Source organism: Methylomonas sp. DH-1 (genome assembly GCF_046097555.1).
Taxonomy (GTDB): domain Bacteria; phylum Pseudomonadota; class Gammaproteobacteria; order Methylococcales; family Methylomonadaceae; genus Methylomonas; species Methylomonas koyamae.
Window position 1 is genome coordinate 3781972 of sequence record NZ_CP143089.1, and the last position, 112674, is coordinate 3894645.

General features: G+C 57.2%; 113 protein-coding genes and 4 pseudogenes (2 of these 117 cut by a window edge). 76 read left to right on the top strand and 41 right to left on the bottom strand.

Translation table 11 applies throughout. The features are described 5' to 3' along the window. Positions 1-639 carry the 3' end of an autotransporter domain-containing protein gene (locus tag VXJ35_RS17220; RefSeq protein ID WP_064022506.1) on the top strand. The gene continues 3519 nt to the left of window position 1, outside the view, so only the last 639 of its 4158 coding nucleotides appear in the window; its start codon lies beyond the left edge, outside the window; it ends in the stop codon at positions 637-639. A 138-nt stretch (positions 640-777) separates the two neighbouring features. Here the strand turns inward: VXJ35_RS17220 and VXJ35_RS17225 are convergent, their stop codons facing one another. Then, positions 778-1302: a PepSY domain-containing protein gene (locus tag VXJ35_RS17225; RefSeq protein ID WP_054763738.1), complete on the bottom strand. Its 525-nt coding sequence runs from the start codon at positions 1300-1302 to the stop codon at positions 778-780. A 46-nt stretch (positions 1303-1348) separates the two neighbouring features. Further along, a complete protein-coding gene (locus tag VXJ35_RS17230) occupies positions 1349-1972 on the bottom strand; it encodes a response regulator transcription factor (protein ID WP_157198211.1) in 624 nt (207 codons plus the stop codon). A 672-nt stretch (positions 1973-2644) separates the two neighbouring features. Here VXJ35_RS17230 and VXJ35_RS17235 point away from each other — a divergent pair. Further along, the gene (locus tag VXJ35_RS17235) at positions 2645-3259 is read left to right on the top strand and encodes a hypothetical protein (protein WP_064022508.1); all 615 of its coding nucleotides are present in this window, start codon (positions 2645-2647) and stop codon (positions 3257-3259) included. A gap of 140 nt (positions 3260-3399) precedes the next feature. Here the strand turns inward: VXJ35_RS17235 and VXJ35_RS17240 are convergent, their stop codons facing one another. Beyond that, positions 3400-4278, bottom strand: a complete 879-nt coding sequence (locus VXJ35_RS17240) for a hypothetical protein (RefSeq protein ID WP_064022509.1) — start codon at positions 4276-4278, stop codon at positions 3400-3402. Positions 4279-4785: 507 nt separating this feature from the next. Between VXJ35_RS17240 and VXJ35_RS17245 the strand changes: the two genes are divergently transcribed. Next, positions 4786-5616, top strand: coding sequence for a hypothetical protein (locus VXJ35_RS17245; RefSeq protein WP_064022510.1), 831 nt, complete (start codon positions 4786-4788; stop codon positions 5614-5616). Between the two features lie 190 nt (positions 5617-5806). On the opposite strand, the gene VXJ35_RS17250 is transcribed toward VXJ35_RS17245, so the two are convergent. The 8 genes and pseudogenes from VXJ35_RS17250 to VXJ35_RS17285 all read right to left on the bottom strand — a co-directional run bounded on the left by VXJ35_RS17250 (position 5807) and on the right by VXJ35_RS17285 (position 16088). After that, a complete protein-coding gene (locus VXJ35_RS17250) occupies positions 5807-8506 on the bottom strand; it encodes a TonB-dependent receptor (RefSeq protein ID WP_082881107.1) in 2700 nt (899 codons plus the stop codon). Between the two features lie 399 nt (positions 8507-8905). Further along, a pseudogene (locus VXJ35_RS17255) lies at positions 8906-9128 on the bottom strand (transposase); the annotation flags it as partial. 484 nt (positions 9129-9612) lie between these two features. Continuing rightward, the gene (locus tag VXJ35_RS17260; RefSeq protein ID WP_064022513.1) at positions 9613-10725 is read right to left on the bottom strand and encodes an ABC transporter permease; all 1113 of its coding nucleotides are present in this window, start codon (positions 10723-10725) and stop codon (positions 9613-9615) included. A 3-nt stretch (positions 10726-10728) separates the two neighbouring features. Beyond that, positions 10729-11850, bottom strand: coding sequence for an ABC transporter permease (locus VXJ35_RS17265; protein ID WP_064022514.1), 1122 nt, complete (start codon positions 11848-11850; stop codon positions 10729-10731). Continuing rightward, positions 11847-13610, bottom strand: coding sequence for an ATP-binding cassette domain-containing protein (locus VXJ35_RS17270; protein ID WP_157198212.1), 1764 nt, complete (start codon positions 13608-13610; stop codon positions 11847-11849). Before VXJ35_RS17270 ends, VXJ35_RS17265 begins: the two co-directional genes overlap by 4 nt. Beyond that, a complete protein-coding gene (locus VXJ35_RS17275; protein WP_231914774.1) occupies positions 13607-14635 on the bottom strand; it encodes an HlyD family efflux transporter periplasmic adaptor subunit in 1029 nt (342 codons plus the stop codon). Before VXJ35_RS17275 ends, VXJ35_RS17270 begins: the two co-directional genes overlap by 4 nt. 416 nt (positions 14636-15051) lie before the next feature. Beyond that, the gene (locus VXJ35_RS17280; RefSeq protein WP_197495876.1) at positions 15052-15519 is read right to left on the bottom strand and encodes a GlxA family transcriptional regulator; all 468 of its coding nucleotides are present in this window, start codon (positions 15517-15519) and stop codon (positions 15052-15054) included. Then, positions 15507-16088, bottom strand: coding sequence for a DJ-1/PfpI family protein (locus VXJ35_RS17285; RefSeq protein WP_197495878.1), 582 nt, complete (start codon positions 16086-16088; stop codon positions 15507-15509). Before VXJ35_RS17285 ends, VXJ35_RS17280 begins: the two co-directional genes overlap by 13 nt. Positions 16089-16237: 149 nt before the next feature. On the opposite strand from VXJ35_RS17285, the gene VXJ35_RS17290 reads away from it, so the two are divergent. Next, positions 16238-17305, top strand: coding sequence for a class I SAM-dependent methyltransferase (locus tag VXJ35_RS17290; protein ID WP_064022516.1), 1068 nt, complete (start codon positions 16238-16240; stop codon positions 17303-17305). A gap of 96 nt (positions 17306-17401) precedes the next feature. Here the strand turns inward: VXJ35_RS17290 and VXJ35_RS17295 are convergent, their stop codons facing one another. From VXJ35_RS17295 to VXJ35_RS17315, 5 genes and pseudogenes are all read right to left on the bottom strand, one after another. Next, on the bottom strand, positions 17402-17821 hold the full coding sequence (locus VXJ35_RS17295; protein ID WP_064022517.1) for a hypothetical protein: 420 nt from the start codon (positions 17819-17821) through the stop codon (positions 17402-17404). 178 nt (positions 17822-17999) lie between these two features. Then, the gene (locus tag VXJ35_RS17300) at positions 18000-19097 is read right to left on the bottom strand and encodes an IS5 family transposase (protein WP_064019980.1); all 1098 of its coding nucleotides are present in this window, start codon (positions 19095-19097) and stop codon (positions 18000-18002) included. A gap of 446 nt (positions 19098-19543) precedes the next feature. Further along, on the bottom strand, positions 19544-20227 hold the full coding sequence (locus VXJ35_RS17305; RefSeq protein ID WP_064022518.1) for a hypothetical protein: 684 nt from the start codon (positions 20225-20227) through the stop codon (positions 19544-19546). Between the two features lie 80 nt (positions 20228-20307). Continuing rightward, a complete protein-coding gene (locus VXJ35_RS17310) occupies positions 20308-20760 on the bottom strand; it encodes a hypothetical protein (RefSeq protein WP_157198213.1) in 453 nt (150 codons plus the stop codon). A 346-nt stretch (positions 20761-21106) separates the two neighbouring features. After that, positions 21107-21616: pseudogene (locus tag VXJ35_RS17315) on the bottom strand (REP-associated tyrosine transposase); the annotation flags it as partial. A gap of 137 nt (positions 21617-21753) precedes the next feature. On the opposite strand from VXJ35_RS17315, the gene VXJ35_RS17320 reads away from it, so the two are divergent. Continuing rightward, a complete protein-coding gene (locus VXJ35_RS17320) occupies positions 21754-21999 on the top strand; it encodes a type II toxin-antitoxin system CcdA family antitoxin (RefSeq protein WP_054763415.1) in 246 nt (81 codons plus the stop codon). Continuing rightward, complete coding sequence (locus VXJ35_RS17325) at positions 21999-22310, top strand: CcdB family protein (protein ID WP_054763416.1); 312 nt, start codon at positions 21999-22001, stop codon at positions 22308-22310. The genes VXJ35_RS17320 and VXJ35_RS17325 overlap by 1 nt, the downstream gene beginning before the upstream one ends. A 103-nt stretch (positions 22311-22413) precedes the next feature. On the opposite strand, the gene VXJ35_RS17330 is transcribed toward VXJ35_RS17325, so the two are convergent. Further along, positions 22414-23466: a PspC domain-containing protein gene (locus tag VXJ35_RS17330; RefSeq protein WP_064022521.1), complete on the bottom strand. Its 1053-nt coding sequence runs from the start codon at positions 23464-23466 to the stop codon at positions 22414-22416. Between the two features lie 222 nt (positions 23467-23688). On the opposite strand from VXJ35_RS17330, the gene VXJ35_RS17335 reads away from it, so the two are divergent. After that, positions 23689-24909, top strand: a complete 1221-nt coding sequence (locus VXJ35_RS17335; RefSeq protein WP_082880977.1) for a toxic anion resistance protein — start codon at positions 23689-23691, stop codon at positions 24907-24909. Between the two features lie 42 nt (positions 24910-24951). Here the strand turns inward: VXJ35_RS17335 and VXJ35_RS17340 are convergent, their stop codons facing one another. Next, positions 24952-25620: a DUF2459 domain-containing protein gene (locus VXJ35_RS17340; protein WP_157198214.1), complete on the bottom strand. Its 669-nt coding sequence runs from the start codon at positions 25618-25620 to the stop codon at positions 24952-24954. 9 nt (positions 25621-25629) lie between these two features. Continuing rightward, positions 25630-26262 carry a DUF502 domain-containing protein gene (locus tag VXJ35_RS17345; RefSeq protein ID WP_054763762.1) on the bottom strand — a complete coding sequence of 211 codons (633 nt, stop codon included), beginning with the start codon at positions 26260-26262 and terminating at the stop codon, positions 25630-25632. 236 nt (positions 26263-26498) lie between these two features. Here VXJ35_RS17345 and VXJ35_RS17350 point away from each other — a divergent pair, with 236 nt between their 5' ends. The 7 genes from VXJ35_RS17350 to VXJ35_RS17380 all read left to right on the top strand — a co-directional run bounded on the left by VXJ35_RS17350 (position 26499) and on the right by VXJ35_RS17380 (position 37926). Next, entirely contained in the window at positions 26499-27251 is a 753-nt protein-coding gene (locus tag VXJ35_RS17350; RefSeq protein ID WP_064022523.1) for a hypothetical protein, read from the top strand. A gap of 253 nt (positions 27252-27504) precedes the next feature. Further along, positions 27505-27846: a hypothetical protein gene (locus tag VXJ35_RS17355; RefSeq protein WP_157198215.1), complete on the top strand. Its 342-nt coding sequence runs from the start codon at positions 27505-27507 to the stop codon at positions 27844-27846. A 402-nt stretch (positions 27847-28248) separates the two neighbouring features. Next, a complete protein-coding gene (locus VXJ35_RS17360) occupies positions 28249-30780 on the top strand; it encodes a circularly permuted type 2 ATP-grasp protein (RefSeq protein WP_064022525.1) in 2532 nt (843 codons plus the stop codon). Positions 30781-30789: 9 nt separating this feature from the next. Beyond that, a complete protein-coding gene (locus tag VXJ35_RS17365; protein ID WP_064022526.1) occupies positions 30790-31671 on the top strand; it encodes a transglutaminase family protein in 882 nt (293 codons plus the stop codon). Between the two features lie 248 nt (positions 31672-31919). Then, on the top strand, positions 31920-36047 hold the full coding sequence (locus VXJ35_RS17370; RefSeq protein ID WP_064022527.1) for an EAL domain-containing protein: 4128 nt from the start codon (positions 31920-31922) through the stop codon (positions 36045-36047). An 81-nt stretch (positions 36048-36128) separates the two neighbouring features. Beyond that, positions 36129-37190, top strand: coding sequence for a hypothetical protein (locus tag VXJ35_RS17375; RefSeq protein WP_064022528.1), 1062 nt, complete (start codon positions 36129-36131; stop codon positions 37188-37190). 112 nt (positions 37191-37302) lie between these two features. Then, positions 37303-37926, top strand: a complete 624-nt coding sequence (locus VXJ35_RS17380; protein WP_054763226.1) for an inorganic pyrophosphatase — start codon at positions 37303-37305, stop codon at positions 37924-37926. 31 nt (positions 37927-37957) lie between these two features. On the opposite strand, the gene VXJ35_RS17385 is transcribed toward VXJ35_RS17380, so the two are convergent. After that, on the bottom strand, positions 37958-38290 hold the full coding sequence (locus VXJ35_RS17385; protein WP_064022529.1) for a multidrug efflux SMR transporter: 333 nt from the start codon (positions 38288-38290) through the stop codon (positions 37958-37960). Between the two features lie 297 nt (positions 38291-38587). Here VXJ35_RS17385 and VXJ35_RS17390 point away from each other — a divergent pair, with 297 nt between their 5' ends. From VXJ35_RS17390 to VXJ35_RS17450, 13 genes are all read left to right on the top strand, one after another. Continuing rightward, complete coding sequence (locus tag VXJ35_RS17390; RefSeq protein ID WP_064022530.1) at positions 38588-40369, top strand: NAD(P)H-dependent oxidoreductase subunit E; 1782 nt, start codon at positions 38588-38590, stop codon at positions 40367-40369. Position 40370: 1 nt separating this feature from the next. Further along, positions 40371-41087 (top strand): 2Fe-2S iron-sulfur cluster-binding protein, encoded by a 717-nt coding sequence (locus VXJ35_RS17395; protein ID WP_054763390.1) that lies wholly within the window; start codon positions 40371-40373, stop codon positions 41085-41087. Next, complete coding sequence (locus VXJ35_RS17400; RefSeq protein ID WP_064022531.1) at positions 41077-41616, top strand: NADP oxidoreductase; 540 nt, start codon at positions 41077-41079, stop codon at positions 41614-41616. The genes VXJ35_RS17395 and VXJ35_RS17400 overlap by 11 nt, the downstream gene beginning before the upstream one ends. Before the next feature lie 12 nt (positions 41617-41628). Then, positions 41629-43134: a Ni/Fe hydrogenase subunit alpha gene (locus tag VXJ35_RS17405; protein WP_064022532.1), complete on the top strand. Its 1506-nt coding sequence runs from the start codon at positions 41629-41631 to the stop codon at positions 43132-43134. Next, the gene (locus VXJ35_RS17410; protein ID WP_064022533.1) at positions 43134-43625 is read left to right on the top strand and encodes a hydrogenase maturation protease; all 492 of its coding nucleotides are present in this window, start codon (positions 43134-43136) and stop codon (positions 43623-43625) included. Before VXJ35_RS17405 ends, VXJ35_RS17410 begins: the two co-directional genes overlap by 1 nt. 409 nt (positions 43626-44034) lie before the next feature. Beyond that, complete coding sequence (locus VXJ35_RS17415) at positions 44035-44763, top strand: beta-ketoacyl synthase chain length factor (protein WP_064022534.1); 729 nt, start codon at positions 44035-44037, stop codon at positions 44761-44763. Then, entirely contained in the window at positions 44748-45536 is a 789-nt protein-coding gene (locus VXJ35_RS17420) for a 1-acyl-sn-glycerol-3-phosphate acyltransferase (protein ID WP_064022535.1), read from the top strand. Before VXJ35_RS17415 ends, VXJ35_RS17420 begins: the two co-directional genes overlap by 16 nt. Further along, entirely contained in the window at positions 45523-45780 is a 258-nt protein-coding gene (locus tag VXJ35_RS17425) for a phosphopantetheine-binding protein (protein ID WP_054763392.1), read from the top strand. Before VXJ35_RS17420 ends, VXJ35_RS17425 begins: the two co-directional genes overlap by 14 nt. 6 nt (positions 45781-45786) lie before the next feature. Continuing rightward, a complete protein-coding gene (locus VXJ35_RS17430) occupies positions 45787-46035 on the top strand; it encodes an acyl carrier protein (RefSeq protein ID WP_054763393.1) in 249 nt (82 codons plus the stop codon). A 1-nt stretch (position 46036) separates the two neighbouring features. Next, a complete protein-coding gene (locus tag VXJ35_RS17435) occupies positions 46037-46579 on the top strand; it encodes a hypothetical protein (RefSeq protein WP_064022536.1) in 543 nt (180 codons plus the stop codon). 4 nt (positions 46580-46583) lie between these two features. Continuing rightward, the gene (locus VXJ35_RS17440; RefSeq protein ID WP_064022537.1) at positions 46584-48263 is read left to right on the top strand and encodes an AMP-binding protein; all 1680 of its coding nucleotides are present in this window, start codon (positions 46584-46586) and stop codon (positions 48261-48263) included. Then, positions 48260-48994: a glycosyltransferase family 2 protein gene (locus VXJ35_RS17445; RefSeq protein ID WP_064022538.1), complete on the top strand. Its 735-nt coding sequence runs from the start codon at positions 48260-48262 to the stop codon at positions 48992-48994. Before VXJ35_RS17440 ends, VXJ35_RS17445 begins: the two co-directional genes overlap by 4 nt. Further along, positions 48991-49911 (top strand): hypothetical protein, encoded by a 921-nt coding sequence (locus tag VXJ35_RS17450; protein ID WP_064022539.1) that lies wholly within the window; start codon positions 48991-48993, stop codon positions 49909-49911. The genes VXJ35_RS17445 and VXJ35_RS17450 overlap by 4 nt, the downstream gene beginning before the upstream one ends. A gap of 90 nt (positions 49912-50001) precedes the next feature. Here the strand turns inward: VXJ35_RS17450 and VXJ35_RS17455 are convergent, their stop codons facing one another. Continuing rightward, positions 50002-52218 (bottom strand): PKD domain-containing protein, encoded by a 2217-nt coding sequence (locus VXJ35_RS17455; RefSeq protein WP_197495880.1) that lies wholly within the window; start codon positions 52216-52218, stop codon positions 50002-50004. 393 nt (positions 52219-52611) lie between these two features. On the opposite strand from VXJ35_RS17455, the gene hutH reads away from it, so the two are divergent. The 23 genes from hutH (at position 52612) to VXJ35_RS17570 (ending at position 72835) form a co-directional block, all read left to right on the top strand. Then, positions 52612-54144: a histidine ammonia-lyase gene (gene hutH, locus VXJ35_RS17460; protein ID WP_064023575.1), complete on the top strand. Its 1533-nt coding sequence runs from the start codon at positions 52612-52614 to the stop codon at positions 54142-54144. 4 nt (positions 54145-54148) lie between these two features. Continuing rightward, positions 54149-54568, top strand: a complete 420-nt coding sequence (locus tag VXJ35_RS17465; protein ID WP_064022541.1) for a thioesterase family protein — start codon at positions 54149-54151, stop codon at positions 54566-54568. Beyond that, entirely contained in the window at positions 54565-55146 is a 582-nt protein-coding gene (locus tag VXJ35_RS17470; RefSeq protein WP_064022542.1) for an outer membrane lipoprotein carrier protein LolA, read from the top strand. Before VXJ35_RS17465 ends, VXJ35_RS17470 begins: the two co-directional genes overlap by 4 nt. After that, on the top strand, positions 55127-57472 hold the full coding sequence (locus VXJ35_RS17475; RefSeq protein ID WP_064022543.1) for an MMPL family transporter: 2346 nt from the start codon (positions 55127-55129) through the stop codon (positions 57470-57472). Before VXJ35_RS17470 ends, VXJ35_RS17475 begins: the two co-directional genes overlap by 20 nt. A gap of 59 nt (positions 57473-57531) precedes the next feature. Next, positions 57532-59289 carry a YdbH domain-containing protein gene (locus VXJ35_RS17480; protein WP_197495890.1) on the top strand — a complete coding sequence of 586 codons (1758 nt, stop codon included), beginning with the start codon at positions 57532-57534 and terminating at the stop codon, positions 59287-59289. A 36-nt stretch (positions 59290-59325) separates the two neighbouring features. Beyond that, entirely contained in the window at positions 59326-59520 is a 195-nt protein-coding gene (locus VXJ35_RS17485; protein ID WP_054761846.1) for a YnbE family lipoprotein, read from the top strand. A 10-nt stretch (positions 59521-59530) separates the two neighbouring features. Next, on the top strand, positions 59531-59869 hold the full coding sequence (locus VXJ35_RS17490; protein WP_064022545.1) for a YdbL family protein: 339 nt from the start codon (positions 59531-59533) through the stop codon (positions 59867-59869). Positions 59870-59918: 49 nt separating this feature from the next. Further along, positions 59919-60248: a hypothetical protein gene (locus tag VXJ35_RS17495; RefSeq protein WP_064022546.1), complete on the top strand. Its 330-nt coding sequence runs from the start codon at positions 59919-59921 to the stop codon at positions 60246-60248. A 117-nt stretch (positions 60249-60365) separates the two neighbouring features. After that, the gene (locus VXJ35_RS17500; RefSeq protein WP_064022547.1) at positions 60366-61013 is read left to right on the top strand and encodes a DUF1566 domain-containing protein; all 648 of its coding nucleotides are present in this window, start codon (positions 60366-60368) and stop codon (positions 61011-61013) included. Positions 61014-61434: 421 nt separating this feature from the next. After that, positions 61435-62310, top strand: a complete 876-nt coding sequence (gene nifH, locus VXJ35_RS17505; RefSeq protein WP_054761838.1) for a nitrogenase iron protein — start codon at positions 61435-61437, stop codon at positions 62308-62310. Between the two features lie 96 nt (positions 62311-62406). Then, on the top strand, positions 62407-63888 hold the full coding sequence (nifD, locus tag VXJ35_RS17510) for a nitrogenase molybdenum-iron protein alpha chain (protein WP_054761836.1): 1482 nt from the start codon (positions 62407-62409) through the stop codon (positions 63886-63888). A gap of 115 nt (positions 63889-64003) precedes the next feature. After that, positions 64004-65575 (top strand): nitrogenase molybdenum-iron protein subunit beta, encoded by a 1572-nt coding sequence (gene nifK, locus VXJ35_RS17515; RefSeq protein WP_064022548.1) that lies wholly within the window; start codon positions 64004-64006, stop codon positions 65573-65575. Between the two features lie 96 nt (positions 65576-65671). Further along, positions 65672-65893 (top strand): putative nitrogen fixation protein NifT, encoded by a 222-nt coding sequence (gene nifT, locus VXJ35_RS17520; RefSeq protein ID WP_054761832.1) that lies wholly within the window; start codon positions 65672-65674, stop codon positions 65891-65893. A 4-nt stretch (positions 65894-65897) separates the two neighbouring features. Continuing rightward, a complete protein-coding gene (locus VXJ35_RS17525) occupies positions 65898-66098 on the top strand; it encodes a 4Fe-4S binding protein (protein ID WP_054761830.1) in 201 nt (66 codons plus the stop codon). A 4-nt stretch (positions 66099-66102) separates the two neighbouring features. Further along, positions 66103-66795 carry a NifB/NifX family molybdenum-iron cluster-binding protein gene (locus VXJ35_RS17530; protein WP_064022549.1) on the top strand — a complete coding sequence of 231 codons (693 nt, stop codon included), beginning with the start codon at positions 66103-66105 and terminating at the stop codon, positions 66793-66795. Between the two features lie 2 nt (positions 66796-66797). Beyond that, on the top strand, positions 66798-67064 hold the full coding sequence (locus VXJ35_RS17535; protein ID WP_054761825.1) for a DUF6129 family protein: 267 nt from the start codon (positions 66798-66800) through the stop codon (positions 67062-67064). Positions 67065-67073: 9 nt separating this feature from the next. Continuing rightward, on the top strand, positions 67074-67838 hold the full coding sequence (locus VXJ35_RS17540) for a 4Fe4S-binding leucine-rich repeat protein (protein ID WP_064022550.1): 765 nt from the start codon (positions 67074-67076) through the stop codon (positions 67836-67838). Then, positions 67831-68793 carry a hypothetical protein gene (locus tag VXJ35_RS17545; protein ID WP_064022551.1) on the top strand — a complete coding sequence of 321 codons (963 nt, stop codon included), beginning with the start codon at positions 67831-67833 and terminating at the stop codon, positions 68791-68793. Before VXJ35_RS17540 ends, VXJ35_RS17545 begins: the two co-directional genes overlap by 8 nt. A gap of 158 nt (positions 68794-68951) precedes the next feature. Then, entirely contained in the window at positions 68952-69434 is a 483-nt protein-coding gene (locus VXJ35_RS17550) for a hypothetical protein (protein ID WP_064022552.1), read from the top strand. A 78-nt stretch (positions 69435-69512) separates the two neighbouring features. Continuing rightward, positions 69513-69866, top strand: a complete 354-nt coding sequence (locus tag VXJ35_RS17555; protein WP_064022553.1) for a DUF4844 domain-containing protein — start codon at positions 69513-69515, stop codon at positions 69864-69866. Between the two features lie 227 nt (positions 69867-70093). Continuing rightward, positions 70094-71125 carry an IS5 family transposase gene (locus VXJ35_RS17560; protein ID WP_064022554.1) on the top strand — a complete coding sequence of 344 codons (1032 nt, stop codon included), beginning with the start codon at positions 70094-70096 and terminating at the stop codon, positions 71123-71125. 238 nt (positions 71126-71363) lie between these two features. Then, a complete protein-coding gene (locus VXJ35_RS17565; RefSeq protein ID WP_331711078.1) occupies positions 71364-72014 on the top strand; it encodes a hypothetical protein in 651 nt (216 codons plus the stop codon). Positions 72015-72187: 173 nt separating this feature from the next. Continuing rightward, the gene (locus tag VXJ35_RS17570; RefSeq protein ID WP_064022556.1) at positions 72188-72835 is read left to right on the top strand and encodes a DUF2959 domain-containing protein; all 648 of its coding nucleotides are present in this window, start codon (positions 72188-72190) and stop codon (positions 72833-72835) included. Between the two features lie 53 nt (positions 72836-72888). Here the strand turns inward: VXJ35_RS17570 and VXJ35_RS17575 are convergent, their stop codons facing one another. The 4 genes from VXJ35_RS17575 to VXJ35_RS17590 form a co-directional block, all read right to left on the bottom strand. Further along, positions 72889-73050, bottom strand: coding sequence for a hypothetical protein (locus VXJ35_RS17575; RefSeq protein ID WP_157198217.1), 162 nt, complete (start codon positions 73048-73050; stop codon positions 72889-72891). A gap of 227 nt (positions 73051-73277) precedes the next feature. Next, on the bottom strand, positions 73278-73619 hold the full coding sequence (locus VXJ35_RS17580; protein ID WP_064022557.1) for a hypothetical protein: 342 nt from the start codon (positions 73617-73619) through the stop codon (positions 73278-73280). 399 nt (positions 73620-74018) lie between these two features. Continuing rightward, positions 74019-74669: a response regulator transcription factor gene (locus VXJ35_RS17585; protein ID WP_064022558.1), complete on the bottom strand. Its 651-nt coding sequence runs from the start codon at positions 74667-74669 to the stop codon at positions 74019-74021. Further along, complete coding sequence (locus tag VXJ35_RS17590; protein ID WP_064022559.1) at positions 74666-76021, bottom strand: histidine kinase; 1356 nt, start codon at positions 76019-76021, stop codon at positions 74666-74668. The genes VXJ35_RS17585 and VXJ35_RS17590 overlap by 4 nt, the downstream gene beginning before the upstream one ends. 191 nt (positions 76022-76212) lie before the next feature. Here VXJ35_RS17590 and VXJ35_RS17595 point away from each other — a divergent pair, with 191 nt between their 5' ends. The 3 genes from VXJ35_RS17595 (at position 76213) to VXJ35_RS17605 (ending at position 77908) form a co-directional block, all read left to right on the top strand. After that, the gene (locus VXJ35_RS17595; protein ID WP_054761854.1) at positions 76213-76665 is read left to right on the top strand and encodes a cupin domain-containing protein; all 453 of its coding nucleotides are present in this window, start codon (positions 76213-76215) and stop codon (positions 76663-76665) included. Between the two features lie 13 nt (positions 76666-76678). After that, positions 76679-77170, top strand: a complete 492-nt coding sequence (locus tag VXJ35_RS17600; protein WP_064022560.1) for a DUF2380 domain-containing protein — start codon at positions 76679-76681, stop codon at positions 77168-77170. A gap of 63 nt (positions 77171-77233) precedes the next feature. Beyond that, on the top strand, positions 77234-77908 hold the full coding sequence (locus tag VXJ35_RS17605) for a transaldolase family protein (RefSeq protein ID WP_064022561.1): 675 nt from the start codon (positions 77234-77236) through the stop codon (positions 77906-77908). 32 nt (positions 77909-77940) lie between these two features. On the opposite strand, the gene VXJ35_RS17610 is transcribed toward VXJ35_RS17605, so the two are convergent. After that, a complete protein-coding gene (locus VXJ35_RS17610; protein WP_064022562.1) occupies positions 77941-78843 on the bottom strand; it encodes a cation diffusion facilitator family transporter in 903 nt (300 codons plus the stop codon). A gap of 114 nt (positions 78844-78957) precedes the next feature. Continuing rightward, positions 78958-79881: a class I SAM-dependent methyltransferase gene (locus VXJ35_RS17615; RefSeq protein WP_082880979.1), complete on the bottom strand. Its 924-nt coding sequence runs from the start codon at positions 79879-79881 to the stop codon at positions 78958-78960. Positions 79882-80269: 388 nt separating this feature from the next. Between VXJ35_RS17615 and VXJ35_RS17620 the strand changes: the two genes are divergently transcribed. The 4 genes from VXJ35_RS17620 to VXJ35_RS17635 all read left to right on the top strand — a co-directional run bounded on the left by VXJ35_RS17620 (position 80270) and on the right by VXJ35_RS17635 (position 83765). Beyond that, positions 80270-80830: a VPLPA-CTERM sorting domain-containing protein gene (locus VXJ35_RS17620; protein ID WP_064022563.1), complete on the top strand. Its 561-nt coding sequence runs from the start codon at positions 80270-80272 to the stop codon at positions 80828-80830. Positions 80831-80834: 4 nt separating this feature from the next. Next, complete coding sequence (locus VXJ35_RS17625; RefSeq protein ID WP_064022564.1) at positions 80835-82607, top strand: bifunctional UDP-sugar hydrolase/5'-nucleotidase; 1773 nt, start codon at positions 80835-80837, stop codon at positions 82605-82607. Positions 82608-82992: 385 nt separating this feature from the next. Next, complete coding sequence (locus VXJ35_RS17630) at positions 82993-83421, top strand: TIR domain-containing protein (protein WP_064022565.1); 429 nt, start codon at positions 82993-82995, stop codon at positions 83419-83421. Continuing rightward, on the top strand, positions 83421-83765 hold the full coding sequence (locus VXJ35_RS17635) for a hypothetical protein (protein ID WP_064022566.1): 345 nt from the start codon (positions 83421-83423) through the stop codon (positions 83763-83765). The genes VXJ35_RS17630 and VXJ35_RS17635 overlap by 1 nt, the downstream gene beginning before the upstream one ends. A 173-nt stretch (positions 83766-83938) precedes the next feature. On the opposite strand, the gene VXJ35_RS17640 is transcribed toward VXJ35_RS17635, so the two are convergent. The 3 genes and pseudogenes from VXJ35_RS17640 to VXJ35_RS17650 all read right to left on the bottom strand — a co-directional run. Further along, the gene (locus tag VXJ35_RS17640; RefSeq protein WP_064022567.1) at positions 83939-84535 is read right to left on the bottom strand and encodes an IS110 family transposase; all 597 of its coding nucleotides are present in this window, start codon (positions 84533-84535) and stop codon (positions 83939-83941) included. A gap of 85 nt (positions 84536-84620) precedes the next feature. Further along, the gene (locus VXJ35_RS17645) at positions 84621-85868 is read right to left on the bottom strand and encodes an IS256 family transposase (protein WP_064023300.1); all 1248 of its coding nucleotides are present in this window, start codon (positions 85866-85868) and stop codon (positions 84621-84623) included. A 97-nt stretch (positions 85869-85965) separates the two neighbouring features. Then, positions 85966-86307: pseudogene (locus tag VXJ35_RS17650) on the bottom strand (transposase); the annotation flags it as partial. A gap of 274 nt (positions 86308-86581) precedes the next feature. Between VXJ35_RS17650 and VXJ35_RS17655 the strand changes: the two are divergent. Genes VXJ35_RS17655 through VXJ35_RS17665 form a run of 3 tightly spaced genes read left to right on the top strand, consistent with a single transcriptional unit; the run spans position 86582 to position 87640 of the window. Beyond that, a complete protein-coding gene (locus VXJ35_RS17655; protein WP_082880982.1) occupies positions 86582-86731 on the top strand; it encodes an RHS repeat-associated core domain-containing protein in 150 nt (49 codons plus the stop codon). A 48-nt stretch (positions 86732-86779) separates the two neighbouring features. Beyond that, positions 86780-87205: a hypothetical protein gene (locus VXJ35_RS17660; protein WP_157198218.1), complete on the top strand. Its 426-nt coding sequence runs from the start codon at positions 86780-86782 to the stop codon at positions 87203-87205. A gap of 15 nt (positions 87206-87220) precedes the next feature. Beyond that, positions 87221-87640, top strand: coding sequence for a hypothetical protein (locus VXJ35_RS17665; RefSeq protein ID WP_064022569.1), 420 nt, complete (start codon positions 87221-87223; stop codon positions 87638-87640). A gap of 497 nt (positions 87641-88137) precedes the next feature. Here the strand turns inward: VXJ35_RS17665 and VXJ35_RS17670 are convergent, their stop codons facing one another. Together VXJ35_RS17670 and VXJ35_RS17675 are read right to left on the bottom strand one after the other, a co-directional pair. Continuing rightward, complete coding sequence (locus VXJ35_RS17670) at positions 88138-88281, bottom strand: hypothetical protein (RefSeq protein WP_157198219.1); 144 nt, start codon at positions 88279-88281, stop codon at positions 88138-88140. Positions 88282-88335: 54 nt separating this feature from the next. Then, entirely contained in the window at positions 88336-88470 is a 135-nt protein-coding gene (locus VXJ35_RS17675; protein WP_269454915.1) for a hypothetical protein, read from the bottom strand. Positions 88471-88583: 113 nt separating this feature from the next. On the opposite strand from VXJ35_RS17675, the gene VXJ35_RS17680 reads away from it, so the two are divergent. The 3 genes from VXJ35_RS17680 to VXJ35_RS17690 all read left to right on the top strand — a co-directional run bounded on the left by VXJ35_RS17680 (position 88584) and on the right by VXJ35_RS17690 (position 94376). Further along, entirely contained in the window at positions 88584-90071 is a 1488-nt protein-coding gene (locus VXJ35_RS17680; protein ID WP_082880983.1) for an NAD(P)/FAD-dependent oxidoreductase, read from the top strand. Positions 90072-90471: 400 nt separating this feature from the next. Continuing rightward, the gene (locus VXJ35_RS17685; protein WP_064022570.1) at positions 90472-93225 is read left to right on the top strand and encodes a CHASE domain-containing protein; all 2754 of its coding nucleotides are present in this window, start codon (positions 90472-90474) and stop codon (positions 93223-93225) included. A gap of 20 nt (positions 93226-93245) precedes the next feature. After that, a complete protein-coding gene (locus VXJ35_RS17690) occupies positions 93246-94376 on the top strand; it encodes an EAL domain-containing protein (protein ID WP_064022571.1) in 1131 nt (376 codons plus the stop codon). A 145-nt stretch (positions 94377-94521) separates the two neighbouring features. On the opposite strand, the gene VXJ35_RS17695 is transcribed toward VXJ35_RS17690, so the two are convergent. Together VXJ35_RS17695 and VXJ35_RS17700 are read right to left on the bottom strand one after the other, a co-directional pair. After that, the gene (locus tag VXJ35_RS17695) at positions 94522-95121 is read right to left on the bottom strand and encodes a GrpB family protein (RefSeq protein WP_064022572.1); all 600 of its coding nucleotides are present in this window, start codon (positions 95119-95121) and stop codon (positions 94522-94524) included. Beyond that, positions 95118-95393, bottom strand: a pseudogene (locus VXJ35_RS17700) (TrmO family methyltransferase); the annotation flags it as partial. The pseudogene VXJ35_RS17700 and the gene VXJ35_RS17695, both read right to left, overlap by 4 nt. A gap of 216 nt (positions 95394-95609) precedes the next feature. Between VXJ35_RS17700 and VXJ35_RS17705 the strand changes: the two are divergent. Beyond that, positions 95610-96179, top strand: coding sequence for a hypothetical protein (locus tag VXJ35_RS17705; RefSeq protein WP_064022574.1), 570 nt, complete (start codon positions 95610-95612; stop codon positions 96177-96179). A 129-nt stretch (positions 96180-96308) separates the two neighbouring features. Here the strand turns inward: VXJ35_RS17705 and VXJ35_RS17710 are convergent, their stop codons facing one another. Together VXJ35_RS17710 and VXJ35_RS17715 are read right to left on the bottom strand one after the other, a co-directional pair. Next, positions 96309-97064 carry a hypothetical protein gene (locus VXJ35_RS17710; RefSeq protein ID WP_157198220.1) on the bottom strand — a complete coding sequence of 252 codons (756 nt, stop codon included), beginning with the start codon at positions 97062-97064 and terminating at the stop codon, positions 96309-96311. A 73-nt stretch (positions 97065-97137) separates the two neighbouring features. Next, complete coding sequence (locus VXJ35_RS17715) at positions 97138-98730, bottom strand: alkaline phosphatase (protein WP_231914775.1); 1593 nt, start codon at positions 98728-98730, stop codon at positions 97138-97140. Between the two features lie 226 nt (positions 98731-98956). Between VXJ35_RS17715 and VXJ35_RS17720 the strand changes: the two genes are divergently transcribed. The 4 genes from VXJ35_RS17720 (at position 98957) to arsB (ending at position 101557) form a co-directional block, all read left to right on the top strand. Beyond that, complete coding sequence (locus tag VXJ35_RS17720) at positions 98957-99286, top strand: helix-turn-helix transcriptional regulator (protein ID WP_064022576.1); 330 nt, start codon at positions 98957-98959, stop codon at positions 99284-99286. Between the two features lie 156 nt (positions 99287-99442). Beyond that, positions 99443-99940, top strand: a complete 498-nt coding sequence (locus VXJ35_RS17725) for an arsenate reductase ArsC (protein WP_064022577.1) — start codon at positions 99443-99445, stop codon at positions 99938-99940. A 70-nt stretch (positions 99941-100010) separates the two neighbouring features. After that, positions 100011-100454 carry an ArsI/CadI family heavy metal resistance metalloenzyme gene (locus VXJ35_RS17730; RefSeq protein ID WP_064022578.1) on the top strand — a complete coding sequence of 148 codons (444 nt, stop codon included), beginning with the start codon at positions 100011-100013 and terminating at the stop codon, positions 100452-100454. Between the two features lie 38 nt (positions 100455-100492). Then, complete coding sequence (gene arsB, locus VXJ35_RS17735; RefSeq protein WP_064022579.1) at positions 100493-101557, top strand: ACR3 family arsenite efflux transporter; 1065 nt, start codon at positions 100493-100495, stop codon at positions 101555-101557. A 209-nt stretch (positions 101558-101766) separates the two neighbouring features. On the opposite strand, the gene VXJ35_RS17740 is transcribed toward arsB, so the two are convergent. From VXJ35_RS17740 to VXJ35_RS17755, 4 genes are all read right to left on the bottom strand, one after another. Continuing rightward, complete coding sequence (locus VXJ35_RS17740; protein ID WP_157198221.1) at positions 101767-102210, bottom strand: cytochrome c; 444 nt, start codon at positions 102208-102210, stop codon at positions 101767-101769. Between the two features lie 54 nt (positions 102211-102264). Further along, positions 102265-104727, bottom strand: a complete 2463-nt coding sequence (locus VXJ35_RS17745) for a cation-translocating P-type ATPase (protein WP_064022580.1) — start codon at positions 104725-104727, stop codon at positions 102265-102267. A 71-nt stretch (positions 104728-104798) separates the two neighbouring features. Then, positions 104799-105056, bottom strand: a complete 258-nt coding sequence (locus VXJ35_RS17750; protein WP_157198222.1) for a hypothetical protein — start codon at positions 105054-105056, stop codon at positions 104799-104801. A gap of 107 nt (positions 105057-105163) precedes the next feature. Then, positions 105164-105544: a hypothetical protein gene (locus tag VXJ35_RS17755; protein ID WP_231879426.1), complete on the bottom strand. Its 381-nt coding sequence runs from the start codon at positions 105542-105544 to the stop codon at positions 105164-105166. A 180-nt stretch (positions 105545-105724) separates the two neighbouring features. Between VXJ35_RS17755 and VXJ35_RS17760 the strand changes: the two genes are divergently transcribed. After that, on the top strand, positions 105725-106975 hold the full coding sequence (locus VXJ35_RS17760) for a sulfite exporter TauE/SafE family protein (RefSeq protein WP_231914776.1): 1251 nt from the start codon (positions 105725-105727) through the stop codon (positions 106973-106975). Positions 106976-107172: 197 nt separating this feature from the next. Here the strand turns inward: VXJ35_RS17760 and VXJ35_RS17765 are convergent, their stop codons facing one another. Beyond that, the gene (locus VXJ35_RS17765) at positions 107173-107418 is read right to left on the bottom strand and encodes a hypothetical protein (RefSeq protein WP_157198223.1); all 246 of its coding nucleotides are present in this window, start codon (positions 107416-107418) and stop codon (positions 107173-107175) included. A gap of 216 nt (positions 107419-107634) precedes the next feature. Here VXJ35_RS17765 and VXJ35_RS17770 point away from each other — a divergent pair, with 216 nt between their 5' ends. The 7 genes in view from VXJ35_RS17770 to VXJ35_RS17800 are tightly spaced (at most 23 nt apart) and all read left to right on the top strand, a layout consistent with a single transcriptional unit that may run on beyond the window. Next, positions 107635-107928 (top strand): hypothetical protein, encoded by a 294-nt coding sequence (locus VXJ35_RS17770; RefSeq protein WP_064022582.1) that lies wholly within the window; start codon positions 107635-107637, stop codon positions 107926-107928. After that, positions 107925-109172: an ABC transporter permease gene (locus tag VXJ35_RS17775; protein WP_064022583.1), complete on the top strand. Its 1248-nt coding sequence runs from the start codon at positions 107925-107927 to the stop codon at positions 109170-109172. The genes VXJ35_RS17770 and VXJ35_RS17775 overlap by 4 nt, the downstream gene beginning before the upstream one ends. A gap of 2 nt (positions 109173-109174) precedes the next feature. After that, complete coding sequence (locus tag VXJ35_RS17780) at positions 109175-109852, top strand: ABC transporter ATP-binding protein (protein ID WP_064022584.1); 678 nt, start codon at positions 109175-109177, stop codon at positions 109850-109852. After that, complete coding sequence (locus VXJ35_RS17785) at positions 109849-110862, top strand: hypothetical protein (RefSeq protein WP_064022585.1); 1014 nt, start codon at positions 109849-109851, stop codon at positions 110860-110862. Before VXJ35_RS17780 ends, VXJ35_RS17785 begins: the two co-directional genes overlap by 4 nt. Before the next feature lie 14 nt (positions 110863-110876). Next, positions 110877-111377, top strand: coding sequence for a nitrous oxide reductase accessory protein NosL (locus VXJ35_RS17790; RefSeq protein WP_064022586.1), 501 nt, complete (start codon positions 110877-110879; stop codon positions 111375-111377). Positions 111378-111400: 23 nt separating this feature from the next. Next, entirely contained in the window at positions 111401-111880 is a 480-nt protein-coding gene (locus tag VXJ35_RS17795; protein WP_197495893.1) for a peroxiredoxin, read from the top strand. Positions 111881-111890: 10 nt separating this feature from the next. Continuing rightward, a protein-coding gene (locus VXJ35_RS17800) for a nitrous oxide reductase accessory protein NosL (RefSeq protein ID WP_064022588.1) crosses the window boundary here: on the top strand, positions 111891-112674 show its 5' portion. Its footprint extends 689 nt past the window's final position; 784 of the gene's 1473 nt are visible here — the first part of the coding sequence; its start codon is at positions 111891-111893; its stop codon lies beyond the right edge, outside the window.

Genomic DNA, 112674 nt, shown 5'->3' on the forward strand with positions numbered 1-112674 from the left:
GGCTACACCGCATCGCTGTTCAGTTCGCTGAACCTGACCGACAACTGGTATATCGATGCCGTCGCCAATCTGAGTTACAACCAATACCACACCAACCGCACCACGGCCTATACCGACGCCAACGGCAATGCGGTCAACGAAACCGCGAAGAGTAAAACCGACGGCTGGCAACAACAGTTCAGCCTTTCCAGCGGATACGATTTGCCGATGGGCGAATGGACCTTCGGTTTGCGCGCCCGCGGCGAATACGCGGATATGTCCATCGCCGGACGTAAGGAACACGGCGCCAATCTGGGCATGAATCTGGTGATCGACGACCAGAAATACGACTCGCTGACCAGCGCGGTCGGCGCCGTGGTCATGCGCAGTTTCAGCCTGCCGTTCGGCGTACTGGTTTCGCAAATCAACGTCGAATACGAGCGGCAATGGATAGACAAGTTACCCAGCATGAAAACCGGCTTTGCCGACCAGCCCAACGTCAAATTCACGACCGCATCCTACGTGGTCGACCAGGATTATCTGAATGTCAGGGCGGCGGTTTCGGCGCAATTGCCTTACGGCGGCTCGGCTTTCTTACAGTACGATACGACCTTGGGCCTGGAGAATACGTCCCGCCACGCGATCAACGCCGGGTTTTGAAGCCGGGGCCGGGGCAAGATGCGGTTCGCATCCGCCGGCACCTGCCGGCCGTAGCAGCGGGGTTGAGAGGAGATTTGTTTAAAAAATCTCCCCTGCCCCGTGTCGGCTAAATGGGGAGTTTGGCTGAAGCGCCGGCCCTCACCGGCGTTCGTCGGCTTCCTCGCCGATTTCCCATTCTTCGGTGGCGGTCTCGATGATCTTGCCGCTGGCCGCATCGACTTCGATCTTGGTTTCGACGCCTTTGTCGTTGACGATGTCGAATTCATAGGAGGCGGCACCGTTTTCTTCCACCTCGTACTCGACTTCTTCTATCGTGCCCGGATTGGCTTTCAAGGCAATCGCGGCGGCGTCCTCTTCCGTGATTTTGGCATTCTTTTTGAAGGCCTGGCTGGCAGGATCGGCGACTTCCGATTCGCGCTCGGTTAACTTGCCGCTATCGGCGTCGCACATGAATTCCCATTCCTGGCGATTGTTGTCGCGCAATTCGAGTTCGTAGGCTCCCTTGCCGGCCACGTTCAACTTCTCGAGCTTGATCAGATCGCCGGATTTTTCTTTTTTAACGGCCTGAATACAGCTTTCCAAGCCGTGATCGGCCGCAATCGCGCCCAACGACAGCAAACCCAAACCGGCCAGTACCGCAGTTTTTACCGATATCTTTTTCATAACTCACCTCGCATAAAAAAAAGGAAAAATTCCCGAACAACGGGAATCATACTCTTCCGGCCGAGATCAGGCCATGGCTTTCGGCAAATTTTTTCATCGCCGACCGGTCTTCCAGCCCGAGTTTCAGCTTCAGCGAGGTCTGGCAATTGGAAACGGTCTTGCGGCTGATGCCCAATTGCTCGGCGATGTCTTGTAAAGCAAAACCCTCGGCCAACATGCAAAACACGTCGAATTCGCGCGAACTCAATGCATTGAACGGCTCCAACAAGCGCTTGACGTGGCGGATCGCCAGCACTTGGGCGATATCCGGGTCCAGGTAATAGCTACCGTTTTGGACTCGATGGGCGATGTCGGCCAGGCGCCGGTGGTCGCTGCCGAAATCGGCAACGCCGACCACGCCGGCTTGCAAGTAAGCCAAGGCCCGACTACCGCAGGCACCGGCGACCACCAGCGCCGGGCAATCCGGCGCGATTGCCCGAATCTCGGCGATGCGCGGCATGGCGCCGCATTCGGCCCTGTCGGCAAACCAGACCACGTCCGGCTGTTGCCGACCGGCAACCGGAGCGGCGGATTCGGCCACGTCGGCCAGCACGCCCTGTGCCGCCAACGTAGCGCTATCGAAACGGTTTGTTACGGATTCTAAATCGACGACCAATAATCGGATAGCCACAACCGGACCTTGCGGATTGCGATGGAAATAAAAAAAACCGGGACGGAAACCGCAGATGCTACCGCCGCGAAACCTTACCGGCCGGGAATCCCGAATCTGCCGGCCTCAGAACTGTAAGCCTTGACCCGGAGCGGACTAGCCGAATACTGACAAAATTTCCGAAAAATTCCGTATGAATTCGGGATTTATCGCTCTACTCGCACTAAAACCGGGACATTACAATGTTTAGTATCGCCCGATAATGGGAAATTTTCCCGGCCAAATTCAGGCTTTATTCCCTAATAACCAAAATTCCTCTCCGCTTAAAATGTGATCCGCTTAACGGATTGCCCAGGAGCAGTAACGACAAGGACGTTTCAGGAGTTTGTAGTTGAATTAATTGTGTTCCCTTCGTTGTTTTCAAAATCTGCGTTGCGACCCTCAGTTGCTCCGCGGATTTTTTTGGGCGTACCCGTGCGGATCAGGCCGCTCCGCCCAGCGAAAACAGCCAGGCAACGCAAACCTGCGTAACCCGCTTCCCGGCGGCTAACAAAAATAACAAAGGATGCTGGCTATATCGTCGCCACTCCGGAAGCCGGCAAAAAGAAGTCACCATCTTTCTGAAAAAAATCACGCTGGAAGACCCGATTCGCGCCATCTGTCGCATCAGCGACCTATGGTATCGCTAGGACGATGACGGCCCGGGTGACCTACCGACTGATGACCAAGGACCAGTACAGCAAAGACTTGATGCTGGGCCAGGACGACAACATCAAAGTCTTCCAACTGCGCACGCCCAATGTCATCGCCATTGCCATGGCCATTCAAAACCTCTATGCACCGCGGGTGCGGCTCAGCTTCAATCCAGTGATGGGCAGCGGCATGGGTGGTTTCGGCGGCATGGGCATGGGAGGTTTTGGCGGTGCCGGCGGCGGCTACGGCGGCTTGCACGGCAGCAATGCTTACGGCTTCAATCGCGCCTACGGCTACCGCGACGGCCGCAACAGCCAGATGGGCGGCATGGGCAACCTGACCTTTCAAGACCAACTGCCCAACAACATGAGCGTCGACCAAATAGAACAGTTGTCGACAAACTCCCAAGACGGCAAACAAATCGACAGCGAAAAACTGGCCGAAGTCGCCGGCGCCAACAAAGTGGTGTTCGTCACCGTCAACCAGGAACACTACCAACTGACTGGTTCGAGAAAGCGGCGCGCCAGGGCCAACCGCATGCCCGATATATGCTGTACCGCATCCATGCCGCCAGCAACGACCTGGCCAGCCGGGAACAAGCCGACTACTGGCTGAAATAGGCGCGGCACATCGGTTACAAATTGGCCCAGCCCCGTCAACCCATTACGTCCCGGGCACGCGGCACCCAAGCATCATGAGCAAACGCACCGACATCCACGCCCAACCCGTCAAACACAAACTATTGCATCAGACCACTAAGCTTTATTTCCTCGACGTGCTGATAAACTCAAAAAACCCAAACCTGTTGCTATCAGGGCAAAAGCTCCCGGTATAGGGACGGGGGCAGTTGGAATGGCAGCTGGAATATAACCGCCGATATACCCTCGTACAACCGCTTGGCCTTCTTCGCCAGCTTGGCCAAAACCGATGGCTTTATCGCCCAAGATGTAATCAGTTGCATCCGTTTTCACGAGAAACAATCCACTCCAAGGATTACCTTCAGACAGGCTTATATCGCTTCGTTGACGAACGGCATCGGCATCAAAAGGTAAAGTCGCACTGGTGCTTAAACTATCAGTGCGCGCCGCCTGATACTGCCTTAAGTCATTATCAGTTGAAAAGGTCCAGGCTGATGCTGTTTCAAATCCGGAAAAGCCATAGCGGAATAGAAAGTTTACCTCCTCATTGTTATCAAGTTGATTGAGTGCGCGTGTGCCAAATACCAGTTTGTTGTCTGCACTGTCGCGATACACGAAATCGAAATAATCGAATTGGTTAGGCTGCGCCAGTGTCACATCACGCGTTACTCGCCAGTCCAATAAAGTCAAGGTACCCAAAATATCTTGGGCGCCTGATTTAAATGCGCGATAGTTCAGCGAAGTGGCTACCACTTCACCTGATAAATTCGTAGGATCAAAACCGCTTAGATAGGTCGCAGAAAGGGTGTCTAAATACAATTTATCCGCATTTAAATTAGTTGCGCCAGTTATTATGCCGCCATTAGCTGTGGTTAAACTGCCGTTAAGGCCACTAGTTAAAGGCACAAAAGTACCCGCTTGAGATGTTGCTGAACCTGCAAAAAACGCTGTTGCTAGTAAGGCCTGCATGCCTAAGTTTTTTAACTTCACTTTCATGGACGTCTCCTAAAAAATCAATGACCACTTTGTTTGTAATAAATTAAAATTCTTTATTAATCGCTCTTTATCACTATTGATTCATTCACAAATAAGTAAATTGCAAAACTCATTATATTGAGTGAAATTTGTGATCAGAACAAAAAAAATTCCCGCATAAAAATAGAGCTCTAAAATAAGACTATATTACTGAATATGCGGACCTTAAATTACCACAAACACCCCCTTGAGATTGCGCAAGCATGTTACCGAGAAAGCAAAAAGGAATTTTTCCCGACACTAAACAGTAACTAGGCTTGAGAGCGCGGGGAATGGACAGTAATAAAATAAGGATTTTTTCCTGTAGCTATTGAGACGCGGATTAAGATGACAATGATTTTCCTCTGCAAAACCCAAAAAAAGGAAATATTCCCTGGTCTTTGGTTTTAAATTTCCTGAAAATTGCGCGCGAACAATCTTGTTCAACAACATTCGTTATTCCAGATAACTAACTCATAAATAGCAGTCATGAAAAATTCGATTAAATATTTAACCTTGATTGGCGGGTTTGCTTTAAATGTCCCCAGTGCATGGTCAGCCACGGTTAACTTAAACTTCAATTATATTGCCACCAATACGCATGGCAGTGCGGGCGTATCTCCTGTCGCCTCACTGACCATTACAGACCTTGCAGACATACTCACGCCGACTCAACTGGCCGCAGCGGGGGAGGGCTCTGGGGGCGTTAGAGCAACAATCACAAATCTTGGAACGAATCAGTTCGGTAGCGGTGTGGCAGGCACCACCACCTGGATCGGCGCTTTCGAGCTGAATTTTCCGGGCACTATGGATAACGAAGAGAATGGCCTTAATGGATACGACAGTGCAGGTGTCGGAAATCGTTGGGCAAACGTCAGCGGCACACCTTTGAGTGGAGGCATCGAGTGGCAAGAAGGCGGCGCTACCAATGGTTGGCAGTTTTTTGCTCAGGAATACAACTTCAGCGGAACCTCATTTAATGGCAACAGCCTGACCCAGGGCAAGAGTTCCACCATTGATATCTTCAATGGGGCCGGTTTAACTAATATCAGTGTGGCTAGCCTGCTTGGCAATCCGGTCGCCAATAGCAATAATCCGAGTTTGCCGGATGCTTACGCCTGGATCAAAATTCGTGGAACGACCAACACTGATCCTTCCTTACGCGGTGTTGCCGCGAGCGGCTTTTGGGGCAATTCAGTGAGCACCTCGAACTCGTATCGTCTTGACGTATTAGCCCCCGTACCCGTTCCAGCAGCGTTACCACTATTTGTTAGCGGATTGCTCGGTATGGGTTTGCTAAGGGCTGGTAAGGTCGGTTAAGACTTCGTTCTCGGTTTATTTTTTACCATCTTCTTTTGACCGGCATTCCAATTTCCTTGGGATGACCGGTCTACCTCTCCCCTCATTGATGGCGACATGGCAATACTTGGATTGCTGATGTGAGAATTGTTTGAATAAATTCCCTTCAATTGCCTTTTATAAAAAGGTGTTGAATAGAATCCCTTATTTTTTATTTAAACTCTGCCCAGTCCAAATCGACATCAAACCCTATCCACGTTGCCAGAGGCGCGCCAGGCCCAATAAAGGTGGTTTTATTCCACGAATCGGAATCAGTAATAAAGTTACCGGCTGCGTCAAAGCTATTGCGACCTAAATCACCTGCAGTGGCATATTTTTTATTAAACAAATTGTCTACTTTGGCAAACAGGGTAATGCTTTTATTAAACTTATAATTCGCTCGCAAGTTAAATACGATATAACCCGCGGTTTGACCTCCACCGATATAGTCGTTTGGGTCGCGATTAAAGCCACCACCAATGGCGTTACTGGCGGCTCTTGGTTGATGCTCATTGTTTTCGTTGCCGCGCACAAAGGCTGATGAGTGCGCAATCATGCTAATTGTGAAGTCGAATTTGTCGTTAAACTGATGATTCCAAGCCGCTTGAATGATATGGTTAGGCAGGCCTGGTAAAGAATCACCAGGTTCTATTTGGTTATAAGCCTGCAAGGTTATTGGCGCGGTGTTGCTACTATTGCTTTCATTGATAGTGCGCGCAGCAGATTCAAAGGTCGCTTCTAAAAATGTGTAGCTCAAATGCAGCTTGTCTTTATCTAACGTCCAATCCAGCCCCATCTCAAGGCCTTCACGCCTGGTTTCCCCGAAGTTATCAAATAAACCCCGGTTTTTGCGGCCAAGCGGCACAAATAAAATATCGTTTGTTAAATCGGTACGAAACCAGCCCACGTTCCATTGCAACATGTCGGTAGCACCGCGAAAACCTGCCTCAAATGCAGTGGAGCGCACCTGCTCTAAATAAGGGTCAGATGATAATGCGGTGGGAATCGAACAACCATATTGATAGTTGGTGCTGCCGAGACTATTGTCTTTGGTTTTATCGTTAGCACAGCCCAATTCAATGACACTAGGCGTTCTTGCGCCTCTGCTGACGTTGGCATAAACAGTCAAATCCTGCTTCGCTTCCCAGGCAATACCAATAGCAGGGTTGAAGCTTTCATAATTGTAATCTCCCTCACTACAAATAAAGCGGCCACGAAAATCAGCTGAATTTACGGCGCAACGTTGTCGGAGGGGGTCTAGCAATCCTCGATTAGGCCGATTCGGGTCAACTTCAAATTGGTATAAATCGTTGCCGCGATCTGATTTCAAGTTATTGGTTACATTAGTCCAGTTATAACGTGCGCCAAAAGTAATATGTAAGCTATCAAGCGGTGACCAGGTATCCGTAAAAAAGATACTTTTTGTTGTACTTTGGCCATTTAGATCGTTTCTAATGACAGGAAAATTTGCCGCATACAAACCCGCGATGGAATAAGCCTCGTCTCTGACCGGTGTCACGACATGCGATGTATCGTTAATCTCGCCATACTTTTGCCCCTGTAAAAATTGAATTTTATTTTTATCCAATGTTGCGCCAAGCACCATTTGATGTTTTTCTGAATCGAATGTGATTTGCAAGGCCAAACCTTCAGAATTTTGCTTTAAATTAGATAAATTGAATACGCCGTTTATATATTCGACATCCGCCACACGCCCTTGCAAAGCATTGTAAGTATCGTAAATATCACCATTAACCGCCGATTGCTTTATCTTACGTTTATAGGCCATACCTGACAGACTGATGGCATCACTTAAATAAGCTTGCGCATTAACGTTATAGTGCCCCATGTCATTTATGGATTCGTCGGGCGAGGTAAACACGGCTTCTCGATTTATTTCAGCCAATTCATATGGTATCAAGCCATTACCGACTAGTTTGTTATCTACATTAAGCGCACTGACATTCATCTCGCCAAAAGGTAATCTAAGTGTTAGCTGGTTATACAATTGCCGGATATTACTAGGCGAATTATCGCGCCAACCGTCTTCTTTGAAGTGGTTATAGGCAGTAAATAACCCGAAAGTGCCGTTATTTATGCCGTTAGAAATCTGCGTTTGCAGCCTGCCCCAACTCCCCCCCAGTATTTGCGCTCTGGCATGTTCGTCACTGAAGCCGGTTTTGGTTCTTAATGCCAAGGCACCGCCTAAAGTATTTAACCCAAACATGGGATTGGTCCCGGGAATCAAATCCAAACTGGCTAATGCATTCATGGGAATTAATCCCCAATTTACAATCTCGCCAAATGGCTCGTTAATGCGCACACCATCCATATAAACCGAAATGCCTTGAGGCGTTCCGATAGCAGGTGATGCAGTAAACCCGCGAAAATTGAGATCCTGCTGAAAAGGATTGCCCGCATAGTCCGTGAGGCTAACCGATTGCATTTGACTATTCAAAAACTCTGTTACATTCAGAGCTTTGGATTCGGCCAATTCTTTACCAGATGCACTTTGTATATTGGTGGTTGACATACCGCGATCGATTGCCAATCCCGGTAGAGGCTTGATAATGCGAAGACGACGCTCTGTAACTACAACGTCTTCTAATTGAGTAATATCTTTTTGCTGATCAGTTGAGTTATCCGGTATTTGATTTGGCGGCTCCGAGTATTGCGGAGCTTCAGGTTCCGCTTCTGGCTTTGGGGGCTGTTGTGAGCCTTGCGTTTGTTTTTCAAGGGGTAATTGCCCGCTTTCCAAAACTATAGCTTCTGCCTCAACGTCTGCACTTTCATTTGCCTTTGCTTTAAAAGAAAACAACGTAGCGCTAATTCCACTATAAAACACAATACCTGCAATAAAATACTTTTTCATAATATATGTAGCCGCAGATAAGCCAGTCCTCATTCATTCTCCGGCCTTTGCGCGAATTTATGCGCTTATGAATACAACTAAACGATTAAAATTTTTAATTGACTTAACATCCTCGTTTGGATCGCATAAATTCCGGTTTACGCCAACTTTTGCCTTGTCTAATAACGTAAGAACTAAAACGTAATACCGACAATAAAAAGCATTGTTTGAGGCCAAATTGCACAAAACACGTGCTCGACTTTGGCGCGGCGGCTGGCCGGCTCGTGAGCCGCCTCACGCAGTAATAGGGCCTGTTCGCAATCCCCTTTCGTGGGCTTTGGCCGGTTTGCCCGGAACGCCGCGCAACGGCGCAGGCGAGAGGGTTTCCGGTCGGCATTTCGGACCGTTGGCCAAGTCTTGATAGCCCGCATCGCTGTGTAGTAATAAGTCGATGACTTCAGCGACATCGCTGACATTGCCTGAGGTAATTTGGAGCGTATGTACCAAGCCGGTTTCGTGATCGACACCAATGTGAAATTTTTGCCGAAATACCATTGATTGCTTTTTTGCTGGAATGCATTTCAGGGTCAGGCGGCTGGTTTTTGTTTTTGGTCGAGGTGGGCGCGGCTATCAGGCTGGCATCGTCCGGCTCCGACTTCATCCCTTCGAAAATGGCGCTCCGTCATCCCAGGGCATGCACTGGCTTAGTCGCCCAGCGATTGTATTTGTCCAAAACTATGTCAGACGGGCAGTCGATGCTACCGCCGATGGCCAGCGACATATTTCAGTTGCAAATACTCTCGATTTGAATGCCCGTCAGTTGCATTTAATTCCGCTAGAAAATTGCGCCTATTGCTGATTCGCGGTTTTTTTATTGCAAGCCATTACAGGTAGGAGAAGTCAATATCCAGACTGGCTGCGTTGGCCGGATGCGCCGGAGCCAAATCGATGCATTGGCTCAGGGAGCCGACGGCACGGAAAACGGCAGATTTCATAAAAACTCCTGAAGGTGACGTGAATAAAAAAATGCCAACCCATTCTCTTATTTCACTACGCAGGAATTCTTCCCAATTAAAGGGAATACTCTTATTCCGGGAAATTTCAGGAGTTTTTCCCGGCCAATGCGATTAGTAAAGCCGCTTGCGAAACAGCCAGCCGGCGCAGCTCAGGCAGAACAGGCCGATGATCGCCAGCGGCCAGTATTGGTCGAGCAAATCGGCCGTTTGCAAGCCTTGCAGGAACACGCCGCGGATGATGACCAAAAAATAGCGCAGCGGGTTGATCAGCGTGAATTGCTGCACCAGTTCCGGCATGTTTTCAATCGGCGTGGCGTAGCCGGACAAAATGACGCCGGGCACGATCACCAGAAAGCCGCCGAGCAAGCCTTGTTGCTGGGTCAGCGACAGCGACGAAATCATCAGGCCAACACCGATCACCGAAAACACGTACAGCACGATCCCCAGATATAGCGCCGGCAGACTGCCCAACAGCGGCACCCGGAACCAGAACACGGCGAAAAAAATGCTGAGCGAGGCTTCCAGCACGCCGATGATCAGGCCCGGTATCGCCTTGCCCAGCAGAATTTCGGTCGGGGTAAACGGCGTCACTAGCAACTGGTCGAAGGTGCCCTGCTCCCGCTCGCGCGCCACCGACAAGGCCGACACCGTCATCGTCACCACTAGGGTCAACAGGCCGACGATGCCCGGCACGATAAACCAGCGGCTTTCCAGATTCGGGTTGAACCAGGCCCGCAGCACCAGTTCCGCGGGCGGACTGGTCTGGCCGCGGCTGGCCGCCCAATCGCTGTTGAACCGGCTCAGCACCGAGCGCAGGTAACCTTGGGCGATTTGGGCGGTATTCGAATCGCGCCCGTCCAGCAATACTTGCAAACTGGCCGGCTGCCGCCCGCCTAGCAGATCGCGGCTGAAATTGCGGCCGATGTGCAGCACCAGCAGCACCTGCCTGCTGTCCAGCGCCGCGGCGATCTGTTCCTGCCGGGTGATCCGCAGCTCTTCACGAAACGCCGGCGCGCCGGTAAAGCGGGCGATCAAATCCCGTGACGCTTGGCCACTGTCTTCGTTGTAAATCGCAATCGGCATTTGATTCAAATCGAAGGTGGCGGCGTAACTGAGCACGAACAATTGCACCAGCGGCGGCACGATCAGCACGAAGCGGCTTTTCTTATCGCGCAGCAGATTCAAAAACTCCTTGGCCAACAATGCATAAACCCGCCACCACATGGCTTACTCCAAGCGGCGCGGCGCGCGCCACAAGGCCAGAGCCAAAAAGGCCGCGGCCATCGCCAACAAGGCCAGCGCATTGGGCAGGATCACCTCCCAAACGTCGCCGGCCAGAAATACCGTTTGCAGTATCGCGACGAAATAACGCGCCGCGACCAGATGGGTAATCAGTTGCACCGCCGGCGGCATGCTGTCGATGTTGAAAATGAAACCGGACAAGATGAAAGCCGGTAGAAAGGTAACGATGATCGCAATCTGGCCGGCGACGAACTGGTTTTTCGCGGCAATCGAGATCAGCAGACCCATGCCCAACGCCGCCAACAAGAACAAGGTACCGGCCAGCAGCAGCACCCACAGCGAGCCGGCCAGCGGCACCTGAAACAAAAACACCGCCATGCCGATAGACAGCAACATACCGCCCATGCCCAGCAGGTAATACGGCAGCAGTTTGCCCAGCAAGACTTCGCGCACCGTCACCGGCGTCGAAATCAGCGCTTCCATCGTGCCGCGCTCCCATTCCCGCGCCACCACCAACGCGGTCAACAACGCGCCGATCAGCGTCATGATTACGGCGATCAGACCCGGCACCAGAAAATTGCGGCTGCGCAACGCGCTATTGAACCAGACCCGCGCTTCCAGTTGCACGGCGCGGTTGCCGGCTTGGCCGTTGCGTTCGGCGTGGGCGGCCAGCCATTTGTCCCACACACCCTGCACGTAACCGGACACCAGCCTGGCAGTATTGGCGTCGACGCCGTTCAGAATCACTTGAATCGGCGCCGGCGCATTCACCTGCAAGCGCCGGGCAAAGTCGCTCTGCAGATGAACGATGCCGTTGATTTGCCGGGCCAACAAGGCCGCTTCGGCCTCGGGCAGATTGGCGAAATAACGCGGCGCGAAATAGTCGGATTGCTCGAAACCGCCGGCGAATTCGCGCGCGGCCGGCGACGTTTGCTCGATGACCAGTCCGATGGGCACCTGCTTGGCGTCGAGCGAGACGCCGTAACCGAACAGCAGCAGCAGAAATACCGGCATCGCGAACGCAATCGCCAGACTGCTGGGATCGCGCCAGACTTGCAGGAACTCCTTGCGCATCAAACCGCGCAAACGCAAGCCGAAACCGTTCATCCGCTTTGCCCGCCGCCGGCTTCGACCAGCCGGATAAAGGCGTCTTCCATCGTCGCCACCGGCTCGGCGCCCCCCATCCGGCTGCGCTGCTTGATCTCGGCCGGCGTGCCGGCCGCCAAAATGTCGCCTTCGCGCATGATCAACAAGCGGTCGCAATATTCGGCTTCTTCCATGAAATGGGTCGTGACCAAGACCGTCACCCCCTGCGCCGCCAATTGGTTGATCCTGGCCCAAAATTCGCGACGCGCCAGCGGGTCGATGCCGGACGTCGGTTCGTCCAGAAACAGGATTTCCGGTTCGTGCATCAAGGCGCAGGCTAAGGCCAGGCGCTGCTTGTAGCCCAAGGGCAGATCGGCGCTGTTATATTCCAAAAAGTCTTGCAAACCGAACTGGGCCACCGCCCAAGCGATCCGCTCCCGCCGCCGGCCTTGATGCAGGCCGTAGGCCCGGGAGAAGAATTCCAGATTCTGTTGCACCGACAATTGGCCGTACAACGAGAATTTTTGCGACATATAACCCAGCCGCGCCCGCGCTTGCGACGCGGCGCTGCGCAAATCCAGCCCCGCCACCCGCAAGCGACCGTTGCTGGCCGGCAGCAGGCCGCACAGCATGCGGAAGGTCGTGGTCTTGCCGGCGCCGTTAGCACCCAGCAAACCGAAGATTTCGCCGCGGCCGACCTGGAACGACAGTTTTTTTACGGCCTGGAACCGGCCGAACCAACGATCGACCTGATCGACTTCGATCACCGGAGCTCGCATGCCGTCAAGCTTGGTGCCGGCTCCGTGAGGGTTGAAACAAACCGTCTCCGCATCCGGTGCGTTGCTGCGGCGCCGGGTCAGCAACAAAATGAAGGCATCCTCCAGACGCGGCGCCACCGCCCGGCTGATCACGGTCTCGGCGCCAGGAAACAACTCGGACCAATCCGGCCGGCTACCCGGTCTAACCACGGTGCGCACCGCGCCGCTTTGCACCACGCTGTCGACCACGTCGGGGTGCGCCGCCAAGCGTTGTTGCAAGGCCCGGTTCGAGGTGCAGGGGCTGGACAGCAGGAAACTACAATCCCGGGCCAGTGCATGGAATGCGGCCGGCGCGTCCTGGTGCAGGATTTCGCCGCGGTCCAGCAACACCACACGCTGGCAGCGTTCGGCTTCGTCCATGTAAGCGGTGCTGAGCAACACCGTGGCACCGAATTCGGCCACCAGCGTGGCGATGATCTGCCACAACTCGCGGCGCGAGACCGGATCGACGCCGACCGACGGTTCGTCCAACAACAGCAAGCGCGGCCGGTTCAATAAGGTGCAAGCCAAGCCCAGCTTTTGCTTCATGCCGCCGGACAAACGGCCGGCCAGACGGTCGCCGAACTTGGCCAGGTTGGTCATCCGCATCAAATCGGCGAAGCGGCTGTGGCGTTCGTGTTGCGGTATGCCGTACAGATCGGCATACAGTTGCAGGTTCTCCTGCACGCTGAGGTCTTCGTACAACCCGAAGCGCTGCGGCATGTAACCGATCAGGCTATGCAACTGGCCGCCGGCCGTTGCGCTATCCAAACCAAAGCTTTCGATACGGCCTTTATCAGGCAACAACAAGCCGGCAGCCAAACGCAACAAGGTGGTTTTGCCGGCACCGTCCGGTCCGACCAGGGCGGTGATGCCGCCGGCCGGCAAGGCCAAATCGATGTCGCGCAGGGCCGGGCCGGATTCGGCAAAGGCCTTGCTGACCGCCGCAAAGCGCAGTGCAAAGCCGCTAACGGGCGAATTCACGGCCGCGGGTCGCAGCCCGGTTGCGCCAACGGCGGCTGCCGGGTATCGATAGTGACGCTGACCGGCATCCCCAGCCGCAATTGGTCTTGGCTATCGCAGACGAACACCCGGATTTGGTAGACCAGGCTGGTGCGCAATTCGCTGGTTTCGACGCTTTTCGGGGTGAATTCGGCGGTCGGCGAGATATAACCCACCCAGCCGGGATAGGCTTTGCCGGGAAAGCTGTCGCTATAGACGCTGGCCGGCGCGCCGTGGCGGACCTTGCCCAGATCGGTTTCGGCCAGATAGGTTCTGGCCCACAGCGGCTGCGTCAGCGCCAGCGTCAACACCGGCGTCTGCGCGCCGGCCATGTCGCCCGGTTCCAGGATGCGGTTCTGCACGACGCCGTCCTGCGGCGCGTACAAGTGGGCGTCGTTCCAGGCTTTCTCGGCCAATTGCAACGCGGCGCGGTCGGCCTCGACCTGAGCCTGGGCCGCCCGGATATCTTCGCGCCGAGGCCCGATTTCGGTCAGTGCGTATTGCTGCTGCAAGGCCTGCAAATTCTCCCGCGCCGAGTCGTACTGGGCCTTGGCCTTATCGACCGACTCCACCGAACCGAGTTTGCGCGTGACCAGCGATTTCATCCGGGCCAATTCCTTTTCGGCCAGCACCACCGCGGCTTCGGCAGCTTTGACGTCGTTGCCGGCTTTGCGGATTTCCTGCGGCCGGGAGCCGTGCAACAGTTTGTCGAGTTGGTGTTGGCGTACCGCCAGCGTCGCGGCCGCCTGGTCCTTGGCATATTGAAAGCGCTCCAGCGCTTGCGTTGCCAACAACTGGCCACGTGAGACCCGCTCGCCCTCCTGCACCTCGACCCGTTCGATCCGCTCCGGGTCGCGAAAACTCAAATCGACCTGGCGAATATCGATATTGCCGTGCAACAGCAACCGTTCCGGGTCGGCGCCGTTGCGTTTTCCCTGCCAGCCCAAGCCGACCGCGCCAACGGCGATTAAAGCGCCGATAATCGCCAACCTTCGTTTCGTCGCCACGCTCCGTCCCCGCCTGTGTCCCAATGTCGTTAAGTTAATGATGGTAGGAGCGGGCCATGCCCGCGACCAATCGCCTTCGGTCGCAGGCATGGCCTGCTCCTACCGGATGTGAACCAGCCGGCCCGATCCTTAACTTAACGGCATTGGCCTGTGTCCTAAAGCCAGCAGTATAGCCAATGCCTAAGCCCAGGTTAAGCCGCCGGCCGGGTTGAGCGGGCACGCGCCGTTCCGCCTTGTTGCGGTTAAAACCGGCAATTGCCTGCGAGTCTTCCGCAGCCAAAACCGCATCTTGAGTTTTGCCCGGCGTTGATCCGCCCAAAGCAGGCCGTAAGGTATGGTGCGTTTACGAACCGCACCGATCGCGAACGATGCCCTTCACGTTGTTCGGCACATCCTACGGCCCTGGCGATCCGCCGCTAGCGGCGAGCGAAATCCGGCATGCGGAAGCGTTTGCGATAGGCGCCGGGGGCCATGCCTGTCGTGCGCTTGAACAGGCGCCTAAAAAAGGCCGGGTCTTCGTAGCCGACCTGCCAACTGATCTCGTCGATGCTGGCCTCGGTCCGCTCCAACCTGCGTTTGGCGTCCTCCACGCGCAGGCGCTGGACGTAAGCAATCGGCGCCAGGCCGGTCGCGCTGGCAAAGCGCCGTTTAAACGTACGCTCGGCGAGCGGCGAGCGCTTGATCATTTCTTCCACCGGGTTGGCGACCGGGAAATGCGTATCCAGCCAACGCTGCGCGCTTTGGATCTCGGCATCGCCGTGATCGCTGTTGCCCTCGAAAACCATATAAGGCGTCAGCCCGTCCTGGTGCCACTGCAACGCGAACATCCGCGCAACTTCCTGGGCGGCAGTCGCGCCGGCATAGCGGGCAATCAAGTAAAGCACCAAGTCGTGCCAGCTCGTCGATGCGCCGGAGCACACCAGCTCTTCGCGCCGGCCGGCGATGACCAGCACGCGATCCGGGTGAATCGGCACGGCGGGATAGACGGCCGAGAACGCCCGTGCGTAGCCGAAGTGCACCGTCGCGTTCTTGCCATCGAACAGTCGGTCTCGGCCAGCAAAAACAGGCCCGAACAGGCCGAGCACAACACCGCTCCGCGCTGGTACATCGAACGGACCCAGTCCAGCAATTTTGGATAGCGTCCCTTCTCCCAGCCACCGGGACGCAGCAGCAGCGAAGGCACGATCACAATATCCGTGGTTTCGATGTCGGCGAACGCGCGCTGCACATTGATCGGGATGCCGCTGGCCAGTTGAAGGGGGCCGACAGCCTCGCCGACGATCTCGACCTGAAATGGCTCGCGCGCGCCTACGCCAGTGTTCAACATGTCGGTGAGCGCGAAGGCGTTCATGACATCGAAGATGCCGGTCAGCGTGGAGATCACGGCATCGGGCAACGCGACCAGGCTGACGTGGCGTGGGTCCGGTCCGGCGGGCGGTAAGGGCTTGGTCATGTGGTTTATCCTGTTGCAGGTGTTTGCGGCCGCGGTGTGGCACAAATGAACCGATTCCGGGTGATTCCGGCTCTGGGCGCAAGCCTCCGCCTTTGCGATGCTGTGCGCGTAGATCGCAACCCAGCAACCGCACCCAGAAGACAAAGCCCATGAACACACCCGCCATCGATCAAACGAAACTGAACGATTTTATCACCCGCGCCGTCGGCGACCTGTCCGCCGGCTACGGCGGCGTGATGGTGAGTCTGGGCGGCAAGCTCGGACTTTACCAGGCCATGGTCGGCGCCGGTCCGATCAGTGCGCAGGAACTGGCGGCACGAACCGCCTGCGCCGAACGCTACGTCAGCGAGTGGCTGAATTCCCAGGCCGCGGGCGGCTACGTCGATTATCACGCCGTCAGCCAAACCTACGAACTTTCTGCCGAGCAGGCAATGGTACTGGCCGATGAGGACAGCCCGGTCTATCTCCCCCACGCCTGGAACATACCGGCCTCGATGTGGTTCGACGAAGCGAAAGCAATCGAGGCATTCCGCACTGGTCAGGGCGTCGCTTGGGCCGATCACAACGGCCGCCTGTTTTGCGGCGTGGCGGCCTTCTACCGCAACGCCTATCGCGGCAGCCTGGTGTCGGCGTGGTTACCGGCGCTCGACGGCGTGGTGGAACGGCTAGAGGCCGGCATCAATGTGGCCGATATTGGCTGTGGCCATGGCCACTCGACGCTGTTGATGGCCGATGCCTTCCCGCGCTCCCGCTTTCACGGCTTTGACGCGCACGCCGCTTCGATTGCCGAAGCGCGGCAGCTTGCCGGCGAAGCTAACCCGGGTGAGCGGGTCCGTTTCGAGGTGGCCCGGGCCGCGGATTACCCCGGCAAACACTACGGACTGATCTGCTTCTTCGATGCCCTGCACGACATGGGCGATCCGGACGCCGCCGCCCGGCACGCGGCCAGCACTCTGGCGGCCGATGGCACGGTGATGCTCATAGAGCCCTTCGCCAACGACCGCGTCGAAGACAATATCTCGCCGATAGCGCGTTTGTATTATGCCGCCTCGACCACGATTTGCTGCGCCCATGCCGTTTCGGACGGCGGGCATCGCGTACTCGGCGCGCAGGCGGGCGAAGCACGTCTGGCCGAGGTGTTCCGCAAGGCGGGCTTCACCCATATTCGCCGGGCGGCGGAAACCCCTTTTAACCTGATCCTGGAGGTGCGGCGCTAAGACTTTAATGTAGTCCAACGTAACCGATATGGCATTGGAAGACCAATTGACCAAGGGGGCGCCCCGCGACCGAAGAGAGCGAGGTTGAGCGTCATGTTAGGCTGGCAGCGCTTGGGCCAAGGCATCGTTTAACGCTGAAATGTTGCTCACTACCACTATTGGTTCAAGGGCCCTATGCAAGCAGGAGGGGAACTCAATACCATCAACAAGAAAAGCGATCCGTTTAGTAAGCTGTTTACCCTTTATTCCGTCAACCATGCTTGGGCCACCGCTTGAATACACAAATTCATGCCCTTTCCAAGTTGACGAATTCCAGTACTGATCTACTAATGCGACGAAAATGTCAGAGCCTTTAATGCGCTTTTCAATCTCAGTGTAGTCAGTGAACTCGTTACTGCGCCAACAATGAACAGAGTTTTTGCCGCAAAACGAAATAACAGCATGTGTTGCTTCTGCGTAGGTAGCGGACCGCTCAATATCGCTCGTCGCGGAGAATTCTGAAAGATACAGGTTCATCTGAAAAGGCCTAACAGGCTGGTGAAAAACCCACTGATATTTCCCCTTACCCACGGTTGCCGTGATTTTTTCGTGTTGAAATCGGTCATGACATCGAGTTTCAAGCGTTTTGCCCCTGTTTCAAGGGCTTTTTATTCGCCTGAAGCCGTCTGTGGACGGTTTTCAGGCGTACTTCACCCTAGGTGGGCGCACTCCACGCCGGTTTCGGCGTGAACACCAATAGGTTGAGCAAGCGCGTCAGGTTGTAGGCGGCGAAGCAAAACAAGGCTTGGCCAGCGACTTTGGCTAAGCCGATGTGACGGGTTTTGCGCAGGCCGCCGACCGTTTTGACCCAGCCAAAGGCTTCTTCGACGATTTTGCGGCGCTTGAGGCTTTGGGCGTAACCTTTGCCGCGCGCGGTGCGGCCATCGACGGCACTGCCGGTCTTTTTCCGGGCCACATGGGCTTTGATGTCTTGCGCCTTGAGTCCGTTGACGAAAGCCGGTTGGTCATAGCCTTTGTCGGCACCGACGCTACCGCCTTTGGGCACACGGCGTTTGATCATTGTTTGCGCGGCTTCGATTTCGGCGGTGCCGGTGGCTTGGGTGGTTTCGACATCGACAATCAGGCCGTTGCGATTCTCGGACAAGGCATGGGTGATGTAACGCAGTTTGGCCTCGGTGTATTCGCCTTTCTTGTAGAGCCGCGCTTCCGGGTCTGTCGTGCTTTGGTGGGTGGCGTTGCTGCGCTTTTCGCCGCTGAAGTCGACCTCGGGATTGCGGCCGGCGGGTTTGTCCGGGCCGCTGCCGTCTTTCTTAACGAAGCTTTTGTGCGAGGCCCAGGCTTCAATGAGGCTGCCGTCGACACTGAAGTGTTCGTCGGACACCAGGTTTTGCCATTCGGCTATGGCCAGTACCCGCTCAAAAAATTCGCGACTCAGCGCTTCGGACAGCAGCCGTTCGCGGTTGGCGCTGAACACGCTGCGTTCCCAGACAGCATCGTCGATGCCCAGACCGACAAACCAGCGAAACAGCAGGTTGTAGTCCAGCTGTTCCATCAACTGGCGTTCGCTACGAACGGTGTACAGCACTTGCAACAGCAAGGCGCGCAGCAGTTTTTCGGGCGCAATCGACGGGCGGCCAGTGTGCGAGTAACGCTCGGCAAAGACGGCATTCATAGAGGTCAATACGCCATCGACGAGTAGACGTAAACGACGCAACGGATGCTGTTTGGGAATACGTTCTTCCAGGCTAACGTAGCTGAACCAGCTACTTTGAATGGCATCGTGTCCGCGCATTGAAAGGCTCCAAATTTAGGTAGCCTATTTTAACAGTTGGCGGCTCATCTATGCCTTAGCCTACTTGGCTTTTCGAGTTTTTCACCAGCCTGCTAACGGTTGCCAGTCCCACACAATGCCATTGTTATAAATCATGTTGCTTCTTGCATCTTCAGCCCGCGTAGCTCCGATTAGCGAAGCGTAATCGGAGGAACGACGTCAAACATGCGTCCGATTACGCTATCGCTAATCGGACCTACGGCCCTTATATGGATTAATAACTTGTACATGTAACAAAATTACCAAGAACAGAGCAATTAGTAGTTCTTATAGGATTGGTAACAATATATGTAGGTTGATTTGCGGAATAGCAGGTTGGTGAAAAACTCTTTTTTACAACCAATAGAGTCTATATTTAGTGTCGACAGGCTGATCTTTATACTAAATAAAGGCCCGATCCATCTGAATTAGTGACCAGAACATGGTTTTTCACCAACCTGATAGACAACGATCGCTTGAGCTAACTCAAGTTCGGCTTTTGCTATCTCACCAACCGTTTCAAAAAATGATTGAGCTAACTTTTTGCTAACCCTGCCAACTTCAGAAATAAAAGCACTATCCGAGTCGTTTTCCTCCTTTTGTGCAAGACGCCGTTCTAAGTCATCAGCCCATTGTTTGACCTCAATTTTTAGGTCGTTTCGCATTTGCAATATTTTGTTATTAACATGTCCGTATGTAGGACGAGTCGAAACAACTTCATTTACTAACGAAATTTGTTTTTTGAGCGCGTGAGACAACGCGATTGCATAGCTGGGGTCTACATTTCCAGCATCTTGAATTTGCTTGGCCATGCAATATTGATATTCGCCATACCAATCAATACCTAATTGAATGTCTGATTCAGACATTGCTTCTTGATCATGCAATTGGGTGTCGCTTGGCATTTGACCAAATGCGACGGCTAACTTATCGTAAATCCGGCTGAATTTAGGATTTTTCTGGATAGGAGACCTGCAAGCTTCCGCTTTTTCAATTACATCTTTAGCTTTAATACCAATACGGATACGTTCAGACTGAGTTTTTATTGTTGAGCATCCTGCAATAGCGAAAAATAGGGATAAGGCCAATAATATCTTTATCGTCTTTTGCATTGATACTCCTTGAATACCTTTGATTATTAAGATGACAGCGACAGCAAATACTTAATTTGATAAAAACGCCCGAGAGTAACTTATTGTGATAAATTTGCTATCAATCCTGCCCAATCAACATGATCCTTCATCATATTGAAATAATTTAGATCTAGATACCGACCTTTAAATTTACACTCACATAAATTTACAGCAGCCTCTATTGCTTCTTTAAGCTCTGATTTAGAGCCTCGATCTTTGATATTTATTTCTTCAATAATTTTCGGGTTCTTTCTACAGTACAACTTTTTCCTTGACTTCTTTATTCTCTTAACATCATGCTGCCAATATTCAACACGGATTTGACTGTGATATAGATATAAACGCAAATAACCAACTATTTCGTTGTACAACCACGGGCCACCAAATTCTCGACAACACACTCCGACTAATGATAACTCTGGATGAATATTTCCTGGATTTTTCAAATTATATTGAAGCAATTTCTCGTGACCTTCGTAGGTCGGCACGCTTTTTCGGATAAAATCATCCATCTGCTCGTTATATTTGACTTCAGAAATTCGATATACAGGGATTTCAAAAAAGTAATTGTTCATTTGATATTATTAATATGTTTACCTCAACTCAATCAACTCTTTGTTAGACATATAATTTTTTCCGTATAGCATGGATCGCGTCACTCTCTCCCCGCTATCTTCGATAAGTCGATTTCATGACCTCAATTCTCGGCATAGAAGCCCAATTTCACATAACGATGAAAGGCTGGGTTGAACAACCTGAAACCCAACGATCATTCCCAGCACGTAGGATGCGGTGAACAACGTGAACCGCATCGATCGCGCACTCTCTCGCCGCTATCTTCGATAACTCGATTTCATGCCCCCAATTCTCGGCATACAAACCTAATTTCACATAACGATGAAAGCTGGAATAAGCCCAATCTTTGACTAACTAAACCCAGCCATGTTTGACTGGGTTCCAATGAATATAATCGATATGCTGCCGGTAGTCGGTTTCATCGCGAATCAGATGCTCCCAGAATCGTCTCTGCCATTTATGCCCTCGGGTACACACCCCGTTCGCCTCGTTTTTCTCGACTTTTCGATATTCTCTCGCCTTTGGCGACTCGCCGGGAAAAATTGGCTTTGATTAATCCCCAGCGGGTAGAAAAATCGGAATCGCCAACCGGCAAGGTCAAAATGCAATGTAATGCTCTGGCAGCACAACTATCGCGTCAATTTCAAAAGCGTGGCGGCTTTTAACCTGGGCGAAGGCGGTTCGTAGTGGATCGATCCTGTCCGTCAACAATCGATTGCCATGACGCTCAGCCAGATTGACCGTAAAAAACCACGTGGCTCCGGGATATTGAAAGCGGCGGTAGTCTGTCATCGTTGTTATTTAGCTCCTTTCTCGATTGATGCGGTTCGTTCCTCACCGCATCTACAGGGACTGTCTCGGAAATTGAATAGCCAAAGCCATTCGTTTGCGCATAGACTGTGCGCATAAAAAATACGTGAGGTATCGTCATGCAAACCGCCGCCAACAAAATTGCCACCAAAAAAGCCGCCAATCTCAGTATCAACAGCGAGCTGTTAAACCAAGCCAAGGCTTTGCATATCAATTTATCCGCCACGCTGGAGCGCGCCTTGGCCGAAGCCATACGCGAAAAGCAACGGCAGCAATGGCTGCAAGAAAATGGCCAATCCATCGAAGACTACAATCAGCGCATCGAAGCGGAAGGTTGTTTCAGCGACAGCTTGCGGAATTTTTGATGGCGCAGTGCTCCCTGTATCGCAATGCCAACCGGCAAACCCAAAGCCGTTACCCATATCTGCTCGATATCCAGAGCGACTTGCTCGACACGCTGAAAACCCGGCTGGTGATTCCTGCCATCAAACTGGCCGAGCAAAAGCCCATTACCCGGTTGAATCCGGTTTTTGAATTCGAACAACAGCAATACTTTTTGGTGGTGCAGGAAATGGCCGCCATTCCGGTCAATAATCTCGGCGCCAAAGTGACTGAGCTGGAAACGTTACGAGGCGAAATTTTGGCGGCGGTGGATTTGTTGATTACCGGGATTTGACTGAGAAGTGTCGCGGTCGCAACTGAAAAATTTATTGCGCGTGCGTTTTCCGGTTGGTTTGGCTTGAAACTATAGGCGGCTGGCGAGCCTAGTCGCCACCCGCTCATTTCAACCAATCGTCGGCATGTTCCACAAATTTGTCGCGCAGGAAGCGGCCGTGTACCAGCAAGCCTTGGGCGTCGTGCCGATACAGGCTGGCCAGCATGTCGCGCAGGGTCCGGTCGAGCACGTCCAATTGTTCCGCCAATAAGGCATGCGCGGTTTTGCCCTGGCTCACCGGTTCGGTGCGGGCCAATGCGGGCGGCAGCGCCAGGTAGCGTTCGATGGCGCCCGGCAGGTAGTCGTGGGCGATTTGCCGCAGATTGTAAAGATTGGGATCGCTGGGGTCGGCGTCCTGCGGCAGGCGGGACAATAGGGTCAGCAAGGCCTCGACGATGCCGGAGATTTTGCTGGCCACGGCGGCGTCGACCCTGCCGGCCACGCGGCGCTGCAGCGACTCCAGTTGCTGGCGGACCGGCAACGGCACTGCGTGCTGTGCTGTAGCCTCGGGCGTGCCCGAATTTGCCGCGGCTGCCTCGATCCGCTGGTAAAAGCGTTGTTCGGCCACGCCGCGCAACAGGTTTTCCAGCCGGTTCAATTCCTGCGCCAACCGTTCCTCGGCTGTGGCACCGCCCGCCTCCTCCGCATAGGCCGGCGACAGCCGTAGATAGTGTTCGAGGAGGGTCGGCAACTGTTCCAATACGGCGCGTTTGGCCGCGGCCAGTTCGTTACCATCGCGACGGGACAGGCCATCGAAATCCGGCAGCAAGCTCAGCACGAGTTGATGGATCTGCTCCAGCGCGGACCGGGCCGCAGGCTGGCTCAACCGCGCCTGGGCGTTATCGATCAATTTTTCCAGGTGCCGGGCCTTGCGCCGCAGGCGCCAGGAGAGTTCCGAAACCGAAGAGCGCCGCCCCGGCAGCACTATCCACAGTACCAGGTAAAGCCAGAACGTCAGGCTAAAACTGAAGAAGACGGAGCCGAGGAAAATGAAGCGAACGGCGCTGACGCCGATGCCGGTATAACGCGCCAAACCGCTGCAGACGCCGCCCAGCCGGCGCCGGTCGAGGTCCCGCTCGAGTTTGCGGGTTGCGGAAGATTCCGGGAAAAAGCGCATGTAGCCCTCGAAACAAACGATGTTCCGCTGAGCATGGCAGAAACGCGCCGAGACTGCAATTTGCCGCAGGAACCACGGCCGGAGGTAAGGCGGCGCCGAAAGGCCCGAAGCTAATGGGTTATCATAGCTCCCGAGGCCGCTCGCCGACCCTAGGCGACGCTGCAAGTTTCGATTGCCGTTCCGAACCGGCGCGCGGATAACGACAGAACCCTGGAGATTACGATGAGCGACATCCCCGAATTGACCCCGCCGGAAACCCTGGCCGCACCGACCCCGGTGCCGCCTATCGCTAAGGAGCAAGCGGTTGCCATGGTTAAACTGCCGGCCGAGACCGTCGCCAAGCTGGATGTGCGCGTCGCCGAATTCATCGATACGGTATTGGCCGAATCCAGCCAAAGCCCGGCCTTCAAAGCCAAAGTGGAAAGCGTTCATAATCTGGGCGCCAGCGAAATCAGGGAGGCTGCCGCCATTTCCAACCGGCTACTGGCACGTCCGACCCAAGCGCTGGATGCCGGCGTGTTCAACGACGGCTCCAAAATTTCCCGTTCGCTGGTCGATCTACGCAATCAAGTGGAAGCGCTCGATCCCACCCGCCAGGGCGACTTGCTGCAACCGCGCAAATTGCTGGGATTGATTCCGTGGGGCAACCGGCTGCACGATTATTTCCAGCAATACCAATCGGCGCAACAGCATATCGACGCCATCATCGTCGCCCTTTACGGCGGCCAGGACGAGCTGCGCAAGGACAACGCGGCCATCGAAGAAGAAAAAGTCAACGCCTGGCATACCATGGAAAAGCTGGAGCAGTACATCCACGTCGGCCGCGGCATCGACGCGGCGTTGGAGGCTAAGCTGGCCGAAATCGAACCGGCCGATCCGGAAAAAGCCCGCATCATTCGCGAAGAAATGTTGTTTTACTTACGGCAGAAGGTGCAGGACCTGATGACCCAGCTCGCCGTGACCATCCAGGGCTATCTGGCGATGGACTTGATCCGCAAGAACAATCTGGAACTGATCAAGGGCGTGGACCGGGCCACCACGACCACCGTCGCCGCCTTGCGCACCGCCGTGATCGTGGCGCAGGCGCTGGCCAACCAAAAACTGGTGTTGGATCAGATCGGCGCCTTGCGCTCCACCACCGGCAATCTGATCGAAGCCACCTCCGTGCTATTGAAGCAACAGGCCGGGCAAATCCACCAGCAAGCCGGCACCGCCGCCGTCAGCCTGGACCAACTGGCCACGGCGTTCAAAAACATCTACGACACGATGGACATGGTGGCCAATTACAAACTGGACGCCCTCGCCAACATGAAACAAACCGTAGCGGCGCTGAGCACCGAAATCGACAAGACCAAAGCCTATCTGGACAAAACCCGCGAGAACACGGTGCAGGAAACCAAACAGAGTTTACAGATCGCGGCCGACGACGACATCGTGTTGTGACGGCCGGCTTGCGGCTCCAGAACGGGCAAGCTGCGGCGGCTATTACCGGCGCGGCGCGGCCGACTCCAGCCGCCGCGCCCGTGCCAGCAACTGGCCGGTCGTGAACGGCGGCGGCCAGCCCATGGCGTACCCCGCGGACTCCAGGGCAGAGGCTACCCAGGTATTACAGTTGTTGAACAGGTGGAATCCGCCGCCGGCGGCATAAAATAGACTGTCAGCCGCCAAGCCGCGCCGCAGCGCCAGGGCTTTGGCCATCCCTGCTTCGCGTCGGAAACTGCCATGGATGAAGGCGACCAGTTTTAAGAAGCGATCGCGCGGAACCTGCAACCGAACCATCTCGACCCCGGCAAAGCGCTCGCCGACGCTGCCGTGAATGCCCTCGACATGCAACACGCCGGCAGCGGAACAGCATGCGGCTTGCAATAACAGCCAAACGCCGGGGTCGCTCGCTTGGTAATAATCCCGGTCGCCCCAGCCCAATTCCAGATAATCCGCGCCGGGAAAATCGGCGCTTTCCAGCAGCAAGCCGGTTCGCGGCAATGCAATACCGGCATGCCAGCCGTGGCCGACCAGATAAACCGGCAGTGTGGCGTCGCCAACTGCGGGCGTTGGGTTTACCGGCCCGGAGCATCCAGCACAAAGCAGTAGGGCCGCCGCCAGGCGGGCGCTACGCCGCAGCATGGCTCTGCAATCCGCGGATCGGATTTTCAAGCGCGGCGCCTAACGCGGCAAGCTCAAGGATTCGTGCGACTTGGGAAAATCGGAGCCGATGCTGACGACGAAACTGGTGACGTCCTCCAAATTCAGTTCCGATTTCACGACCTTCGATTCGTCGACGATGACGGTAAAGCCGTTGGTCGGATTCGGCGAAGTCGGGATATACAGCACATATCGATTGCCTTCGCGGTTGGTAACGTAGGCCGGCACCCAGACGCCGTCCTTAGGATATTCCACGTAAACCACCTCGCGGATCCGGTTATCGCCCTGGCCGCGAAACATTTCGATCACCTTCTTGCTGACCCGGTAAACTCCGCGCAGGAACGGTACCCGTTCGATCAGCATATCGAATATGGAGATGACCAACGACTGCCGATGCTTGGCAATCTCATTGCCGATGTACGCCAGCAGGGCGTAGACCGCGGCGAAAACGACCGCGGCCAGCCAGTAATGCCCGATCCATCCCCTGATATCGAAGACGGTCTGGAGCACAAAATCGACCAGCCAGACGAAGATCTGCACCACGATGTAAACCGGCAAAACCGCCAAAATCCCGATCAGGACGTGGTTGAACGAGGTTTTAACCAAAGCCAGGCTTTGGCGAATCAAGGTTTGTGAGTTGGGTTGTTGCGACATATTGCGACCCTCCGCAATCGACTATAACCATAAACCGGCCGGATTCGCGGCCGGTTCCCCGAGCGCTACTTTTTGGGACGAGAAGCATGCTCGCGAACATTAGGGCATTGGAAACAATAAATGTTCCGTTAGGGCCGCCGCCTGGCTCTCGGCCTCAATCGGCCGCGGCCGGCGTTGGCCTTTGCGGTTTATCTCTAGTACACTGCGGTTAACCTAATGTTTCAGACTCTGCGCTCATGACTTACTGTATCGCCGTCTCTCTGAAGGACGGCTTGGTATTAACCTCGGATTCCAGAACCAACGCCGGCATCGACAACGTCAGCACCTACGGCAAGATGCATGCGTTCACCACGGCCAGCGACCGCAAGATCATCTTGCTCAGCGCCGGCAATCTGGCCACCACGCAGGCGGTGATCGACCAATTGAAGCGAGACATTAAAGAGCAGGCCGAAGTCAATCTGGACAGCGTTACCTATTTGTCCGAAGCGGCCGACTACCTCGGCCACATCAGCGTCGAAAAACAGCGCCGCCACGCGGATTCCGGCCAAAGCAGCTTTAACCCGTCGGCCACTTTTATCTTGGCCGGACAGATCGGCCAGGAGCCGCACGGCGCCTATCTGGTCTATCCGGAAGGCAATTGCATCACCACCTCCCGCCAAACCCCTTATTTGCAGATCGGCGAAAACAAATACGGCAAACCGGTGCTGGACCGGTTTCTGAAAATCGATACCTCGCTGCACGAAGCCGGCCGCTGCTGCCTGATTTCGATGGACTCGACCATGCGCAGCAACGCCAGCGTCGGCGCGCCGGTGGAACTGCTGATTTACCACAAGGACAGCCTGGCCTTGGACGAGTATTACTGCTTCCAGGAAGACAACGAGTATTTGATCCAACTCCGGCGCATGTGGCACGAAAAACTGAAGGAAGCATTCGCCACGCTGCCGCAATTCAGCAAGGACGATTCCCGGCCGCTGCCGGTGAGTTGCTGACCGTCCAATCCGGGCGCCGGCTGGCGCCCGCCGCTACCGCTCCGCCCAACCGAATATTTGCCCGCCCCGCACCCGGTCCAACCTGCAGTTAGCCCGGCTTGTCCGCCGCGCTGACGGCCGAAAAAAAATTTCCGAGAACCCCTACGCAAATCGAAAAATTTGCCTATACTTTTCCGTGCGTTACAGGCCGTTTTTTAAGCCTTTTACACTGTAGAACTCGTGATCCAGGCCCTCCGGGCTTGAGGAGAGTGTCATGAACACACTACCTGCTTCCCGCCCCGCCGGACTGTTGGCCGCCATCGTTCTGGCCGCAGCCTGCCCTCTCGCCGCCCACGCCGCCCCCAAATCGGCGCCGCCAGCGGAATCGCGCCCGGAATTGATTCTGAGCATGCCGTCGGACCGCTGGCTGGGCGAACAGCCGCAAAGCGGCCCGACATTGGCTGATAACCGCGAGCAAAACCTGATTGCCGCCGGCAAAAACCGCAAATCCAAGGTCGATGTCGCCTGCAATATGGATTTGAACGAAAATACCGTCGGCGGTACCCAGCTCAGCGAGCGCCTCGGCGGCAATTGCGAATTCGGTTACCGCTACTGAAACCGGAATAGCCGCACCCGGCGGCTGCCGCCGGGCCGTCCCGATCTTGAGCGTAGCGGTCCGGATTGGCGCAGCCTTGGCAAACCCACGCATCGCCGCTGCGGCCGCCGGCCGCGATGCCTATACCCCACCGCGCCGACATCTGCCGCTTATGGTGCGCCGCGCGCCAAAGCCGTGCAAACATCCGCCATTGCCGCCGACTCCCGCCCCGCTCGCTGCAACCGGCTTGCCCCGCTCCGGCCCCGCACAGCCAGCGGCTTCCTGCCCTGACCCCGTCCGCGAAATCCGTTCCGAAGCCGGCGCGCGGCACGGCTCTTGCTGGCGATTTTGGCGGTACCGGCCAGCACGCCGAGCAGGCTACTATCGATTGCGTAATTTGCGCTAAACCGGCAAACTCAAAACATGACCACTTTCAGCCTGCCAGAATCTTTCGCATCCGAATACCGCCTGGAGCCGGACGGCTACGACGAAATGCTGGACGAAACCGGCCGGATTCGCGCGCATTGGCTGCATCTAATGCAAGCTCTGATCCAGCTCGGCCCCGACGAAGTTTCCCAGCGCCACCGCGAAGCGCTGCGGCTGTTGCGGGAGAATGGCGTCACCTACAACGTCTACGGCGACCCGGACGGCGCCAGCCGGCCCTGGCGGCTGGACCCGGTGCCGCTGCTGGTCTCCAGCGACGAATGGTTCGACATCGAAGCCGGCCTGTTGCAACGCGCCGAATTGCTGAATCTAATCCTGGCCGACTTGTACGGCCCGCGGCAACTGGTCAAAAAAAATCTGTTGCCGCTGGAGCTAGTCTACAACCACGGCGGCTTCTTGCGGGTGTGCGATCAGGTACGCCTGGCCGGCCAGCACCAACTGATTTTGTACGCCGCCGATCTGGCGCGCGGCCCGGACCGGAAGATGTGGGTACTGGGCGACCGCACCCAAGCTCCGTCCGGCGCCGGCTACGCGCTGGAAAACCGGCTGGCGATGTCGCGGGTACTGCCCAGCCTGTTTCGCGACAACCAGGTACACCGGCTGGCGCGTTTCTTCCAATCGCTGCGCGCCGGCCTGAACGCGGTGGCGCCGAAGCGCAGCGAATTGCCGCGGGTCGTGGTATTGACGCCGGGGCCGTTGAACGAAACCTTTTTCGAACATGCCTATCTGGCCGCCTACCTGGGCTATGCGCTGGTGCAGGGCGACGACCTGACCGTACGCGACGGCTGCGTCTGGCTGAAATCCTTGACCGGCCTGCAGCGGGTGGACGTGATCCTGCGCCGGGTCGACGACAATTACTGCGATCCGCTGGAACTGCGCGAGGATTCCCGGTTGGGCGTGCCCGGATTATTGGACGTGGTCCGGCGCGGCAACGTCGCCATCGCCAACCCGTTGGGCAGCGGCGTGTTGGAAAACCCGGGCCTGATGGCCTTCCTGCCCGGTATCGCCGAATACTTCCTGGGCCAACCGTTGAAATTGAATTCGATTGCGACCTGGTGGTGCGGGCAAAGCCGCGAATTGAGCTACGTGTTGGCCAATCTGCCGCGGCTGGTGATCAAGCCGATTTACCGCAAACCCGGCGAGCACGCCGTGTTCGGCCATAAATTGAGCAAAGCCGAACTCGCGGCCTGGCGCCAGCGGATTCAGGCCCGGCCGGCCTTTTACGTCGGCCAGGAATACGAAAGCTTTTCCACCGCACCCAGCCTGGCCGACGGCGGCTACCAGCCGCGGCAGTCGTTATTGCGCTGTTTCATGGTGGCCAGAGCCGACGGCTATACCTTGATGCCGGGCGGCTTGACCCGCAGCGCCCGCAGCTACGGCGAAATGCTGATCACCAACCAAATGGGCAGCATCAGCAAGGATACCTGGGTCATCGCCAGCGAACCGCAGCTCGGCTCGCTACCGCAAGCCGGCGATAGCGGCCTCAGCGGCCACGCCAGCGCGCTGCCCAGCCGCGCCGCCGACAATATTTTCTGGGTCGGCCGCAACGCCGAACGCGCCGAAGGCGGCATTCGCCTGATGCGGGCCACGATCAAAAAATTATTCATCAACCCGGAACGCGACAATCCCGATTACCAACGCAGCATGCATACCCTGCTGCGCTGCGTGACCGGCACCACCGGCGCCTACCCCGGTTTCTTCGGCGAAGACGCCGAAGACTTGCTGAAGGCGCCGGAAGCCGAGTTGCTGGCCCTGGCCACCGACGCCGAGCGCATCGGCAGCCTGCCCGACACCATCAACCGCATGGCGCAGTCGGCCTATGCCGTGCGCGACCTGTGGTCGTCGGATACCTGGCGGGTGGTCGACGAAATCGAAGAGCAAATCGCCGCCGCGCAACGCCTGCGCAAATCCGGGCTCTGGTCGATGCAGGAACAAATGGACCAACTGGTCACCACCTTGTCCGCGTTCAGCGGGCTGGCAATGGAGAGCATGACCCGCGGCGACGGCTGGCTGTTTCTGGATATCGGCCGCCGCCTGGAACGCGGCCTGCAACTAGTATCGCTGTTGCGCACGGCCTTTGCGGAAGCGCAAAGCGAAGCCGCCGAAACCCGATTGATCGAATCCTTGCTGGACAGCAGCGACAATCTGATCTGCTACCGGCAACACTACCGCGCCAACCTGGAGCTGGCGCCTTTCCTGGAATTGCTGTTGCTAGACCCGAACAACCCGCGTTCGCTGGCCTACCAAATCGCCCGGCTGCAGGAGCACGTCGGCAAGTTGCCGCGCGAGGTGGGAACCCGGCGCATCAGCGCCGAGGAGCGGCTGTTGCTGGAAGCCAGTTGCATCCTGCACATCGCCAATATCGAAGAATTGCAGACTGTTGCCGAAGACGGCAGCCGCGAAGCGCTGGACAGCCAACTCGGCAAGATATACGGGCTGTTGGCCAACCTGTCGGAAACGTTGACGGCAACCTATTTCCGCCACGGCGCTGCGCCGCAATCGCTGTCTTGAGGGCTTGCCATGCGCTACCGGGTCACCCATACCACCGCTTACAACTACCAGCAAACGGTAGGCCTGTCCTACAACGAAGTGCGGATGCTGCCGCGGCCGAGTCCGAACCAACAGGTCATCGACACCAAATTGCAGATTTCGCCGGCGCCGTGCGACTACCGGGTACGCACCGATTTTTTCGGCAACCAGGTGGCCTGGTTTTCGATCCGCGAACCGCACTTGACCTTTCAAGTCACCGCGGTCAGCGAAGTTCGGGTCATCCGCCAACCGGCGCAAACGGACCTGGGCCACGGCATCGGCTGGGAAACGGCCAGGGAGATACTGCGTAGCGCCACCGGCGATTCGGCCGTCGACGCCCGCCAGTACACGCTGGATTCGCCGCTGGTCAATGCCGATCCCGACCTGGCAGCCTATGCGCAACCGTCGTTTGTGCCCGGCAGATCCCTGCCGGAAGCGATACACGACTTGATGCAGCGCATCCACCGCGATTTCACTTTCGATCCGGAATTCACCAATTTGGCTACGCCGCTGGCAACGGTGTTGGAGCACCGCCGCGGCGTCTGCCAGGATTTTGCCCATCTGGCCATCGGTTGCATCCGCTCGCAGGGGCTGGCGGCGCGTTACGTCAGCGGTTACATCGAAACGTTACCGCCGCCCGGCCAAGCCAAACTGGTCGGTGCCGACGCTTCCCACGCCTGGTTTTCGGTGTATTTGCCGGACCTGGGCTGGATGGACTTCGACCCGACCAACAACCAGACGCCCGGCGACCGGCATATCGTCGTCGCCTGGGGCCGCGATTACAGCGACGTCACGCCGTTGAAAGGCGTCATTTTCGGTGGCCAGGACCACGAATTGAGCGTCAGCGTCGAAGTGGAAAACCTCGGCCTCTAACTTAACCGCCACCGCCGCTGCCCGGACCCAGCGCGCAGCAAACCGCTCAAATCGTAGCGTTTCGATACATCTAGCTGGCACCGCCCGACTAACGTGCGCCCTGCCGGTCGCCGCGGCCGCCGATTTTCCTCCGGGACGCCCTGCAGATTTACCGCTGCGGCCGATGGCAAAACCTTGCGGTTTATGAGATAAACGACGGGCTTCGGCAATCCCGGCCTCGGCCTCTCGCTTTAACCCAAGGTAATTGTTTGCAACGTCTAACCCTCTCATTTAACGGCAATCTGGCCGCGGCAACCAGCCTGGCACTGGCGTACGCGCTGACGGCAAAACTGGCACTCGATTTTTTTACGCTCCACCGCGCGGTTGCCGTCATCTGGCCGGCCAGCGGCATTGCCTTGGGCGGTTTATTGCTGGGCGGCAAAAAATGGTGGCCCGCCGTCTTCGCCGGCTCACTGGCCGGCAATATTTGGGCCGGCTGCCCGGCACCGGCGGCATTTTTCATCGCCGGCGGCGCGACGCTATCGGCACTAGCCGGCCACGCTTTGTTGCGAAACCCTGCGGCGACCTGGTTGCAGACGCCGCAGGATTATTTACGGTTAGTGCTGTGCGGCGGTCTGGCCTCGGTCATCTCGGCCTTCTGCGGCGCTACCACACTACGGATTTTCGGGCTGGTTCCGCCCGCACAGTGGGCGGACAATTGGCTGAACTGGTGGTTGGCGGACGTGCTCGGCATCGCCATCGCCAGCCCGATCCTGCTACTGCGGCACTACCGGCCCGCCACGGGTTGGAGCGCATGGCGCTTAGGCCACGCCGCGGCTTATCTGGCCGCCGCCATTATGGCCGGCCACATTATTTTTCTGCATTGGCCGCTGCACCCCGGCGATTTCGGCAAAGCGTTCTACCTATTCGCCTTCATCGGTTACGGCGCGTTGAATTTCGGCCTGCCCGGCGTGTTGCCGTTGGTTGCGGCAATGGCGCTGCAAGCGGCATTCAGTGTCGCACTGGGCATCGGCTATTTCGCGGATACCGACCCGCATAGTGGCCTGTACCTGGAATGGTCGTACTTATTGATCACCGCCGTGCTGGGCATCCTGTTGGCTTTAGCCATCGAAAACCACCAACGCGCCGAGCGGGCCGCCAAATCGCTGGGCGAATTCAACCGGCAGATTCTGGAGTCGCTGCTGGAAGGCGTAATCGTCTACGACGAGTACGGCCGCTTCAAACTCTGGAACCGTTTCATGCAAGCCATGACCGGCATCACGGAAGCCGACTGCCTGGGCCGAATGCCGCTGGAAATATTCCCGTGGCTGGCGCGCACCGAGATTCCGGCCGGGATAACCCGCGCACTGCAAGGCGAAACCGTCCACCACGCACCGTTCCAGTCCACAGACGGCCGCTGGCTCAGTTCGGTGCAGACGCCGCTACGCGACGCGGACAATAACATTGTCGGCGTACTGGAATTGGTCAAGGACGAATCGTCCCAAATCCAGTTCGGCCAATCGCTGTCGGCCTCGGAAGCGCGTTTCAAAAGCATATTGGACAACACCCCGACCGTGATTTTCACCAAGGGGCGGGACGGCATTTACCAAATGGTCAACCGCCAATTCGCCGCTATCTTCGGGATGAACGAAGCCGATATCCGCGGCCGTTGCGACAACGATCTGTTCCCGGCCGACATCGCCCAGACTTTGCGCAACAACGACCGTATGGTGCAGCAAACCCGGCAGCCCTTGATATTCGAAGAAACAATCCAGCATCGCGACGGAACCGAACACATTTATCTGTCGCACAAGTTTCCGCTACTCAATCCCGAAGGCGACCTTTACGCAGTGTGCGGCATTTCTACCGACATCAGCGAACGCAAGGCCGCCGAGAAGTTGATCAAGGAAAGCGAACGCCGCTGGAAATTTGCGCTGGAAAGCGGCGGCGACGGCGTCTGGGATTGGGATCTGACCAGCGGCAAAGTGTTTTTGTCGCCGCGCTGCATGGAGATTCTGAACTTCAGCGAGCAGGACAGCCGCAACAATTTCCGCGAATGGGAAACCACGATCCATCCGGAAGACAGTCCGAAACTGATGGCCGATTTACAAACGCATCTGGACAATTTGAGCGAACGCTTCAGCAACGAGCACCGGGTCCGCTTCGGCGACGGTTGGCGCTGGATCCTGACCCGCGGTTTGGTCATCGAGCGCGACGCCAACGGCAAGGCGTTGCGCATGATCGGCACCCAGACCGATATCTCCGAACGCAAGCAATTGCAATGGCTGCAATTGGAAAAAATCGTCGTCGGCTCACCGGAACCGACACTGCTGGTCGCGGGCGACGGCTCCATCCTGCTTGCCAACCAACCGGCGGCGACGGTTTTCCGCTACACGCTCGATGGTTTGCTGGGCCGTAACGTCGACGATTTGGTGCCGTTTCCGGCCAGCCTGAACCATGCCGCGTTGCGCGAAAAATTCATGCGCGAAGTCAAAGCCCGGCCGATGAGCGCGAACAGCTTATTATCGGCACTGCGCGCGGACGGCAGCCAGTTTCCGGTCGAAATCAGCCTGAACCCGCTTGAGGTCAACAACCAGCGCGCCGTCTTAGTTTCGATACACGACATCAGCGAGCGCAAACGGCTGGAACGGGATATGCAGTTGATGGCAATGATCCACAAAGCCATCGGCGAAGCGGTGATGGTGGCCGACGCCGACAACCGGATTCTCGCGATCAACGACGCCTTCACCCAGCTAACCGGTTACACCGAAGAGGAAGTGGTCGGCAAATCCACCGATATTTTGAAATCCGGCCGCCACGGCCCGGATTTCTACCAGCATATGTGGCATTCGCTGCTGCAGACCGGCCACTGGCAAGGCGAAATCTGGAACAAACGCAAGAACGGCGAGATTTACCACGAATGGCTGGTGATCAACAGCATCTATAACGAACGCGGCGAACTGGAGCGGCGGGTAGCGATGTTCTCGGAAATCACCGAGCAAAAACACGTCGAACAAGCCATCTGGCGCCAGGCCAATTTCGATCCGCTGACCGATCTGGCCAACCGCCGCATGTTCCAGGACCGGCTGAACCAGGAAATCAAAAAAGCCGCGCGCGACCGCAACAGCCTGGCGGTGATGCTGCTGGACCTGGATCGGTTCAAGGAAGTCAACGACACCTTGGGCCACGACATGGGCGACGTACTGCTGAAGGAAGCCGCCAAACGCCTGCTCGACTGCGTCCGCGAAGTCGATACGGTGGCGCGCCTCGGCGGCGACGAGTTCACCATCATCCTCGGCGAACTGGAATCGGAATCCGATACCGACCGGGTGGCGCGAGCGATTCTGCATCGCCTCAGCGAACCGTTCCGCCTCGGCGAGGAATTGGCGTACGTCTCGGTCAGTATCGGCATCACCCTGTATCCGCAGGACGCTGCAACTCCCGAGCAATTGATGAAAAACGCCGACCAGGCCATGTACAACGCCAAGCAGCAGGGGCGCAACCGCTACAGCTACTTCACTGCCGAAATGGAACAAGTCGCGCAAAACCGGATGCGGCTGACCAACGATCTGCGCCAAGCCTTGGTCAACGGCGAATTCGAACTGAACTACCAACCGGTCGTGGACCTGGCCACCGGTTTCATGCACAAAGCCGAAGCGCTGTTGCGCTGGCGCCATCCCAAGCGCGGCATGGTCAGTCCGGCCGAGTTCATTCCGTTGGCCGAAGAAACCGGCCTGATCGTCGACATTGGCGACTGGGTGTTCCGCGTCGCCGCCCAACAAATTGCCCGCTGGCGCGCGAGCCATGCGCCGGATTTCAAAATCAGCGTCAACAAATCGCCGGTGCAATTCGCCCGCCACAACCGCGGCGACAGCCAGTGGCTGGCTTATATGCAATCGCTGGGGCTGGCCGGCCAGGCCATCGTCATCGAAATCACCGAGGGCCTGCTGCTGGATGCCGACCACGCGGTCCGCGACCATTTGTACGCTTACCGCGACGCCGGCGTACAGGTGGCGATCGATGACTTCGGCACCGGTTATTCGTCGCTGTCTTACCTTAAAAAATTCGACATCGATTATCTGAAAATCGACCAAAGTTTCGTGCGCAACCTGGATTCGGATACCAGCGACCTGATTCTGTGCGAAGCGATCATCGTGATGGCCCACAAACTGGGCCTGAAAGTGGTAGCCGAGGGCATCGAGACCCAAACACAAATGGAGCTGTTGCGCGCAGCCGGTTGCGATTTCGGCCAGGGCTACCTGTTTTCCAAACCGTTAGCGGCCGCAGAATTCGTGCACCTGTTCGGCACCAACCTGTTGGCCGGGCAAACAGCACCCGCCGCCCGCGCCGATTCCAGCATCGCCAAATTGTTCGGCGGCGAACAACGCCGCGATTGACGGTTGTCAAACTGCGGCCGATGGCCGACACTTAGCGCAGAAACGGGCGGCAACCCGGCGCCCGGCCGCAAAGGAGCTTACATGCCGATTATTCCGATCAAAACGCCAGTCGTTGCCGTAATGCTACTGGCCAGTTTTCTGGCTGCCGCACCGGCTGCGGCCCAGGATGCGCCGTCCCCGCAACAGGCCTTGCAGAGTTTCGGTATCGGCGCCGAACAGATCGTCCAGTTGCAACGCGGCGAAATCGTCGGTTACGACGTCAGCGAAACCAGCCAAAAAGAATTGGCGATAGGCGTGGCGATGCTATTGCCGGTGCCGTTGGCGCAGATTGCCGATTACATCAAAAAAGGCCATATGAATGCGATCGAAAGCGACATCGTAGCCAGCGCCACGCTCGGCCCGAACCCGAGCAGCGACAGCTTTAAAAAATTCGCCTACACCGACAAACAACTCGACGAAGCCAAAGCCTTTCTGGCCGCCGAAGCCGGCGACGAATTCAATCTTTCCAACGCCGAATTGGCCAGCTTGAAAAGCCTGCAAGCAGAACTGGAAGACGCCGACGACAAGACGCTGTTGAAAACGGCAAACCAGAAGTACCGCGAATTCTTGCTACAGCGTTTGTCGGCGTACAAGAAAAACGGCCTGAACGGCATCGCCCCATACGCCCGCGATGGCGGCAGCGCCGATCCGGCCGCCGAATTGCGCACCGATGCGGTCAACAGCAAGGCCTGGGCCCGTTATTTTCCGGAACTGCAACAAGCCTGGCTGAACTATCCGGCCGCGTTGCCTGGCAACGCATCCGAGCAATTCATCTGGTTGAACCGCCGGGTCGAAGACCGGCCGACGCCGATTTTGAACCATCGCGTCATCGCCGTTGGCGAAACCGGCGGTATTGTCATCTCCCGCCAGTTTTACGTCGGCCATTCCTATAACTCCAGCCAGGTCGTCGCCGGCGGCCTGCCCTACCAAGACGGTACCCTGGTGTTTTATTCGATCCGCAGTTCCACCGACCAGGTGGCCGGGATCGGCAGCAGCCTGAAACATTCGATCGGCCGCGAGCAAATGAAAAAGGAGATGGTCAAACGCCTGCAGCGGCTGAATAAAGATTTGAAGCGCAAACCGGCCACCGTCGCCGCCGAATAAGCCGGCCGGGCCAGGTTTATCGGCAACCCGCACCAACATTCGCCGGCTGCGCATTCTCCCTATCCGGGTGAATCTGCCCGGCGATCCGTTTCCCCCTAGCCACAAAACCCTGATGAACATTAAACACAAAGCACACCCCTGGCACGGCATCCATCCCGGCGACAATGCGCCGGACATCGTCACAGCCTTCATCGAAATCGTGCCGTCGGACACGGTCAAATATGAGATCGACAAGGAAAGCGGTTATCTGAAGATCGACCGGCCGCAGAAGTTTTCCAACATGATTCCGACGCTATACGGCTTCATTCCGCGCAGTTATTGTGCGGAACGGATTGCCGAATTTGCCGCCAGCCGTTCCGGCCGCGAAGTGACCAAGGGCGACGGCGACCCGCTGGATATTTGCGTATTGAGCGAACGTAGCGTGACCCACGGCGACATTTTGCTGCAGGCGATTCCGATCGGCGGCTTCCGGCTGCTGGACGGCGGCGAGGCCGACGACAAGATCATCGCCGTGATGAAAGGCGACGAGTTTTACCGGCAATGGCGCGACGTGTCGGACTGTCCGGAGTCCTACATCAACCGGCTGAAACATTATTTTCTGACCTACAAACATTTGCCCAGCGAAAAGAACGTCTGCGAAATCACCCACGTCTACAACCGCGAAGAAGCCCATGAAGTGATCAAGCGAGCCATAGCCGATTACCAATACCACTTCGGCTGTCAGGACGACGAATAAACCGGGCTCGGCTCGGCCAGCAATGGAGGGTTTACAGGCTGGCAGCCTTGGAAAACACCCGGATCACGACCACGCCGGACACGATCAGAAACATGCCGGCCAGCGCCGGAATATCCAACCGCTGGCCGAACAACAGCCAACCCAGCGACGCAATCAAAACGATGCCGACGCCGGCCCAGACCGCGTAGACGATACCGATCGGGATAGAGCGCAAGGCCAGCGATAGGCAGAAAAAAGACACCGCGTAGCCGGCCACCACGATCAGCGCCGGCCAAAACCGGGTAAAGCCGTCGCTGGCTTTCAGCGCCGAAGTCGCCACCACCTCGCTGCCGATCGCCACGGCTAATAACAACCACGGATTCATATACACCTACCTGTTTATGGAACGTCCCCGACATTATTAGCCCGAATTGGCTGGCCCGGTCAACGCCGAACAGGTCGGCATGGCGCGCAGCAATACGGAAGACAAAGGCCGCAGCAGTTCCAAACCGACATATAGTCTATTGCCGAATTCGCTGGTTTATTAATGGCGCCGATTTCGATAAATTGTCCGTCGGGCCAACCTGGGTTGGCACCCGCTTGCCGCGACGCCGGACTCGGCCTTGATCTGGCAAACCCGTTTCGCACGCGATGGCCGTTAACAGGAAGTAAAAAACTGACAATGAAAACTTTTGTAGACAAGGTTCTAGCGCAGGCCGAATTTCAGCCGGCGCGATTGCTGGAAGTTTTACGCGCGGTGCAAGCCGAATTCCGCCACATTCCGGAGCCGGCCATCGAGTCGATCGCCGCCGGCTTGCAAATTCCGCGTACGCAGATCATCGCGGTGGCCGAGTTTTACAGCTTCCTGCATCTGGAGCCGCAAGGCCGCTACGAACTGTACATCGCCGATTCGATCACCGATCGCATGCTTGGCAACCAGCAAGTACTCGACGCACTATCCGCGCGACTGCAGGTCGTGGTCGGCGGCGTGCGCAGCGACGGTCTGGTCAGTCTGAACCGCACGGCCTGTACCGGCATGTGCGACCAGGGGCCGGCCGGCTTGGTAAACGGCTACCCGCTGCCGCGCCTGAGCCCGGCCAAAATCGATGCACTGGCAGAGCTGATCGAAAAACAAGTCCCGCTAAACGCGTGGCCAGCCGAAATGTTTCGCGTCGAAGAACCGATTTACCGGCCGGACCTACTGCTAAACCAACCCTTCGCAAACGGCGCGGCGATCCAAGCCAGTTTCGCGCGCGGCCTCACCGAAACCCTGGCCGAATTGGATACTTCCCATTTGCGCGGCCGCGGCGGCGCCGGATTTAAAACCGCATTGAAGTGGCGCAGTTGCTCGCAGCAAGCGGCCACGCCGCGCTACGTGATTTGCAATGCCGACGAGGGCGAGCCGGGCACCTTTAAAGACCGCATGCTGCTCGACCTTTACGCCGATCAGATTTTCGAAGGCATGACGGTCTGCGCCGCGATCATCGGCTCCAACCACGGCCTGGTTTACCTGCGGGCGGAATACCTGTTCCTACGCGACAAACTGCTGGCAGTGCTGCAGGCCCGGCGCGAGCAAGGCTTGCTCGGCAAGGCAATCCTGGGCCGGGAGGGTTTCGATTTCGACATCGAAATCCGCATGGGCGCCGGCGCTTACATCTGCGGCGAGGCTTCGGCGCAAATCGAGTCGCTGGAAGGCAAGCCTGGCATCCCGCGCACCAAGCCGCCCAATTCGGTGGTCTGCGGCTACCAGCGCAAACCCACCGTGGTCGACAATGTGGAAACCTTTTTCGCCGCCACCCATATCGCCATTCAAGGCGGCCAGTGGTTCGCTGCGGTCGGTACGCCGCAATCGACCGGCACCAAGTTGCTCAGCATCAGCGGCGACTGCCAGCGGCCGGGCATTTACGAATACCCGTTCGGCACGCCGGTCCGCAGCATTCTGCAAGAGTGCGGCGCCGAGGACGTGATGGGCGTGCAAGTCGGCGGCCCGTCCGGCACCTTTATCTCGAACCGGGAACTGGATCGGGTGGTGGCGTTCGAAGACCTGTCCACGGCTGGTTCGTTCATGGTGTTCAACCGTTCGCGCAACCTTTTCGCCATCGCTCAAAACTTTACCGATTTTTTCGCTCACGAGAGCTGCGGCTTCTGTACGCCGTGCCGAGTCGGCACTTCGTTGCTGAAAAACCAGTTGGCTAAAATTGCCGACGGCCTCGGCGCCGCCGAAGACCTGACAGAACTCAGCGCGTTGTGCGAGGTCGTTAAAAACAATAGCCACTGCGGCTTGGGCGAATCGGCCGCCAATCCGATATTGACCACGTTGCTCAGCTATCCGGAGCTGTATTTACAACAACTGCAATACCAAGAGTTCGCGCCGGCTTTCGATCTGGATGCAACCTTGGCGGCGGCCCGCCGCCTGGCTCAGCGCGAGGACCCGGCGGCGCATTTGAATCAAGTGGAGAACTGACATGAGCGGCACCCTGACCATAGACGGCAAGACCATTCCGTTCGCGGCAGGCCAGAGCGTGATCGAAGCCGCGCGTTGCGCCGGCATCTACATCCCTCACCTGTGCCACAAGCCGGGCTACGCGCCGCACGGCAGTTGCAAACTGTGTACGGTGTTCGTCAACGGCCGGAAAACTTCGGCCTGCACCTATCCGGCCGCAGCCGACCAAAACGTGGTCAGCGACACCCCTGAGTTGCAACAGGACCGGCTGCGCCTGACCCAGATGCTGTTCGTCGAAGGCAACCATTTCTGCCCGTCCTGCGAAAAATCCGGCAATTGCCAACTGCAAGGCGTGGCCTACCACCTGCGGATGCTGGACAATCATTACCCGCATTTCTACCCGCAACGGCAAGTGGATGCCTCGCATCCGGACATTTTGCTGGACCATAACCGCTGCATTTTCTGCAACTTGTGCGTGCGGGCCAGCCGCGATCACGACGGCAAAAACGTGTTCGCCATCGCCGGGCGCGGCATCAACAAACGGCTGATCGTCAATTCGGCCAGCGGCCAGCTCAAAGACAGCGACATCAGCATTGACGACCAGGCGACCCAGGTTTGCCCGACCGGGGCGATTCTGGTCAAACGCACCGGCTACCAAGTACCGATCGGCGAGCGCTGGTACGACCGGCAGCCGATCAGCGAACTGGCGCTGGGCAAGGAAGACAGCCATGAGCGCTAAAATCAAAATCGCCACCACCTCGCTGGCCGGCTGCTTCGGTTGCCATATGTCGTTTCTGGATATCGACGAGCGGATTACCGAGTTGGCGGAGGTGGTCGAATTCGACCGCTCGCCGCTGACCGACATCGAACATTGCGGGCCGTGCGACATCGGCCTGATCGAAGGCGGCGTTTGCAATTCGGAAAACGTGCATGTGCTGCGCGAATTCCGCAAAAACTGCAAAACCCTGGTCGCGGTCGGCGCCTGCGCCATCAACGGCGGGCTACCCGCCTTAAGAAACTTCGTTTCGGTCGAAGAATGTTTGCTGGAGGCCTACCGCGACGGTATCGGCATCGACAATCCGCAAATCCCCAGCGATCCGGAGTTGCCGTTGTTGCTGGACAAAGTGCATCCGATCCACGAAATCGTCAAAGTCGATTACTTTATGCCCGGCTGCCCGCCGTCGGCCGACGTGTTCTGGACCTTCCTGAGCGCGCTGATCGCAGGCCGCGAACCAAAATTGCCCTACGAACTGGTGCATTACGACTGATAAGGACCCCTTATGTACGAACATCTGGAAACCGCCGCCAATCCCGCCGGCCTGAAGCGGGTCGTCGTCGATCCGGTATCCCGGGTCGAAGGCCACGGTAAAGTCACCTTGTTGCTGGATGCCGAGAACCGCATCCACCAAGCCCGGCTGCACATCGTCGAGTTTCGCGGCTTCGAAAAATTCATCCAGGGCCGGCCCTATTGGGAGTTGCCGGTGCTGGTGCAACGCTTGTGCGGGATTTGTCCGGTCAGCCACCACCTAGCGGCGGCCAAGGCCATCGACCAACTGGTCGGCATCGATCCGGCCGATTTGCCGCCGGCCGCCGACAAATTACGCCGCCTGCTGCACTTCGGCCAGGTACTGCAATCGCATGCGCTGCATTTTTTTTATCTATCCAGCCCGGACTTGCTGTTCGGTTTCGATAGCGAAATCGGCAAGCGCAGCGTTGTCGCCGTGCTGGCCGACTATCCCGATATCGGCCTGCAGGGCGTCAAGTTGCGCAAATACGGCCAGGAAGTGATCCGGATGGTATCCGGCAAGCGGGTGCACGGCACCGGCGCGATTCCGGGCGGCATGAACAAGGTACTAAGCCGCGAAGAGCGCAATTATCTGTTGCAGGACATCGGTCAGATCGTCGACTGGGCGCAGGCCGCGGTGGCCTTGATCAAGCAGGTGCATGGCGCCGACCGGGCCTTCAACGACGCCTTCGCCACAATCCGCAGCAATTACCTGAGCCTGGTTAAAGCCGACGGCGCGCTGGAGCTTTACCACGGCGGCATTCGCGCCAAAAATGCCGACGGCGCGACGCTGTTCGACCATTACGATTATTGCGCCTACCCGGAATTGATCCGCGAGGAAGTCCGTTCCTGGACTTACATGAAATTCCCCTACCTGACCGCATTGGGCAAGGCCGACGGCTGGTACCGGGTCGGGCCGCTGGCCAGAATCAACAACTGCGACTTCATCGACACGCCGTTGGCCGAAGCGGCGCGGGTCGAATTCAAACAACATCTGGCCGACCAGGGGTTGGTACACAGCACGCTGGCATTCCACTGGGCGCGCATGATCGAACTGCTGCACTGTGCCGAGAGCATTCAAGCCTTGCTGCACGACCCGGATTTGCTCAGTGGCGAACTGGTGGCCCAAGGCAGTAAGCGTTACGAAGGCATTGGCGTCATCGAAGCGCCGCGCGGCACCTTGTTCCACCATTACCAAATCGACGACAACGACATCGTCACCAAAGCCAATCTGATCGTTTCCACCACCAGCAACAACACCGGCATGAACGAATCGGTGCGCCAGGTCGCCGCCGAATACCTGTCGGGCCGGGAATTGACCGAACCGCTGCTGAACCAGTTGGAAGTGGCGATCCGCGCTTACGATCCCTGCCTGTCCTGCGCCACGCATGCGGTCGGCAAGATGCCGCTGCAGGTGGAATTGGTCGATGCCGCCGGCCAGGTCGTCGATCGCTTGACTCGGCACGGCAACGGCGAATTCGCCCGCGGCAACGCCGATTGATGGCGGTCGCGCCGATATTGTTGCTGGCCTGCGGCAATCCCAGCCGGGGCGACGACGCCTTGGGTCCGCTATTGCTCGACGCGCTAGCGGACCAGATCGATCCGCAAACCGTTGAATGCATCGTGGACTTTCAACTGCACATCGAACACACGCTGGACCTTAAAGACCGGCAATGTGTCATTTTTGCCGATGCGTCGGTGTGCGACGTAACGTTCGAATTCACCCGGCTGACGCCGGCTGCGGCCCTCAGCCATACCAGCCACGCCCTGAGCCCGGCCGCGCTGCTGGGCGTATACCGCTCGCTCCACGGCGAGCCGCCGCCAGCTTACCTGCTCGGCATCGGCGGCCGCAGTTTCGAACTGGGCGCAGCGTTGAGCCCGGCGGCCCAAACCAATTTGGCCGCCGCTACCCGCTTTGCGCAGGCACTGTTACAAGGCACGCCGGCCGATATCGCCGCTTCCGCCGCAGCCGCGGCCCGCATGCCGGACTGAAGTGGCCCCAGTCGTTTGAACAGTAGAATCCAAAATTAACGTGAAATCCTTGCTGTTGGTTAGGCTGCCTTTGTAACCGATTGGCCGTAAGTCGTAATACGCCTGATGCGGCCAGAACTTTGCGATTGACCCAATCGGCTACAGCAGTCAGGTACGCAAAGCCTTTACCGATCGGAATATAGGTCGCGTCCAGTGTCCACACCTGACTAGCCCGGTCAACGGTGATACCGAACAGCAAATAAGGATAAATCCCGTGCCCTGGCATTTTCTTACCGGTATTGGGCTGGCAATACACCGCGTCGATGTCCATACCTTGCATCAAGGCGTTCACCTTTTATTTCGATCCCGCGCTTCCGCTATAATTGGCGCCCCGCCGCTACGGCGCCAGCGTCTAACCGTCTTCCGCACTATGGCCCACCCTTTCATTCTTCGCCGTTGGAGCGCCTGGGCGCCGGGCTTGCTGGACCAGACCGACTGGCAATCCCCGGCAGCCGGCCGGCGGCCGACGGAAGATCAGGCGCCGCCTGCGCTGCAATACACGCCTAAGCCGCTGCAACGTCGGCTCAGCCCGCTGGCGCGGGCGGCGTTTTTCGTCATCGAGCAATGCCTGGCGCCCGGCGAACGGCTTGCTGCCGTGTTCAGTTCGTCGCACGGCGAGATCGGCAGTTGCCTGGACATGCTGCAAGACTTGCAGCACGGCGAGGAATTGTCGCCGACCGCATTCAGTTTGTCGGTGCACAATGCCATTGCCGGCCTGTATTCGATCGCCTACGCCAACCAACTGGAAATCAATTGCCTGGCACCGGCCGCCGCCGGGCTTGGCCCCGGCTTTATCGAAGCCCTGGGCTTGTTGCACTCCGGCCATGACGACGTGTTGTTGGTGTTTTACGATACAGTGCTGCCGAATTTTTTTCCGACACCCGGTTACGCCAGTTCATTAGCCTACCCTTGTGCGGCGGCATTGCGGCTGGCGCTGGACGGGCCGGGGCTGGCGTTGGCGTTTGCGCCGGCAGACTCGACTCGTCAGGACGGCGAGCAGCCGCTACAATTGCCGGCCTTTATCGAATTCCTGGCCGGCGACCGAAGCCATTTGGATTTGGGCAACGGCGGCCGCGGGTGGCAATGGCGAAAACTCTGATTCACAACATCGACTACCTTTGGCGGCTAACCGCAACCGCAATCAGTTTCGCCTGTTTCGGCATCGGCGGCGTGCTGTTGTGGCTGGTGGTGTTCCCGTTGCTGGCGCTGGCGCCCGGCGACCGCCGCCGAAAAGCCTGTCGGGCGCAAACCATGGTCCATCTGAGTTTCTACGCCTTCATCGGCTTGATGCACAGGCTGGGCGTGATGAGTTACCAAATCTGCGGCGGCGAAAAACTGAACCGCCCCGGCCAACTGGTCGTCGCCAACCATCCGACGCTGGTGGACGTGGTGTTTCTGCTCAGCCGCATCGAACAAGCCAGTTGCATCGTCAAGGCCAGCCTGTGGCGCAATCCGGCCATGCGCGGTTCGATCCTGAATGCCGGCTACATCAGCAACGCCGACTCGGCAACCATGATAGAAGATTGCGCAGCCTGGCTGAACGGCGGCGGCGGCCTGATCGTATTCCCGGAAGGCACCCGCACGGTGCCGGGCCAAGCCTACCGCTTCCAGCGCGGCGCCGCGGCGATTGCTCTGGCCGCCGACTGCGTGCTGACGCCGGTGACGTTGACCTGCACCCCCAGCACGCTGACCAAGAACCTAGCCTGGTACCGCATCCCGCCGCGGCGGTTTCATTTGCGGATGGAGGTCGGCGACGACATCGATCTTGCCCCTTACCGGCAAATGCAACCGCATTCGATTGCGGTGCGCCGGTTAACCCAGTCTTTATTGGATTACTTTACCGAACAACGCCTACGCTATGAGCAACACTGAATCTGAATTAAAGCGCCTGATCGTCGATACCCTGGCTTTGGAAGACGTCGCTCCCGACGACATCGACAGCTCGGCACCGCTGTTTAACGCCGGACTGGGGCTGGATTCCATCGATGCACTGGAATTGGGCGTAGCGATACGCAAGCAATACCGGGTTAAAATCGACGCCGAGCAGGATGACGTGGCGCAGATCTTTGCATCGGTGGCGGCTCTGGCTCAATTTATCGATTCCGCGCGCAGTTAATACCTTATGAAAAATCGTGAACAAATTTTGGCCGCCATCCAAGACATCATGGTGGAGATGTTCGAAATGGACCCGGCCAGCATCAAGCCGGAAGCCCGGCTTTACGAAGACCTGGATTTCGATAGCATTGATGCGGTCGATATGATTGTGCGCCTGAAAGAGTTGACCGGAAAAATGGTAAAACCCGAGGACTTTAAAACCGCGCGCAGCATCGGCGACGTCGTGGAGGCCGTGTACCGCCTGATGCAGGACTGACATGGCGCGGGGTTTGAATGCGCTGATCGGCCTGTTAACCGCTTTGTATCCGGCGGCAGTGTATTTCGGTTTGCAGTACCTGCAACCCCGTTTGATCGCACTAATCCTGGCCGCATTGCTGCTGTTGCGCTTGGCCTTGCTGCGCACGGATTGGAGCAAACCGTTATTGTTGGCCGGCGTGGCCTACGCCGGCTTTGCGGTCTGGAGCAACCAGGCCATTGCCTTGCGTTTTTATCCGGCTTTGGTCAATGCGGCGATGCTCACCATTTTCGCCGCCAGCCTGTTTTATCCGCCCACCATCGTCGAACGCCTGGCACGGCTGCAGCAACCCGATTTGCCGGCGCAAGGCGTGTTGTATACCCGGCGCGTGACCCAGATTTGGTGCGGTTTTTTTGTCGTCAACGGCGCTATCGCCGCCGCCACTGCGCTGTGGAGCAGTTTCCAGGTCTGGAGCCTGTACAACGGCCTGATCGCATATCTGCTGATGGGATTGCTGTTTGTCGGCGAGTATTGGCTCCGGCAACGCGTGATGAAGCCGGAATAAAGCCGTGACCGACCTCGCCGATTTACTCAACGCCGAGCGAAGCGGCGCAGTGGCCCGCCACGGCGGCCGCGATTACGGCTTCGCCGAATTTCGGGCAACTGTCGGCCATTGGTGCGAATTATTGGCCGACCAAGCCGAGACCCGATACGCGCTGTTCTGCCACGACGCCTACCCGTTTGCCGTGTTGTTGTTCGCTTTATGGCACTGCGGCAAACAAGTCACGCTGGCCGCCAACAACCGCCCCGGCACCGCACAGCAGTTGCGACAAGCCGGCTGCCGCTTGATCGGCGATTGGGAGGCCGGATTCGATTACCGGTTGGAGCAAAATCTAAACTTCCGGCAGGCATTTTCGCGTTTGCAAACGCAGCCAGTCCGGCTGGAGATTTTTACGTCAGGTTCGACCGGCGCGGCAAAATCGATAGTCAAAAACCTGAGCCAATTGCAAGCCGAAGTCGATACGCTGGAAAAGTTGTGGGGCAAGACGTTGGCCGACAGCCGGATTCTGGCGACCGTCAGCCAGCAACATATTTACGGCCTGTTGTTCCGGGTGTTATGGCCGCTGGCGGCCGGCCGTTGTTTCCACAGCCAAACCGCGCTCGACGCCGAACATCTGGTTGCGCAAGCCGGCGCCGGCCCGGCCTGCTGGGTTGCCAGTCCGGCCCATTTGAAGCGGCTGGATGCTGCTGCGCCATGGGCCGGTCTGGCCGGACTTTCCGCGATTTTCAGCTCCGGCGGCCCGCTGGCAGCCGATGCCGCCGCGCACATTGCCCAAGGCTGCGGCCAAGCGCCGTGGGAAATCTACGGCAGCAGCGAGACCGGCGGCATCGGCTGGCGCCGGCACCCCGAGCCGCTTTGGCGCCCGTTCGCCGGGTTGAGTCTATCGATAGCCGACGACAAAGCTTATCTGAACTCACCTTACTTGCCCGACGACAAACCGATGGCGTTGGACGACGATCTGGCATTGGCGGCCGACGGCCGGTTTAGCTTGCACGGCCGCCGCGACCGCATCGTCAAGATCGAAGAAAAACGCCTGTCGCTGAACGAGTTGGAAATACGGTTAACCGCCACCCCATGGCTGAGCGAGGTCCACGCCCTGACTTTGAGCGGCAGCCGCGATCTGTTGGGCGTATGCGCGGTGTTGTCGGAAGCCGGCAAAACCGCAATGGCCGAACGCGGCCGCAAAGCCTTGATCGGTCATTTGCGGGAGGCTTTGCAGCCCTGGTTCGAAGCGGTACTAATCCCGCGCAAATGGTTGTTTCTGTCCGCCTTGCCGACCACGGCGCAAGCCAAGCTCGACCGCCTGTTGCTGCAAACCTTGATGCGCAGCGGCGACGCCCGGCTGCCGCTGCTGCAAACGGCGGAATTGGCAGCCGAGCGCGCGGAACTCGGTTTGAAAGTACCGCAGCAGCTTATTTATTTTGCCGACCATTTCCCCGGTTATCCGATTCTGCCCGGCGTGGTGCAGATCGGCTGGGCCGATTATTTCGGCAAGCTACTATTTGCCATCGATGCGCCATTCAACCGGTTGGAGACGGTCAAATTCGTCAAACCGATCCGCCCGGACTACGAGTTGCAATTAACGCTGGATTGGCGTAGCGGCAGCAACAAACTGAATTTCCGCTTCAGCCAAGCCGAGCAAGTCTACAGTTCCGGACGTCTGGTCTACGCGGCGAGCGCAGCGTGAAACCCTGTTTGCTGATACCGGTTTATAACCACGAGCGCGCCATCGTGCCGTTGCTGGCGCAATTGCAAGCCTTCGGTTTGCCCTGCATTCTGGTGGACGACGGTAGCAGCCCGGCCTGCCGGCAAGTCCTAAGCGACTGCGCCGCCCGGCACAGTAGCTGGGTGTCGCTGCTACGGCGGCCGGCCAACGGCGGCAAGGGCGCAGCAGTGGTCGACGGTTTTCGCTGGGCAATCGGCCAAGGCTACAGCCACGCGCTGCAAATCGATGCCGACGGCCAGCATCGAGTCGACGACATTCCCAAGTTTTTGCAATTAGGCCGCCAGAACCCGGAAAAGATGATACTGGGAGCGCCGCAATACCAGGCCGACGCACCGAAAAGCCGGGTCCATGGCCGAAAAATCACCAACTTCTGGGTTACGGTCAATACCTTGTCGCGGGCGATAGGCGACGGCATGTGCGGATTCCGCCTGTACCCGTTGGCAGCGGTCGCGCAATTGCTGGCCGGCAGCCGGCTCGCCCCCGGCATGGCATTCGACATCGACATTGCGGTAAGGCTTTACTGGCAGGGGTTGGACGCGGTCAATCTGCTAACGCCGGTGCGCTATCCGCTGGACGGGGTTTCACATTTCGATCTATGGCGCGACAACGTCAAGATTTCGGCGACCCACGCCCGCCTGTTCTGCGGCATGCTGCCGCGCATTCCCCGCCTGCTGGCTCGGCATTGGCGATGACCGGCCAACGCCACTGGTCGCAAATGCAGGACTGGAGCCTGGACTGGGGCATGCGTCTGCTGTTTGCGGTATATCGGTTGTGCGGGCGGCGGATGCTGCAAGTATTTCTCTATCCGGTCGTAAGCTATTACTGGCTGGCAAACGCCGAGGCCAGGCGCGCCAGCCGCGATTATCTGGCCAGATTGGCAGCGTTCGAGCCCGATCTAAAGTTATCGGCCAGCCTGTTCCATAGCTACCGCCATTTTCTAAATTTCGCCAACGCCATCATCGACAAGCTGGCCGCCTGGTCGGGCTTGATCGATATAAACGATGTCGAATTCGCGGGCCGGGAACAACTGTTGGCCGACCTCGGCGCCGGCCGCGGCGCCTTATTGCTGGCCAGCCACCTGGGCAATCCGGAAGTCTGCCGGGTTATGGCCGACCGCGACGCAGCGGTGAAGATTACGGTATTGGTGCATACCAAGCACGCCGCAAAATTCAATCGCCTGCTCCGCCGTTACAATCCGGGCAGTGCGATGAATTTGCTGCAAGTCACCGAAATCAATGCCGCCACGGCCATGTTGTTGGCGGAAAAGATCGAGCAAGGCGAACTGGTCGTGATTGCCGCCGACCGCACGCCGGTCAACGGCGGCCGTACGCTGAGCGTCGATTTCCTGGGCGCAGCGGCGAAACTACCGATCGGGCCGTTCGTGTTGGCCGGCCTGCTGAAATGCCCGGTCTATTACCTGTTTTGTATAAAACAGGATAACCGGCACCGCATCGTATTCGAGCGAGCCGGCGATGCGCTGAGTTGGCGGCGCGAGCAGCGGGATGCTGCCGTCCGGCAAGCCGCCTGCCGCTATGCCCAACGTTTACAGACGCATACGGTTAGTGCGCCGCTGCAGTGGTTCAATTTTTACGATTTCTGGCAAACATAAAAAAGCCGCCATTCTTACGAACGGCGGCCGGGTTGCTTGCCAAGCCGGCCGACCTGAACACCGATTCCGGTGTCCAGGCGGCAAAGCCGGTTACCAAGTCAGAGTAAATACCGATTTAACGTTTTTCGCCGGCGCATAGGTATAACCGGTAGCGGAAATGCTGTTCAAGGTATAAACCCCGGATGCGGCTTTGACTTGTTTCGACGGTTTGGAGGTGTGTATCACCACGCCGTCGGTTCCGGTTTTGGCAACGGAAGTACCGGACAAAGCGCCCGACCAGGTTCCGGTCACCACAGCATTCGGTACCGGGCGGCCTTGAGCGTCTACCACTCTGAGCAATATCATGCCGGTCGCGGTCGTACCTCTGGCCACCATCATGCTGGCGGAGCCTGCGGCTACCGATTTCACCGGCGGAGCCGTGACGACAACTTGTACCGATTTGGTATCGGTCAAATTGTACTGGTTGGTCACGGTCAATTTTGCGGTAAAAGTACCGGCGGTTTTGTAGGTGTAGACCGGGTTGGCGCTGGTCGAACTGCCGCCGTCGCCGAAGCTCCATTGGTACTTGGTGATGTTGCCGTTACCGACCGATTTGTTAGCCGAGAAATTCACGGTCAATGCGCTGGGGCCGCTCAATGTGGAAGCGCCGATTACCGCTGCCGGTGCAGCAGCGCCGGCATTGGCAACCGGAAACGCGCCGGTAACGCTGTATTGGCCCAAGCTGGCGTAGGCCGAATAGCCGTAGTCGGTTCCGGCAGCGGCATGGGCGCTGGGGCTGACGGCCAAATAGTAAACGCCGGCAGGTACCGTGCTGCTGATCGTAGCCGCCAATGAAGTTTCCGCAGCGCTGGTGGCAACCACGCTGCCGTCCGCTTTGAATAGCGTAGCTTTAACGTCCAGATTCGGCCCTTTCGCCGCCGGTTTAACGCTCAGATTCACCAAACCGCCGGCAGTATTGACGATAAACATATCGACATCGGCAGCCGTTTCGATCACGCCGAACGTGCTGATATTTGCCGTTGCGCCGGTTGCGGTGTTATTCAAAGAGCTGGCCGTGCCGAACGCATTGCCGAAGTCGTCGGCTCGCTGGGTGAAACCGGCGGATGCCATCACCGCCAAATCGTTTTGCTGGTTATTCGCTCCGGGATAAACGCCAGCGCTCCATTGGGTGACATTTTTGTAGTAACCAACCCCCATGATCGGCGCCCAGCCGGTATCTCCGCTACCGTGGCCGCTGTAATAACCTACCGTGGTCGTGCCGGTTTTTTGGCCGTCGTGCAGCAAGCCCAGAGTATGGCCGGCCTCGTGCGATACCGCTTCGGCGATGTATTTTTCGTTGTTGGCCAGCGATTGTTGGAACACCCATGCCGGTTGGTAATAGGTGTTGTTGACCATCGATACCACGCCGACGTAGGCAATACCGCCGCAGTTGCAGCTAATGGTGCCGGTTTTGGTGATCACCACTTGGGTGCCGTAACTGGTATCGGCCGAACTGGTGCGGAGCAACGCATCGCTGCTGGGCGGTTCGGTGGTAACGTCGACGTCGAAGGCAATGTAATCCTCGGCTACCCGATTCCAGATGCTGATGATATTGCTGCGCTCGTTGTCGTCGAACACCGCCGGGTTACCGCTTAAATCGTAGGCCGGCGCAGCGATGGTCGAACTGCTCCAAGCGGTTTTGCTGGCCGTATAGCCGACGAAGTTCAGATAAATGGTTTTGCTGGCGCCCGGTTTGCTGTGCAATTTAAAGGCATTCGCCAATTGGGCGGTGGAAGCGATCGGCACCGTGGTATTGCTGGTAGTCGCGGTCGTGGCGCCGCCGGCGGTTTCCGGTTCGCCGGCGCCGGGATTGCCGGAGTCTTGGTCGACGTAGAACATCCGGTTATTGCCGTCGATCCGCAACGAATCGTCGCTTAGCAACATTTCCCGCAATTTTTCCGGTGCCAAGCCGTAACCGCCGGCCACTTTCGGCAATTCAGCACCTAAAAAATCGATGGCTTGTTGCCCTTCGTAATTGATCGGCAACTCGACGGACGCTACTGCGGCCTGTATCGCGCCGCCGGCAGCCGCAGTTTTTAAAGGATCGCTGCCGTCGCCGTTGGCACCGGTATCGATGATTTGCTTGATTTTGCCGGCCTGGTCCACTTGAACCATGTAGTTGCGGCCTTGCATGACGCTATTGACCAGCTCGCGGTTTTGGTCGAGATCTTTGCCAAGCAACTGGGAGGTATCTGCGGCGAATGCCAGAGAGGCGGAGCTTGCAGCAATGGCAATAATGCCCGCTGCTATCTTATTGAGCGTTTTCATATCGGTCACCTTATATATCATGCGAACTTCAACAGGCACACCAACCGATCCAACCTGTCGAAGTGACGGCTTTACGTTATTGCCGTCAAGTTAATGGAATGCACGGAAAAGCCAAAACCCAGGGTTTGTTTTCAGCACGCCTTATTGTTACGAGGCAAACGCCCGGATACTTTGAAATAGCTCTAACTTCCGCTGATGCCGGAACCGGCTGCGGCCTTTTAGTGAGTCGGTCTGCAAAACCGGCCGTCCGCTGCCGCAGGCAAAGTTCGTTAAACCCTGGGCCGTGGGATGTGCGAAAATTCCGGACGTTTTGATTTCCGCACCCGGCATGCCTATTTCATTGCTACGCTATCCGGCCGATTTCCGGCTGAACTCCTCCAATCGACCGACGCCGTGACCGAACAGCCCCCCATCATCTTTGACGGTTCGCCGTTAACCATCGAACCGATTGCCGAACTGGCGCGCCGGCGGCGGCGCGCCGCGTTGAGCGGCAACCCGGATTTCGCCGCCCGCATCGACCGCGGCGCCGCCTTCGTCGAGCAACTGCTACGGGAAGAAGGCTGCGTCTACGGCGTTACCACCGGCTACGGCGACTCCTGCACGGTCGCCATTCCGGCCGACCGGGTCGGGCAATTGCCGATTCATCTGTACACCTTCCACGGCTGCGGTCTCGGCGATCATTTCGATCTCGAACAAACCCGCGCCATCATCGCCGCGCGCCTTGCCAGTCTGGCCCAGGGGTATTCCGGAGTCAGATTCAAACTGTTGCAACAAATCGCATCGTTGCTGCAACACGACGTCGTGCCGTTGATCCCGCAGGAAGGTTCGGTGGGCGCCAGCGGCGATTTGACACCGTTGTCCTATCTGGCGGCGGTGCTGGCCGGCGAACGCGAGGTTTGGTACCGCGGACAACGGCGTGCAACTGCCGAGGTGTTTGCCGAATTGGGCATCGATTCCTTACGTTTCCAACCCAAAGAGGCGCTGGCGATCATGAACGGCACCGCCGCGATGACCGGCCTGGCCTGCCTGGCTTTCGACCGCGCCCGCTATCTGGCCGAATTGTGTACCCGCATCACCAGCTTGGCGGTGGTGGCCTTGCAGGGCAACGCCTACCATTTCGACGCCAAATTGTTTTCGTTGAAGCCGCATCCCGGCCAGATGCAGGTGGCGGCACGCATCCGCGCCGATTTGCAAATCAGCGGCGAAGCCCCGCGCAACGACAACCGCCTGCAGGACCGCTATTCGCTGCGTTGCGCGCCGCATGTGATCGGCGCCCTGGCAGACGCCCTGCCCTGGCTGCGGCAACTGATCGAAACCGAATTGAACAGCGCCAACGACAATCCGCTGATCGACGCCGACGGCGAGCATGTGTTGCACGGCGGCCATTTTTACGGCGGCCACATCTCGATGGCGATGGATACCTTGAAAACCGCCGTCGCCAACTTGGCCGACCTGATGGACCGGCAACTGGCGCAACTGGTCGACCCCAAATTCAACCACGGCCTGCCGGCCAATCTGAGCGGTGCGCAAGGCGACCAAGCACCTTTGCACCACGGGCTGAAAGCGTTGCAAATCGGCGTTTCGGCCTGGACCGCGGAGGCTTTGAAACTAACCATGCCGGCCAGCGTGTTTTCCCGTTCCACCGAATGCCACAATCAGGACAAGGTCAGCATGGGTACCATCGCCGCCCGCGATTGCATCCGCATTCTGGAATTGGCCGAACAAGTCGCCGCGGCATTGTTGATTGCCGGTTGCCAGGCGCTGGAACTGCGCGGCGATGCGGTGCGAGCCGGGCCGGCACTGCAAGCCACGTTAAAGCAGGTGCGGGAACAATCGGCGTTTCTCAGCGGCGACCGCGGGTTGGAACCCGATTTGCGCCGCTGTCTGGAATCGATTCGGCAGCAACGCTGGCAACTGTACCCTTAACACCATGCCCGAAAACTTGCACCGCGAAGTCGAACTGCAGATTCCGTTCCACGACGTGGACATGATGGAAGTAGTGTGGCACGGCCACTATTGCAAGTATTTCGAGATCGCCCGTTGTGCATTGCTGGAAAGCATCGATTACGACTACCGGCAAATGCGCGACTCGGGTTATTTTTGGCCTATCATCGACCTGCGCCTGCGTTTCATCAAACCGGCACGCTTCGGCCAACGCATTCTGGTGCGGGCCACGCTGACGGAATGGGAAAACCGGTTGAAGATCGACTATTTAATCCGCGACGCAGCCAGCGGCAGCCGGCTGTGCAAGGGCCACAGCGTGCAGGTGGCGGTGGCGGTCCAGACCGGCGAAATGCGCTTCGAATCGCCGCCGGTTTTGTTCGGCAAACTCGGAATCGCTAAACCATGAAACCCTTACCAGCTTTAATCCTGTGGCTGTACGCCGCCGCAACCCAAGCCGCGGATACTTTGGCGGCTATCAAATCGCGGCTGGCGCCGGCGGCTATCGTCCACGGCCATTTCCGCCAGGAAAAACATCTGAAGTTTCTGAGCAGGCCGTTAATTTCGGAGGGCGAATTTACCTTCCAACAGCAGCGCGGCGTGATCTGGAAAACCGTCAGCCCGGTCGAATCGACACTACTGGTCGGCGATAACCGTTTATTGACCAGCCAGGGCGAACAAACCCTGCCGGCCAGTTTCGGCCGGGTGTTTCCGGCCATGCTCGGCGGCGACTTGGCGGCGTTAAGCGAAGACTTCAGCACCAGCGCCGAATTGCAATCCGATTCCTGGCGACTAACCCTACTTCCGAAAGATGCGCTGCTCGGCAAAGCCATCGCCGCCATTTACTTGGCCGGCGACAGCGAATTGCGCAGCGTGGAAATCCGGGAAACCAACGGCAACAGCTCGATGATCGGCTTCGACCGCATCAGCCACCCCGTCCAACTCAGCCCGGAACAGGCGGCCGAATTTGCGCGTTTATCGCCCTAAACTGTACGCGGCGCTGTGGCTGCTGGGCATGCTGGGCCTGGCCTGGCTCAGTCTGCAAAACCTAAAGCGCGATTGGCTGGAGACCGGCTTTCTGGCCTTACTGCCGCAAGCCGAACAACGCCCGGAGGTGGCAAACGCCATCGACCGCCATAACCAGGCCGTCAACCGCAAAGTAGTCTGGCTGGTCGGCGCCGCCAACGCCGGCCAAGCCGTAGCGTTGGCCGAAACGGTCAAGACCGGCCTTGCCGCCAGCGGCCTGTTTGCCGATTTAACGCTGCAAATTTCGCAGCAGCAGTACCGGCAAAGCTACCAACAACTGTTCGCCTACCGCTACCAACTGTTGGACAGCCGGACCCGGCAAAGCTTGCAGCAAGACCCGCAGCGTTTGGTGCAAGAAAATCTGGAAACGCTATACAGCCCGCTCGGCCAGTGGCAGGCCGCCAATCTGGAACGCGACCCGCTATTGCTGTTCAGCCGTTACTTCGCCGCGCAAAACCCGCTGCAACTGAATATCGAACACGATGCCATCGTGGTGCATGACGGACCAAGAGCCTGGGCGCTGCTGATCGGCGAATTGCCCGACCGGGATTTGAAGCTCGACAAACTCGAGCAATTGCTAGGTCTGAACCAAACGCTGCAACACCAAGCGCGTCAACAAGGCGGCGAGCTGCTGGCGACCGGGCTGCCCTTATTTACCGCGTACGGCGCCCACTCCGCTCAACAGGAAATATCGACCATCGGCATCGGCTCGACGCTGGGCGTGGTCCTACTGCTCTGGCTGACCTTCCGCAGCCCCAGGCCTTTGCTGCTGTGCTGTCTGGCCGTCGCCAGCGGCTTGCTGGCAGCCTGGAGTCTGAGTCTGCAAATTTTCCCCAAACTGCACATCATGACCTTGGTATTCGGCTCCAGCCTGATCGGCGTGGTGGTCGACTACGCATTGCATTTTTTTTGCGACGGCCTCGGCCTGCCGCACTGGACCCCGCGCCGTGGCTTGAGTTACGTGCTGCCGGGCATCGGCTTCGGCTTGCTGACCAGTTTATTGGGTTACGCCGGCCTCGGCTTTTCGCCGTTTCCGGGCTTGCGGGAAATGGCCGTGTTCTCGGCCCTGGGCTTAGTCGTATCCTGGCTGACCGTGGTCATGCTGTTTCCGGTTCTGCTGGCCCGCTTCCAGCCACAGCACCAATTCGGCATGCTGAGTCTGGCCGGATACTGGCAACGCAGTTGGCCGGAACGGCTAAACCGCCATCGCCTAAGCCTCTCCGCCGCTTTCGCCCTGCTGCTGATCGGCGGCTTGAGCCAGTTGCAGGCGCAGGACGACGTTCGCCTGTTGCAAAGCGCCCCAACGGCCATTACCGCGGCGGACGCCGAAATCCGGCGGCTGTTGCCTATCGGCCGCGATAACCAATTCGTCCTGGTGACCGGTGCCAATCCCAGCGAGTGGTACCAAAACGAGCAGCGTCTGTTGTCGGCCTTGGCGCCGCTGCGCGAGCAAGCCAAGCTCAGGCAATACGACGCCGTCAGCCGACACTGGCCCGACCCGGCCCAGCAAGCCGCCGATTACCGCTTGCTGCAAACCGGGGTTTACCGGCCGGATTTTTTGCAAGGCTACATGCGGAATCTGGGATTCGAGCAAACGGCCATCGATAACGAAATCCGCAACTTCGCGGCGGCGGCCGGCCAAACCCTGAGCCTGGACGACTGGCTGGCAAGCGCCAACGCCAATCTGCGCCAGCAGTGGCTGGGCTGCAACGCCGAGGCTTGCCGCAGCATCGTGAGTTTGACCGGCATCTCTGACCTGGCGCCGCTCGAAGCCCTGGCGGAATTGCCGGGCGTGACTTGGGTGGACCACGTGTCGCAGTTGTCGGAGTTATTCCAACGCTACCGGCAGCGGGTGACGCTACTGCTGGCCGGGGTATGCGGCTTGATCCTGAGCATTCTGATTTACCGGCTGGGCTGGCGCCACGGCTTACAGGTGATGGCGGTGCCGGTGTTGGCGATGCTGACCGCCTTGGCCACCTTAGGCTGGCTCGGCGAATTGTTCACGCTGTTCAATTTGTTCGCATTACTGCTGGTACTGGAAGTTGCGGTCGACTATGCGGTGTTTTTCCGGATGGCGGCGGCCTCCGCCGATACTATCGGCAAACGCGACACCACCACGCTGGCGGTGGCCTTGTCGGCGTTCACGACGTTGCTGGGGTATGGCTTGTTGGCAACCAGCTCGACCGCTATCGTCCACGCCTTCGGCGTAACTTTGGCCGCCGGCGTCGGCAGCGCGTTCCTGCTGGCACCGCTAATCGGTTTTAACGCCAAACAGGCAAAGCGATGAATCCCGTGCCCGATTCGCCGTCAACCCGCAAACCTGGCAAACGCTACAGGCGGCTGCTTGTGCCGGCGCTACTGATAATTGTCGGGGCCACGGTCTGGAGCCAGCGCCATCCGCTTGGCGAACGGCTATTGCTCCACGCCTTGCAATTTAGCCCGCTGGCCGCGCCGGAATTGTCCGGCCTGAGCTTCGACGGCAAGCAGGTGCAACTGGAACGGTTCGGTTTTAGGCTGGAAACGTCCGCCGGCCCGTTGCAAGTCACGCTACAAAATGTCGCCGCCGGCTATCGGCTCGAACCGCTAAGCGTGGAAGCCATCGACATCGGCCACGCGGTATTGAAACTGGACTACCAAGCTGCCGATACCGCAACCAACGCCGCTGCGGACGAGAGCACCGGCCGCTTGCCGCTGCCGCCGCTGCGCGTCGCCAACCTGGACTTGCAAATCGCCACGCCCTGGGGCGACAGCCGTTTCAACGGCCGCGCTCAGTTCGGACCAAGCCAGCAAACGGCGTATCAATTGACGCTCGAAGACGGCCGGCAAAGTCTGACCCTGAATGCGGCCGCCGACGGCGCCGATTTCGGCTTGGCTTTAGCGAGCGCGAACGGCGCCCGGATTCTGGCGCTGGACGGCTCCGGCCTCGGCGGCCCGGACGCCAAGCTGAACCTGAGCGGCAAACTCGGCGACATCGCCGCCTGGCTGCAAAGCACGCCGCTGCTGCCGGCCACGCTGCGGCCGACCGGCGCGCCGGCGGCCTTGGCCGCGCAACTCGGCAATAGCCGATTAAACCTGGAATTGCATAGCACCGACGGCTTCGCCCACAGCCAGGCCAAGTTGTCGCTGACCCGCGATAAAAACGTTCTGGCGGAAGCCAAAGCCGCGATCAGCCTGCCGCCGCAGCCCGCCGCCGACATTGCCGGCCGATTGGCGCTATCCGCCGGCGAAGCCTTCGACTTGGCCAAACCGTGGCTACCCGAAACCGCCCGCAGTTGGAGCGTCGCCTCAGGCGAGATCGCAGCCGCTTGGCAACTGCATTGGCAAACGCAGCTCAAGCGCGGCACAGCCAACCTGGATATCGGCGATCTGTCGTTAACCGCGGGACCGGCGCGCTTGCAGCACAGCGATATCCATTTGGCCGTCCCGGAACTTGCCGACGGCGCCGCCGAACTTAGCGCCCGGATTCGAACGCTGGAATTGGGCGAGGGCTTGACCGGCCGCGACCTGGAACTCGACGCCGCCTACCGCGAGCCCGAGTTGGCGCTGAAGCGGGCGCGTCTCGCCATCTTCGGCGGCCAACTGGAGCTGGTGCCGGGCAACTTCGACATCAGCCAAATGCCGCTAGCCTTGACCCTGAAAGCGCAGCAAATCGATCTGGCGCAACTGTTGGCCAGCCTGCACTATCCGCAACTGTCCGGAACCGGCAGCGTCGACGGCGAACTGCCGTTAAAACTGGCGACCGGCAGCATAGAACTGCAGGACGGCGCGTTGCGCGGCACCCGTCCCGGCACCTTGCGTTACCAAAGCCCGGCCGACGACGGCAACCTGGCGTTTCAAGCGCTGCGCAACTTGGTTTACCATCGCTTGCAAGCTCAATTAAACTACCAGCCCAGCGGCGATTACCGGATCGGCCTGCGTCTGGAAGGCCACAACCCGGAAGTCCTGTCCGGCCACCCGCTGGCTTTTAACCTGAACATCAGCGGCCAATTGCCGGAGCTGCTGCGCCGCGGCCTGGTGACCGGCAATTTCGAACGCGCGATACTGGAACAAGTCGGCCAACAACCGGCCGAAACGCCACCCGCCCAGCCCGCTGGGAAACCATAACCATCGCTGCCGCCGGCGGCCGAGAGGAGAGATAACATGAAATTCGCAACGCAGTACCTACTGCCGATCTGGGCCGTCTGGGCACTGGCGGGATGCTCGCCGTCCGTCAAACTCGAAGCCCCGGACAAACCGATCGAGATCAATATGAACGTCAAGATCGAACACGAAATCCGCTTGAAAGTGGAAAAAGACGTCGACGATTTAATTTCCAGCCAAAAAGGCCTGTTTTAAGGAGAGTCCCATGTTAGGTAAATTCGCACGTTCCCTATTGTCCGCCCTGGCCCTGAGCTTGCTGTTGCTTAGCTCAGCCACCGCCGCCGATCTGGCGCAACTGAAAGCCGCCGGCGTTGTCGGCGAACGCAGCAACGGTCTGCTCGGCCTGGTCAAACCCGACGCTCCGGCCGACGTCAAAGCCTTCGTCGACAATATCAACGCCCAGCGTCAGGCCGAATACCAACGCATCGCCGCCAAGAACGGCGTCACCGCCGACGAAGTGGCAAAACTGACCGCGCAAAAAGTCATCAACCAAGCCGCGCCGGGCCAGTTTGTCGATACCGGGTCGGGGTGGCAGCAGCGTTGATTGGGAAGCCTTCAAGCAGCTTATACCGTGCAGCAACCCAGGCGAGCCCATGCATAGAGCCACTGCGCCCATTACGTTACTTGCCATCGGACTTGTCGTATCCAACCTGTTCTGGGCCTACCGCGCGTTGGACTTTGGCATTTCATATACCTATCAAGGCGTATCGCTTGAGGAAAACCAACAGGCTCTTGCCCAAGCGCTGGCCATCGTTAAAGTGCTGGGCAACTGTGATGCTTCGCGCCAACAAGTCATTCAGGCAGCGCAAAATGCATGGCCATCGAGCCATCCGTTCGAAAAGGACGGTTTGTTGCAGGTAGGCAGGCTCGGCCTGCGTTTTTCCGAAAATGGCCGCCTCGTCGAAGCGATTTATGGTGATTGAGTCCGCCGCTGCCGAATAAACTATTGCCGCCTACCGTGTAACAAGATTGGTTGTTGTTCCATTGGAATCAAAGGTTTGGCATACTCAGGCTTCGACCGACCAATAGGAGCTAATACCATGCAACCTCGGAATCTGTGTTCAATTGCGGTTCTGGCCGCTTTTTCCGTCGCCCCAGCACAAGCCGAGTTGTTATCTCGGCTCGGCGGACTTGCCTATTACGATACCGACGCGGGTATTACTTGGCTGGCGGATGCCGATTATGCCAAGACCTCAGGCTACGACAACGATGGCCTGATGACCTGGGACCAAGCGAATGCTTGGGCCGCCGGCTTGAATATTGCCGGCGTGACCGGGTGGCATTTGCCTTACACTCAGCAACCCGATGCCAGTTGCGGCGTACAAGCCTTTGGCGCTTCGCTGGGCAACAACTGCGAAGGTAGCGAATTGGGCAACTTGTTTTATAACGTTCTCGGCGGCAGTTCCACAATCGCGATCTCCGATTCGCACAACGACAATTACGATTTGTTTTCCAATATCCGGATTTCCGGTTATTGGTCCGCTACGGAGTTTTCCGGCGATCCGCTTGGCCAAACGGCCTGGACATTCGGAATGGGCGGCGTCCAGATTTACGTGAATAAATCCAGTTTCGAACCTCACGCCTGGGCCGTACGCGACGGCGATGTTGCGGCAGTGCCGGTTCCGGCGGCAATCTGGTTGTACGGCGCCGGGCTGGGATTACTGGCGTACCCGCGCCGTTATGGCTAAAAATTCCCCGCAACGCTCGCTCCGGACTGATCGCCCATTTAGGATCCGCGATCTGCGAATTGCCGAAACCGCCAGAGGCTGAGTCTGGCGGAGGCGAGTGGCATGGTTTCGCCGGAGAAACCGTTAGCTATTCGATGTATGCCGTCTGTTGTAGCCGAATTCCCCCGAACACAAAACGCAAAGTATCCGTCGGACGGCGGCTCAATTCCCTTGAAATACCCCCTCCCGCCAAAAACCCCGCTTTCTATGTTGGTTAAATAACAAGACCCTACAAACAATGTTGCCAACCCCACCAAGCCAAAATCGGAATCCCCGTATTTTTCACATTTAATTTCAATAGCTTAAAGCAAAAAACCACATTGGCACGGCCATTGCTCTTATCAGGTTGTTATTAACAACACCCACTCAAGAGGAGAAGACCATGGCGAAACTACGTCAATGCGCTATTTACGGTAAAGGTGGTATCGGTAAATCCACCACTACCCAAAACCTGGTTGCCGCTCTGGCGGAAGCCGGTAAAAAAGTGATGATCGTCGGCTGCGACCCTAAAGCCGACTCTACTCGCTTGATCCTGCACTCAAAAGCTCAAACCACCATCATGCACTTGGCTGCTGAAGCCGGTAGCGTCGAGGATTTGGAATTGGAAGACGTGTTGAAAGTCGGCTACGGCGACGTCAAATGCGTTGAATCGGGCGGTCCTGAGCCAGGAGTCGGTTGCGCCGGCCGTGGCGTTATCACCGCGATCAACTTCCTGGAAGAAGAAGGCGCTTACGACGAAGACCTCGACTTCGTGTTCTACGACGTATTGGGCGACGTAGTCTGCGGCGGTTTCGCGATGCCTATCCGCGAAAACAAAGCCCAAGAAATTTACATCGTTTGCTCAGGCGAGATGATGGCTATGTACGCGGCCAACAACATCGCTAAAGGTATCGTCAAGTACGCCAACTCAGGCGGCGTGCGTTTGGCCGGCTTGATCTGCAACTCTCGCCAAACAGCTCGCGAAGACGAACTGATCATGGAGTTGGCAAGACAAATGGGCACGCAAATGATCCACTTCGTACCGCGCGACAACGTTGTACAACGGGCCGAAATCCGTCGTATGACGGTTATCGAGTACGAACCCACCGCGAAACAAGCCGACGAATACCGCGCCTTGGCTCAAAAAGTTCTGCACAACAAAAACCTGGTGATCCCAACTCCGATCAGCATGGACGAGTTGGAAGAGTTGTTGATGAACTTCGGTCTGATGGAAGAAGAAGACGAGAACTTGGTCGGTAAAACCGCCGCCGAAGAATAGGCCTTACGCGTTAGCGGCGGACGGTCCAGGCCGTCCGCCTTTCATTCCCAAACACTGTCAGTTGGGGGATTACCCACGACATTAGGAGGAACCATCATGGCAGCCATGACAAGAGAAGAGACGGAAGCGCTGATCGCAGAAGTGCTGGAAGTCTATCCCGAGAAAGCCAAGAAAGACCGCGCCAAGCACTTGGCGGTCAACGATCAAAGCTTAGAAAAATCCAATAAATGCATTACCTCTAACCGCAAATCCCTGCCGGGCGTGATGACCATCCGCGGTTGCGCTTACGCCGGCTCGAAAGGCGTGGTTTGGGGACCGATCAAGGACATGATCCACATTTCCCACGGCCCTGTCGGTTGCGGCCAATATTCCCGCGCCGGCCGCCGTAACTATTATGTCGGTACCACCGGTGTCAACACCTTCGGTACGATGAACTTCACTTCGGATTTCCAAGAGAAAGACATCGTCTTCGGCGGCGACAAAAAGCTGGCCAAATGTATCGACGAGATCGAAGCCTTGTTCCCGTTGCACAAAGGGATTTCCGTGCAATCCGAGTGCCCGATCGGTCTGATCGGCGACGACATCGAGGCCGTTTCCAAAAACAAAGCCAAAGACATCGGTAAAACCGTGGTGCCGGTGCGTTGCGAAGGTTTCCGCGGCGTATCCCAATCTTTGGGCCACCATATCGCCAACGACGCGATCCGCGACTGGGTGCTGGACAAACGCGACGGCGACGATAGCTTCCCGACCACTCCGTACGACGTAGCCGTGATCGGCGACTACAACATCGGCGGCGACGCTTGGGCCTCGCGTACCTTGTTGGAAGAAATGGGTCTGCGCGTCGTAGCGCAATGGTCCGGCGACGGTACCATCGCCGAGATCGAAAAAACTCCGAAAGTGAAGCTGAACCTGATTCACTGCTACCGTTCGATGAACTACATCGCCCGGCACATGGAAGAGAAGTACAGCATCCCCTGGATCGAGTACAACTTCTTCGGCCCGACCAAAATCGCCGAAAGCTTGCGCAGAATCGCCGCCCACTTCGACGACACGATCAAAGAAGGCGCAGAACGCGTGATCGCCCGCTACCAAGCCGAGTACGAAGCGGTTATCGCCAAGTACAAACCGCGCCTGCAAGGCAAAAAAGTCATGCTGTACATCGGCGGCTTGCGTCCGCGCCACGTCATCGGTGCCTACGAAGACTTGGGTATGGAAGTGGTCGGTACCGGTTACGAGTTCGGGCATAACGACGACTACGACCGTACCATCAAGGAAATGGGCAATGCGACCTTGTTGTACGACGACGTCACCGGCTACGAATTCGAAGAGTTCGTCAAAAAAGTTAAACCCGATTTGGTCGGCTCCGGCATCAAAGAAAAGTACATTTTCCAAAAAATGGGTATCCCATTCCGGCAAATGCACTCCTGGGATTATTCAGGCCCTTACCACGGCTACGACGGCTTCGCCATCTTCGCCCGCGATATGGACATGACCCTGAACAACCCTTGCTGGAAACAAATTCAGGTGCCCTGGAAAAAAGCCGAATCCGAAAGCGAAGCGGTTAAAGCAGTCGCGTAATGTGCCGGGTGGGCGGTACGCCGTCCGCCTCAGCCATCGAAAATCGTTCGGGCTTCGGCCCGAGCAATCCAATCAACGCCGGACCACAGATTAGTGGCGCGTTTAGGAGATTATCATGAGTCAACAAGTCGACAATATCCAACCGAGTTATCCTTTATTCCGCACCGACGAATACAAGGATAATCTTGCCAACAAACGGGCGCTGTACGAAGAGCGCCATCCGCAAGAGCAAATCGACGAAGTATTCCAATGGACCACAACCCAGGAATACCAAGAGCTGAACTTCAGCCGCGAAGCGATCACGATCAACCCGGCCAAAGCCTGCCAACCTCTGGGCGCGGTACTGTGCGCACTGGGCTTCGAAAAAACCATGCCTTACGTGCACGGTTCGCAAGGCTGCGTCGCTTACTTCCGCACTTACTTCAACCGCCATTTCAAAGAGCCGGTATCTTGCGTTTCCGACTCGATGACGGAAGACGCGGCGGTATTCGGCGGCCAGAAAAACATGTTCGCCGGCCTGGAAAACGCCAAAGCCCTATATAAACCGGACATCATTGCCGTGTCGACCACCTGCATGGCGGAAGTTATCGGCGACGACTTGAACGCGTTCATCAACAACGCCAAAAAAGAAGGCCACGTCGATCAAGACTTCCCGGTACCGTTCGCCCACACCCCGAGCTTCGTCGGCAGCCACACTACCGGCTGGGACAATATGTTCGAAGGCATGGCGCGTTACTTCACGCTAAACCACATGGAAGGCAAGGCACCGGGCCAAAACGGCAAGATCAACTTCGTGCCCGGCTTCGAAACCTACTTGGGCAACTACCGCATCATCCACCGGATGATGAAAGAAATGGGCGTCGGCTACACCCTGCTCAGCGACCCGACCGAAGTATTGGATACCCCGGCCGACGGTACTTTCCGCATGTATTCCGGCGGTACCACGATGGACGAAATCAAGGACGCGCCGAACGCGATCACTACCGTGCTGCTGCAACCTTGGCAATTGGAAAAAACCAAAAAGTTCGCGGAAAACACCTGGAAACACGAAGTGCCGAAGCTGAACATTCCGATGGGCCTGGAGTGGACCGACGAGTTCCTGATGAAAATCTCCGAACTGAGCGGCAAAGCCATTCCGGAATCGTTGGAAAAAGAACGCGGCCGTTACGTGGACATGATCACCGACTCGCACGCCTGGTTGCACGGCAAAAAGTTTGCTTTGTACGGCGACGCCGACTTTGCCCTGGGTATGACCAAAATGCTGCTGGAATTCGGCGCCGAGGTCAGCGACGTGCTGGTTAACCACGCCAACAAACGCTGGAAAAAAGCCTGCGAAGCGATCCTGGCCGAGTCTCCTTACGGCCAAAACGCCACCGTGCATATCGGCCGCGACTTGTGGCACTTCCGCTCCTTGATGTTCACCAACAAACCGGACTTCATGATCGGCAACAGCTACGGCAAATTCATCCAACGCGACACCTTCTATAAAGGCGAAGAGTTCGAAGTGCCGCTGATCCGCATCGGTTTCCCGATCTTCGACCGCCACCACCTGCACCGGATGACCACTTTGGGTTACGAAGGCGGCATGTACGTGCTGACCACGCTGGTCAATGCGGTTCTGGAGCAGTTGGATAAAGAAACCAAAGGCATGGGCACCACCGACTACAACTACGATTTGATCCGCTAAGATCGAATTTCGTAGGGTGGGCGCCGCCAGGCGCCCACCGCCATTCCTGCCAGGCGGGCAATTGCCCGCCTCACGCTATCCCAAAGGAGAATCTCCATGCCCAGCGTCATGCTTAGAAAGCGCGAAGACGGTAAGCTGTTGTTTTACATTGCCAAAAAAGATTTGGAAGAAACCATAGAATCCCTGGAGTTCGATAGCGCCGACAAATGGGGCGGCGAAGTCCTGCTCGGCGACGGCTCGAAATATTATTTCGAACCGCTGTCCCCGGCCCCGAAAATACCCACCACGTTGCAAGCGAAACGTTTAGCGGAGGATTAAGGCCATGTCCCTTTACATCGTAGCCGAAGAGTGTATTTCCTGCGGCGATTGCCTGCCGGTGTGTCCGACCGACTCGATCAAGGAAGGCGCCATCGTATTCGAAATCAACAAAAAAACCTGCACCGAGTGCAACGGCGATTTCGACGAACCGCAATGCGTCAAAGTCTGCCCGATCGACAATTGCATTCTGCCGCTAGCGGCGTAGCGCGATGAACCGGTCGAGCTTAAGCCGGGAACTGGCTCTGCGGATCGGACTGGCCGCACGCGCCCTGCCCGATACCTCGCCGAAATTGTTCGTTTCGGTGCTGCGCGCCTGCGCCGGCCCCGTGCTCGACGAACGCAAAATCGCCCAGCTCGGCGAGGCGCAATTGCAGCAAGCGCTCGGCAATTTCGGCGTAAAAACCGACGCCGGTGCGGTGCGTAACGCGCTGGATTTGCTGCAACACCCGGCGAGCCAAACGCAACCGGCGCCGCAACCGCGTCTGGCCGACCTGCCCGGCTCGATTTTAGTCGCCGTCGGCAGCGACGACCCGCAGCGCGTGGTCGGCCATTTCGGTTCCTGCCGCCAATTTCTGGTGTACCAGGTTTCGGCCGGCGAAGCGCGCCTGATCGACGTGCGTAGCGTCGATAGCGAAGCCCAGCGCCGCCACGACGACAAAAACGCCTACCGCGCGCAATTGATCGCCGATTGCCGCGTGCTTTACGTCGGCTCGATCGGCGGACCGGCCGCCGCCAAAATCATCAAGTACGGCCTGCACCCGATCAAAACCGAGCAAGGCGAAGCGATCAACCAAGTCATCCACCAACTGCAAAGCGTGCTGAGCCAAACCCCGCCGCCGTGGTTGGCCAAGTCGATGGGCATCGCCCCGGCAGCACGCATTTGTTTCGAACAGGAGTCCTAACGATGATCAGTCCAGACCAACTGCAAACCATTGCCGAGCGTATCAACGGCACCACGCTGAGCGAAAGCGTGGTGACCCAATTGCGCGGCGAATTTCCCGGCATCCACTTCACCTATTGCATGGAAGACGACATCCCCAACCACGAACCGTTGCTGGAAGGCAGCGGCTTTAATCTATATCTGGTCGACGGCCGCGAACATTGCCTGTGCCTGACCCGTAACTACGAACACGCGTCAGGCATCGTCATCGCCGAAGTCATCCCGGAATAGGGTGGCGGCATGAGCGACGCGGACCGTCCCGTCAGCCTACCGATTGCCGATTGCAGCCTCTGCCCGTTCCGCGGCAAGACTTTGCTGATGGGGCGCTGCATGCCCGGCGATACCTGCGTGGCCGCCCAAAGCGGCCGCCAAATCGACCGTTTCTTCCGCGTCAACCCGGTCTATGCGGTCAATTTTCTACGCGACAAATTCTGGGAACGCCGCGCCATCGCCGTGCGCTATTCGCCGCTGAAAGCCCTATTGCCGTTGATTGCCGACGAAGACGAAGTGGTGCGCCGCGCCGTGGCGTTTCGCCTGCCGGCGCAACAACTGGTCGCGCTGATCGACGACCCGGACCGCGAAGTGCGGATGACGGTGGCCGACCGCATCGATGCCGGCAATCTGGAACGGCTGGCCGACGACCCGGACTACATCGTCCGCCTCACCGTCGCCAAGCGCCTGCCGCCCGGCCGCCTGTTCCGCTTTATCAAGGACGAAGATTTGCAGGTGCGCAAACGCGTCGCCGAACGCCTGCCCGAGGTCAGTTTGGGGCTGATGGCCAACGACCCGGCGCCCGACGTGCGCCGCATCGTCGCCGAACGCATGCCGGCGGAGGATGCGGCATTGCTGCTGCACGATAGCGACTGGGTGGTGCGTTACACAGCGGCGCTGAAAGCCGATCCGGCCAAACTGGCCGCGCTGGCGGACGACCCGGAACCGGACGTGCGCGACCTGGTGCGGCAACGTTTACAATCAACCTCTACTCCAGAAGCCGATCATGACTGAAGCCAAACTCAATCTTGCCGGACAAGACATCACCGACTGCTGTAAAAAAGTTATTCCGGGGCAGAACGACGACTTGCTGCTCAGCAAGTTGCAAGCGCTGGTGCCGGATTACCCGATTCGCCTGGCGCTGATCGGCGACGAATGGTACAAGCTCGGCGGCGTGGTCGACATGAACGGCTCCCGCATCGCCAACGACATCATCGAATGGGCCGAACGCACTTACCTGGAGTGCGGCCAAAACCTGCAAACCCTGATCGACCATGCTCTCGAATTGCAGTTGATCGCCACCCGCCAGACGGGGAAAACCCTGTATTTCGTCGTGCAAACCGGCGACAAGGCCGAAGATTTCACGCTGATCGAAATCGACAAAACCTACGAAGTGTCGGACCGGATGCTAATCGACGAAAACAACCCGCCGACCGACCTGGAAGAGTTGATCGATCCGATCCAGCCGTTCTGCATCGAAAGCTACGGTTTCGGCCACTCCCGCTACACCTACCGGCGCAAGACCGACGTCAAGCTGTTCATGGAAGTCATTAACGAACGCCATCCCGGCGAGCATCCGGCGCAGCGCTTCATGGACGACTGGAACCGCAGCAGCGCCGGCCAGAAACACCGGATGAGCGACGACTGGATCATCCGCCCCTACCGCCACACCGGCCGCTTCGGCGAACAAATCGTCAACGTCGAAATCGTCAACACCCACAAAAACCACCTGCCGCATTTGGAAGACTTCGCCGGCAAGAAAGGCAGCGCGCTCAGCAACGTGCTGAGCCGCTTCGACCGCCAGGCCGGCTACCCCTTCGCCTGGTTTTTCTACATGCTGAAAGGCAAGCTGGTATCCACCCACAGCGCCGAGTCGGTCTACAAAGACATTTCCGGGGATTTCGCCTACTTGCCGGAACGAGACGAGGCGGTGCTGAGGGATTGGATTTCTACGCCGTATAACGTTTGAGGCTTTGTTTCGTTAATTCTGGATTGGCCGTCATCCTGGTGAGGCGTAGGGTGGGCACGGCTTTTTGTGCCCACCTGATTCCTAAGCTTTCACCTGACTATCGAAAATCAGATATCATCCGATTTGGGATGATATACCGAACTATCTATTAACTGGTTATGCACACAACCTACAAGCCAATGCTTAAAATTATTTCTTCGATTTTTTTTGCCATTATTTTGGCTTTACTTCCATTGGAAGAGGTCTTTGCCTGCAAATGTGCAAGCGGTGAAACAAAACAAAGCCGATTTAATAAAGCCGACTATGTAGCCCACGTCAAAATCACGGCTGCAGAATTAAGGGATGCGAGTGAATTAAGCAATGCTGATGATTTGTTTAGAGAAGGGTATGTCCGCGTTTCTTTCGAAGAAATAGAAGTAATTAAAGGGGAAAAGTTTTCTCCAACTTTCCTGACGGAATTACCATTTACCGATGGAAACTGCACGCTGGGCCTTCGACCTGGTTGGGAATATGTAATTTTTCTCGCGAAAGAATCAAATGGGTTCGTGTTTGGTTGCTCTGGCTCGTTTCCTTTGTACAACGACGGGGATGTAACAACCAAAATACAGGAGCTACGAGAATGGGCCAAGGGAAAGCAGTAAATTCGCATAACACGGCGCTTCACCCGACCAAAAACCGCTATGCGGTTTTAGTCGGGTGGGCTGGGCGTTAGCCACTCAATGAACACCGACGCCAACGCCAACGCCAACGCCAACGCCAACGCCATGCTCGCAGCTCTAGCGGCTTTTCGAGACACCAAAAAGTTTCGGTGCGCCGAGCCAGAGTTTCGTCTTATCAACCCTTCGCCTGCATCGGTAACACACCCCATGGAGGTCGCACTCAATCAGTGCGCCACCGACCTATCGTCGCTCGTGCAGCGTGGCGCCCAGTCAGCCCAGTTCAAGTCATGCATCGCAGCCTCCCTTCGTTCCGTTGAGAAGCCATTCGATACCGAAGACCGAGAGTATCTCTGCTACTACAACCAATTGGGTCAATATGTGGGCATCAAAGTCGGGCCATTGTTAAATCGGTAGCTTTATGGCTTCCTCCTATCCACATTGTTGCGGTTTTTCAGCCGTGGCTAACATGGCGCTCAACCTCGCTCCCTTCGGTCGCTGGACGCTGCGCGATAAAGCCGCGCAGCGCCGGTTAGCTCTACGTTAGCCATTTTCCAATACCATCTGTTATGTATAAGGGAACCTCTAAAAATTGCGCCCGGCGAGTAAAATGAGTCGGAGCTAAAGACCTTTGGAGAGCAGAGATGACGGTGGCACAAGACGACCTTTTCGGTTCCCTGTTTGAACATCGTGATCGTCGGATCGATCGTTTGGGCAATCCGTTGTTGGAATTGGACGCGCAAGTGGATTGGGAAGCGTTCCGTCCGTTGCTGGATCAAGTCCATCACAAAGTCCGCAAATCGTCTGCCGGGCGTAAGCCTTGGGATGGGGTGTTGATGTTCAAAGCGTTGGTCATCGCCAGCCTCTACAATCTGAGCGACGAGCAACTGGAGTTTCAAATCGAAGACCGGCGTAGTTTCCAGCGATTTATTGGTTTGTCGGATGCCAAGCACGCGCCGGATCGCAACAGTTTCTGGCTGTTTCGCGAGTCGCTCAAGGAGTTGAAATTGACCGAAACCTTGTTCAACGAATTCAACCGGCAATTGGATCGCGCCGGCCTGATTGCCCGCAAGGGCCAGCTGATTGACGCCAGCTTCGTCAAGGCGCCGGTGCAGCGTAATACCCCGGACGAGAACGCCCGGATTAAAGCTGGCGAAACCGTCGAGGACTGGTCAGCCTCCAAACGCAGTCAGAAGGATACCGATGCGCGCTGGACCAAGAAAGGCGACAAGAGCTATTACGGCTATAAGAACCACATCAACGTCGACAACGCCCACAAGTTAGTGCGCAAATACACGGTCACCGATGCCAGCGTCCACGACTCCCAAGCCCTGAACGGCTTGCTCGATAGCGGCAACACCAGCCACGCGGTGTGGGCCGACAGTGCGTACCGATCCGAAGCTACGGAAGCCAGCCTTAAAGCGCAAGGTTACCGCAGCCGAATTCACCGCAAAGGGGTTCGCGGCAAGCCGCTGACCGACCGGGAAAAACAGGGCAATCGCACGCGCTCCAAAACCCGTTGCCGGGTCGAGCACGTGTTTGCCTGGATGGCGCAATGGGGTGGCAAGACGGTCCGTTGCATCGGCTTAGCTCGTGCCGAAGTGCGTATCGGCTTCATGAATCTGGTGTACAACATGCGACGTTTTTGTGCCATTCGCAGGGTAGCTGCGTCTTGATGCCGCCCATCGGAGCTGAAAAGGCTTCGAGTTGAAGGTAGTCCGCTTGGAAATGTCAGCTTTCGAGCGCGTTTTACGCCCCGAATCTGATTAATCGTGGATTTTTAGAGGCTCCCATAAGAAGATTGATATTTCAGAACGCAATCTTGAAGAACTTGTCCGTAAACACTGCGGGTTAATTGAAGAGGGGATGTCGTATATCTCGCACCAAAATTGGCTACCGAACGGGCGACTTGATGTGCTTCTAATTGACAGTGGAAAGTCTTTGGTTGTTGGTGAGCTGAAGGTGGTTGAAGACGATGCAATGCTTATGCAGTGCCTCGATTATTACGATCATGTAAATACAGGCATCGAAACATATGCCCGAATGCACCCAGACTACGGCATTGACCCTGCGCAACCTGTTCGTATGCTCCTAATGGCGCCCTCATTTTCCCAAGCACTTATAAATCGATGTAAATGGCTGGACGTCAATATTTCTCTCTTCACATACTCCTGCTTAGAGCTTGAAGGTTCGAAACAACTGGTTCCTGTCTTCTCTGAGCAGTCCATCCCGTCTGTGCTCGAAGCACCGATCGTTCACAGACAGGATGATCGTCTCAACTACATAACAGATCCAGGAGCCCGCGCGCTCGCCACATCTGCCATTAAAGAAATCAAAGATATGTGGCAAGGCCGAACTTCTGTTGATCCGTTGAAATACGCGATCTCCATGAAGGTCGACGGCAGGGTTGTTGCTTATCTACATCCAAGACGAAAAAACTTCTTGATTTCGACCTACAACGCAGACGAAAAATGGACTCCCTATCCGATTCAGAGCGATGACGATCTGGCAACCGTTCAGCGTTTAATCAGGGATCATGTTGAGCGACGGTCAAAGAATGGCTAACATTTCGGTCAACCGGACAACCCTAAAGCTGCGCTTTTGGGTACCCTCCGCGCTTCGCGCTCCGGATGCCGGTACGACGGCTTAACTCAACGGCATTGTCCTAACGCCCCCATTTCCGCTTGTCCGGCAACGGCGCCGTCTTATAATGGCCGCCAAGTTGACTGGGAGTTTTTATGCCGAAATTTTTACGCCTGTTTTTAATCTGCTCGATACTCGCGACCGCCGCCTGCTCCAAGATCTATTACAGCGGCCTGGAAAAAATCGGTATTCCGAAGCGGGATGTGATGGTGCATCGGGTGGAAAAAGCCCGCGACACTCAGGAAGAAACCAAGCAGCAGTTCAAATCCGCGCTGGAGCAGTTTACCTTCGTCACCAACTTCAAAGGCGGCGACCTGGAGGCGACCTACAACAAGCTGAACAGCGAGTACGAAGCCAGCGTAGCCAAGGCCAACGAAGTCAACAAGCGGATAGCGGACATCGAAGACGTATCCGCCGCGTTGTTCAGCGAATGGGAAACCGAGTTAGGCCAATACAGCAATCCGAGCCTGCGCCGCGACAGCCAGCAAAAGCTGACGGCCACCAAGGCGCATTACCAACAACTGGTTACCGCGATGCGCAAAGCGGAAGCCAAAATCGAACCGGTGTTGAGCGTGTTCCGCGACCAGGTGCTCTACCTGAAACACAATCTGAACGCCCAAGCCATCGCCTCGTTGAAGGGCCAATTGGACTCGGTCAAATCCGACGTCTCGGCATTGTTAGTGGAAATGGAAAAATCGATTAACGAGGCCGACGCCTTCATTAAAACGATGGAAAAGCAGTAATTACGGCTCTACCGCCGGAGCTGTGGCGAAAGCCAAGCACCGGCAGCGGCAAGTCAAACCAGATGTGGCGAGTACGACAACACGTAATAACCGTAATAGAGGGCGATGAAAAACAGCAACGCATTCAATAACCGCTCTATCCTGCTGCAACTGCTGTGGGTTTCTTTCCTGGCTTTGCGGGCTTTCAAGCGCCCTTCCAATACTCTGTGCGACATTCCGACTCCTGTGCTATTCCGCCACGTTAAAACCGATTCCGCCCGGTTCTAAATAGTTTCTAAAACGTACCGACATTCCGGCCGGACGTGCCGGAGCCATAGACGGCGCAGCGAATCCGGGCTCCGCAGACCGATCGATGCTGACCTTCCTGACAGTGGCTGCCCGCGCTTGTGCCCTTTGGGTAACCCGGCGGGCATGACGGCAATTTTCGAAAGCGGCAAACCAACTAACGGCTCATGCCGTTACCCAGCCAGGCTCCCGCCGCCGCGCCGATGCCGGCGCCCAACGGATCGCCTTTACTCATTTCATAACCGGCCATGCTGCCCAGCGCGCCGCCGACCAAACCCTGGGTGGAACGTTGGTCGTAACTGCGCTGGCGCGGCGCCGGCTGCGGCGCCGGCACGTACTGGACCACGCGCTCCGGATAATAAACCCGCTCGACTTCGACGTAGTGGTCGTGATGGTGGTGCCGATGATGGCCATGTTTATGGCCGTGGCCATGACCATCCGCCAATGCGGTCGAACCAGCCAATAACCCCGCAAACGCAACAGTTGCCGCTCTGAACATAAAACGCTCCTAATAAAATTCCGTTGCTAAGAATTTTAGTGGGCGTAATTGAAGTCCCGATTAGGAACAAATTAAGAATTGATGAAAATCGCACAGCCGCAACAAGGACCGCAGCCGGCCGCCCCCGTCCGACCTAACCCTTTAGCCGATGCCGTTCGAGCCGGCCCTTAACGACCGTCGCTCCGGCCTGGGCGGGAGCCCTGTTTCCCTACTGGATTCCCGCATTCGCGGGAATGACGCCGGAGCAGGTTAGGAGATTCACACATGAAACGAGGATACCCGCATTCGCCGGAATGACGCTGCCAGGAAGCTGGAACACCGACGCCATCCTTAACGGTTCCCCCTGCCGGCATGCCTACCGGAGCAACGCAACATGTTTGGCTTAACGGCATTTCCCCGTCATTTACCGGCCAGCTCCGCCAAATCCAGCACCTGCCATTGAATCGCCAAACGCGTCATTTCGATGTCGCTGCCGACGCCGAGTTTGCGCTTGATCAGATAATGGCAATTGCAGACCGTTTTCGGGCTGATGTGCAAACTGGCCGCGATGGACTCGACGCTGTTGCCGGCCACCAGCAAGCGCAGAATTTCGAACTCGCGTACCGTCAGATTGCGCAGGGCCGGGTTGCCGTCGCCCAACTTCTCCAAAGCCATGGCTTGGGCGATATCGGCGCTTAATACGCGGCGCCCGGCATCTACCTCGCGCACCGCACGCAGCAACTCCTCCGGCGGGCTGCTTTTAGTGACGTAACCCAAGGCGCCTGCGCGCAGGGCCTGCTCGGCGAACAACGGATTTTGATGCATGCTGAACACCAGAATCCTGGCGTCCGCCTGCAACTGGCGCAAGCGGGCAACCAGTTCCAAGCCGCTGCTGCCGGGCAGGGAGATGTCGGTAATCACCAAATCCGCCGGCTGCTGCCGGTATCTGCGGTAGGCTTCGGCCGCATCCGCCGCTTCGGCCACCACCTGCAAGTCGGCCTGTTTCGCCAGCAAGGCCCGGTATCCGGCCCGCACCACGGCATGGTCGTCGACCAGCAGAATTCCGATCATTGCGCTGCCGCCGCCGGAGCTAACGGCAGGCTCACCGCGACCAGCAGCCCGTGCGGTTCGGCGATGGCCAGGCTGAATTCGCCGTTCAAGGCCGCGACCCGCTCGCGCATGCCGAGCAAACCCAGGCCGCTGCCGGCAAACGGCAATTCGCGCGCCACGCCGTCGTCTCGAATCTGCAGCGATGCCCTACTTTCCTCGATTTGCAACACCAGCGCCACGTTGCTAGCCGCGGCGTGTCTGGCGATGTTGGTCTGGCATTCTTGCGCAATTCGGAATAAAGCCAGCGCTTGGTCGTCGGCCAACCGGCGGCAGTCGCCGGCCACTTGCAAGCGGTATACGGTCTTGCCGGCGGCGCGCCGATTCCAGTCCGCCACCGCGCTGTGCAGACTGGCCGCCAGCCCCAAGGTTTCCAATTCGGCCGGACGTAAGCGCTGCAACAAGCCGCGCAACCGCTGCAACATGCCGCCGGCAATTTCGCCGATCTGTTCGGCTTCGACAGCCAGTTCCGGCGCCCGCTCGGCGGCGGCGAAGCGGACCGAACTGGCCACCGCATTGATGCCGGCCAGACACTGGCCGAATTCGTCGTGCAGTTCGCGGGCTAAGTAACGCCGCTCGTCTTCCTGTAATTGGATCAGTTTCGCCGCCAGTCTCCGCCGCTGCGCCAGCAACTGTTGCTGGGATTCGGCCAAGGCATTGACCGCGATGCCGATCCGCCGCCACTCGTCGAGTTCGAAGCCGGGCAAGCGATGGGCCAGCTCTCCGCTCGCCAGCGCGCCCAAGCCGCGGACGATGGTTTGCGCCGGCCGCAACGCCCGGCGCACGCTCCAGTACACCAGTCCGCAAACCGCAAACAAAGTTACCGCCGACAAGGTCGCCAGGTCGCATACGTTGTGCCAGGCGGCGGCGATTTCGGTTTCCGCGCTGGCGGTAAAGCTCAGCACGCCGAACACCGCGCCCTGGCGGCGCACGCTGCGCGCTACCGGCAAGCCGGGTTGAAACAGGCTGCGGTATAAAGACTCGAAGCCGGACGGCCAGATGCGCGCTATCGGCTTGCCGCCGTAGCACAGGCTGCGCGGGGTACCGCCGACTTGCGGCAGGTAGGCCAGGCACGTACCGGCCTGGCCGCCGGCCTGTTTCCATAATTCGAAATCCGGAAAGCTACTGCCCCGCCCCAGGCCGGACTCGATCAGCAGCAGTTGCGTTTCTAACTGCCTGGCCACGCCGTCCGCCACCTCTACTGCGTTCCGCTGCGCCAGGCTATGGCTTTGGTACAGCGCGTACGCCAGCACTGCCAGCAAGCTCAGCCCGCCGGCCAGCACGATTCGAGTTAACAAATGCCAATGTAATGCCATATTCCGCCGGCCCGGCTCGCCAAAAGTCGCTTCATTCTAAAAGCCAAGACGGCGGCGGCAAAGCCCAGCTAAAACGTCGGGCAATTTGCCCGTATCCGCCGGGCAAATTTCGGCTTACAGGCGGTTACCCCGCCGCTAAGCTTTGGCCACAGTTATCCGCTGCTATTTCGCCACCCCCATTGGAGAGCACTATGACCGCGTACTTATTCGACGACCGCCGTATCCGCTGGCAAACCCTGGCCGGCTTCGAGCATTTGACCTATTCGATCCTGAACTTGGACGAGGCGCGCGGCAGCGTCGATGTCTTGTTCAAATTCGCCGCCCAGCGCCAGATTCTGTTGCACCGGCACAAGGTATTGAACAAAACCTTCGTCGTGCAAGGCGAACACCGGCTGTACCACGCCGACGGCTCGATCAAGGAAATCCGCGCCTGCGGCAGCTACACGGTCAGCCCGGCCAAGGAGGAACCGCACCGGGAAGGCGGCGGCGAAATCGATGCCGTGGTCCTGTTCCAGATACTCGGCGACGGCGGCGTGTTTTACGAGATTCTGGACGACGCCGGCCAAATCGTCGCCAGTTTGGGCATGGCCGACTTCGCCGAGTTATACCGCGCCCAATGCGCCGCCGATTCGGCCGCGGCTTGAACGGAGGTGCGCCATGTTAAGACCGATCTGCTGCGCTGCATGCTTGTTGCTGAGCCCGTGCGGCCATAGTGCGCAACGGCTGGCGATTTTGGACTTCGAAGCCAACGACCTAACCTCGCTACCGAATACGCCGGCCGAACTGGTCCGCACCAGCAGCATCCGCCCGTTGCTGGCCCAGGCGTTGAGCCGGGACGGCGCCATCGAAATCGTGCCGATTCCGCCGCAGCAACAAGCCGCGGCCAACGCCGGCTTCGGTTACCTGTTCCGTTACGCCGACCAAGCGGCAAAATTGGGCCGCCAAGTCGGTGCCGATTGGGTGTTGGTCGGTCAGCACAGCAAACCCAGCTTTATGTTTTCGTACTTGATCGGCGATTTGGTCAACGTCAAAACCCAAACCGCCGTCGGCCAATTCGACATCGAACTGAAAGGCAATCACCGCAAAGTCACCGAACGCGGCGTCGCCGCGCTGGCCGAGAAAATAAAACGGAAGTTGAGCCGGCCTTAGAGTTGCCTTTACCGGCGCCATTCTGAATAATCGCCGGCCTGACGTCATTTTTAGGCAAGCACTATGTACGAACTTTATCTGGACAGCGCCGATGTGTCCGAAATCCGGGCGCTAGCGGCGATTCTGCCTTTGGCCGGTATTACCACCAACCCGACGATCATGGCCGCCGGCGGCTTGGGCTTGAACGCGCTGCTGCCGGCAATTACCGATATTTTGGGTCCGGCCTGCCGGCTGCATGTGCAGGTGCTGAGCAATACCACCGACCGAATCGTTACCGAAGCCGAACGCCTGCATGCGCTGCCGTTCGATATCGTGGTAAAGATTCCGGCCCACGCCGCCGGCCTGGCGGCGATCAAACGCCTGAAACAACTCAATATTCCGGTGCTGGCGACGGCGATTTACAACGTACAGCAAGGCATATTGGCAGCGATGAACGGCGCGGATTATCTGGCGCCTTACCTGAACCGAATCGACAACCTGGGCTGCGACGGTATCGGCGTAGTCGCCGATTTGCAGCAGTTCGTCGAGCGTTACCAATTGCCGGCAAAACTGCTGGTCGCCAGCTTCAAGAACGTGCGCCAGGTATTGGAGGTGTTAAAACTGGGCGTGCATTCCGCGACGTTGCCGCCGGACATTGCCCGACAAATGTTGCAGGTGCCGGCGACCGATGCCGCCGTCGATAAGTTCGAGCGGGATTGGCGCGCGGCTTTCGCCGAAAAGCTGCCGTTCGAGACTTGAGGCCAAGCTCGGTTAGAAATCGATCATGCCGCTTAATCGGCGTTGTCGAGTTCGAAAAACACCCATTTCACCCGCGGCTGGGCGGCTTTGATGTTTTTCTCCAGCGAATTGCTCAGCGACACCGCCTGCGACACGGTCAGATCCGGCAATAATTCGACCTTGACCGCCAGCATCACGTCGTTGCCGTGGTTGATGGCCCAGACGTTGAACACCTGCACCACGACCGGTTGCTGGCGCAGATAATCCGTGACCGCATCGCGAATTTCGCGGTCCGCCTCGCCCAGCAACAAAGCATGCACCTCGTAGCCGACCGCCAGCGCCACCAGAATTAGCAAAGCGCCGATCAGCATCGAACCAATCGCGTCGTAAATGGCGTTGCCGGTCAACAGCGTCAAACCCAACATCGCCGCGGCGACGACCAGACCGAGCAAAGCTGCCAGATCCTCGCCTATTACCACCATCAGCTCGCTGGAGTAAGTCTCGCGGAACCAGCGCCACAAACTGCGCGAACCCTGTTCGCCGCGCATTGCCCCCAACGCGCCTTTCAACGACAGCGCCTCCATCACCACGGCGGCCAACAGGATGCCGATCGCAATTTCGGCGTTTTCCACGGCATGGTTATCGTGCAAGCGCTCCAGGCCTTCGTAAATCGAAAACATGCCGCCCACCGAGAACAAGGTGATCGCCACCATCATCGACCAGATGTAGGATTCCCGGCCGTAGCCCATCGGATGGCGCGCGGTCGGTTGCTTCGCGGCCCGCTTCATGCCGATGAACAGCAACACTTGGTTACCGCAATCGGCAAAGGAATGCACCGCCTCGGCCACCAGCGAACCGGACCCGGTCCAAACCGCGGCCGCGGTCTTGGTCAGCGCAATCGCCAAATTGGCGGAGAAGGCATAAAGAATGGCTTTGCTTGAGTGGTTGTCGGACATGGCAGCTCAGTAAAGTAAAATCACGAAGCCTGATTATAGACAATGCATTTTCTTTAGCCGCCGCAGCGGACTGCGACCGGGTTTTAGCCCAATAGCCGGCATTGCGGCGGCCGCTTAAACCACCGCGCGCAGTAAATTGCCGTAATACAAGCGGTTGCCGGTCTGGCTGCGCGCCCACAGTTGCCTGGTTTCGCTTTGGCCTTGTCCAAAATGCGGCCCGGCCGCGGCGGCCAATTCCTGCAGGCCGACTTTCGGCGAATAGGTATTCAACACCAGGAAGCCGCCGGGCTGCAGCAGGCCGCGTGCGGTTTCCGCCAGCCGCGGCAACTGGTTTTCCAGCTTCCATTTCTCGCCGTTGGCGCCCAGGCCCCAAGCCGGCGGGTCCATGACGATGCCGTCGTAGCGCTTGCCGCGTTTCAGTTCGCGGCCGGCGAATTTCAACGCATCTTCCAGCACCCATTTAATGTCGGTCAGGCCGCTCGACGCTTGGTTGGCATTGGCCCAATCCAGCATTTGCCGGACCGAATCGACGTGGGTGACTTCGGCACCGGCAGCCCGCGCCACCAGCGACGCCGCGCCGGTGTAGGCAAACAGGTTCAAAATCCTGGCGCCTACTGCGACCCGTTCGGCGACAAAGTGCCAATTGGCCTGTTGTTCCGGAAACAGGCCGACGTGTTTGAATTGAGTCAGCTTCAAGTTAAAGCGCAGTTGCCGGTAAGCGATGCTCCAACTTTCCGGCGCATCGGCGCGCAACTTTTGCCAACGGCCCTGGGTCGGCGAGGTTTCCACAAACTCCCAATGCGCCAGTTCCCGCCATTGGGCAAGCGGCCATAATGCCGCGCCGCCGGCGTTGATCTCGGGCCGGATCGTCAACACCTCGCCCCAGCGTTCCAATTTGCGGCCGCCGCCGGCATCGAGCAGTTCGTAATCGTTCCAGGCTGCGGCATATTCCCGCAGGTTTTCGGGCTGCGCTGCTTGAGTGCTTTTAGGCCGGGCTGGAGGCCGGCGGCGCTGGGAAACGGAAGATGAGGGCGGCATGATCGGGTCGGCGGGTCGGTTAGGATAGCTCGGTTTTAATGCTCCGGTGCGGCGGAGCGGACAGCGGCTATTCTATCGCGGCGACCGCGAAAAATAAGCCGCCAGCCAATCCGACACGAATGCCGTCAGGAGAAACCTTCGCCGGCGCGCTATCAGGCTTCGCCGGCATTTGTAATACGTTTCACCAAATCTTCATCAAATAATCACAAGTCCATCACAAAAAATCCCTATTGTGCGCAGCGTGCCGGCCACTAACGGACTGTTGCGGCACACCCAATACGATTTTTGTTTTGTGGCGAGGCGATCGGACGAACCTTTGTTGCTGCAGTGTCCCCCATTCGCTGCGGCGGCCGCCACTAAGCACTAACCCGCAACCGGAGCCGCTTAAATGTTCAATAAAAAATACCTTCTCAGCGCCGCCTTATGCGCGGCGCTGTCCGCCGATGCCGGCGCCGCCACACTGGCTGCCGACGGCCAATGGCATCCGTTCGACATCGACGAAACCAGCTCGGCGTCTGCCGGCTTGGAATGGATAGACCTGGACGGCAACGCCTTGAGTTTCGACTTTAGCCTGATCGGCTCGGCAATTTTAAGAATCGTCGACGGCGGTTTTGCCGGCGACCGGTTCGACGTGTTCAACGGCAATCTGCTGCTGGGCCAAACCTCGGCGGCAACCAACAACTACCCGGAATCGCTGGGTCTGGATTTCGACGCAGCCTTTGCCGACGGCCGTTACAGCCGCGGCGTGTTCCTGCTGGGGCCAGGCAGTTACCGCATCAGCGGCTTACTGAGCCTGTCGGCGTTGGACGATAACGCCGGCGCGCTCAATGCCACGGTCGGCGCGATCAGTCTGACCGCGGTGCCGCTTCCGGCCGCCGCCTGGATGTATCTGGCCGGCACCGGCCTGCTGGGCTTGACCGCCCGCCGCCAATCGAAATCGGGAGTTTAAGGTCATGAAACTGCAAACATTAGCCAGCGCCATTGCTTTGGGCTTCAGCGCCGTAGCCGCCCACGCGGTTACACTCCCGGCCACCACCATCAAAATCGTCGCCTTCAACGACTTCCACGGCCAACTGGAATCGCCGGGCAATTTCCGCAACCTGCCGACCGATGCGGCCTCGAGCATCCCGCTCGGCGGCGTCGATTGGATGGCCGGCTACGTTGCCGACCTGAAGGCACAAAACCCCAGCACTATCGTGGTATCGGCCGGCGACATTATCGGCGCCACGCCGCTGGTTTCGGCGCTATTCCATGACGAGCCGACCATCGAAACCATGAACCGGCTGGGCCTGGAATTCAATGCAGTCGGCAACCACGAATTCGACGAAGGCAAGGACGAATTGAAGCGGATGCAAAACGGCGGCTGCCATCCGAGCGATCCGAACAGCTGTAAAGGCGCCGAGGTCGGTACGCCGGTGCCGTTCGAAGGCGCCAAATTCAAATTCCTGGCCGCCAACGTGGTGGAAACCGCCAGCGGCAAAACCCTGTTTCCGCAATATGCGATTAAAACGGTCGGCGGCGTCCGGGTCGGTTTTATCGGTATGACCTTGAAGGAAACCCCGACCATCGTCACACCCACCGGCGTCGCCGGCCTCAGCTTTACCGACGAGGCGGCCACCGTCAACGCGCTGATCCCGAAACTGCGCGCCCGCGGCGTCGAAGCGGTGGTGGTATTGATTCACCAAGGCGGTACGATACCGGTCACGCAGAGCGTTGCGACGATCAACAACTGCGACGGCGGCCTGGCCGATTCGCCGATCAAAACCATCGTCAACCAGTTGGACGACGAAGTGGATTTGGTGATTTCCGGCCACACCCACCAAGCCTACAACTGCCAGATCGCCAACAAAGCCGGCCGCTTGATCTCGGTGACCAGCGCCAATTCGCAAGGCCGGGTGTTGACCGACATCGATGTGACGATCAATACCGCTAACGGCGAAGTCAGCGCGGTCAATGCCGAGAACATCGCCGTGGTGCGCAACAACCCGGCGATCACGCCGAATGCCGGCATCAAAACCATCGTCGATAACTACAAAGCCCTGGCCACGCCAATCGCCAACCGGGTAATCGGTTCGATCAGCGCCGCGATTACCCGCACCGCAACCGCCGCCGGCGAATCGGCGCTGGGCGACGTGATCGCCGACGCCCAATTGGCGGCGACCAGCCCGGCCGGTTTCGGCGAGGCCGTGGTGTCGTTCATGAATCCGGGCGGCATCCGCGCCGATTTGACGTATCCGGGCAGCAGCGCCGGCGAAGGCGACGGCAAAGTCACTTACGCCGAAGCCTTTACCGTGCAACCCTTCGGCAACACCTTGGTGACGTTGACCCTGACCGGCGCCCAAATCCATACCTTACTGGAACAACAATTCACCGGTTGCACCGCAGGTTATCCGGTCGGTGCGCCGGCTAGCGGACAGCCGTTCAACCGCATCCTGCAAGTCTCGGCCGGTTTCAGTTACGGGTGGAGCGAAAAAGGCACACCTTGCGATAACGTCGATCCGGCCAGCATCAAAATCAACGGTGTCACAGTGGACCCGGCCGCCAGCTATCGGGTCACGGTCAACAATTTCATGGCCGACGGCGGCGATCAGTACTACGTGTTGACCCAAGGCAGCAACCGCCTGGGCGGCGCATTGGATTTGGATGCGCTGGAAAGCTATTTCCTCGCCAACGGCAGCGTCAATCCCGGCCCACGCAACCGGATCTTGTTGGCACCCGCACCATAAGTTTCAGGCTAAAGCTCTGCAGCACTTGGCCCGCCGGTAGGTTTACGGCGGGCTTTTTTTTGCAATGCACATTCTAAAGTTGGATAGCCCAACACCCATCGGAAATGATAATTACCCGAGTTGTGCAATATAGGGTTGACACACTACCTGATTCGCAAGGCTTGTTTCGCGCAAACTACGGTTGGAATTCAACGAGGGCCGCTTTGGTCGAACTCGCGAATTTAGCTCGATCAACAGATGACGTTCCAGCTTTTGCTTACGCGGATGAGTAAAACCGACCCGTTGCGGTCTGTTGTACGAAGTGATTCAATGACGGCGATCAGGCCATTACCGGCCACTATTTCTGATCACCGAATGAAATTTCATATTAAAAAAAAGGCAAAAAATGACGACTCCAAACATTTTCATTTCTCATCGCTGGGCATACGCAGATGATTACGATAAGTTAGTTGACAAATTTGAAGAATATAGCTTTAGCTACTTGGATTATTCTGTTCCGATCAATGATCCATTGGATGAAGATAAAACAAATAAAATTAAAATTGCTCTTAAAGAACAAATCAGACAATGTAATTATTTAATAATTTTTGCCAACATGGCGATGGCAAACAGTTATTGGTGCAAGTATGAAATTGAAGTGGCGACACACTTTAACAAACCAATTCTTTCCATCAAACCACATGGTTATGCAGGTAATATCCCCACTTTTATCCAAAATGCTGATACGGAAGGTGGTCCGGTTGGATTTAATACACCTGCGATAATAAGAAAAATTTGTAACAAATTAGACCATCCTATTCCTAGCGGTGTGTGATGCATATGAGAAAAATTTGCTTCACAATCATGGGGTTCGGAAAGAAAACGGATTACTCTACCGGAAAAACATATGATCTTGATAAAACATATCACGGCATCATAAAACCCGTTGTTGAACGATGCGGCTATATCAGTATTCGCGCCGATGAAATTCAAGACTCTGGTTTGATTGATAAAAGCATGTATGCGCTGCTTATTAGCAGGTTGGTGAAAAACCATATTCTGGCCACTAATTTAGCTATAAGAAGCCTTTATTTAGTGCTGAATCAATCTTGTAGTACTAAATATAGGTCTGATTGGTTGCAAAAAAGAGTTTTTCACCAACCTGTTAACGCGTCTTGAGATCATTCCCAACCATTAAATGCACATAGCCCTTTTTGCCGTCGCAAAAAAACCGGGCCTGCCAATTTTGGCAGACCCGGCTAGACCAGCGAGGAACTGGGATCGGTTTACCGACTGTTAATCAGAATACTTCCGTAAACAGATTATTAGCCCGGTAGATACCGTCTTAAAAGTCAACTTTGGAAAGCGTAATCGACCCGGTAAGGCTCGCGAGTTTTCAGGACACCAAAGCACAAATGTACGAGTTTACGCATAGCACCACCGAGAGCAGACATTTTGGTTTTTCCACGTGCCTGCAAACGCAGATAGAGTGCTTTGAGATGAGGGTTGTATTGAACGCCGACCACGGTGGCCATGTAAAGGATGGCGCGTATACGGGCGGGGCCAGCTTTGGATAGTCGGGGCCGCCCTTGAATCGACGAACCGGACTGTCGCTCCACGGGCACCAAACCCAGGTAAGCGGCCAGTTGTTCGGCGGATTGAAAGTGATGATTGTGCATCACCGCTAACAAGTGATTGCTAACCTGGGGACCGACGCCGGGAATACTGATTAACAGCGTCCGGTCCGCCTTCAGTTCAGGGTGCTGATCGATATGGTCGTCGATGTCGATCTGGAGTTTAGCGAGTTGAGTTTCCAGGAAAGTAATAGAGTCGAGTAGGGATTGGTGAATCAGTGCCGGAGTATCGGTGGCCTGGGCTTTTTCCAGGCGGTTGCGCTCGCGTTGCAAATCCTGGGCGATCGCTTCACGGCGGGATAACAGGGCTTGCAAGGTGCGAGCTTCTGGAGTTGGAGGTGTCCAAGGCCTGGGGTTCAACAACGCGGAGCTATTGTCAAATCTGGTGTTCAGGCCTTGATCAAGCGGCGATCTGATTGCCGGTTTCTAGCTCAATGCCGTCCTTGAACGGAACCCCGGTAATCACTTTGGCGAGATAATCAAATCCTCGCTGGCGTCGCCAGGTTTTCTCAGCCGTTTGTCCCAGTTTGAATAGCATGTGCAACATGCCATCGCGGGCGAGACAGCCTTTGGCACGCTTGGTGCGATGGCGAATAGTGGCGAAGGTTGATTCGATGGGGTTGGTTGTTCGAATGCTTTGCCAGTGCTGAGCCGGAAAGTCATAGAAGGCCAGCAGTTCATGCCGGTCGCGATACAGACATTCAACCGCCTTGGGATATTTGGCGTCATAGAGCGTGGCGAACTGGTCGAAGGCGCGTTCGGCGTTCTTTTGGGTGTCAGCCTGCCAAATGTCGTACAGCGACTGCTTCATCTTGGGTTGCACCGCTTTTGGAACGCGGTTCAGGACGTTGTTCATTTTATGCACCCAGCAGCGTTGTTGTCGGGTGTCGCTGTAAACCTCGTCCAGCGCGGCCCAGAGACCCATTGCGCCGTCACCAATGGCTAGTTTGGGACTGTTCATACCGCGTGCTTTCAAGCCCAGCAATACTTCCCGCCAACTCTGCGTCGATTCGCGCACACCGTCTTCAATCGCCAGAAATCGTTTTTCCCCGCGCTCATTGACCCCGATGATGATCAAGGCACACAGCTTGACATCTTCCGCTCGCAGCCCGCTGTAGATGCCATCAGCCCAGATATAGACCCACTGATCTCGGTCCAGGCGACGGGTTCGCCAATCGTTATATTCCGCCGCCCACTCGCGTTTCAAACGGGCCACGGTGCTGGCTGATAACCCCGTGGCATCCGGGCCAACCAGGACTTCCAGTGCGGCTTCCATTTCACCGCTGGAGATACCTTTCAAGTATAACCAGGGCAATGCAGCCGATAAGGAACGTGTCTTGCGCACATACGGTGGCACCAACGCCGAACGAAAGGTAGCCCCTTGGCCGTCTTTTGCCCGAACCTTGGGAACCTTCACCGCTACGGGGCCAATGCCTGTCTGAATCTCACGCTCAGGTTGGAATCCGTTACGCACGACGGCGGCCCGACCATCGCCTAACTTCCGTTCGCTGAAGGCTTCCAGATAGGAAGCCAATTCGGCATCGATGGCTTGCGCTATTAACTTCCGCGCGCCTTGACGAATCAGATCGGTCAAAAGATCGGCGTTCTCTTCTCGACTCGACAGGTCGATTACATTACTCTTCTTCATGGTGGCGTATCCTTGGTTTTGATCGTTTTGTTTGGTCACAAATAATCAACCAGATACGCCGCTTCTCTTCAACTACCAAACACCAGATTCAGTTATAGCTCAACAACGCGCCGTAACGAGCCAACACCAGACTATCGACGCCGTCGGTCTTGGTGCGCACACCCAGGCTGCGGCCAAAGTCTTTGACTTGAGCGGGATTTACAATCGAGACCGTGACGCCTGCATCGCTCAAGGCGAGTGTAGCCTGTTCGTGATAAACGCCGGTTCCTTCCAGGATAGCGTGTAGCGTGTCAGGCGTGGCCTGTTGTTTTACACACCAAGCTAACAGATCGTCGACGCCCGCTTTGGAATTGGTAACGGATTTCGCACGGCGTTTGGCAGTGGCAACATCCAATAACAGACTGCAATCAAGTTTGGCTTTAGAAACATCGATACCGATAAAAAACTAGAGTGATTCAGCATGAAGAAACAAAATAAACCAACCGAGCCCACTTGCCTTGTGCATACAGGGTCATTGCCCTTGGCTACCGTTCAGTGTCTTCGTTGGCATCAGAAGCGAGACAGAAGGCTTAATCTACATGCCAAGGTCGAACCTTAAGGGTACGCACAAGCTCTTTCTGTCTCAGTGCCAAGGTAGCTAACCATGGCGACAAGTAAGATACAAGGGTACGCAACGCGTACCTTCTGGCTTTCGCCACCATGACGGCCTTTTAATGGTACGCGATGCGTACCCTACGTCTTATGATCCGAACACCGGACGCTGGTTGTCTAGGGACCCGATTGCGGAGGATGGCGGGATTAATTTGTACACCTATGTCGAAAATAACCCGACCAATGTAACTGATCCAACAGGCGAGTTTTGAGTTATTGGAGCCCTGGTTGGTGCGGGGCTTGACCTAGCATTTCAAACAATGATCGAAGGAAAATCATTTGAATGTGTTAATTGGATGCAGGTTGGGGTTTCTGGTGCCTTAGGAGCAGTGGGTGGCGCCGGCCTAGGAGGCACCTTTAAATTAACGTCAGGCTCTATGAAATGGGCTAATGTTAGTCGCCGCTATAGAAGACTTCACGATGTAAAAGCCTCCCAAGATGTTCATCATTGGGCAATTGAGAGGGGTAGTGCGCTGGGAAAACTGTTACCGGATTCTATTGTTAACCATCCAGCTAATTTAAACCCCATAAAGCGAAGTATCCATCAACAAATTCACAATGAATTTAACGCAATTGAAAGATGGTGGTATGGAACCCCAAATTGGGCTAAAGCAGCGGAGGGTTCTTTAGTAGGAGGCGGAGCTAGTAGCTCTCTATCTTCCAATAATTGTGAATGCCAACAATAAGGGAATGAAACTACCATGAAGTATCCATTGCTGCGACTTAACAAATTTCATATTAGAAAGTTTCAGTCGGAAAATGAACTAAAATTGATGTCTCAAAAATATTTTGATGAAGGAAACTTTAAAGTTGATACTTTTTTCATTGATTCCAGTGGCTTCAGATACGCCTTAATTGATGTGCGAAAGGAAAGAAATAGCTTAAATCCGTTTCGTTGGTTTCGATCCTCTCCAGCCATTGTAGTTGATATTATAGTAAGTCAACCCGTACAGTTGTCACTTGATAATATGAAAAAAACTATTTTTGAATTAGTGGTGAAAAATGAATGGCATCGCCAAGGATACCAAAATGAGTCGGAGTTTCACGATATGATTTATGCTGCTAAAAGCTATAGAGAGATTATAGATATGATAAGTTTTTATGGTAAATGGCAGGGATAGGGTCGAAGGTTGAGATGCGACTCAGAAATGTCCACTTCTGAATTGCAGGGATGAATTAGGGAATATTACTACAAAGCGGACATTCGAACAGATTAAGCTACAAACGCCAATGACCGCAAATGGCCGGCAGGAGCCTAACGACCGAGAATTCCAACCAATCCTAGGAAAGTTATTGACGCCAAATTCTCAACGATTTCAACCGAGCATGCTTTAACAGGTTGGTGAAAAACCATATTCCAGCCACTAATTTAGCTAGAAGAAGCCTTTATTTAGTGCTGAATCAATCTTGTAGTACTAAATATAGGTCTGATTGGTTGCAAAAAAGAGTTTTTCACCAACCTGTTAACTGGCTGCTGCGGCTTTAACGCGTTTCGAGATCATTTCCAACCATGTAATGCACATAGCCCTTTTTGCCGTCGCAAAAATAAACGGGCCTGCCAATTTTGGCAGACCCTGCTAGCCCAGCGAGGAACTGGGATCGGTTTACCGACTGTTAATCAGAATACTTCCGCAAACAGGTTATTGGCCCACGCCAACATCATCTTGTAATTGTCGGAGTTGATCTGTTCGGCTTCGCCGGAGGCGGCCGCGATTTTTTCCATCGCATCCAGCGCCGGGTTGTAGCGGTAACCGGCCGTCAAAAACGACGCGGAGTTGGCGGTGATCGGGCTGAAGGCGGAAGCGGCGTGTTGGCGTCAGTCCAGCCGGACTGCAACATGCCGCGCGGAAAATCGAAATCGATGCCCGGCGACAGCACCAATATTGTCGAAGTAAACTTTATCGCCGCCGGCCAGCGTGATATAGCGGCTGCCTTCGCGTTCGGCACCCATGCCGGCAACTGCGAAAACGGCTGGGTCTGGAAACGAATCGCACGCAGACGGTCATCATTCCGCCATATTCGCCGGCTAATCTCGACCGAAACCGCTATCGAGGGAGGGTTGCCATGCTCGATTTTTCCGGATACGGCGCGACGGGTATGGGTTCGAATCCGCCCGCCGTTCGCCGCCGTAGCATCAAGATTCCGATGTGCCTGCTGCTATTGCTGGTACTTGCTTTGCCGCCGGCCGCCGCCAAAAACCGGCACAGCGACGTCATCGTCGTCGGCGCCGGCTTGTCCGGACTCAGCGCCGCCTACTATTTGCGGCAGGCCGGGAAAAGCGTGACCGTGTTGGAAATGAGTCCGCATATCGGCGGCCGGATTCGTACCGCACACTATGCCGACGCCGCGCACGCCGAAATCGGCCTGGAAGAATTTTGGAGCAACAACCCGGCCGTCGAGCTGTTCCGCTCGCTTAAGATCCCGTTGGAAACTTCGTACAGCAGTTTTTCCAGCTTTTATTACCGGGGCCGTCTGTATCCGTTTACCCAGGATTCCAACCGGGCGTTTCTGGCAGCTATCCTCGACCCGGCGCAAATGACGCTTTACCAAGCCTGGGATAGCCGCGTCGCCGAGCTGCAGCGGCAATTGGCGCAAAAACCGTTAAGCGCCGAATTGCGCGCCTTGCAGGATATTTCGTTCGCCGACTGGATCGAAACCGAAAGCGGCTTACCGGAAACGGCGCAGCAACTGGTGCGGATCGAGACCGAACCGGAATTCGCCACCTCCTGGCGCAAGATCAGCGCGTTGGAAGGCATCGCCGAATGGCGCTTGTTCTCCGGCGACGGCGCGACGCCGTTCCACGTCGTCGGCGGCAACCAGCGCGCCGCAGACAAGCTGGCCGACGCGGTCGGCCGCAAGCGGATTCGGTTAAACCAATTAGTAACGCATATCGCTGCCGACGCCGACGGCGTGGCAGTCACCGCCGTCGACCAGAGCGATTTTCGGCAGCGGGTTTACCGCGCCGACTATGCGATTACCGCGATTCCGTTGTTCCGCTTGAACGACATCCAGTTCGAACCGGCGTTGAGCGCCGAACGCAAACAAGCGATTCAAACCCAATCTGCCGGCGCTTATTTCACAGCCCACGTGTTTGTCGATCCCGGCGCCGAGCGGTTCTGGACGGTACAAGGCCAAAGCGTGCTGCCCATCCTCAGCGACGGCCCGCTGGGCGTGATTTATGCCGGCCGGTCGCAGCCCGGCCGCGATATTTTGTTGAACCTGCTAGTCAGCGGCGCCAGCGCGGAACGCTTCAATTCCCGCGCCGGCGACCCTGACCAAATCCGGGAGGAATTGCTGGCCGGGTTCGAACGGCTCTGGCCCGGCATAAGGCCGGCGATCAAACGGATGCAGTTCTACCGCTACCATCCGCGGGCCGTCGCCTCGTGGCCGGTAGGCCGCTCACGCTTCGACGAACTGTCCGATGCGCTACGCACCGGCCAAGGCCGGATCTACTTCGCCGGCGACTTTACCGAGGACACCCATTCCAACGGCGCGGTGGAATCGGCCCGACGCGTGGTGCGGGCGATTCTGGCGGAGGCGCAGGACAACTAATCTGCGGTTAATTGCGACCATAGTGCCGGCTTTGGCAACCGGGCCAGGCCGCGATTTCTGTGCCCGACGCGCTCGCGCCAGGCTGGCCGCCCCAAACTTGTTCGGCGGCGTTGCCTTGGTGATGTAGTCGATATCCATTCAGGTTGCATCCGGCCAGTAAAGCCGGCTACCATTCCTAACCGAAAACCCGGATAGGGGCCAATTTGACAATTTCCGTTTCCCCCGTGCCTGCCGAACCTTCCCTACCCAACCTTGATTTCGCCTTAACAGCGCGAATTGTTGACAAGGCCGTTGCCGAAAAATCCCAATGCTCCAAACTGCTTACCGCGTAACAGCGTTCAACCGATTGGTTATCGTGGTTTTGCACTGCTCACGAATATCGCTTCCCGCCTAGTTGCCCATGAAAACAAGCACCAAACAATCATTGCTCGCATTGGCGATGCTGGGATTTGGGGTATCTGCCACGCTTTTCGTCAGCCTTCAGGTGGAACGGGGCATTGAAGAAACGGCCGTACAGCAGTTTGCCTTCACCTGCGATCAGGTCGCTCTCAAGATTAATGAGCGGATCAAGGCCTATGCACTGACGCTCAGGGGCGGTGCAGCCCTTTTCGGCGGCTCGAAATCGGTGAGTCGTCACGAGTGGCGACAGTACGTGGAAACATTGCGGACACAAGACAGTATTCCCGGTGTTCAAGGCATTGGTTTTGCCGAACTGATTACCCCCGATCGATTGGCCAGTCACATCGCCCGCATTCGCGGCGAAGGTTTCCCCGAATACAACGTTCGTCCGCCGGGTGAACGCGAGATCTACAGCGCCATCATCTACCTGGAACCTTTCCGCGACCGCAATCTGCGCGCCTTCGGTTACGACATGTTTTCCGAGCCGGTCAGGCGCAGCGCTATGGAACAAGCGCGAGATACCGGCGACGCGGCGTTATCCGGCAAGGTGGTACTGGTACAGGAAACGGAAGCCGATGTACAAGCCGGAACCTTGATATACGTGCCGGTCTATCGCAACAATTTGGCTCACGATACGGTCGAGCAACGCCGGGCGGCGCTGATTGGATGGGTCTATAGCCCCTATCGGATGAATGACCTGATGATTGGCATCTTGGGCGACTGGGAACATCGCGAAGGCCAAGTAATCAGCCTGCAAATCTACGATGGCCAAGAGGCAACGCCATCCAGTCTGCTGTACGCCACCAAAACGGTTACAGGCCCGAATATGCGCGAGTTGCTGCGGCAGCAGCGGATTATCAGATTCAACGGCCGCGAGTGGTTGCTACAGTTCGAGCGGGTCGGCTCGACCGGCAGCATCGGCTACGGACCCGCATGGGCTACATTGCTGGGCGGCATTGCGATCAGCGTGCTGTTATTCGGCTTGATGTTGTCAGTGGCCAATACCGAAGCCAACGCCGCCCGCATCGCCAACGACCTCACCAAAGAGATCAGACGCCGCGAGGAATTGTTGACGGAAAGCGAATATCGCTGGCGATTCGCGCTCGAAGGCGCCGGCGATGGGGTGTGGGATTGGAATCTAGCCGAGAACACCGTGTTCTATTCCAAACGCTGGAAGGAAATGCTCGGCTTTGCCGAAGACCAAATTTCCGACAGTCAGGACGAATGGGAACAGCGCATACATCCCCACGACAAAAGCAAAACCCTGGCCACCGTTCAAGCCTACCTTGACGGCAAGTCGGCGGCCTATACCTGCGAATACCGGCTCCGTTGCCGCGACGGCGCTTGGAAATGGGTACTTGGCCGCGGCATTGTGGTCCGCCGGAGCGAGGATGGCAAACCATTGCGCATGATCGGCACCCTCACCGATATCCATGAGCTCAAACAACTGAACCAGGAGCTAACCCAAAGCAGAGCGGAACTGCAAGAAGCGCAGCGTATCGCTCAGACCGGTAGCTGGCAACTGGACTTGGCTACCGATCGGGTGGCTTGGTCGCCGGAACTTTATCGAATATTCGGTTTGTCGCCCGATATGCCGCCACCCAACTACAGCGAGCAAGCCCGACTGTTCACCCCGGAAAGCTGGGATCGGTTGCAAGACGCAATACTCGATACCAAGACGGCGGGAACGTCCTACAAGCTTGAGCTTGAAGTGGTCAAGACCGATGGGGCACATGGTTGGATGTTGGCAAGCGCTGAGGCCATACGCGATGAAAACCAAGCCATCATCGGTCTTCGGGGAGTGGCCGGCGACATCACCGAACGTAAACGGGCCGAATTGAAATTGCTCGCTGCATACGCAGAAACCCGCCGCTTTCGCGAGGCCCTGGATTATGTGACCTCGTTCGTCTACATGAAAGATACCCAATCCCGATATGTATACGCCAACCGCACCACATTGGAGTTATTCGGCGTTTCCGCCGCCGAACTGGAAGGCTGCGGCGATGCCCGCTTTTTTCCGCCGAATACTGTGAAGCGTTTGCGGGAGATCGATTCGCGTGTCTTCACCGGCGAACAAACCACGGAAGAAGTCGATGTCGTCTTTGCCGACGGCAGCCACCGAGTCTATCTGGAAATCAAGGCGCCCATCTATTCGGACACGCCAGACAAGGCGATCTGGGGATTATTAGGCATCTCCACGGACATAACGCCGATCAAGGAGCATGAACAATATCTGGAACATATCGCCCACTACGACGTACTTACGGGCCTACCGAATCGAGTATTGTTAGCCGATCGCTTGCAGCAAACCATGGCGCAAACCCAGCGCCGCGAGCGCTTACTCGCAGTGGCTTACATCGATTTGGATGGATTCAAGACCATCAACGACAGCTATGGCCACGATGCAGGCGACCAATTGCTGATGATCGTAGCGTCAAACATGAAACATACCTTAAGAGAAGGCGATACGCTGGCGCGCTTGGGCGGCGACGAATTTGTCGCAGTGTTGCTCGATCTTGAAAACATGGCGGCCAGCGTACCGATGCTATCCCGCCTGCTGGCCGCAGCGGCCGAACCGGTGGATTTTGATGAATTGCGGCTCCAGGTATCGGCTAGCATTGGCGTCACCTTCTTCCCGCAAGGCGAAGACGTCGATGCCGACCAATTGCTTCGCCAGGCCGATCAGGCAATGTACCAGGCCAAGTTAGCCGGTAAGAATATTACTATATCTTCGATACCGATAAGGATCGCCTGACGCGTGGCCTGCATGAAAGTGTGGAGCGGATTCGGCGGGCTTTGTTCGACGGCGAATTGGTTTTGTATTACCAACCCAAAGTCAATATGCGCTTGGGCACGGTCATCGGCGTCGAGGCTCTGATACGCTGGCAACATCCCGACAGAGGGCTCTTGTCGCCTGCGCTGTTCCTGCCGGTGATTGAAGACAACCCACTGGCTGTCGAAGTTGGCGAATGGGTGATCGAAACCGCGCTGGCCCAGATAGAACGTTGGCGAGACAACGGACTCCATATTTCGATCAGCGTTAATGTCGGCGCTTACCAGCTACAACAGCCCAATTTCGTCGAACGGCTACGCGCTCTGTTGGCTGCGCATCCGCGCATCACGCCGTTCTCGCTGGAGATCGAAGTCCTGGAAACCAGTGCATTTGCAGATTTGGCGCAAATTTGCCGCGTGATGAACGAATGCCGCGAAATTGGCGTACGCTTTGCGCTGGACGACTTTGGCACGGGTTATTCCTCTCTAACCTATCTGAAACGCCTGTCCGCGGATCTACTCAAGATCGACCAGAGCTTCGTTCGCGACATGTTGGACGATCCCGAAGACTTGGCGATTCTGGAAGGCGTACTGGGGCTGGCCACCGCATTTCGCCGACATGCTATTGCCGAAGGCGTTGAAACGGTAGAGCACGGCAGCATGTTGTTGCAACTGGGTTGCGAACTGGCCCAAGGTTACGGTATCGCTCGCCCGATGCCTGCCGCTGAGCTGCCAAATTGGGCAAACGTCTGGCAACCGGCGCCTGGCTGGCTTGGGCTGGCCGCGTTAAACCGTAGCGAGCTGCCCTTGCTCTATGCCGGGGTCGAGATACGCGCTTGGGCCCGGGCTTTCGAGGCATCCTTGAGCGGCGTGCATGATACGCCCCCGCCTTTGGAATATCACCAGTGCCGTTTCGGCGCCTGGCTGAACGCAGGCGGATTAGCCGGGCGGGACTCGCCGTCCAGCCTACAGGCGATTGACGCGTCGCATCGCCAGTTGCATGACTTGGCCACCGAGCTTATCGACATCAAGGCTCAAGGCCGCAATCAAGAAGCTTTGGCCAGACTCGGCGAGTTTTATTGCTTGATGGACGCTTTGCTCGAGCATTTAAAAGCACAAATGAACCGGGGCTAAGCGGCCGGCGGAAAATCGTAGAGTACGGGCTGATTCCCCCATACGCGTTTCGTCATTTACGCCATTGCGGCATGGCCGGAAGCAGATGGGCTATTTTCCAAAAACTGAATTTCGCCCGATGGAAACCACGTTGATTGAATCCTTGTCATTTACTCCTTGTTTTTTGAGTCAAGAACCAACGCACCGCCAGTTCCTGATGTTTGGAGACGAATCCCTCCTTGTGCGCGTTGTAGTCGAGCGGATCGGAGAAATCGATCTTGGCGATTTCGAGCTTTAGCCGTTCATATTCGATCCGTATATCGGGGTGTGCCAACAAGTAATCCCGAAAGGCGATGTGGCGCATCCAGTGGTAACTGCCTCGCTCTATCGCATGAATATTGACGACCGTGTTGTAATCGACGCCGAAACTCAAAACGTCGTTTGTTGTAAGGATGCTAGGCAGCGGCTTGCCCGAGAGTGGCATCAGTTTCGCGAAGAATCGCCGATACGGCATACCGGGAGTGAACTTCTCGATGTAGGTATAACCGGCATTGAGCATCGGCTCAATGGTTTCGTCAAGCAGGCTTTGATCCGTTATGCCAACCAGAACGTCGATTATGGGTTTGGCGGCGATGTCGCCTAAAGATGTGCTGCCGATATGATCAACCGAACCCAATAAATGACCAATCGCAGACTCGATAGTCAGTTTGTGCCGGTAGAAGTCGTCCTGCCATCTTGGATTGTAGGGTTCGAGAGTTACCTTCAATTGTCCTCCTGCGGATCGGGTTCCATCTGAGTGCAAGGCGACGTCTGGCCTGAGTCCGCTTTCGCATGGCGCCAATAATCGCGCATCAATTCGTCCGCCCAGTTTGGCTGGCAAACTTGCTCCCTAGGCAGAAACTCCCGCATGACCGGCTTGATGTTGATCACCGGGGTGCCGGCGATGGCGTCCAATTCAACCACGGTTAGGCATCTATCTTCGACTCTGACTAAACGGCAGATGGTACTACCGATTCTGTTGGGCCTGTTTTCTGCCCGCTGCGCGAATAATTGTTACGCCGGTTCGCTTCCTTTTGCCAACCCCACTGCCGCCGTCATTGCTTTATTCCGCATCCATGGAACTCTACGCATTATGTGCCATGATTTTTGCGCCCGTCCCCATAACCGTCGAGCCGGCCGGCCGGTTTGTTCGAGCAGCTCGGTCGGCGAAAGCGCGAAGTCCCGGTAGTTCAATCACCTGAGCGGAGAATAATTATGAACAGCCCTTTGAAAATTAGTTTGGACGATCAATTGCTGGCCCAAATAGTCGACGTTTGGTACGCCAAAATGCGCGACGACTACCGGGCGAACCGCTATTTTTACGACAGGCCGTTGGCGGAGCAAACCGCGCCATTGAAGCAGCTACTGCGGGCATTGCTGGCAAACGAAGCGGTGGCACCGCAGAAGTTATCCGAACTTGCCGATGCGGCATTGGCCGCGGCTTTCGCCCGTGGTAACGCCAAGCCGAGCTTGGTCAACAATCGCGATTTCGCCTTTTTGGGCACGTTGATGAACGGTAACATCGTCGGCGACGACTCGGAGATTCCGCGGCTGACCCTGTTATGTCCGGCCCATTCTCACTTTTTGCGGCTCAACCCTATCGACGATGTCTACGACGTAGCCTTGGAGTTGTTGCGGGCAACGCTTGCCCAACTCAACGTTGCCGCCGAAACGGCGACGCCGTTGGTCAATTTTGTCGCGGCGGGTAAGGACAGCATGATGGGCAGGGGCCAACCGATTTTCGATGACGAAGAACACACCAGCCGTTTCAGTACCCATGGCTGACAGCCGCCGGCATTCGTTCGGCGCATGTCAGGGTGCCGATGCGCTGAACGGTTGCAGCCCTTGACCGCCGATCCGCCCCTGCCTGAATTCCGGCGGGCCTTGCTGGAATCGGCTAAGCTCGATTCGGCATCAATGGTGGTGTTCGTGCCCCATTTGCCTCTGGACTTTAATGACGAAAGGGTCGTATTCCTTGTCGCCCAGATCGGCGTAATCGATGATCTCGTAAGTCTCGCTGGCGGTTGGCTGCCAAGGCGCGCCGCTCAGCGGATATGCATTCAGCAGTTCGGTATGCTCGGCTGTACCGTCTGCGGTACGTTCGATCAGAACCGGCAGGCCCAGATCCAACCTGATAACGACATGCCATTCGGCGCCGGCGGCGGTGCCGCGGTATTCGCGTACCGGCTTGCCGTCCAGCCATTCCTCGCCGCCGACGGCCAGGCGTGCCAACACGGCCGGATCGACCAATAACGCCAGCTTTTGCCAAGCCGGCTTGTTGCCCAGCATTTTCAAATCGTCTTCCTGAAATTCTATCGCCCGGCGGTCGTTGTGGTACAGCTTGCGGTGAATCAAAGCCTTGCCGTCGCGTTGCCACAGCTCGCCCAAGCCGAGTTGCGGCCGTTCCATGACGATTTGCCGGCCGTCGCGCCAAAATCGCCAAACCACGGCTGCCGCTGCCGCGTCGCTGGAATCGTGTTGGTGACCGGCGGTGTCGGCGGTCAGCGTGGTTTTATACTCGGCCGCCGCCGGCGGCAGATTGGCGGTGGCCAAATCGGCCATGCCGGCCGGCGCAGCCAGGTGGTGGGGATTTTGGCTGCAAGCGGCCAGGATTGCCGCCGCAATGAAGACGGAGATTGGCTTGAAAAGCGGGTTGACGAGTGATGCCATGAATAAGCCGATGCGGGATTGACGAAAACGCCGGGGATATTAACCGCCCCCGGCCAACTAATGACGGCGGCTGTTAGCGGCGGCCGCTCCAGCCCAACGCTTCGGCCATGATGTGGTAAATCGCGTTTTGCTCCAACGTGCCGCGCACCAGATAGGCGCCGGGACCGTCGGCATAAATCGCCACGTCTTCGCCGGCGTGGGTTTCCGAGCCCATCGGCACGGTGGCTTCCTGCATGTAATTCGGATTCGCGGTATCGACCGCGCTCAAGTCCGGGCGCAACTTGCTGCCGGCATAGGGTGCGGAAACGGTGTCTTCGTTGGCCGGATTGAATTCCTTGCGCTGCAAGCCGCCGGTCCAGCCGGGACCGTTGGCATAGGCCAAGGTGGTATACGGCAAGCCCAATGAATCTTTCGCTTCGACGCCGTCCACGGCAGTTTTACCCAAAATCGGATTGCCGCGCGACGGGTAGCCGGCGATGGTGAACACATGGCTGTGGTCGGCGGTAACCAGGATCAAGGTGTCCTTGTCGTCGGTCAGTTGCTTAGCCGTTTTCACCGCTGCCGACAGTGCCACGGCATCGGTCAGCGCCCGGTAGGCGTTGCCGGCGTGGTGGGCGTGATCGACCCGTCCGGCCTCGACCATCAGGTAATAGCCCTTGCGGTTCTTGCGCAAAATCTTGATCGCTTTTTCGGTCATTTCCGCCAGAGAAGGCTCGCCGGCCGCGTCGTCTTTACGGTCGGCTTCGTAACGCATGTGCGAGCGTTCGAACAGGCCCAACAGGTGGTCGGTTTTGGCCGGATTCACCGCATCGAATTGGCTTTGATTCCAAACGTATTCGGCATTGTTGTATTTAGCCGTCCATTCCGCGGTCAAGTCGCGGGCGTCGCCGCGGCGGCCTTTTTGGGTCGGATATTCCGGATCGGCCGCCGTATTCGGCATGAAATAGCTGCGGCCGCCGCCCAGGGCAACTTCCAAGCCGTCGCCGTAGGGAAATTCCAATAATTGGCGGGCGATATCTTTCACGGTGGCGCCGGCCGGCAAGTTGGTATCCGCTTCCCAATCGCGGTTGGAAATATGGGCGTAGTTGACTGCCGGCGTGGCGTGGGTAAAGCGGGCCGTCGTCACGACGCCGGTGGCCATGCCGCGTTCTTCGGCGCGCTCCAGAATGGTTTTGACGCTTTTCGCTGCGGTAACGTCGGCACTGGTTTCGGTTCGGACGATAGTTTGGTCCACCGAGATCGCACCGTCGTTGGTTTTGACGCCGGTCACGATTGCGGTTGCGGTCGGCGCCGAATCGGAGGTTTGCTGATTGGCGCTGGCCGTAACCGAAAATGCGGTATTGGCAAATTTTTCGAAACTGAGCCGGTTGAATTCGCCGTCGCGCCCGTGCAATTGCCCTTCCAGAATACGAGCCGCCGTGACGGTGGATACGCCCATGCCGTCGCCAACGAATAGAATCACGTTTTTGGCCTTGCCCAATTTGGCAGTTTTCAGTTTATTGGCGGCTACGGCTGCTTTGCCGGCCTTAAACCAATCGCTGGCCGATTGCGGCGCGCGGCAGACATCGGTCTGGCTGCGGCAGTCTTGCGCCCCGGCAGCAATTGGCCATACGCAGCCCAAGGCAACCAAGCCCACGGCCAATCTGGAAAATTTAGCATTCTTCACAAGTCAATCCTTGGGTTGAGAGCTTCAAGTCAGCTCTAAAAACTATCCGCTCACGCTTCGCCCTGGTTCGGCAAACACCGCTCACAATCAGATTCGCCAAAAACCATTCGCCTGACATTTATCGACGCGAATTTTTTGGGCCTTCCTTTATCCGCCAGATTATCTATGAAATGTGACAAATTTATGAAGCGTTGACACGATTCTATATTTCGACTAATTTTGAAATATGGAAAATAAAACCGCCGTTACCGCCCTCGCCGCCCTGGCGCAAGAAACCCGCTTATCGCTGTTCCGCGCCCTGGTCCAAGCCGGTCCGGCCGGCTTGGCCGCGGGCAAGATCAGCGAGATGCTGGGAATCGCGCCGTCTTCGTTGTCGTTTCATTTGAAAGAGCTGGTCCATGCCGGTTTGATCGAGTCCCGCAACGAAAGCCGCTTCGTGATTTATTCGGCCAATTTCGCGGCGATGAATCAGCTATTGGCGTTTTTGAGCGAGAACTGCTGCGGCGGACACGACTGTTTGCCGGCTGCCCGCCCCGCCTGTCCGCAAGCGGAATGAAACTGCAGCCGACTTTCGGCTGATAAGCGCGGAAACGCTTTGACAGAGCGGTTCGACCGGCTTGCCGGCAAGGAAATCGAACCGACAGCCTTAGTCCTCAAACCCGAGACAGGACTTAAACCAAGGTTACGTAAACTACAGCAATCAAAATTGACGATGAACATTCTATTTCTCTGTACCGGCAACTCCTGCCGCTCGCTGATGGGCGAAGCGATTTTCAACCACCTGGCGCCGCAAGGTTGGCATGCCATCAGCGCCGGCAGCAAGCCGTTAGGCCGCCTGAATCCCGGCGCCGTGGCGTTGTTGGAGGAAAAAGGCATCTCCACCGCGGCTTACTACAGCAAGTCCTGGAACGATCTGCCGCTGACACCGGACATCGTCATCAGCGTCTGCGGCAACGCCGCCAACGAAACCTGTCCGGCCTATTTGGGGCAGGCGCTGCGCAGCCATTGGGGTGTGGAAGACCCGGCCCATGCCGAAGGCAGCGAGGCCGAAATCAAGGCCGCGTTCGAAACCGCTTACCGGATTCTGCGCCATCGCATCGAACAGTTTCTGGCTTTACCGTTGGCCGAATTGCAAAACGACCCGGTACGTTTGAAAGCGGAAATGGATAGGATCGGCGTTTCGATGCCGCAGCCCGAATCCGAAGCTTGAAACGGCGCATCCGGCAGCCGCAGCGGCAAGCCGGAACAACCTCCAACCCACCCGACCAGCGAGTAAGCCGATGAAACGTTTTCATATCCACATCGCCGTCGACGACCTCGACGCCAACATCCATTTTTACAGCGGGCTGTTTCAAGCCGAGCCGACAGTTCGCCATGCCGATTACGCCAAATGGATGCTGGACGATCCGCGCATCAATTTCGCGATTTCCCAGCGCGGTGGCAAAGCCGGGTTGGACCATCTCGGCATTCAAGTCGAATCGGCGGCGGAACTGGCAGCGGTGCAACAGGCGCTGACTGCCGCGGCACTGCCTGTGGTCGAGCAAAAGCAAGCGGCTTGCTGCTATGCCGAATCGGATAAATACTGGAGCGTCGATCCGCAAGGCATCGCCTGGGAGGCCTTCCATTCCCTGCACAGCATACCGGTGTTCGGCGCCGACGGCGTCATAACGCCGGAGCCGGCCGGGTCGTGCTGCGGCCCGAAATCCGCTTGTTCCCCTCAGTAAAGTTAGCGCCGCCCGCATCCGCCGCCGAGAGATCGATTATGACCACAGCACCCTGCCCCAATCCGCGTTTATCGTTTCTGGACCGTTTTCTGACCTTGTGGATTTTTCTGGCGATGGCCGTCGGAGTTGGCGTCGGTTTCGCCGTACCCGAGCAGGTCCAAGCCTTCAACGCCGCAGTTTCGCTCGGCACTACCAATATCCCAATCGCGATCGGCCTGATATTGATGATGTATCCGCCGCTGGCCAAAGTGCACTACGAAGAATTGGGCGACGTGTTCCGCAACTGGCGGGTGCTGGGCCTGTCGCTGTTGCAAAACTGGGTGATCGGTCCGCTGCTGATGTTCGCGCTGGCCGTATTGTTTTTACGGGATTATCCGGAATACATGGCCGGCCTGATCATGATCGGCCTGGCCCGTTGCATTGCGATGGTCATCGTCTGGAACGAACTGGCGCGCGGCGACAACCAATATTGCGCGGCTTTGGTGGCATTCAACAGCGTGTTTCAAGTGCTGTTCTTCAGTGTCTACGCCTGGCTGTTCGTCTCGGTGTTGCCGCCGCTGTTTGGTTTGCCCGGCAACCTGGTGGCCGTCACGATAGGCGACATTGCTCAAAGCGTATTCGTTTATCTGGGGATTCCGTTCATTGCCGGGTTTACCAGCCGCTACGTTCTGGTCAGAAGCAAAGGCAAGGATTGGTACCAAAGCGTGTTCGTCCCGAAAATCGGCCCGCTGACCTTGATTGCGCTGTTGTTCACGATTGTCGCGATGTTCTCGCTGAAAGGCGAACTGATCGTACAGTTGCCGCTGGATGTGCTGCGTATTGCGCTGCCGCTAATGGTTTACTTCGTCGTGATGTTCCTGCTGAGTTTTGCCAGCGGAAAATGGATAGGCGCCGACTACGGCCAAACCACGACCTTGGCCTTTACCGCGGCCAGCAATAATTTCGAACTGGCGATTGCCGTGGCCGTGGCGGTGTTCGGCATCAACAGCGGCGCCGCCTTCGCCGCCGTGATCGGCCCCTTGATCGAAGTGCCGGTGATGGTGGGCTTGGTCAATGTGGCGTTTTGGTTCCGCAGCCGATTGTTCCCCGCCGGCGGCCGGTAGCTCGACTCGGTCCGGTTCAGGCAAGGATTGCCGTTATTTTTAGCTATGTTCGCATTTGCGGCTTATGTCTTCCCGGCATACCCAAACGGCACAAGTGGACTGCCGGGACTCAGAAGCCACGCATGGCGAAGGCCTTTTCCCATCCTTGTATACTGGATTCCGGCTCGATGCCGGAATGACGTGTTTCAACTGCTAACGCAAACATAGCCTTATTTTTGTTGCAGCCGGCTCAGGTACTCCACCAAGGCCAAAATCCGGCTACGCACCATGGCCTCGCCGCCCTGCGTGGCGTCGCGGTCGAAATGGGGCGAAGTCGCGCTTTTGAAGGCTGCGCCCCAAATCGGCATTTCCCGGCTACCGTGCGCCGCGATTTCCTGGCGGCCGTCGATGATTTGGTAAACCGTGTCGAACGGAAACGTGCCGTTATGGTTGCGCGACAATTTCGTCAAATCCGGCACCGGTTTGGTTGACGCGTCCTTCCCGGTCGCAGCGTTGCCCTGTGCCGTAGCGCCGTGGCAGGCCGCGCAGTGGCTGTCGTACTCTATTTTGCCCAGATCGGGATTGCCTTCGGCGGCAGCGTTGGCCGCCGCACCGAGCAGTAAAATTCCGAGTGCGGGCAACATTGCCGAGCGAATTTTTTCGATAGGTTTCATACCGCCTCCTGTTAATTTTGGAAGAGTTGTTCGGGTCTTAACCGGCGCACGGGCCTAGCGCGGCAAACGCAAGGAATTCAGCACTACCGAAATCGAGCTGATCGCCATCGCGCCGGAGGCGATCATCGGGTTGAGCTTGCCCAGCGCCGCCACCGGAATCGCCACGCTGTTGTAACCCAAGGCCCAGAACAGGTTTTGCTTGATGATGCGTAGCGTCGCCGCGCTCAGTTCCATCACCTCGGCGACCTTAGCGATGTCGCCGCTGACCAGGGTCAGATCCGCGGTCTCGATAGCGACGTCGGTGCCGGTGCCGATCGCAAAACTGACGTCGGCGGCAGCCAGCGCCGGCGCATCGTTGATACCGTCGCCGATCATGCCGACCCTGCCGCCCTGTTCCTGCAGCTCGCGCACGATGGCCAATTTTCGCTCCGGTTTGGCTCGCGCAACCACGGTATCGATGCCGACCTGCGCCGCGATGTAGCGGCCGCTGGCCTCGGTATCGCCGGTCGCCATCAACGGTTCGACGCCGAGCCGGCGCAGGCGTCGAATCGCCGCCGCCGCGTGCTGGCGCGGCTGATCGGCGATAGCAAACAATGCCGCCGCCTTGCCGTCCACTGCCACAAACACCGGGGTTTTGCCCTGCGCCGAAAATTGCAGCGCCTTTTTATCCAGGGTTTTAAAACGGATGCCCAGGCTACGGAACCAATCGGCGTTGCCGACCAAGACCTCGCGGCCATCGACCGTGGCTTTGATGCCGCAGCCGGGAAGGTTTTCGAAACCGCCGACCTTGCCGGGTTCCACGCCGCGCGTCTTGGCATAGGCAACGATGGTCCGCGCCAAAAAGTGTTCGGAATCTTCCTCCACCGTAGCGGACAAGGCTAGCACCCGCATTTCGTCCTGGCCGGCGGCCAGCAGAAAATCGGTGACTTTCGGCTTGCCTTCCGTAATCGTGCCGGTCTTGTCGAATACGATGTAATCCAGTTGGGAGGCCGTTTCCAGGCTGCTACCGTTACGAATGTAGACTCCGCTCTTCGCCGCCTGGCCGGTGCCGACCATGATCGCCATCGGCGTCGCCAGCCCCAGCGAACAGGGACAGGCAATCAACAGCACCGCAATCGCGTTGGTAAAGGCAAAGCCGAAACCGGCACCGGCCAACAGCCAAGCGCCCAGCGTCAAGGCCGACAAAGCCATGACCGACGGCACGAACAGCGCCGAAATCCGGTCGACGGTTTTTTGAATCGGCAGCTTCGACGATTGCGCCTGGTCGACCATGCGGATGATATTGGCCAGCACCGTATCGTTACCGACGGCGGTAACCCGCATCTGCAAGGCACCGTTGGCGTTGATGCAGCCGCCGACCAGTTTATCGCCCGTTTTTTTCACGACCGGCAGGCTTTCGCCGGTGACCATGGACTCGTCTACGGTGGACAGCCCCTCCAGCACGACGCCGTCGGTCGGAATTTTTTCGCCGGGCCGCACCAGCAAAATATCGCCGATAACAACTTCGTCCAGTCCGACCACCAACTCCTGGCCGTCGCGCAGTAAAGTTGCGTGTTGCGGCTGCAAATCGACCAATTTGCGGATCGCTTCGTGGGCTTTGCCCTTGGCTTTTTCTTCCAGATAACGGCCGACCAGAACGAAGGACAAAATGCCGGTCGCCGAATCGAAATACAGCCCGCGGCTACCGGACAGCAACGAATACAAACTGTAGCCGTAGGACGAACCGACGCCCATCGCGATCAGGCTGTCCATGTTGGTCGCACCTTGCCGGGCCAATACGGCCGCTTTGGCGAAGAACGGCTTGCCGGCCCAGAACACGACCGGCAGCGCCAACAAATGCTGTGCCCAATGCCAAAAGCGGGAAGCCGGCGCGGCCATGCCGATGGCCATGACCGGAACGCTCAGTGCCGCCGCCAGCACCATACGGTTGCGGGCGTCGCGCAGTCGGCGCTTTTCGTTAGCGATCAACATTTGCCGCTGCGCCAGACTGTCGAAACTGTGCGCCTTGTAACCGGCTTTCTCGACGATGGCGACGGCGATGTGTTTGTCCAGCCGGCCCTTGACCACGGCCGATTCGGTCGCGAAATTGACTTCGGCTAGGCTGACTCGCGGGTCGCGCCTCAGCAACATCTCGACCAGTAGCGCACAAGACGCACAGGTCATGCCCTCGATGGACAAATGGTGTTCCTGCTCCGGCTGGTTCGGATCGACTTCGCCGACGGTAGCAGCTTGCGCCGCAGCTTTAGCGCGCCGGCCGAGATTGCCCAGCATCAGGTCCAACGCCGTCAACAACTGGCTGCCGGGCAGTTTCTGCGGATCGAAGCGGACCACGACGCAGCCGATGCTCGGCACGCTACGCACCTCGCTAACCCCCGGACGCTTTTTCAGCAGGATTTCCAGGATGTAACACCGCTCCGGGTCCTTGGCCAACAGCGGCGACACGAAGCGGACCCGGTTGTTGAGCTGGTGCAACAACCGGCCATGGGTCAAAGTATTTCCATTATCGTTCTGGGTCATGCCGCTTCCTGTTTAGGTATGGCGAATCCATAGCCGGCTTTTGCTCAGGCGTCCGGCGGATTTCGGACGCTTTACTCCGCGTGCTCCTGTTTTGCGGCCAACTCCCGCCGGTACTTGTATGCCGTAATGCCCAGCGCCACACCGGCGCCGAACAAAACCAGCGGATGCAGCAGGATTTTCCGGGCCAGGCCGGCTTTGCCGGTGGCGACCGCACCCGCCACGGCGCCGGCCACCGCCGGATGCATCATGCCTTCTCCCATCTTCATGGCCGTTCCGACCATTTTGCTGCCGGCCTCGACAGCCGCTTTTGCTCCGTGTACGTGAGCCATGTCAATCACCTCGATAACGATAAAAATTCAAGTAATGCGAACCTCGGTCAGCTTCGCCGCCAGGCTCGAGCCGAACGTTTTTTAGCGGCGGGGCCGAAATGTCCACTTCATTCGGATCGCTCGCTGCGGGCCGCATATTCGCGGCTTTCGGCGACCAAATCCAACAGATTCTCGCGTTGCCGCAACAGGAAATTTTTGCTTTCCTCTGCGGTGCGGCTGCCGACAATAATAATCTCCTTGCGGTATTTGTGGGTCAGGTAGCCGCCGACCACACCGGTGGCGAACAAGGCCAACGGGTGGCGGACCAGGGCGCCGGTAATGCTTTTGCTGGCGTGGGTCACGCCGGAAATGACGATGCCCATGAATACGCCCTTTACCAAGGCCTCGCCTCGGGTCGGCGGCGGCATCCGTTTGGTCTTACGGCCGCTGCTACCGTTCTTTTTCCGGGTTTCGGGGTGCGTGCTGGTGGCAATGTTGTTGTCGCTCATAACTGTCTCCGTGTTGGCAACGGGAATTGGCCGGCGCCGGCGGGTCGACACCGGGGCCGGTGGCTGGTATCGTGCTCGGGCTTGGCCGCTATATCAGTCTTCACTAATCTTCCTCCTGTTTCGATAGCCGGTCAATTGCCTTAAATTTAGCCTTTAATTTCAATCGCACGAGACTCCAGTATGACGTCGGGCAGCACCAGTCCGGGTTCGGGCAACATTTTCCGAAAAATCCTAAGCGTCGGTTTTGCGTTACTGGGCATCGGCCTGATCTTGTGGCTGGACAGTTGGTTCATGGACCACGCCGGCATGCCGGATTTGACCGGCGACCTGAATTTCGGCCTGCTGTTTCTGATCGGCTTCTTGACCAGCTTCCACTGCGTCGGCATGTGCGGCCCATTGATCCTGGGTTATATCGCCAAAAATGCCAAAGCCGGACAACATTCTCATACAGCGCATTTGCTGTACGGCGTCGGCAAGACGCTTTCCTACACCTCGATCGGCGCCCTGTTCGGCGCGTTCGGCGCAATCGTCGCTTTCACGCCGTTCACCCAAGGCGCTATCGGCGTGGCCGCCGGCTGTTTCCTGATCCTGTTCGGCGTCCACATGTTGGAAATATTTCCGGCTTTGCACCATTTCCAATTCAAAACGCCGGGCTTTGTCATGCGTTTCGTCGGCAAAGAATACCGCAAGCACAGCAATCCGTTCGTGATCGGTTTGCTGAACGGCCTGATGATCATTTGCGGCCCGCTGCAAGCCATGTACGTGATGGCGGCCGGCAGCGGCAGTTGGTCGCAGGGCGCAGCCATTCTGTTTTCCTTCGGCCTGGGCACCTTGCCGCTACTGATGGGTTTCGGCTTTTTGACCAGTCTATTGTCGGCCAACTTAACTCCCAAATTGCTGAAAGCCTCCGGCGTGATCGTGATGGCGTTGGGCCTAATCATGCTCAACCGCGGCTTATCCGTAACCGGTAGCGGCTGGGATTTTAATACGGTCGTTGCTCGGGTTTCCCTGGAATTGGCGCCGACCGGTTCCGAATCGCCGAGTTGCGATAACGAGCAAACCATCCATATGGAGGTGTTGAAATCCCGTTTTGCGCCGAACAAGTTCACGTTGCGCAAAGGCATTCCGGTGAAATGGGTAATCGATGTCAAGGAATTGAACGAATGCAACAAGGAAATCGTCGTGCCCGATTACGGGCTGGATATCAAATTGCAGAAAGGCTCGCAGGTGGTCGAGTTCACGCCGAAAGAAGCCGGTGTTGTGCCGTGGAGTTGTTGGATGGGCATGATTCCCGGCACCTTTATCGTCGTGGAAGAGACTTCGCCACCGGCAACCGAAACCGCCGCGCCCGCCGCAGTGGCGCCCGAGGAGACCGCTGCGCAACGGCTGCTGCGCCAATTCCGCGAACAATGGCAAAAAGTTCTGGGCTAAAAGCAACGGGGCAAACCGGACGAGCATAAGCTTTCGGCACCGGCTTGCATCTTGACCGGCTGTTTGATCGCGCCAGTCAATGCAGGCCCCGGTTTACCAGCCGGAGCGGTAGGCTGCGGCTGGCTTGACGGTATTCGGCTTGGGAGTTGAACCAAGTAATGTATCGATTCTTGTGCACTTACTCCGTCTCAGCGGATTCAGCAACGGCTGTTGCGACCGACTCCAAACCAAGAGAACCGCGCCGGCTTTGCAGACAACTCCGCCTCGGTCCGTTTGTTTCGAACCGGCAAGCGCTTCGACTCCCCAGTTTCGCCATGCCAAACGGGTAAATATTTTCGGCCGGCGCAAACAGGGATTTGCGGCAAATGCCACAGGCTTGATAAGGCAAATAACATAGTTTCCACAACAAAACCGGAAACGATTTTTTTATCCGATTGATTCATCGCGATTTATCAATTAATCGCCTTGATTTTGCTTGATTTAGCCAAAATCGCCCGAGCCGAATTAGCGCATCGCCATATAGCAATATTCGATCTTGTAAAGCGTTTATATCTTCCCGATAATGGCTAAAAACACCAAAATAAGTCAGTATTTTCTGACAATTTTGACAAGAATTTGCCTACCCCAAATTTCCGCCAAGCCACTACAAAGAGGCTGTCATGCGATATTCCTCGCTATGGTTTTTAAGTGTTGCCGCTCAGGTTTCGCTGTTGAGCTTGCTGCTGTTACACGCTAATTCGGCCGCCGACGGCCGACATCCGCAACTCGACCGTAAAGCCGCATTGGTAACCAACCTGCGCCTGACCGACTTGTGCCTGTTTACCGAAGCCCGCTACACCCGGCACTTGTCGCAAGCGGATTTGAACACCGCCTTTCAAGACCACCCGCTATCGCTGGAACATTTTCCTTCCGGCTCGTTTACCCAACCCACCCTGCCGCGCGAGGCGCTATGAACGCCTGGATCGAAAAACAACGTTACATCATCGATTTCACGATTTCGTCGCTGCTGCGACGCAAGGTGAAAAACCTGGGCTTGCTGGCGCTGTATACCTTGATCGTGTTCATCCTGGCCTCGACGATGTTCTTCACCTACTCGATCAAGCGCGAAGCCAAGTTGATCCTGCAAGGCTCGCCGGAAATCGTGGTGCAGAAAATCGTCGCCGGCCGTCACGATCTTTTGCCGGTGGCTTATGTGGACGAAATCAAGGCTATCCGCGGCGTGGCCGAGGTCGAGCCGCGGCTGTGGGGCTATTACTACGACAGCCTGGTGCAAGCCAACTACACGCTGCTGGTACCGTCCAAACCGGTGGACAGCAATGCCTCAAAAGCCCGGACCACGGTCGTGGTCGATCCCAACGACCCGCACGCCGCCGATGTCAACAAACTGCTGTACGATTACGACGGCGCGCCGCCGGCGGCCGGCACTATCGTGATCGGCAACGGCGTGGCCAGAATGCGCGAAATCGGCGCCGGCGATTTCATGCCGTTCATGAGCTTCGACGGCCAAATCATGAACCTGCGCGTCGCCGGCGTGCTATCGGCCGAGTCGGAGCTGGTGTCGGCCGACTTGCTGCTGGTCAACGGCGAGGATTTCCGCAAATTGTTCGGCATCGCGCCCGAATTCGTTACCGATGCCGTCGTCACGGTGAAAAATCCCAGCGAGGTGGCGACAGCGGCAGAAAAAATCAAGAAGAAGTTGCACAGCTCGCGGCCTATCGTCCGCGACGAAATCCTGCGCACCTACGACTCCATCTTCAACTGGCGCGGCGGCATGATGATCGTGGTGTTTTCCGCAGCGGTGCTGGCTTTCGTTATCTTCGCCTGGGACAAGGCATCCGGCCTTAGCGCCGGCGAGCGGCGCGAGATTGGCATCCTGAAGGCCGTGGGCTGGGAAACCTCCGACGTGATCCTGATGAAATTCTGGGAAGGAGCGATGGTATCGCTGACCGCGTTTTTCAGCGGCGTGATTCTGGCTTACATCCATGTATTCTTCTTGGGTTCCGCGGTATTCGAGCCGGCCTTGAAGGGCTGGTCCGCACTGTATCCGCAGTTCGCCTTGACGCCGTTCGTCAATGCCGAGCAGTTGACCACGCTGTTTTTCCTGACCGTGGTGCCGTACACCGTTGCCACCATCGTACCGACCTGGCGGGCGGCAACCATAGACCCCGACAGCGCGATGCGCCATACCGGAGAATAGCCATGATCGAACTGGTCAATGTCAAAAAAGTGTTCAACGCCGGTAGCCCCAGCGAATATTCGGCGATCAACGGCGTCGATTTGCGCATCAACGAAAACAAGGTCACCGTGTTGAAAGGCCCCAGTGGCTCGGGCAAAACCACGCTATTGAGTATCGTCGGCTGCATGAGCCGGCCGTCGGCCGGACGGGTGAAATTGCAGGAACGGGAGATCACCAGCCTGCCGGAGCGGTTTTTGACCGATATCCGCCGCAAGACCTTCGGCTTTATATTTCAGCAGCCGAATCTGATTAAAGGCATTTCGGTGCTGGAAAACGTCATGTTGCCGGCTTATCCGCTGGGCGAAAAACGCTCGCTGCTGAAAGCCAAGGCTTTGAAAAGCCTGGACGAACTGAGTTTGGGCCACAAGGCGGTATCCCATGTCGAATGGTTATCCGGCGGCGAAGCACAGCGGGTGGCCATCGTCCGCGCCTTGATCAACGACCCGCAAATCATCATCGCCGACGAACCGACTGCGCATCTGGACACCAAATTGTCCTACCGCTTCATGGAAATCGTCGACCAGTTCAAGGCCCGCGGCAAAACGGTGATCATCACCAGCCACGACCCCTTAGTTTACGACTCGCAAATCGTCGACCACGTGGTCAATTTGCGCGACGGCAAACTCGAGAGTCCGGCGTGATCCTGAATCCCACCGTCATCGCCAATCTACTGGCCTCCTACACGTCCAGCGGCATGTTGGTGTATGCGGCCTACTACGGCATGCAGATTTTGAAGCACTGGAATATCGAAAGCGGCGACGAATTACAACTGGTGTTGGAGCGCAAGACTTATTTGATTTCGACAGTACTCAGTTTCGTATTCGGTCTGCAATTGCTGTCGCTGTTTTTATACATCTTCACCGCCGATGCGCTGTGCCCGCTTTTCGTCGGTGCGATGTGCGCGGCCGGCACCCTGAACGTCAACGGTTTCGGTTATCCGACGCTGGAACTGAAAATCCTCAACTTCCTGTTGGCCGGCCTGTGGCTGGTGCTGAACCACGCCGACAACCAAGGCTACGACTACCCGCTGATCAAGAAAAAATACCTGCTACTGACGCTGATCACGCCGTTCATCGTGCTGGAAACGGTGTTGGAAAGCTTTTACTTTCTGGGCATGCAGGCCGACGTCATCACCTCATGCTGCGGCAGTTTGTTCAGCAGCGAGAAGGAAGGCGGCCTCGGTTCGGAAATTGCCGCGCTGCCGGCCAAGCCTATGTTGTGGCTGTTCTACGGAGCGATGACGATCACCTTGAGCAGCGGCCTGTGGTTTTACCGCACAGGCCGCGGCGGCTATCTTTATGCCGGCTTGAGTTTGGCGATGTTCGGTATTGCCTTGCTGGCGACCATCTCGGCGATTTCGCTGTACATCTACGAGCTGCCGACCCACCACTGCCCGTTCTGCATCATCATGGAGGATTACCACTACGTCGGCTATCTGCTGTATGTGCTGCTGTTCGGCGCAGCGGTGACCGGCATCGGCGCCGGCTTGCTGACCGCATTCGGTAACGTCGGCAGCCTACAACAAGAACTACCGGGCTTGATCCGGAAATTGACACTGGCCTCGCTGGCCTTGTTTGCACTGTTCACCGCCCTGGTTAGCTACGAGGTCGCCACTTCGAGCCTGGTGCTGAGTTACGAGGTGGTTTATTAGTTTCGGGGGAAACGATGAAAACAAAGTTTGATGCAACTCAATGGCTGCTGGGCGCATTTTGCTTAGTTTGGTTACTGGCAGTTCCAGAGAGCCGCGCCGACCAGAAGATCGAAATCACCAAGCAGGACCGCTGCCCGGTATGCGGCATGTTCGTTTACAAATACCCGAAATGGGTCGCGCAAATCTATTTCAACGACGGTAGCGCCTATTTCTACGACGGCGCCAAAGACATGTTCAAGCATATCTTCAATACCCAGCAATACACGCCGGGCAAAACCGCCGAAATGATGACTGAGGTTTGGGTGACCGATTACTACGAGGTGGAGTTGATCGACGCCAAAACCGCCTATTACGTGATCGGTTCCGATGTACTGGGGCCGATGGGCCACGAACTTTTGCCTTTCAAGGATCAGGAAGCAGCGCAGGAATTTATGGAAGACCATAAAGGCAAATCGATCATCCGTTATCAGGAAGTGACTCCGGCCGTGATCGAATCGCTGGATAGAAAGGGCTAACGATGCATCGCCTCTGGTTTCCAATGTTGCTGTTGTTTATCGCGCTGGGACTAGGCGCCTGCAAACGCGGCAGCGGACCACAGCTAGACGATCCGGCGCCGCAAGTCGAGCTGCCGGATTTTCGGGGCAAAACCTGGCAATTGCCGGGCGACCTGCACGGCAAAGTCTGGCTGGTACGGTTCTGGTCGCTGGACTGCCACCTGTGCGACAAGGACATTTTGCTGGGACTGGAAACGCTCCGGCAAAAATACCAAGACCGAGGCTTCGTGCCGGTTGCGGTCAATGTCGGCGAATACGACGCCAACGACGAACGTTGGCAACGCTTCGCCAAACTGAGCTACCCGATGCTGAGCGACCCACGCGGCATTGCCGCCAAAAAATTCGGCGTGGTGGGGTTACCGACCACCTTCGTGATCGATGCCGACGGCATATTGCGGGAAAAGCGAGTCGGCGACGCCGGCTTGGACGGCTACGAGCAGCTTATTACGACAATCATGAAGTAAGGAGAACGCAATGAAGACGAAACTGATAATACGGATAGCGTTGTTATGCCAATTATTATTGCTACCGGCCTGGGTTTGGGCAGACTCGCCGCAAATGACTCCGGTCGTGGTATCGCCGCACGAACACGAACATAAAGAACGCCCCAGTTGCCGGGTATGCGGCATGTGGATAGACCAATACATCAAAACCGCAGGCGTCATCACCTATAAAAACGACGACAAAGAATACACCTGCGGCGTGGCCTGTTTGCTCAGGGAAATCGACGATGCCGGCGGCATTTCCGAATTGAAGTCGGCCAAGGTCACCGATTGGGTGTCCGGCAAACTGGTCGACGCCGAGACGGCAACTTACGTCTTGGGCAGCAAGGTGATTCCAGACATGCTGCCCAATTACATCGCCTTTGCCGAACGCTCCGAGGCCGAAGCCTTCGCCGCTAAAGAAGGCGGCGAAATCATCGACTTTGCTGCCGCTTTCGCAGATGTGTCGCCGGTCGGCACCACCGCGCCATTCCGGATTCGGACCGCGGTCACACCGGGCGCCGGCAACTTCAGCGTCGGCATGGTGTATGGTTACATGGAGAAAAGCGCGGTCAAAAACGGCTCCAACGGCGTCGATCCGAGCACCTTCATCCACGGCAACCGTGGCCAACGCCAAGCGCCGGAGGAAGTCAAAATCCACAATCAGGCCTTCACCTTGAACTATTCGCCGACCGACAGTTTGGCCTTGTTCATGAACATTCCGTTCGCCGAACGCCGCACCAAAACCCTGAACCAATCGGCGCCAACCGCGGCGC

Excerpts from the sequence above, each read along its gene's own strand:
- VXJ35_RS17420 (WP_064022535.1), top strand. The coding sequence starts at position 44,748 with ATGGCGAAAACTCTGATTCACAACATCGACTACCTTTGGCGGCTAACC.
- VXJ35_RS17775 (WP_064022583.1), top strand. The coding sequence starts at position 107,925 with ATGAACGCCTGGATCGAAAAACAACGTTACATCATCGATTTCACGATT.
- VXJ35_RS17335 (WP_082880977.1), top strand. The coding sequence starts at position 23,689 with ATGAGCGACATCCCCGAATTGACCCCGCCGGAAACCCTGGCCGCACCG.
- VXJ35_RS17600 (WP_064022560.1), top strand. The coding sequence starts at position 76,679 with ATGTTAAGACCGATCTGCTGCGCTGCATGCTTGTTGCTGAGCCCGTGC.
- VXJ35_RS17680 (WP_082880983.1), top strand. The coding sequence starts at position 88,584 with ATGCTCGATTTTTCCGGATACGGCGCGACGGGTATGGGTTCGAATCCG.
- VXJ35_RS17615 (WP_082880979.1), bottom strand. The coding sequence starts at position 79,881 with ATGCCGCCCTCATCTTCCGTTTCCCAGCGCCGCCGGCCTCCAGCCCGG.
- VXJ35_RS17390 (WP_064022530.1), top strand. The coding sequence starts at position 38,588 with ATGAAAACTTTTGTAGACAAGGTTCTAGCGCAGGCCGAATTTCAGCCG.
- VXJ35_RS17555 (WP_064022553.1), top strand. The coding sequence starts at position 69,513 with ATGAACACCGACGCCAACGCCAACGCCAACGCCAACGCCAACGCCATG.
- VXJ35_RS17345 (WP_054763762.1), bottom strand. The coding sequence starts at position 26,262 with ATGTCGCAACAACCCAACTCACAAACCTTGATTCGCCAAAGCCTGGCT.
- VXJ35_RS17430 (WP_054763393.1), top strand. The coding sequence starts at position 45,787 with ATGAAAAATCGTGAACAAATTTTGGCCGCCATCCAAGACATCATGGTG.
- VXJ35_RS17295 (WP_064022517.1), bottom strand. The coding sequence starts at position 17,821 with ATGAACCTGTATCTTTCAGAATTCTCCGCGACGAGCGATATTGAGCGG.
- VXJ35_RS17780 (WP_064022584.1), top strand. The coding sequence starts at position 109,175 with ATGATCGAACTGGTCAATGTCAAAAAAGTGTTCAACGCCGGTAGCCCC.
- VXJ35_RS17455 (WP_197495880.1), bottom strand. The coding sequence starts at position 52,218 with ATGAAAACGCTCAATAAGATAGCAGCGGGCATTATTGCCATTGCTGCA.
- VXJ35_RS17580 (WP_064022557.1), bottom strand. The coding sequence starts at position 73,619 with ATGTTCAGAGCGGCAACTGTTGCGTTTGCGGGGTTATTGGCTGGTTCG.
- VXJ35_RS17745 (WP_064022580.1), bottom strand. The coding sequence starts at position 104,727 with ATGACCCAGAACGATAATGGAAATACTTTGACCCATGGCCGGTTGTTG.
- VXJ35_RS17540 (WP_064022550.1), top strand. The coding sequence starts at position 67,074 with ATGAGCGACGCGGACCGTCCCGTCAGCCTACCGATTGCCGATTGCAGC.
- VXJ35_RS17240 (WP_064022509.1), bottom strand. The coding sequence starts at position 4,278 with ATGAAAGTGAAGTTAAAAAACTTAGGCATGCAGGCCTTACTAGCAACA.
- VXJ35_RS17655 (WP_082880982.1), top strand. The coding sequence starts at position 86,582 with ATGGTACGCGATGCGTACCCTACGTCTTATGATCCGAACACCGGACGC.
- nifD (WP_054761836.1), top strand. The coding sequence starts at position 62,407 with ATGGCAGCCATGACAAGAGAAGAGACGGAAGCGCTGATCGCAGAAGTG.
- VXJ35_RS17525 (WP_054761830.1), top strand. The coding sequence starts at position 65,898 with ATGTCCCTTTACATCGTAGCCGAAGAGTGTATTTCCTGCGGCGATTGC.
- VXJ35_RS17710 (WP_157198220.1), bottom strand. The coding sequence starts at position 97,064 with ATGGCATCACTCGTCAACCCGCTTTTCAAGCCAATCTCCGTCTTCATT.
- nifH (WP_054761838.1), top strand. The coding sequence starts at position 61,435 with ATGGCGAAACTACGTCAATGCGCTATTTACGGTAAAGGTGGTATCGGT.
- VXJ35_RS17605 (WP_064022561.1), top strand. The coding sequence starts at position 77,234 with ATGTACGAACTTTATCTGGACAGCGCCGATGTGTCCGAAATCCGGGCG.
- VXJ35_RS17415 (WP_064022534.1), top strand. The coding sequence starts at position 44,035 with ATGGCCCACCCTTTCATTCTTCGCCGTTGGAGCGCCTGGGCGCCGGGC.
- VXJ35_RS17685 (WP_064022570.1), top strand. The coding sequence starts at position 90,472 with ATGAAAACAAGCACCAAACAATCATTGCTCGCATTGGCGATGCTGGGA.
- VXJ35_RS17425 (WP_054763392.1), top strand. The coding sequence starts at position 45,523 with ATGAGCAACACTGAATCTGAATTAAAGCGCCTGATCGTCGATACCCTG.
- VXJ35_RS17675 (WP_269454915.1), bottom strand. The coding sequence starts at position 88,470 with ATGGGTGCCGAACGCGAAGGCAGCCGCTATATCACGCTGGCCGGCGGC.
- VXJ35_RS17305 (WP_064022518.1), bottom strand. The coding sequence starts at position 20,227 with ATGCAAAAGACGATAAAGATATTATTGGCCTTATCCCTATTTTTCGCT.
- VXJ35_RS17545 (WP_064022551.1), top strand. The coding sequence starts at position 67,831 with ATGACTGAAGCCAAACTCAATCTTGCCGGACAAGACATCACCGACTGC.
- VXJ35_RS17660 (WP_157198218.1), top strand. The coding sequence starts at position 86,780 with ATGATCGAAGGAAAATCATTTGAATGTGTTAATTGGATGCAGGTTGGG.
- VXJ35_RS17595 (WP_054761854.1), top strand. The coding sequence starts at position 76,213 with ATGACCGCGTACTTATTCGACGACCGCCGTATCCGCTGGCAAACCCTG.
- VXJ35_RS17285 (WP_197495878.1), bottom strand. The coding sequence starts at position 16,088 with ATGACCAAGCCCTTACCGCCCGCCGGACCGGACCCACGCCACGTCAGC.
- VXJ35_RS17755 (WP_231879426.1), bottom strand. The coding sequence starts at position 105,544 with ATGAGCGACAACAACATTGCCACCAGCACGCACCCCGAAACCCGGAAA.
- VXJ35_RS17500 (WP_064022547.1), top strand. The coding sequence starts at position 60,366 with ATGCAACCTCGGAATCTGTGTTCAATTGCGGTTCTGGCCGCTTTTTCC.
- VXJ35_RS17530 (WP_064022549.1), top strand. The coding sequence starts at position 66,103 with ATGAACCGGTCGAGCTTAAGCCGGGAACTGGCTCTGCGGATCGGACTG.
- VXJ35_RS17410 (WP_064022533.1), top strand. The coding sequence starts at position 43,134 with ATGGCGGTCGCGCCGATATTGTTGCTGGCCTGCGGCAATCCCAGCCGG.
- VXJ35_RS17435 (WP_064022536.1), top strand. The coding sequence starts at position 46,037 with ATGGCGCGGGGTTTGAATGCGCTGATCGGCCTGTTAACCGCTTTGTAT.
- VXJ35_RS17635 (WP_064022566.1), top strand. The coding sequence starts at position 83,421 with ATGCATATGAGAAAAATTTGCTTCACAATCATGGGGTTCGGAAAGAAA.
- VXJ35_RS17320 (WP_054763415.1), top strand. The coding sequence starts at position 21,754 with ATGCAAACCGCCGCCAACAAAATTGCCACCAAAAAAGCCGCCAATCTC.
- VXJ35_RS17770 (WP_064022582.1), top strand. The coding sequence starts at position 107,635 with ATGCGATATTCCTCGCTATGGTTTTTAAGTGTTGCCGCTCAGGTTTCG.
- VXJ35_RS17765 (WP_157198223.1), bottom strand. The coding sequence starts at position 107,418 with ATGAATCAATCGGATAAAAAAATCGTTTCCGGTTTTGTTGTGGAAACT.
- VXJ35_RS17485 (WP_054761846.1), top strand. The coding sequence starts at position 59,326 with ATGAAATTCGCAACGCAGTACCTACTGCCGATCTGGGCCGTCTGGGCA.
- VXJ35_RS17360 (WP_064022525.1), top strand. The coding sequence starts at position 28,249 with ATGACCACTTTCAGCCTGCCAGAATCTTTCGCATCCGAATACCGCCTG.
- VXJ35_RS17760 (WP_231914776.1), top strand. The coding sequence starts at position 105,725 with ATGACGTCGGGCAGCACCAGTCCGGGTTCGGGCAACATTTTCCGAAAA.
- VXJ35_RS17235 (WP_064022508.1), top strand. The coding sequence starts at position 2,645 with ATGACGGCCCGGGTGACCTACCGACTGATGACCAAGGACCAGTACAGC.
- VXJ35_RS17790 (WP_064022586.1), top strand. The coding sequence starts at position 110,877 with ATGAAAACAAAGTTTGATGCAACTCAATGGCTGCTGGGCGCATTTTGC.
- VXJ35_RS17560 (WP_064022554.1), top strand. The coding sequence starts at position 70,094 with ATGACGGTGGCACAAGACGACCTTTTCGGTTCCCTGTTTGAACATCGT.
- VXJ35_RS17665 (WP_064022569.1), top strand. The coding sequence starts at position 87,221 with ATGAAGTATCCATTGCTGCGACTTAACAAATTTCATATTAGAAAGTTT.
- VXJ35_RS17585 (WP_064022558.1), bottom strand. The coding sequence starts at position 74,669 with ATGATCGGAATTCTGCTGGTCGACGACCATGCCGTGGTGCGGGCCGGA.
- VXJ35_RS17570 (WP_064022556.1), top strand. The coding sequence starts at position 72,188 with ATGCCGAAATTTTTACGCCTGTTTTTAATCTGCTCGATACTCGCGACC.
- VXJ35_RS17290 (WP_064022516.1), top strand. The coding sequence starts at position 16,238 with ATGAACACACCCGCCATCGATCAAACGAAACTGAACGATTTTATCACC.
- VXJ35_RS17245 (WP_064022510.1), top strand. The coding sequence starts at position 4,786 with ATGAAAAATTCGATTAAATATTTAACCTTGATTGGCGGGTTTGCTTTA.
- VXJ35_RS17395 (WP_054763390.1), top strand. The coding sequence starts at position 40,371 with ATGAGCGGCACCCTGACCATAGACGGCAAGACCATTCCGTTCGCGGCA.
- VXJ35_RS17730 (WP_064022578.1), top strand. The coding sequence starts at position 100,011 with ATGAAACGTTTTCATATCCACATCGCCGTCGACGACCTCGACGCCAAC.
- VXJ35_RS17630 (WP_064022565.1), top strand. The coding sequence starts at position 82,993 with ATGACGACTCCAAACATTTTCATTTCTCATCGCTGGGCATACGCAGAT.
- VXJ35_RS17325 (WP_054763416.1), top strand. The coding sequence starts at position 21,999 with ATGGCGCAGTGCTCCCTGTATCGCAATGCCAACCGGCAAACCCAAAGC.
- VXJ35_RS17310 (WP_157198213.1), bottom strand. The coding sequence starts at position 20,760 with ATGGATGATTTTATCCGAAAAAGCGTGCCGACCTACGAAGGTCACGAG.
- VXJ35_RS17405 (WP_064022532.1), top strand. The coding sequence starts at position 41,629 with ATGTACGAACATCTGGAAACCGCCGCCAATCCCGCCGGCCTGAAGCGG.
- VXJ35_RS17470 (WP_064022542.1), top strand. The coding sequence starts at position 54,565 with ATGAAACCCTTACCAGCTTTAATCCTGTGGCTGTACGCCGCCGCAACC.
- VXJ35_RS17590 (WP_064022559.1), bottom strand. The coding sequence starts at position 76,021 with ATGGCATTACATTGGCATTTGTTAACTCGAATCGTGCTGGCCGGCGGG.
- VXJ35_RS17750 (WP_157198222.1), bottom strand. The coding sequence starts at position 105,056 with ATGGCTCACGTACACGGAGCAAAAGCGGCTGTCGAGGCCGGCAGCAAA.
- VXJ35_RS17720 (WP_064022576.1), top strand. The coding sequence starts at position 98,957 with ATGGAAAATAAAACCGCCGTTACCGCCCTCGCCGCCCTGGCGCAAGAA.
- VXJ35_RS17330 (WP_064022521.1), bottom strand. The coding sequence starts at position 23,466 with ATGCGCTTTTTCCCGGAATCTTCCGCAACCCGCAAACTCGAGCGGGAC.
- VXJ35_RS17365 (WP_064022526.1), top strand. The coding sequence starts at position 30,790 with ATGCGCTACCGGGTCACCCATACCACCGCTTACAACTACCAGCAAACG.
- VXJ35_RS17575 (WP_157198217.1), bottom strand. The coding sequence starts at position 73,050 with ATGTCGCACAGAGTATTGGAAGGGCGCTTGAAAGCCCGCAAAGCCAGG.
- VXJ35_RS17465 (WP_064022541.1), top strand. The coding sequence starts at position 54,149 with ATGCCCGAAAACTTGCACCGCGAAGTCGAACTGCAGATTCCGTTCCAC.
- VXJ35_RS17620 (WP_064022563.1), top strand. The coding sequence starts at position 80,270 with ATGTTCAATAAAAAATACCTTCTCAGCGCCGCCTTATGCGCGGCGCTG.
- VXJ35_RS17740 (WP_157198221.1), bottom strand. The coding sequence starts at position 102,210 with ATGAAACCTATCGAAAAAATTCGCTCGGCAATGTTGCCCGCACTCGGA.
- VXJ35_RS17350 (WP_064022523.1), top strand. The coding sequence starts at position 26,499 with ATGACTTACTGTATCGCCGTCTCTCTGAAGGACGGCTTGGTATTAACC.
- VXJ35_RS17625 (WP_064022564.1), top strand. The coding sequence starts at position 80,835 with ATGAAACTGCAAACATTAGCCAGCGCCATTGCTTTGGGCTTCAGCGCC.
- VXJ35_RS17400 (WP_064022531.1), top strand. The coding sequence starts at position 41,077 with ATGAGCGCTAAAATCAAAATCGCCACCACCTCGCTGGCCGGCTGCTTC.
- VXJ35_RS17260 (WP_064022513.1), bottom strand. The coding sequence starts at position 10,725 with ATGTGGTGGCGGGTTTATGCATTGTTGGCCAAGGAGTTTTTGAATCTG.
- VXJ35_RS17375 (WP_064022528.1), top strand. The coding sequence starts at position 36,129 with ATGCCGATTATTCCGATCAAAACGCCAGTCGTTGCCGTAATGCTACTG.
- VXJ35_RS17645 (WP_064023300.1), bottom strand. The coding sequence starts at position 85,868 with ATGAAGAAGAGTAATGTAATCGACCTGTCGAGTCGAGAAGAGAACGCC.
- VXJ35_RS17450 (WP_064022539.1), top strand. The coding sequence starts at position 48,991 with ATGACCGGCCAACGCCACTGGTCGCAAATGCAGGACTGGAGCCTGGAC.
- VXJ35_RS17490 (WP_064022545.1), top strand. The coding sequence starts at position 59,531 with ATGTTAGGTAAATTCGCACGTTCCCTATTGTCCGCCCTGGCCCTGAGC.
- VXJ35_RS17705 (WP_064022574.1), top strand. The coding sequence starts at position 95,610 with ATGAACAGCCCTTTGAAAATTAGTTTGGACGATCAATTGCTGGCCCAA.
- VXJ35_RS17300 (WP_064019980.1), bottom strand. The coding sequence starts at position 19,097 with ATGCGCGGACACGATGCCATTCAAAGTAGCTGGTTCAGCTACGTTAGC.
- VXJ35_RS17385 (WP_064022529.1), bottom strand. The coding sequence starts at position 38,290 with ATGAATCCGTGGTTGTTATTAGCCGTGGCGATCGGCAGCGAGGTGGTG.
- VXJ35_RS17495 (WP_064022546.1), top strand. The coding sequence starts at position 59,919 with ATGCATAGAGCCACTGCGCCCATTACGTTACTTGCCATCGGACTTGTC.
- VXJ35_RS17265 (WP_064022514.1), bottom strand. The coding sequence starts at position 11,850 with ATGAACGGTTTCGGCTTGCGTTTGCGCGGTTTGATGCGCAAGGAGTTC.
- VXJ35_RS17355 (WP_157198215.1), top strand. The coding sequence starts at position 27,505 with ATGAACACACTACCTGCTTCCCGCCCCGCCGGACTGTTGGCCGCCATC.
- VXJ35_RS17535 (WP_054761825.1), top strand. The coding sequence starts at position 66,798 with ATGATCAGTCCAGACCAACTGCAAACCATTGCCGAGCGTATCAACGGC.
- VXJ35_RS17225 (WP_054763738.1), bottom strand. The coding sequence starts at position 1,302 with ATGAAAAAGATATCGGTAAAAACTGCGGTACTGGCCGGTTTGGGTTTG.
- nifT (WP_054761832.1), top strand. The coding sequence starts at position 65,672 with ATGCCCAGCGTCATGCTTAGAAAGCGCGAAGACGGTAAGCTGTTGTTT.
- arsB (WP_064022579.1), top strand. The coding sequence starts at position 100,493 with ATGACCACAGCACCCTGCCCCAATCCGCGTTTATCGTTTCTGGACCGT.
- VXJ35_RS17795 (WP_197495893.1), top strand. The coding sequence starts at position 111,401 with ATGTTGCTGTTGTTTATCGCGCTGGGACTAGGCGCCTGCAAACGCGGC.
- VXJ35_RS17380 (WP_054763226.1), top strand. The coding sequence starts at position 37,303 with ATGAACATTAAACACAAAGCACACCCCTGGCACGGCATCCATCCCGGC.
- nifK (WP_064022548.1), top strand. The coding sequence starts at position 64,004 with ATGAGTCAACAAGTCGACAATATCCAACCGAGTTATCCTTTATTCCGC.
- VXJ35_RS17610 (WP_064022562.1), bottom strand. The coding sequence starts at position 78,843 with ATGTCCGACAACCACTCAAGCAAAGCCATTCTTTATGCCTTCTCCGCC.
- VXJ35_RS17250 (WP_082881107.1), bottom strand. The coding sequence starts at position 8,506 with ATGAAAAAGTATTTTATTGCAGGTATTGTGTTTTATAGTGGAATTAGC.
- VXJ35_RS17725 (WP_064022577.1), top strand. The coding sequence starts at position 99,443 with ATGAACATTCTATTTCTCTGTACCGGCAACTCCTGCCGCTCGCTGATG.
- VXJ35_RS17550 (WP_064022552.1), top strand. The coding sequence starts at position 68,952 with ATGCACACAACCTACAAGCCAATGCTTAAAATTATTTCTTCGATTTTT.